Consider the following 112571-nt stretch of genomic DNA (forward strand, 5'->3'; position numbering starts at 1 on the left):
CGTCGATAGACGGAGCCTCGCGGCTGGGGTTCTTCTGGCGGATGGTGGTCCCGCTCAGCCTGCCCGGCGTCATCACCGTCGGCATCCTGGCCTTCATCGGGGCGTGGAACGGCTACATGCTGCCGCTGTTCCTGCTCAACGATCCGAACCTGTTCACCCTGCCGCTCGGCGTGCAGAGCTTCGCCTCGCAGTACTCGGTCGACACCGCGCGGGTGCTCGCGTACACCTCGCTGTCGATGCTGCCGGCGCTGATCTTCTTCAGCCTGTTCGAGCGCCGCATCGTCGGCGGCCTGACCGGTGCGGTCAAGGGCTGATCGAGCGTCGAGACCGAAAGATCGATGGAGAACCACATGACAGCGGACATCCCCGCGTACCCGAACCCATCCGCGCGCGTGCAGGCGCTCCTGGAGCGGATGACGCTCGAGGAGAAGCTCGCGCAGCTCGTCGGCTACTGGCTCGATCAGGGCGGTGAGGTCGTCGCGCCCATGGCGGACGAGATGGCGGGCTCGGCGGCATCCGGAGCCCTCGCCGACATCACCCGCGATGGCATCGGGCACTACACCAGGGTGTACGGCACCCGGCCGGTGGACCCCGCCGAACGCGCTGCGTGGCTGTGGGGCGAGCAGCGTCGGCTGAAGCGGGAGACCCGTCTCGGCATCCCGGCGCTGGTGCACGAGGAGTGCCTCACCGGTCTCGCCGCGTGGAAGGCCGCGACCTTCCCGACGCCGCTGGCCTGGGGCGCCTCGTTCGACCCGGGGCTCGTCGAGGAGATGGCCGCCTCGATCGGCGACTCCATGCGGGAGCTCGGCATCCATCAGGGGCTCGCCCCCGTGCTGGACGTGATCCGCGACCCGCGCTGGGGGCGCGTGGACGAGTGCATCGCCGAGGACCCCTACGTGGTGGGCGTGATCGGCACGTCCTATGTGCGCGGGCTGCAGTCCGCCGGGGTGCACGCGACGCTCAAGCACTTCGTCGGATACGCGGGGTCCACGGCGGGCCGCAACCACGCTCCGGTCGCGGCCGGTCCTCGCGAGGTGGCCGACGTCTTCCTCCCGCCGTTCGAGATGGCGGTGATCGAGGGCGGAGTCCGCTCCGTCATGAACTCCTACGCCGAGATCGACGGCGTGCCGCTCGGGTCCAGCGCCGAGCACCTCACCGGGCTGCTGCGCGAGGCCTGGGGATTCGACGGCGTGGTCGTCGCGGACTACTTCGCCGTCGCGTTCCTCGAGATGATGCACCGGATCGCCGAGGACCGAGGGGCTGCGGCGCAGGCCGCGCTGACCGCGGGGGTCGATGTCGAGCTGCCGACGGGCGACGCCTATCTCGCGCCGCTCGCGAGGCGGATCAGGGGCGGGCTCCTCGACGAGGCGTTCGTCGATCGTGCGGTGCTTCGCGCGCTCTCCCAGAAGGAGGAGCTGGGACTGCTCGAGCCGGGCGCCTTCGAGGACGAGCCGCCCGCCGAGATCGACCTGGACTCGCCGCGCCATCGCGACATCGCCCGGCGCCTCGCGGAGGAGTCGGTCGTGCTCCTCTCCAACGACGGCATCCTTCCGCTGCGGCTCGGCGACCGGAACACGCCGGCCATCGCCGTGATCGGACCCAACGCCGACCGGGCGGAAGCCCTGATGGGGTGCTACTCCTTCGCCAACCACGTTCTCGCGCACCATCCCGACCACCCCATCGGCTTCGAGATCCCCAGCGTGCGAGAGGCGCTCGCGTCCGAGCTGCCCGGCGTCCGCCTCCTCACCGCCCCCGGCTGCGCGGTCGAGGGCGAGGACCGGAGCGGCATCGAAGCGGCGACCGACGCGGCCCGCGCCGCGGACGTCGCGATCGTCGTCGTCGGCGATCAGGCCGGCCTCTTCGGGCGGGGCACCGTCGGCGAAGGCAACGACTCTGAGAGCCTCGAGCTTCCCGGTGTGCAGCGCGAGCTCGTCGAAGCGCTGGTCGCCACCGGCACCCCGGTCGTGATGGTCGCGCTCACCGGACGCCCCTACGCGATCGGCTGGGCCCTGGACGGCGGGGCGGATCGTCCCGCGGCGGTGCTCCAGGCGTTCTTCCCCGGTGAGGAGGGCGGATCTGCGCTCGCCGGGATCATCTCCGGCCGCGTGACCCCTTCCGGCCGTCTGCCCGTCACCCTGCCGCGGTCCGCGGGGGCGCAGCCGTACTCGTATCTGCATCCGCGGCTCGGCGGTCCCTCCGATGTCACGGCGACGGACCCCACCCCGGTGCGGCCGTTCGGCTTCGGCCTCTCCTACTCGGCGTTCGCCTATGACGAGCTGCTCGCCGACGACGAAGCCGTCGCGGGGCAGGCCTTCGAGGTCAGCGTGACCGCGTCCAACACCGGTGAGCGGGCGTCGGACGACGTCGTGCAGCTCTACGGTCGCGATCCGGTCGCCTCCGTCACCCGGCCGGTCGCGCAGCTGCTCGGGTTCCGCCGGATCTCCCTCGAGGCGGGCGAGTCGGCGACGGTCGTCTTCACCGTCCCCACCCAGCGATTCGCCTTCAGCGACCGCTCCCTGACGCGCATCGTCGAGCCGGGGGACGTGCAGGTATGGGTCGGGGCGGATGCGGCGGCCACGGAGGCCGACGGCAGGGCGACACCGCCCGCGACCGTCCGCATCATCGGCGACGTCCATCCCGTCACGCCGGCCGACCCCCGCGTGGTGACGTCCACGGTGCACGTCGCCGAAGCCGTGCGGTGAGGCCGGCCCGGAGCGCGATCCCCGCGGCTTCGTCCGTCCTCCGCGCCTCGGCTGCGCGCCGCACGGGTCGTCTGCCCCGTACTGAGCCGTCCCGACGGCGCCCTGCGGATATCGTGTCAGGAGCAACAAACTTTTCGACGGAGGCGTGATGGCGGAACGAGCGTCAGGGATCGAGGGCGTGCGCCGTGCGAATCTCGGCGAGGTGCTGCGCCTCGTGCACCATCACGGCCCGCGGTCGCGCGCCGTCCTCACCGCCGACACCGGGCTGAACCGCTCCACGGTCGCGGATCTCGTCGCCGACCTGGTCACGCGGGGTCTCGTCGTGGAGCAGGAGCCTGATGCGACGCGCAGGGTGGGCAGGCCCTCGCCGATCGTCGCGCCGAGCGAGGATGTCGTCGCGATCGCCGTCAACCCCGAAGTGGACGCGATAGAGATCGGCGCGATCTCGCTGGGCGGCGTCGTCCGTGAGCGCCGGCGGATCGAGTGCGCGACCCCGCCGAGCGTTGCCGAGGTGGTGGACGCCGTCGTCGATTTCGTGCGCGAGCGCCGCACCGCGGCATCCGCGCCGGCGATCATCGCCGGAATCGGTCTCGCCGTCCCGGGCCTGGTGCGTGCCGAGGACGGCATCGTCCGGCTCGCGCCTCATCTCGGCTGGCGGGACGCCCCGATCGCCGATGCGCTGTCCGCGGCTCTGGGGCTCGCGGTCTTCGTCGACAACGACGCCTCGCTGGGCGCGCGCGCCGAGCGGCTGTTCGGCGCGGCGCGGGAGCATCGGGACGTCGTCTATCTCAACGGCGGCTCCAGCGGCATCGGCGGAGGTCTGATCCTGGACGGACGCCTCATCGCCGGAGCGGGGGGCTATGCGGGGGAGTGGGGCCAGACGCGTCCTGGCATCCTCTCCGACGACGACAGGCGCAGCGACGGCGGCGTCCTGGAGGACGAGGTGAACCGCGCCAGGCTGCTGCAGGCGGCCCGGCTCGGCGCCGTGGACGACGCGGCGCTCGCCGCCGTCCTCGCCGCCACCAGCGACGCGGAGGTGATCGCCGAGATCGAACGGCAGCGCCGGGTGCTCGCAGCGTCCCTCGCGAACGCGGTGAACGTCCTCAATCCCTCGATCGTGGTGCTCGGCGGTTTCCTCGCCATGCTGCGCGACCGGGACCCCGTGGGATTCGACGCGGAGGTGCGCTCTCGTTCCCTCGAGGCCCCCGCCGAGCAGGTCTCGGTGACGGCCGCAGCGCTCGGCGCCGACCGGCTGCTCATCGGCGCGGCTGAGGCCGCCTTCGCCCCGCTGTTCCTCGATCCGCTCCGCTGACCGCGGCTCGAATCGCGCAAATGGTTCCATCCGCGCGGCGGATGCGACCATTTGCGCGATTCGAGCGCCTCAGCGACGGGCGAACCGGGCCGTGAGCGCCTCGGAGGCGCGGGCGAGCATCGCCACGTCGGCGCCGACGGCGACGAAATCGGCACCGTCGGCGAGGTAGGCATCCGCGGTGGCGGGGTCGAACGCGTTCACGCCCACCGGCTTGCCCGCGGCCTGCACGGCGGCGAAGGTCCGGTGCACGGCGTCCAGGACGTCCGGATGGCCCTGCTGCCCGAGGCGCCCGAGCGAGGCGGCGAGGTCGGACGGCCCGACGAAGACGGCGTCCACCCCCTCGACGGCGGCGATGTCCGCGGCGTTCTCGACCCCGGCGGCGGTCTCTATCTGCACCGTCAGGGAGACGTGCGTCCCCGCGCCCTGCAGGTAGTCGTCGACCCTGTTCCAGCGTGCGCTGCGCGAGAGCGCGCTGCCGACGCCGCGGATGCCGTGCGGGGGATAGCGGGTCGCCGCGACCGCCGCCTCGGCCGCCGCCGCCGACGACACCATCGGGACGATGAGGTCCTGCGCGCCGAGATCCAGCACCTGCTTGATGATCACGGGATCGTTCCACGGCACGCGCACGAGCGGGGCGACCGGATAGGCGGCGACGGCCTGCAGCTGGTGCAGCACGGAGTCGAGGGAGTTCGCGGAGTGCTCCATGTCGATGAGCAGCCAGTCGACCCCTGAGCCCGCTGCGATCTCCGCGACGAGCGGGCTGCCGGAGCACACCCACATGCCGATCTGCGGCGTGGACGAGCCGGCGAGGCGCTCGCGGAACGAGGGCGCTAGACGAAGCGGCATTCGATCGTTCCCATCTCTCGGTAGTCGCAGCGGACGACATCCCCCCTGGACACCCACATCGGACGGGTGAAGGATCCGGCCAGGATGATCTCCCCGGCCTCCAGGCGTGCACCGTGCTGGTGGAGCTTGTTCGCCAGCCATGCGACGCCGGTGGCGGGGTGGCCGAGGACGCCCGCAGCGACGCCGGTCTCCTCGATCTCGCCGTTGCGGGAGAGGACCCCCGGAACCCAGCGCAGGTCGATCTCGTCCGGGCGTCTGCGCGCCTCGCCGAGGATCATCGCCCCGTAGGCGGCATTGTCGCTGATGGTGTCGACGATCGTGCGGCCGTCGAGCTCGATATGCGAGTTCAGGACCTCCAGCGCCGGCACGACATGGTCGGTCGCGGCGAGTGCGTCTTCGAGCGTGCGGTCCGGACCTTCGAGCGGATGCTTCAGCACGAACGCCAGCTCGACCTCGATCCGCACGTTCGAGAAGTCCTCGTACCGCAGCGTCGCGCCGGAGGGGTGCACGGTGTCGTCGAACATCACCCCGTAGTCGGGCTCCGCGATCCCGGTCGCCTGCTGCATGGCCTTCGACGTGAGGCCGATCTTGCGGCCCACGAGCGTCCGCCCTGCGGCGACCTGCGCATCCCGCCAGACGCCTTGGATCGCGTAGGAGTCGTCGATCCCGGCAGCCGGGTGCCGCGCGGTGATGCGCGGGATGACGGAGTGCGTGCGATCGGCCTCGGCGAGCTCGGCGGCGAGCTGTGCGATGGTGTCGGGGGAGAGCGTCACAGCTGGTGCCCCAGCTTGTACTCGCCCTGCTTGTACTCCGGCAGCTCGTCGCCTGGGCGCGTGTAGGAGAAGCCGTCTGCGCCGATCGTGACGGCCATCTCGCTGTCGTCGGTGCGGGCGGCGACGGGCTGCGGGACGCCGTCGAGGTCCAGGACGAGGGACGCCTCGGTGTACCAGCTCGGCACGACGGGGTTGCCCCACCAGTCGCGGCGCTGGTTGTCGTGCACGTCCCAGGTGACGACGGGGTTGTCCGGATCGCCGGTGTAGTAGTCCTGCGTGTAGACCTCGACGCGGTGTCCGTCCGGATCGCGCAGGTACAGGTAGAAGGCATTCGACACGCCGTGTCTGCCTGGGCCGCGCTCGATCGCGTCGGAACGGCGGAGGGCCCCCAGCTTGTCGCAGATCGCGAGGATGTTGTGCTTCTCGTGGGTCGCGAAGCAGACGTGGTGCATGCGGGGTCCGTCTCCGCCGGTCATGGCGGTGTCGTGCACGGTGGGCTTGCGGCGCATCCACGCCGCGTACACGGTCCCCTCGTCGTCTTGGATGTCCTCCGTGACGCGGAAGCCGAGATCCTGCATGTAGGCGACCGCGCGGGGGACGTCGGGGGTGACCTGGTTGAAGTGATCCAGCCGCACGAGCTCGCCGGGGGTGTGCAGGTCGTAGCGCCACGACATCCGCTCGACGTGGTCGGCCTGGTGGAAGAACTCGTAGGGGAAGCCGAGCGGGTCGACCACGCGCACCGAGTCGCCGACGCCCTTCACGAAGCCTGCGGGGGCGCGGCGGACGTCGCAGCCCAGCTCGGTGTAGAAGGCGACGGCGCGGTCGAGATCCTCCGGGGTGCGCACGCGGTAGCTGAACGCGGCGACGGCGGCGATCGGGCCCTTGCGCAGCACGAGGTTGTGGTGGATGAACTCCTCGGTCGAGCGCAGGTAGATGGCCTCCTCGTCCTCCTCCGTGACATAGAGCCCGAGGATGTCGACGTAGAACTGCCGGGAGGCGGCGAGGTCCGTCACGACGAGCTCCATGTAGGCGCAGCGCAGCACGTCGGGCGGAGTGCTCTCCGGCGTCGGGATCGGATCGTCGGCGATGATGGGCGCCTCCTGGGACACGTAGTATCCGGAGGACGTCAGCGTCCTGTGCGTCTTGTCTGTCATGGCAGCGTCCTCGCTGATCGGGTCAGTTCTTGCCGAACGTGGGGTTGTGGACCTCGCCGAGCGTGACGTGCACGGCCTGCTGGTCGGTGTAGAAGTCGATGGAGCGATAGCCGCCCTCGTGTCCGAGCCCCGATGCCTTCACCCCGCCGAACGGCGTGCGCAGATCCCGAACGTTGTTGGAGTTCAGCCAGACCATTCCGGCCTCGACGGCGCCGGCGAAGTTGTGCGCGCGCTTGAGGTCGTTCGTCCAGATGTAGGCGGCGAGTCCGTACTTCGTGCCGTTCGCCAGCGCGAGCGCCTCCTCATCGGAGTCGAACGGTGTGAGGGCGACGACGGGGCCGAAGATCTCCTCCTGGAAGATGCGGGCTTCGGGGGAGACGTCGGCGAACACCGTGGGGGCGACGAAGTTCCCGGTCTCGAAGCCCTCCGGGCGTCCGCCCCCTGCGACAAGGCGCGCCTCGCTCTTGCCGATCTCGACGTAGCTCATGACCTTCGCGTGGTGCTCCGGATGCACGAGCGCGCCGACCTCGGTCGCGGGGTCGTGCGGATGGCCGACCTTCACGCGCTTCGCCTGCGCGGCATAGCGCTCGACGAACTCCTCGTAGACGGAGCGCTCCACGAGGATGCGCGAGCCGGCGGTGCAGCGCTCGCCGTTGAGGGAGAACACGCCGAAGATCGTCGCATCGATCGCGGCGTCCAGATCGGCGTCCGCGAAGACGACCGCGGGCGACTTGCCGCCCAGCTCCATCGACAGGCCCTTCAGGTGGGGTGCGGCGTTGCCGAAGATCAGCTGACCGGTGGAGCTTTCACCGGTGAAGGAGATGAGCGGGACGTCCGGATGCTTCACCAGCGCATCGCCGGCCTCCTCGCCCAGGCCGTTCACGAGGTTGAAGACGCCCTGCGGGAGACCTGCCTCTTCGAAGATGCCGGCCCACAGCGACGCCGACAGCGGCGTGAACTCGGCGGGCTTGAGGACCACGGTGTTGCCGGTCGCCAGAGCGGGGCCGAGCTTCCAGGATTCCAGCATGAAGGGCGTGTTCCACGGGGTGATGAGCCCCGCGACGCCGATCGGCTTGCGGTTGACGTAGTTGATCTGACGTCCTGGGACCTTGAAGGTGTCGTCGGCCTGCGCCACGACGAGGTCCGCGAAGAAGCGGAAGTTCTCCGCCGCGCGCCGCGCCTGGCCGAGGGCCTGGGTGATCGGCAGGCCGGAGTCGTAGGACTCCATCTCGGCGAGCCGCTGGTCGCGGGACTCCACGATGTCCGCGATGCGGTGCAGCACGCGGCTGCGCTCGCGCGGCAGCATCCTCGGCCACGGCCCTTCGGTGAACGCCCGTCGCGCGGCGGCGACGGCGAGGTCGACGTCCGCCTTCTTGCCGGCGGCGGCCGTCGTGTAGGTGTCGTTCGTGACGGGGTCGAGCACGTCGAACACGTCCCCGTCGACGGAGTCGACGAAGGCGCCGTCGATGTAGTGGCGGATCCGGTCGGGGAGGTCTGCGGGAATGCGCGGATCGGTCATGTGCGTCTCCATGTCAGAGGGAGCTCCCGACGGCCTCGTCGGGATGCTCGTGGATGAGGTAGGCGTCGAGGGTGGCGGTGTGGTGCCGGCGTGCCGCGTCCTCGATCTCGCCGAGGGGCGCTCCGCGCTCGATGAGGGCGACGATCTGCTCGTGCTCCCGCACCGACTCCCGCGCGCGGCCGGGGACGAAGCTGAACGTCGAGTCGCGCAGCCTGCTCAGGCGCGCCCACTCGGCGAGCACGAGGTCGTGCAGGCGCGGGTTCGGGCAGGGTGCGATGAGCGTCTCGTGGAACCGCTTGTTCAAGGCGGTGAACGCCGAGGGATCGAAGTGATCGAGCGTCTCGATCATCTCAGCGTTGAGGGTGCGCGCGGTGCGGAGGTCGTCGGCCGTCAGGCTGCGGGCCGCGAGCGCTGTCGCGCTGCCCTCCAGGATGCCGAGCGCCGCCATGCTGTGCCGGTACTGGGTGTCGTCGACCATCGCGACGCGCGCGCCGACGTTGTGCTCGAACTCGACGAGGCCCTCGGCCTCGAGCTGGCGGATCGCCTCGCGCACGGGGACGACGCTCATGCCGAGCTCGTTCGCGATCGCGCCGAGCACGAGACGGTAGCCCGGTGTATAGGTCTGCGCGGCGATGCGCTCCTTGAGCCAGTGGTAGGCGCGCTGCGATTTGCTGAGGACGGGGGCGGTCACGTGACGGTCCCCTTCTCATGGGAGGCCCGGTCGTGTTCCTCGTGGGAGGCCCGGTCGTGGTCGTGCGAGGCGTCTTCGCGGGAGGCGTCGTAGCGGGCCCGCCATTCGGCGTTCATCGGGAAGAGACCGTCCACGGGATGCCCGGCGGCGACCTGCTCGGCGATCCAGGCGTCCTCGTCCTCTTGGGCGAGGGCGGCGTCGGCGATGTCTTCGGCGAGGGACGGGGGGATGACGATCACGCCGTCCCCGTCGCCGACGATGATGTCGCCGGGCTGCACCGTCGCGCCGCCGCAGGCGATCGTGATGTCCGAGTCCCACGGCACGTGCCTGCGGCCGAGGACGGCGGGATGGGCGCCGTTCGAGAAGACGGGCAGGCCGATCTCGGCGACCGCGTCGAAGTCGCGCACGCCGCCGTCGGTCACCACTCCCGCGGCCCCGCGGGCTTTGGCGCGGAGTGCGAGGATGTCGCCGAGTGTTCCGGAGCCGCGCTCGCCGCGGGCCTCGATCACGACGACCTCTCCGGACCAGACCTCGTCGAAGACGCGCTTCTGCGCGTTGTAGCCGCCGCCGTGGCTCGCGAAGAGGTCCTCGCGGGCCGGGACGAAGCGCAGGGTCTTGGCGGTGCCGACGATCTTCACGCCCGGTCTGTTCGCGGTGACGCCCTCGATGACGCAGGCGTTCATGCCGCGCCTCCGCAGCTGGGCGGAGAGGCCGGCGGTGGGGGCGGCGAGGAGCTTGGCCCGCAGGGCCTGGGTGAGGGTCCCCTCATGGCGGGCGCCCTCTTCCCCGTTCGTTGATCGGGCGCCCTCTTCCCCGTTCGTTGATCGGGCGTCCCCTTCCCCGTTCGTTGATCGGGCGCCCTCTTCCCCGTCCGTTGATCGGGTGTCCCCTTCCCCGTCCGTTGAGCGAGCCGCAGGCGAGTCGAAACGGGTTTCGGTGCGGGGGCGTTTCGACTCGTCGCTGCGCTCCTCGCTCAACGAGCGGGCGGGGGCGATCGAGCGGGCGGTGTCTTCCCCGTCCGTTGATCGGGCGTCCCCTTCCCCGTTCGTCGAGCGAGCCGCGGGCGAGTCGACCGGCGTTCCCCAAGCCTCGGCGCGCTGCGGCTCGTCCGCAGCCGGAAGCGACCCGAGGGCGGCGTCGAACGGGGCATCGCCCTGCACGACCGTGGTGACGAGGCGGCCGCTGCTGGCGCCGCCGGCATCCACCTCGACCTCCACGACGTCGCCGGGGACGATGACGGACGATCCGGCGGGCGTCCCGGTGAGGATCGCATCGCCGGTCTCGAGCGTGAAGTGCTGCGAGAGGTCCGCGACGATCTGCGCGAGCGGGAAGATCAGCCCGGCGGTGGTGTCTTCCTGACGCAGCTCGCCGTTAACCCACGTCCGGACCCGCACGGCGGAGGGATCGACGGATGCGGCGGCGATGAGTCCCGGCCCGAGCGGCGTGTATCCGTCGCCGCCCTTGGAGCGCACGTTCGACCCCTTGTCGGCGGCGCGCAGGTCGTAGAGGCCGAGGTCGTTCGCGGCGGTGATCCAGGCGACGTGGGCCCAGGCATCCGAGACGCTCACCCGGCGCGCCGGCGCGCCGATGATCAGCGCGATCTCGCCCTCGAAGGCGAGCAGCTCGGTCCCGGACGGGCGTTCGACCCTGCCTCCGGAGGCCGCCACCGAGGAGGACGGCTTGAGGAAGTACGAGGGATGCGCTGGGCGCCGGCCGCGCTGGTCGGCACGTGAGGCGTAGCTCAGGTGCACCGCGATGACCTTGCCGGGACGGGCGATGTCCTCCGTCACGATTGGCGCCTCCTTGCGTCGTCTCCGCTGCTCTCGTCTGCCCTTGTGCGGAATATTCGAAATCGTATATCATCGCTGCACCGGGTGGCAAGCATCGCGATACCACCCTCGACAGAGACGTCGGACAAGGAGCAATCAATGATCGATCAGCCCGGCTTCACGCCGACCGGCACCATCGCCGCCCCCGCCGATCGCAAGCGGGTCGTGTTCGCCACGGTCGTGGGCACGACCGTCGAATGGTACGACTTCTTCACCTATGCGGCGATGGCGGGTCTCGCCTTCGGCGCACTGTTCTTCGAGCCGGCCGGCGAGGGCTTCGGCACGATCCTCGCCTTCCTCACGGTCGGGCTGAGCTTCCTGTTCCGCCCGCTCGGGGCCTTCCTCGCCGGGCACTTCGGCGACCGGATCGGCCGGCGGAGGGTGCTGGTGATCACCCTGTTCGGCATGGGGGTGGCCACGGCGCTCATCGGCCTGCTGCCGACGTACTCCGCGATCGGCGTCGCCGCGCCGCTGCTGCTGGTCCTCCTGCGCATCCTCCAGGGTGTCTCCGCCGGTGGCGAGTGGGGCGGCGCTGTGCTCATGGCGGTCGAGCACGCGCCCAAGAAGCGGCGTGGCGCCTACGGCGCCTCACCGCAGGTCGGTGTTCCGCTCGGCCTGCTGCTCTCCAGCGCCGTGATCGCGCTGACCTCGATGATCGCGCCCGGCGAGGCGTTCCTCGAGTGGGGCTGGCGGGTGCCGTTCCTGCTCTCCGTGGTCCTCATCGGCATCGGATACTGGATCCGCCGCACGGTCGAGGAGAGCCCGGTGTTCACCGAGATCGCCGAGCGGTCCGCGCAGACCAAGACGCCGATCGTGAAGCTGTTCCGCTCCTACGGGCTCGTCGTCGTGATCGCGGCCCTGGTCTTCGCGGGCAACAACGCCGTCGGGTACATGACCACGGGAGGCTGGATCCAGGGGTACGCGACGAACGGGCTCGGGCTGTCGCGACCGGAGGTGCTCTGGGCGGTCGCGTTCGGCGCCGTCGTGTGGCTGGCGACCACCTGGTTCGCCGGCACGATCTCGGACCGATGGGGGCGGCGCAGCACCTATCTCGTCGGGTGGGCGCTCCAGCTCGTCGGCGTTCTGACGCTGTTCCCGCTGGTGAACACCGGCGACGTGATCCTCTTCGCGCTGGGGCTCATGATCCTCTCCCTCGGACTCGGGTTCACCTACGGGCCGCAGGCGGCCTTCTACGCGGAGATCTTCCCGGCATCCGTCCGCTTCTCCGGCGTCTCGATCGCCTACGCCCTCGGCGCCATCCTCGGCGGCGCCTTCGCCCCGACCGTGGCCGAATGGCTCGTCCTCGCCACCGGCGGGACGGATGCGGTCACCGTGTACCTCGCCGTCATGACCGTGATCGGATGCCTGGCGACGCTCGCGTTCCGGGATCGCTCCGGGCTCCCGCTCGGCATCGATCACGAGGCCGAGCAGGCGAGGACTCCGCTCCTCGGCGTCGGCGCGACGGACTGACCGGCAGTCCCGCCGCAGAGGAGAGTCATCATGCAGTTCCATCACCACGGCTACGTCTCGCAGGACCCGCGGGTGCAGCCGGCATCCGGCTCCGGGGCCGACCGCCCCGGCGAGCTGCCCGAGGAGGTCGACGTGCTCATCGTCGGCTCGGGCCCGGCAGGCATGCTCCTGGCCGCGCAGCTGTCGCAGTATCCGGACGTGGTGACCCGCATCATCGAGAAGCGCGAAGGCCGGCTGGAGCTCGGGCAGGCCGACGGCATCCAGCCGCGCAGTGTGGAGACCTTCCAGGCCTTCGGGTTCGCGGAGCGGATCATCGCGGAGGCGTACAACATCGGCTGGATGAACTTCTGGGGTCCCGATCCCGACGACCGGAGCAGGATCCGGCGGGTCTCCCGCACGGCCGACTACGCCTACGACATCTGCGAGTTCCCGCATCTCATCGTCAATCAGGCGCGGGTGCTGGACTACTTCGCCGAGGCGGCGCTGCACGGCCCTGGGCGGATCGTCCCGGACTACGGGGTCGAGTTCCTCGGGCTCACGGTGCACGAGGACGGCGAGCATCCGGTCGAGGTGCGGGTGCGGGACGCCTCGGGCGAGCGCCTCGTGCGGGCGAAGTACGTCGCGGGCTGCGACGGCGCCCGCAGCAGGGTGCGCGAGGCGATCGGGAGACGGCACGTGGGCGGCACGTCCGCGCATGCCTGGGGCGTCATGGACGTCCTGGTGAACACCGACTTCCCCGATTGGCGGACCAAGTGCGCGATCAACTCCGAGGCGGGGAACATCCTGCTCATCCCGCGCGAGGGCGGGTACCTCGGCAGGGTGTACGTCGACCTCGGCGAGGTCGCGGCCGACGACGACCATCGCGTGCGCTCCACGCCGGTCGAGGAGATCGTCCGCAGGGCGAACGCGATCCTCCATCCCTACGCGCTGGACGTGCGCGACATCGCCTGGCACAGCGTCTACGAGGTGGGGCATCGCGTCACGGACGGCTTCGACGACGTGATCGACGGATCCGGACGCACGCCCCGCGTCTTCCTCACCGGCGATGCGTGCCATACGCACAGCGCCAAGGCGGGGCAGGGCATGAACGTCTCCCTGCAGGACGGCTTCAACCTCGGCTGGAAGCTCGGGTCCGTGCTCACCGGCCGCTCGCCGGAGGTCCTGCTGGCGACCTATGCGGCCGAGCGGCGTCCCGTGGCGCAGCAGCTCATCGACTTCGATCGCGAGTGGTCGAGCCTCATGGCCCGCAAGCCGGAGGAGATCTCGGATCCGAACGACCTCGCCGCCTACTACCTCGCGACCGCGGAGTTCCCCTCCGGTTTCATGACGCAGTACGCGGCGTCGATGATCGTCGGCGGTGACGCGCATCAGGAGCTCGCCGCCGGCTTCCCGCTGGGCAAGCGGTTCCACTCCGCGGAGGTCGTGCGGGCGGCCGACGGCAACGTCGTCCACCTCGGGCATCACGCGAGGGCGGACGGGCGGTGGCGGGTCTACGCCTTCGGCGACCGGGACGGCAGCCGGCTGGCGGCGTGGGCAGATGCGGCCGCAGCCGTGTTCGCCCGGTTCACCCCGGCGGATGCCGATGTCGATGCGGTCTTCGACGTCAAGGCCGTCTTCGCGCAGCCGTTCGAGGAGATCGAGGTCCCGTCCGTGCCGGCGCTGTTCCGGCCGGCGTCCGGCCCGCTCGGGCTCACGGACTGGGAGAAGGCGTACGCGGCCGGCCCCTCGACCTGGACCGAGACGGACGTCTTCGAGGCGCGCGGGCTCTCGCGCGACGGCGTCGTGGTCGTGGTGCGGCCCGATCAGTATGTGGCCGCCGTGCTGCCGCTGGATGCCGTGGACGAGCTGGAGGCGTTCCTGGCGGGGGCGCTGCTGCCGGCATCCTGAATCCGTTGCTCTTTCGCGGGGTGGGATGCTCTTTCGTGGGTGCGCTGCACTTTCCCCGGGGTCGCGTTGCTCCTTCCCGGGGTTGCGTTGCTCCTTCCCGGGGTCGCGCTGCACTTTCCCCGGGGTCGCGCTGCTCCTTCCCGGGGTCGCGCTGCACTTTCCCCGGGGGTCGCGTTGCTCCTTCCCGGGGTTGCGTTGCTCTTTCCTGAGGCGCGCTGCCCTTCCCGGGCGCGCTGTACTTTCCCCGGGGTCGAGCGGCTCCTTCTCGGGGTCGCGCTGCCCGTTCCTGAGGCGCGCTGCTCTTTCCCGCTCACGCGGCGATTGTTCCCGCAGCGTGGGCGATATTCGACAGCGCGAGACGGAAATCGACCGCGTGAGCGTGAGTGGGTTGCGTGGGAATTGGGAGAGCTGACCGGGAGAGCGGGAGAGAAGGATCGGGAGCGGGGGAGAGCTGACCGGGAGCGTGGGAGAGGAGGACCGGGAGCGGGAAGGGCGGGGCGCCGGCGCGGGATCCGAGACCGATGTTGGCGGCCAGGCCTAGCCTGTCTCCCAGGCGGGCGCCGATGCCCGCGAGGAGGAGTGCGTCATGACCTGGAAGATCGAGCTCATCTTCGTCCCCGTGTCGGATGTCGACAGGGCGAAGGACTTCTACGTGAAGATCGGCTTCAACGCCGATCATGATCAGTCGCCGTACGAGGGGCTGCGCTTCGTGCAGATGACGCCGCCCGGCTCCGCCTGCTCGATCGCGTTCGGCACAGGCCTCGACATCCCGCTCGAGCCGGGGCAGCAGAAGACGATCCAGGTGGTCGTGCCGAACGCCGACGAGGCCAAGGCGCAGCTCGAGGCGGTCGGCGTTCCCGCCAGGGGCGTGGAGGATCTCGGCTGGGGCCGGTTCGTGTGGTTCGACGATCCGGACGGCAACACCTGGACGCTGCAGGAGCTTCCGGACTACGCGGCGGTCGGCCAGAGCTGAGAGAGGCGAGCCAGAGACGAGCGCGGTGCCGGGTCGATGCCGGTGCCGGATCAGCGCCGGTGCCGCGGGTTCCGCGCCGGTGCCGGATCGGGGCGTGCGCCTGCGTCGGCGCCTGATCCGAGTGCGAGCGCCTGTGCCTGCTCCGGGAGCCGGATGGGTCGGCCTCGGCTCAGCACCCGCGCCTGCCAGCCCGCGGCTCACCCGCGCCCTGGCCGATCCGCGCCCCGGCGGCGCATGGGCACAGCGGATCGCATGACATGTGTCACGCGATTCCGATGACAGCGCCCTCCTGATCCGAGCATCCGCCGCCGGGAGAGTGGGGACATGAGCACCGCGACGGAGACCAGGGTCTCTCCTCTCCCCACGCCCACGGACGCCGTCATCGTCCTCGACGGCCTGCACCGGCGCTTCGGCTCCGGTGAGCGCATCGTGCACGCGGTGGAGGGCATCGACCTCCGCATCCGCCGTGGTGAGGTCGTCGCCCTGCTCGGCCCGAACGGGGCCGGCAAGACGACGACGCTGGACATGCTGCTTGGGCTCACCGATCCGAGCTCCGGCAGCGTTCAGGTGCTCGGGGAGAGGGCCTCGCTCGCCGCCGCCTCCGGCCGCATCGCCGCCGTGCTGCAGACCGGCGGCCTGCTGTCGGACCTCACCGTGCGCGAGACCGTCGAGGTCATCGCCTCCCTGCACGGTCGCGCAGCCCTCGGCCGCGTGCCGGAGGTGCTGGCCCGCACCGACCTGACCAGGCTCGCCCGCCGCCGCATCTCCAAGTGCTCCGGCGGCGAGCAGCAGCGGGTGAGGTTCGCGCTCGCGCTCGTCGCGGATCCGGACATCCTCGTCCTCGACGAGCCGACCGCCGGCATGGACGTCACCGCCCGTCGCCGGTTCTGGGACGTCATGCGCGCCGATGCGGACGCCGGACGCACGATCCTCTTCGCGACCCACTACCTCGAGGAGGCGGAGCAGTTCGCCCGCCGCACGGTCGTGATGCACCGGGGCCGGATCGTCGCCGACGCCCCGACCGCGCAGCTGCGGGCGGGTCTCGGCGCCCGCGTCCTCGCAGCGACCCTGCCAGCGGAAGGAGCCGATGAGCTCCTCGCGCGGCTGCGGGCCGCCGAAGGCGTCACGGATCTCCGGGTGGATGCGGGGCGCGTCAGCCTGCGGGCCACGGACTCCGACGCCGCGGCATCCGCTCTCCTGGCCGGCGGCGCCCGCGACCTGGAGATCGCCGCCCCCACGCTCGAGACCGCCTTCACGGCACTCACGGAGGACTGACCCATGTCGAACCAGATCACGATCTCGCCGACGATGCTGCGCGTGGAGGCCCTGCGCCAGATCCGGAATCCGTACACCCTCGCCTTCACGCTCGCGATGCCGGTGGCGATGTACCTGCTGTTCGGCGCGAGCATGGGCTACGGCTCGCTCTCGGCCGGCCACGGCAACGTCGCCTTCTCCGTGATGGTGTCGATGGCCGCATACGGCACCGCCGTCGCGATGAGCTCGCTCACCTCGCTCGCCGCCACCGAGGCCAAGCAGGGCTGGGGGCGCCAGCTCGCCATGACGCCGCTGCGGACGACGGGCTACGCGGCGACGAAGCTCCTCACCGCGCTGTCCTTCGCCGCGCTCGCCGTCCTCGCGGTCTTCGCGGCCGGCCTGGTGACCGGCTCCGAGGCGAGCGACGCCTGGCGCTGGTTCGCCTGCGCGGGCATCATGCTCGGGCTCGGCCTCATGTTCGGGCTGTACGGGCTCGGGGTGGGACTGTTCTTCACCTCGGACACCGCGGCGGCGCTCGCCTCGATCTCGCTGACGTTCTTCGCCTTCTTCGGCAACGTCTTCATCCCGCTGGACGGGACGATGCTCGCCATCGCCCGGTTCACCCCGATGTACGGCTATGTCGCCCTCGCGCGCTGGCCCCTCACCGAAGGCACTCTCACCACAGGACAGACCGATCCGCTCTGGATGCTGCTGCTGAACATCGCCGCATGGACGGTCGTCTTCAGCGCCCTCGTCGCCGCAGGCGCGAAGCGTTCGCGCTCCCGCCGATAGGGTCGGGGCATGGCGAAGGACGCGGCGGGCGGCCCCGAGGACGCGAGGATCGTCTCGGCCGTCGGCGCGCCCCCGTCCGAGGGGGCGGACGCCGACGGCCGGAGCCGCGGCTCCGGCTCCGCGTGGGAGAAGTACGGCTGGGTGATGGCCGCCATCTGGATGGTGTTCCTCGCCTATCCGCTCCTGGGACTGCTGCGCTCCACGGCCGAGACCGGCTGGATCGTCGCCGGCTGGATCGCGCTGGCGACGTTCGTCGTCGTCTACATCGCCGGCTTCGTCAACGGGATGAGCGGCAGGGGAGGGGGACTGGTCACCCGGCCGAAGCCGATCCAGTGGTGCGCCTTCGCCGTGCTGATCGTGTGCGCCGTCTCGACGGTCCCGGCCGTCGGCGGGAACGCGCTGAGCTTCGTCCCCTTCATCATGTCCTTCGCCTCGTACGGCCTCACCCGGCTCGCGCACTGGCTGACCCTCGCCTTCGGGATCGCGATCACCGCGGCCGCCGTGCTCCTCGTCCCGGAGTGGATCTCCTACATCTCCGTCCTCGCGATCGTCGTGCTGCTCGCGGTCGTGAACACGGTCTCCACCTCGTTGATCATCCGCTCCGCCGAGGCGGAGCGTCTCGGACTCGAGCTCGCGACGAGCGAGGGTCGGGAGGCCGTGGCGCGCGACGTGCACGATCTGATCGGGCACTCCCTCACCGTCGTGCGGATGAAGGCGCAGCTCGCGCACAGGCTCATCGACGCCGATCCGGAGCGGGCCAAGGCCGAGCTCGCCGACATCGAGGCGCTCACCGCCGAGGCGATCTCCGGGGTGCGCGAGACGGTCGCCGGCGTCCGCAGCGCCGCACTCGCGGAGCAGCTCGCCTCGTGCAGGGACGTGCTGGCGGACGCCGGCGTCGCGCTGCGCGTCGAGGGCGAGGTCGAGGCGCTGTCGCCCGCGCAGTCCCTCACGGCAGGATGGATCCTGCGGGAGGCGACGACGAACGTGCTCCGTCATGCGTCAGCGCGGACCGTCGTCGCACGGGTCTCGCCAGGGCGGCTCTCGATCGCCGACGACGGCATCGGATTCGCCGGCCAGGAGGGCAACGGGCTGCGGGGCATGCGCGAGCGCGCCGCCATGAGCGGAGCGACGCTGGCCGTGACGGCGGGAGAGTCCGGGGGGACGATCGTGGAGGTGACGTGGTGAGCGGCGAGGAGCAGCCGATCCGCCTCGTCGTCGTCGACGACCAGGCGATGCTGCGCGGCGCGCTGTCCGCGCTGCTCGATCTCGAGCCGGACATGCGGGTGGTCGGCTCGGCCGGCGATGGCGAGGAGGCGCTGCGCGTCGTCGCGGCGACGAGGCCGGATGTGTGCCTCATGGACATCCAGATGCCGGGTGCGGACGGCATCGAGGCGACCCGCGCGGTGCGGGCGGCGAACCCCGCCACCAGGGTGCTGATCGTCACGACCTTCGCGCGCCCCGGCTATCTGCGCTCCGCGCTGGACGCCGGCGCGAGCGGATTCGTCGTGAAGGACGCCCCGGCGGAGCAGCTGGCCGACGCCGTCCGGCGCGTGCACGCGGGCCTTCGCGTGGTCGACCCCGCACTCGCCGAGGCGAGCCTGTTCGACGGCGCCAATCCGCTCAGCGAGCGGGAGAGGCAGATCCTCCGGCTGGCGGCCGACGGACGCAGCGCCCAGGCGATCGCGGGCGAGGTCTATCTCTCGGCCGGGACGGTGCGCAACAACCTCTCCGCCGCGATCGGCAAGGTGGGAGCCGAGAACCGCGCCCAGGCCGTGCGGATCGCGCAGGACAAGGGCTGGATCTAGGCCGCTGCGCCTCTTCGAGGAGCGCGAACGGTTCCATCGGGGCAGCGGATGCAGCCGTGTGCGCGATTCGAGCGGGTCAGCTGTTCACGCGGATGATCTCGCGCTGGTACGGGGCGATGACGTCGCCGGAGATGCGGAGGTCCAGCAGGAGGAAGCGCCGTGTCGCAGCATCCTCCGCCGTCCAGGTTCGGAGGCGGTCGAGGTCGCCGAGGCTGCGCACCACCACCCCTTCGGCGCCGACGGCGGCGGCGAAGGCGGCGAAGTCCACCTCGGGAATGCGCATCGGCTCCTGGGCGAGACCCTTCAGGCCGTACAGGTTCACCTCGGCGCCGTAGGCGGCGTCGTTCCAGATCACCGCGCATCCCCTGCCCCGTGCCGCGCGGACGGCGGACTCCAGGTCGGCGATGGCCATGAGACCTCCGCCGTCGCCGGAGGTGAGGATGACGGTGGATTCCGGGCATGCGACCGCCGCTCCCACGACGCTCGGCCAGCCGAGTCCGATCGACTGGAACGCGGTGCCGACCATCAGCATCCGATCGGGCGAGGCGACCGGCCAGTACATGTTCGCCCATCCGATGAAGTGGCCGCCGTCCGAGACGACGACGCGGTCCTCAGGGAGCAGCTCGCCGATCAGGCGCGCCGCGGATCGGGGGTCGAGTCGTCCGTCGGGGGCGAGCTCCTCGCCCGGCTCCTGCGTCCTGGCGGCCGTCACCTCGGCGGATCCGCGCCAGGGGGCGCGCCGAACTCCTGCAGATCCCTCGTCCGCGGCCACAGCGACCGGCGTGTCGCCGGCTCCGCGCGCACTAATGCCGGAGTTCGGCACGCCACCACCGGAGTTCGGCACGCCACCGGAGGTCGGCACGCCACCACCGGAGCCCGGCACACGACGGAGCCGTTCCAGGAGAGCCTCGGCCACCGCCCGCGCGTCGCCGCGCACGTAGCCGCCGACATGGGCATGCGTCGCCGCCGGGGCGACGTCCACCTGGTAGACGCGCGTCCCCGGGGCGAACAGAGCGCCGAAGCGCATCGTGAAGGGGTTCAGGGACGCCCCGAAGACGACGGCGACGTCGGCCTCCCGCACGAGCGCCATCGCTCCTTCGGCTCCGAAGCCGCCCGTCACGCCCAGATCGTGCTCGGCGTCGGGGAAGATCCCCCGGCCGAGGGCGGTGGACGCCGTCAGCGCCCCGGTCGCGTCGGCCAGCGCCCCCAGCGCCTCTCCGGCGCCGGAGAGCCACGCGCCGCGTCCGGCGAGCAGGAACGGGCGCTCCGCGGCGGCGAGGGTCGCGGCGATCTCGTCCAGCGTCCCCTCGGCGAACTCGCCGGCAGGAGTCAGGGGCGCGGGCAGGCGCAGGGGCGGCGGTGCGGTGTCCGCGGGAGAGGCGTCCTCCTCCGCCGCGACGTCGTAGGGGATGGCCAGCACGACGGGCACCCGGTAGGTCAGCGCATGCTCGATCGCGATGACGGTCGTGGCCGCAGCGTCCGTGCGCCCGACGGTGTATGTGCGGGCGCCGACGGCGGAGGCGAGCGCGATCTGATCGACGTCCCAGGGGCGAGGGCCCGAGGTCGGCTCGTCGCCGACGACGAGCACGAGCGGGATGCGGGCCTGCACCGACTCGGCCAGAGCCGTGATCGTGTTCGTGAAGCCCGCGCCGTACGTGGCCGTGCCGGCGGCGATGCGCCCTGATGCGCGGTAGTGCGCGTCTGCCGCGACGACGGCGCCGGCCTCGTGACGGACGGCGGTGAAGACGGCGTCCGTCCGCTTCTGGAGAGCGTCGAGGAAGTGGGCGTTCCCGTTGCCCATCAGGCCGAAGACGGCGTCGATGTGCTGTGCGAGAGCGAGGGCGACGTGCGCGGACACGGTGGGCATGCGTGAGCCTTTCGAGACAGACGGAGGAGGGGATTTCCGTATGTGTCTCGCGCGGGCGCCGCCGCCGCGGGCTTCGTGCCCCTTTTTCGGGCACCGGCACGGATGCCGGACAGGGCGATCATATCCCGTCTCCGTCCCGTCGCGACCCCGTAACATCCGCGAAACGGTGGCGCGGAAGCATGCCTTCATGGAGTCGCTGTTCAACGGATACGCCGCGGGGCGGATCCGCAGGGGAGCCGCCCCGTGGGACGAGATGTTCCCGGCCGGCGCGGTCCCTGGTGGTGCCGAGGTGCGCGGTCCGTATCGGGAGATGTATCCGGCCCTCGCGGGCATGGACGACGCGGAGCTGCGCGCGAGGACGGAGGCGCTGGCGAGCTCCTACCTCGCCCAGGGCGTCACGTTCGACTTCGCCGGCGAGGAGCGCCCCTTCCCCCTCGACGTCGTCCCGCGGGTGATCGCGGCCGACGACTGGTCGTACGTGCAGTCCGGCGTGGCGCAGCGGGTGAGGGCGCTGGAGGCGTTCCTCACCGATGTCTACGGTCCGCGGCGCGCGGTGCACGACGGCGTCATCCCCGCCGCGCTGATCAGCTCGTCCACGCATTTCCACCGGGCGGCAGCCGGCATCGTCGGGGCGAACGGCGTGCGCATCCACGTCGCGGGCATCGACGTCATCAGGGACGAGGCCGGCGCCTGGCGGGTTCTCGAGGACAACGTGCGCGTGCCGAGCGGCGTCAGCTATGTGCTCGCCAACCGTCAGGTGATGGCGCAGACCCTGCCCGAGCTCTTCACGAGCCTGCGGGTCCGGCCGGTGGTCGACTATCCTGGGCGTCTCCTCCAGGCGCTCCGCGCCGCTGCGCCCGCCGGGATCGAGGATCCGAACGTCGTGGTCCTCACACCGGGCGTCTACAACTCGGCCTACTACGAGCACACCCTGCTCGCGCGGATGATGGGCGTCGAGCTCGTCGAAGGGCGCGACCTGTTCTGCTCCGGAGGCCGGGTCTGGATGCGCACCACGGCCGGCCCGACCCGTGTCGATGTCATCTACCGGCGGGTGGACGACGAGTTCCTCGATCCGCAGCACTTCCGTCCCGACTCGGTGCTCGGCGCTCCAGGGCTCATGCTCGCCGCGCGGCTGGGCAACGTCACGATCGCGAACGCGGTCGGCAACGGCGTCGCAGACGACAAGCTCGTGTACACCTACGTGCCCGACCTCATCCGGTACTACCTGGGCGAGGAGCCGATCCTCCCGAACGTGGACACCTGGCGGCTGGAGGAGCCCGCGGCGCTGGAGGAGGTGCTCGACCGGCTGGACGAGCTCGTCGTGAAGCCCGTGGACGGCTCCGGCGGCAAAGGGCTCGTCGTCGGCCCCGACGCGTCGAAGAAGACGCTCGCAGAGCTCCGCCGCTCCCTGCTCGCCGACCCGCGCGGCTGGATCGCGCAGCCGGTCGTGCAGCTGTCCACGATCCCGACCCTCGTGGACGACGGCTTCCGGCCGCGGCACGCGGATCTGCGCCCCTTCGCGGTGAACAACGGCAACGACGTCTGGGTCCTTCCCGGCGGGCTGACGAGGGTGGCGCTGCCCGAGGGGCAGCTCGTCGTGAACTCCAGCCAGGGCGGCGGATCGAAGGACACCTGGGTGATCGACTCCTCGATCCCCGTGACGAGGCCGAATCAGGTGGTCGCGGGCGCGGATCCCGCATCCGACGAGGTCTCGCTCGCCACCGGCGCCATCACGACGATCGCCCCTGCGCGCGGGGAGCCGCACACGCCGTTCCTCTCCTCGCCGCAGGACGAGGACGTCGAGGTCCGTCATCACCAGCAACAGCAGCAGCAGCAACAGCAGCAGGGGGTGGCGCCGTGCTGAGCCGCATCGCCGAGGCGCTGTTCTGGATCGGCCGCTACGTGGAGCGCGGCGACGGCACGGCGCGCATCCTGGATGTGCACCTGCAGCTCCTCCTCGAGGATCCATGGGTCGACGAGGACACCGCGTGCCGTGCGCTGCTGAGCGTCATGGGGACGTCGGTCGAGGACGGCAGGGAGCTCGGGCGCGACGACGTCGTGGGGATGCTGGCGCTGGACCGCGAGCACGCGGCATCCATCGCCCATTCGATCGCCTCGGCCAGGGAGAACGCCCGCCGCGCGCGGGAGATCATCTCCACCGATCTCTGGGAGACCCTGAACGAGACGAACGCGCGGATGCCGCGGCGCATCGCCTCCGATCGCACCCATTCCTTCTTCCGCTGGGTCCGTGACCGCTCGGCGCTCGCCTTCGGGGTGGTCGACTCGTCCACCAGCCGCGACGAGGCATGGCACTTCTTCTCGCTGGGCAGGGCGATCGAGCGGGCGGACATGACGGCGCGGCTGCTCGCCACGCGTTCGCTGACGGAGGCGGGCGGCCCGAGCTGGACGACCCTGCTGCGCAGCTGCGGCGCCTATGAGGCGCACCTGCGCAGCCATCGCGCGGTCCCCACCGCGGCGTCCGCGGTGGAGTTCCTGCTCGTCGACCGGCTCTTCCCCCGATCGGTGCTCTCCAGCATCCTGCGCGCCGAGGAGTGCCTGCGCGGCATCGATCCCGCCGTCGCGTTCGGAACCGTCGACCGTGCGCAGCGCGTGCTCGGCCGGCTCCGCTCGGAGCTGGAGTACCGGCCGATCGGCGACATCGTGCGCAATCTGTCGGAGAGCATGGAGGAGGTCCAGGTGGGCGTCTCGATGGCGAGCGATGCGATCAGGGAGCGATACTTCCCGTCGATCTCGATGCCGGTGTGGATCGGGGAGGCGCTGTGACGAGGCTCAGGATCGTGCACCGCACGGGATTCAGCTACGACGCGCCGGCGACCGCGTCGTACAACGAGGCGCGGATGCTCCCGCACTCCCGGGACGGGCAGTTCGTCCTGCAGGCGTCCCTGGAGATCTCGCCCACCGCCGCACAGCACTCCTATGCCGACTACTGGGACACGAGGGTGTCCACCTTCGAGGTGCTGACCCCGCATCAGGAGCTCGTCGTGACGGCGACGAGCGTCGTGGACGTGCGTCCGGCGGCTCCCCGTGAGCTCGACTACGGCTGGGACGAGCTCGCGGCGAGCATCCCCACCTCCCTGGAGCTCGCCGAGTGCCTCGAGCAGACGCCGGCGACCGAGCCGGACGACGACATGCTCCGCATGGCGGGGCGGATGCGCCAGGCCTGCGCCTCCGTCGACATCACCGCACGGGAGATCTGCCGCACGATCGGGAAGGACATGGAGTACCGCCCCGGCGCCACCGGCGTGAACTCCACGGCCCGCGATGCCTGGCCGACGAAGTCCGGTGTCTGCCAGGACATCGCGCACATCGCGCTCGGCGTGCTGAGGGCGGCGGGCATCCCCGCCCGGTATGTGTCCGGCTACCTGCATCCCGACCCCTCTGCGGCCGTCGGACAGGCGGTGGTCGGGGAGTCGCACGCGTGGGTGGAGTGGTACGCCGGCCAGTGGCGCGGCTACGATCCGACGAACCTCGTCGAGATCGGCGAGTCGCACGTGTACATCGGACACGGCCGCGACTACGGCGACGTGGCGCCGCTGCGCGGCGTGTACGCGGGGCCGAGCGGCTCCGAGCTCTTCGTATCGGTGGAGCTCACGCGGCTAGAGTGAGTCCTCTGAGCACGAGGGAGACTGCTGTGACCGAAGAACGCGAGACGCTGACCTGGGAGGGCTTCGGCGCGGCGACGAGGGACCTCGCGCGCAGCATCCTGGCCGGCGGCTTCGAGCCCGAGGTCGTCGTCGCGATCGCCCGTGGCGGCCTGCTGCCCGCCGGAGCCATCGCCTACGGCCTCGGCGCCAAGAACTGCGGAGCGATCAACGTGGAGTTCTACACCGGCATCGGCACGGTGCTCGACGCGCCGGAGGTGCTGCCTCCCGAGCTCGACATGGCCTACCTCGACGGTCGCCGTGTGCTGCTCGTCGACGACGTCGCCGACTCCGGCCGCACGCTCGCCCTCGCGGTGCAGCTGCTGGAGGACAAGGGCGCCGACGTCCGCTCCGTCACGATCTACACGAAGCCCTCGACGATCATCCGGCCCGACTACGCCTGGAAGGACACCGATCTGTGGATCGACTTCCCGTGGTCCTTCCGGGGCACGGTCCTGGAGGAGGACCGGAGCCTGCCGGCCTCGGCGTGAGCGCAGGGCGGGGGCGCATGCGGGCTTTGAGCGGCCGGGTGAGGCGCGTGCTGCGACAGCTGAGGGGCCCGGACGCCTCGGATGCCGTGTTCGAGGCCACCGCGCTTCTCGTGGGCGCGCTGTTCCTCGTCGTGGGCTTCGTGATCGCGCTCCCGGTGTTCTGGGGCCATGAGCTCGCCATCAGCGGGTCGGGCTCGATCGGCGTGTTCGCCGCCTACGGCGGCGCGGTCGCGGCCGCGCTGTCGTTCGGGATGGGACGGTACGCGGCGCGCCCTGCGGAGGTCTCGGAGGACGGCGTCCGCGACGGCTTCAGCGTCCCCGGAGATCGGCTGCGCTGGTACGACCTCACCGCGATCGCCTTCGCGCACGCCGCGATCGCCTGCCTCGGGTGGATCGGCATCGCCGAGCTCCTGGAGCGGAGCTTCATCGGCGCGCCCGTCTTCGCCTTTCCCGGCGCGGTCCTGGTCAGTGTCGCCTTCGCGCTCACGGCCTACGTCTGCTTCCTCAGCGCCGTCGCCCTCACCCCGCTCGTGCTGTCCCTCGTGCTCGCCGTGTTCCTCGTGGTCGGCGCGTTCGCCGCCATGCTCGCCTCGAGCGATCCGAGCTGGTGGAAGGACAACCTCTCCGCGCTGGGCATGAGCACGAATCACTCCTCGTTCGCCTTCAACATCACGCTCATCATCGCGGGTGTCATGGTGACGACGATCTCGCGGTACGCGACGGCGGGGCTCCCCGTCGCGGACCCCGCCGCGCGCCGCGGTCGCGCCGTCGTGCGCAGCGGGCTGATCCTGATGGGGATCTTCCTGGCCCTGGTCGGCGTCTTCCCCGTGGACGAGTTCTTCCTCGTGCACAACACGGTCGCCACAGGGATGGCCGTCGTCTTCGCCGTCGTCGTGGTCGGACTGCCCTGGTTCCTGGCCGGTATCCCTCGTGTCTTCGTCGTGTTCGGCTGGGCGTACGTGCTCGTGATCGCGCTGCTCGCGGTGCTCTTCGCCGTCGGCTACTACAACCTCACGGCCGTCGAGCTGATCGCCGCGATCCTGATCTTCAGCTGGATCATCGTGTTCCTGCGCACCGCCGGCTCGGCGGCGGGATCCTCGCGGGAGGCGGAAGGGGCCGGCGCCTCGCCCGCGGTCGATCGCTCCGTGGCATCCTGAACGACGGCGACAGCGATCAGTCCCTCAGGACGCGCGTGGCCTCGCGGGTGACGCGCAGCGCTTCCACCGTCTCGGCGTAACGGCGTTTCGCGGCGCCGACGAACAGGCAGTCCACGAGGGCGAGCTGCGCGATCCTGCTGACCATCGCCCCGGCGCGGAAGGTGGACTCGCGCACCTGGGTGAACAGCGCGTAGTCGGCGGCCAGCGCCAGCGGGGAGTCCTTGGCCGACGTCACGGCGATGGTGGCGGCGCCGTTCTGCGCCGCGCTGCGGAGGAATCGCACGGTCTCGGCCGTGGAGCCGGCATGGGAGAAGCCGATGGCCACGGTCGGGGCCGGTCGCAGCACGGTGGCGGCCATGGCCTCGTGCGAGTCGGCGGGGACATGGGCGTTCCTGCCCACCCTGAGAAGCTTGTGCGCGAGGTCCTCCGCGACGAACTGGCTCGCGCCGATGCCGAAGAGCAGGATGCGGTCGGCGGCGTCGATCGCATCGATGGCCGCCTCGAGCACGGTCAGGTCGATCTGCGCCACGGTCTCCTCGATCGCGAGCAGCTCGAGGGCCGCGAGCTTCGACACGGCCTCGGCGAGCGTGTCCTCGTCGGAGATCTCGGAGCCGAAGGCGCCGCGTCCGGAGAACTGCGCGGCCTCCTTGCCGAGCTCGGTGGCCAGCGACATCCGCAGCGCGGCATAGCCGTTGAATCCGATGGCGCGGCAGAACCGCACCACGGATGCGACCGAGGTGCGGCATTCGTCGGCGAGCTCGTTGATCGTCTTGTCGACGACGATCGACGGGTTCTCGCGGACCACGGCGGCGATCCGGGCGAGCGAAGGGGGAAGGCCGGACGCCGCCGCTTCGATGGTCGCCTGAATGCTCATCGGGTCTCCTCCGTGTCTGGGAATCTCAGTATGTCGCGCAACGGCGATCCGATGCTGGTAAATTCTTTTTATCAGTATGACGCTCCCTGCATACTCTTTTCGTAAAACGAGGTGATGATGTCGACCGGACAGCGGATCGCCGGTGTCGATCTCGGCAAGACGCAGTGCCGTCTCGTGATCACGGACGGCACGGATCGGCGCCGTGCGGACGGTGCCGGATCCCCTGGCCTGGCGACATCCGACGGCGTCGAGACGGCGCTCGCCGCCGTTCTCCCCCTTCTCCGGGAGGCGGGAGGCGCGGTCGAGGGGATCGCCGTCGGCGCCGCAGGGGCATGGGCCGCTCCCGCCGCCGCGGAGCGCCTGGCGAGGGAGCTCGCCGTGCAGGTCGGAGCGCCGGCCGTGGTCGCCTCGGACGTCGTCACAGCCCACGCAGGAGCCCTCGTCGGAGCGCCGGGCGTGCTGCTCATCGCCGGCACGGGCGCTGCGGCGCTCGGCATCGACGCGCGCGGCGCGCGTCTCGTCGACGGGTGGGGGCCCGAGCTCGGCGATCTGGGAAGCGGATCGTGGCTGGGACGCGAAGGCATGCGCGCGACGCTGCGCCAGCGCTCGGGACTCGGCCCGGCCACCGTGCTGACCGAGACCGCGCTCCGCAGGATCGGCCCGGCCGATGACGTGCACGCGTGGCTCGCAGGCGACGAGCCGATCGCCCGCCGGCTCGCGGCGTTCGCCCCGGACGTCCTCGATGCCGCGGCAGGCGGCGACGCGGTCGCCGCGGAGATCGCGGCGGACGCCGTCCGGCTGCTGACGGCGACCGCGGTCGCCGCGGCGGACGGAGCGTCGGACGTCGTGCTGCACGGCGGCCTCACGAACCACCCCTGGTTCCGCGCGCTCCTGGCGGACGAGCTCCTCGCGCGCGGATGCACCGTGGCGACCGCAGGCGGCGATGCCGTCGCCGGTGCGCTGCTCCTGGCGACAAGGACCGACCTTCCCCACGAAAGGTATCTGCACCGTGCTGGATGACTCCCGTCTGACCGAGCTGCTCTCGGAGCTCGCCGAGCTGACCACCGAGGCTCAGACCTCCGAGCGCGGCGATCTCGACCTGCTGAGCACGATAGAGCTGGTGCGCGACATGAACGCCGAGGACCGCACCGTCCCCGATGCCATCGCCGGCCGGGCGGAGCAGATCGCCTCGGCCGTCGACGGCATCACGGAGCGTTTCCGCCGCGGCGGGCGGCTCATCTACATGGGGGCCGGGACCGCGGGGCGTGTCGGCGTGCTGGACGCGAGCGAGTGCCCGCCGACCTTCGGCACCGATCCGTCCATGGTCGTCGGCGTGATCGCGGGGGGCGAGCAGGCGATCCGCTCGGCGGTCGAGAACGCCGAGGACGACGAGGACGCCGCGATCGCCGACCTCGAAGCGCTCTCCCTCTCCCCGGACGACACGGTCGTCGGGATCTCCGCGTCCGGGCGCACGCCGTACGTCGTCAGCGGGCTCCTGCATGCGGGGGAGATCGGCGCGCTCACGGTCGCGATCGCCTCCAACAGCGGCTCCGCCACCGGTGCGGCCGCGGACATCGCCATCGAGGTCGTCACCGGCCCGGAGTTCATCTCGGGATCCACCCGGCTGAAGTCGGGCACGGCGCAGAAGCTCATCGTCAACATGCTCACCACGCTGTCGATGATCAAGCTGGGCAAGACCTATCGCGGGGTGATGGTGGACCTGCTCGCGACGAATGAGAAGCTCAGGGCGCGCAGCGTCCGCACCGTGTCGCAGCTCGCCGGTGCGAGCGCGGCGGAGGCGTCGGCCGCGCTCGCCGCCGCGGGCGGGTCCGTGAAGCTCGCGCTGCTCATGCTGTCCACCGGGGCGGATGCCGCGGTCGCCGCGCGTGCGCTCGAGGACGCAGGCGGACTCCTCCGGGAGGCGATCGCCGCGCTCGCCTCCCGCTGAGACCGGCGCCGGCCGTGTCGGCGCCGCACGGCATGATGGTCGCATGACACCCGACGCGCTCCGCGCCGAACGGCTCCGCTCGCATCGCCTGACCGCACCGGCGGCGACGATCGCGGAGGCCGCCTCCCACATGCTCGCAGTGCAGAGCCAGGAGTTCTGGGGCGGCAGATGGGCGCTCGCCTCGCGGACGCGGCGCGAGCCGACGATCCGCCAGGCGGATGCGCTGTTCGACAGCGGAGAGCTGGTGCGCGCCTGGACCCAGCGCGGAACGCTGCACATCGTCCCCGCACGAGATCTCGCATGGATGCTGCGTGTCACAGGAGAGAGACAGCTCCGCGCGGCGGCCCCGCGCTACCGTGAGCTCGGCCTGGACGGCGAGGTCCTGGCGCTCGTCGAACGCAGCATCCGCGCCGCCCTGCGCGGGGGGAACGGGCTCTCCAGGGCGGAGCTCTTCGCCGTCCTGCTCGGCGCCGGCATCGATCCCGCCGGCCAGCGCGGCGTGCACGCGATCCAGAACCTGGCGCTGCGCGGGATCGTCTGCCAGGGGCCGGTGGTCGTGCGACAGGGCGGGGTGAGTCGCGAGCAGCTCTTCGTGCTCGTCGAGGAGCACGTCGAGGAGTCCGCCGATCCCGCCGATCCCGCCGCGGAGCTCTTCGTGCGGTACATCGAGGGGCACGGCCCTGCGAGCGTCGTGGACTTCGCCTGGTGGTCGGGACTGACCCTCTCGACGTGCAGGGAGGCGGCGGAGCGCGCCACAGCGCGCGTCACGGAGATCGCGGACGGGCTGTTCCGGGCGGTGCGGGGACCGCGGCGCTCGCCGGTGCCGCAGGTGCTCGCACTGGCGTCCTTCGAGGAGTACTACATCTCCTACGTCGATCGCTCCGTCGCCGGCGCACCGGAGCGCCTCGCCGTCATCGGCCCCGGCAGGAACGGCATGGTGCGGCCGATCCTGCTCGCCGGAGGGCAGGTCGTCGGCGCGTGGCGGACGTCCACGGCGCTCGGGCGTCACACCGAGCATCCGGACGTCGAGCTCTTCGACGACGTCGCCGAGGAGCACGTCTCAGCCGCACTCGCGCGCTACGCCGCCTTCGTCGCGGGGTGATCAGCCGAACGCGACCGTGAATCCCTCGTCCGCGCCGGAGATCCGCACGGCGGTGAGGTCGTCGACGTGGTGGGTGGGGGCGAACCCGGGGGCGTGGGCGCCGACGCCGATCACCGTCATCCCGGCGTCGAGACCGGCGCGGATGCCTGCGGCCGAGTCCTCGAACACGATGCATGCGGCCGGATCGACGCCGAGCTCGGCGGCGGCGAGGAGGAAGCCCTCCGGGTCGGGCTTGCTGCGGCTCACGCTCTCGGCCGTCACCGTGATCGTCGGGAGCCCGAGGCCGGCGGCGCCCATCCTCGCGGTCATCAGCCGGACGTCCGCGGACGTGACGATCGCATGCGGGAACGGCGCGAGAGCGCGCAGGAAGGCGCCGGCGCCGGGCACCTCGACGACGCCGCCGACGTCCTCGCTCTCCCGCCGGAGCATCTCCTCGTTCTCGAGGAGGTTGACGGCGTGGTCGCGGTCGGGCAGCAGGAGGGCCATGCTCTGATGCCCCTGCCTGCCGTGGATCGTGCGCAGCACCCTCGAGGGGTCGAGTCCGTGCGGCTGCGCCCACTGCAGCCACAGCCTCTCCACGACGGCGGTGGAGTCGACGAGGGTGCCGTCCATGTCGAGCAGGGCGGCGCGGGCGTGCAGAGTGACGGTCACCCTGCCAGCCTAGAGCCGATCGCCCGCCTCGCTCCGCGCGTGCCTGGCCAGGAAGTCGTACACCTCGTTGTCGTCGACCCCGGGGAAGGCGCCGCGCGGCAGCGGGGAGAACATGTGCGTGTGCACCCTGGCGCTCGGCCACGCCTTGCCGCTCCAGCGCTCCGCGACATCCGCCGGCGCGCGGCGGCAGCAGGCCTCGTCCGGGCAGGTGGACACCGCGCGGTCCGGGGTCTCGCGCCCTCGCCACCAACGGGCGTCGTCGAACGGGACCCCGACGGTGATGGAGAACTCGCCGTCCGACGACGTGCCCGTCTGCGTCGAGCACCAGAACGTTCCGGAAGGCGTGTCGGTGTACTGATGGCGCTCGGTCGTGCGGTTCTGCTCGCCGAACGCCGCGCGCGCCTGGAACTTCCGGCACACCCGCTGACCCTCCACGCTGCCCGTGACGTCCATGGGCAGCGGCAGGTCGTCGTTCTCGTACACTCGGGTCACGGCTCCGGTCTCGTCCACGCGCAGGAAGTGCAGCCGCATCCCGAGATGCTCGGTCATGAGGTTCGTCATCCGCATCCCCGCCGCCTCGTGGGTGACGCCGAAGGCGTCGCGGAAGTCCTCCACCGCGAGGTTGCGATCCTTCTTGGCCTGCTGGAGGAAGGCGACGCCCGCGGTCTCGGGGACCAGGCAGCAGGCCGCGAAGTAGTTGATCTCCAGGCGCTGCTGCAGGAAGTCGGCGTAGTCGGTCGGGGGAGCGTGCCCCAGCAGCCGGTGGGCCATCGCCTGCAGCGCCATGGATCGCAGCCCGTGTCCGCCGGGGATCGAGGCGGGGGGCAGGTAGATCCGGCTGTTCTCGAGGTCCGTCACCGAGCGGGTCGAGTGCGGCAGGTCGTTGACGTAGATGAGCTCGAAGCCCAGCTTCTCGGCCATGATGCTCACCGTGCGGTGCGTGAGGGCGCCGGCGACGTGCCCCGCGGCCTTGAGCTGCTTCTCGGCGAGCTTCTCGATGTCGCCGATGTAGTTGTTCTGCGCGCGCATGCGCAGGCGCAGCTCCGTGTTCGCACGACGGGCCTCCTCGGGGGTGGCGATGGCCTCGCGCTCCCGGCGCTGGAGCTCGCGATGCAGTCCCAGGATCGACTCGATCGTCTCGTCGGACATCCCCTTGGTCACGCGCACGGGATCGACGCCGAGCTGACGGAAGACCGGACTCTCCTGCGCCCTCTCCAGCTCGATCTCCAGTGCCGCCCTCCGGTTCGGCGGCTCGCCGGAGATGAGATCGGCGACCTGGGTGCCGGTCGCCTGCGCGATCGCCTGCAGCAGCGACAGCTTCGGCTCGCGCTTGCCGTTCTCGATGAGGCTCAGCTGGGAGCCTGCGACTCCGACCTGCGCCCCGAGCTCGTCGAGCGTGAGCCCGTGCGCGGTCCGATGGTGGCGGATGCGGTGGCCGAGGGTCGTCAGATGGATTCCGGAGCCGCTCATTCCTTGAATATATCGAAAGAACCCACATTTTTAAAGAAGAATGCGACGGAAAGGAGGGCGCTTTGCTGCTGAGAATGGTCATATCAATCCACTTCTTCGAAGGAGCAGTCATGGCCATGGCAGAGATCCTCACACCTCGATCCGCTTCCGCGGCGCCGGTGCGGACCCCGGGCGCGGCTCCGGACCATGACACGCCTGCGATGGCGGACCTGCGCGCCTGGGTGGACGAGGTCGCCCAGCTGACCCGGCCCGACGCCGTGCACTGGGTGGACGGCTCGCGTGCGGAGAACGACGCGCTGCTTCGCGGGCTGGTCGCCGAGGGCAAGCTCATCAAGCTCAATCCCGAATGGCGGCCCGGCTCCTACCTCGCCCGTTCGCACCCGAGCGACGTCGCCCGCACCGAGGGGCGCACCTTCATCGCCTCCGAGGAGGAGTCCGACGCGGGGCCGACGAACAACTGGGCCGAACCCGGTGCCATGCGCACCAAGCTGGATGTCCTCTTCGCCGGATCCATGCGAGGGCGGACGATGTACGTCGTGCCCTTCTCGATGGGCGCCGTCGGCGGGCCGCTCTCGCACATCGGCGTGCAGATCACGGACAGCGCCTACGCCGTGGCATCCATCGGGATCATGACCCGCGTCGGCGACGCCGTCACGCGGCTGATCGCCGAAGGCGCCCCGTGGGTCAGGACGGTGCACTCCGTCGGCGCTCCGCTCGCGGAGGGGGAGCAGGACGTCGCGTGGCCGTGCAACGACGACAAGTACATCGTGCACTTCCCCGACACGCTCGAGGTCTACTCCTACGGGTCGGGCTACGGCGGCAACGCGATCCTCGCGAAGAAGTGCTTCGCGCTGCGCATCGCCTCCGTGATCGCCCGTGACGAGGGCTGGCTCGCCGAGCACATGCTCCTCATCAAGGTGATCGACCCGGCGGGATGCGCCTACCATGTGGCCGCGGCCTTCCCCTCCGCCTGCGGGAAGACGAACCTCGCGATGCTGCGTCCGACGATCCCCGGCTGGCGGGTCGAGACCCTGGGCGACGACATCGCCTGGATCCGCCCCGGCGAGGACGGCCGTCTCTGGGCGATCAACCCCGAGGCCGGGTTCTTCGGCGTCGCCCCGGGCACCGGCGAGTCGACCAACGTCACCGCCGTCGAGACGATGTGGGGCAACACGATCTTCACCAATGTGGCGCTCCGTCCGGACGGCGACGTCTGGTGGGAGGGTCTCACCGACACGCCGCCGGCGAACCTCCTCGACTGGGAGGGCAACGCGTGGACGCCGGACTCCGGCCGCCCCGCCGCGCATCCCAACTCCCGCTTCACGGTCGCGGCGGCGCAGTGCCCGCAGATCGCGGACGACTGGGAGGAGGCGGTTCCGCTCGACGTCATCCTGTTCGGCGGGCGTCGTGCGACGAACGTGCCCCTGGTCGTCGAGGCCACGGACTGGGCGCACGGCGTGTTCCTCGGTGCGACGATCTCCTCGGAGCGCACGGCAGCCGCGGAGGGGACGGTCGGGGAGCTCCGCCGAGACCCCTTCGCGATGCTCCCGTTCTGCGGCTACAACATGGGCGACTACTTCGCGCACTGGCTCGACGTCGGGCGCAGACTGCGCTTCGATCGCGCCCCGCGCATCTTCCAGGTGAACTGGTTCCGCCGTGGCGAGGACGGGCGCTTCCTGTGGCCCGGCTTCGGAGACAACTCGCGGGTCGTGGACTGGATCATCCGTCGCATCGGCGGTGAGGTCGCGGCCGCCGACAGCCCGATCGGCCGCCTGCCGCTGGTGGAGGATCTCGACCTCGACGGCGTGGACGTCACGGAGGCGGATCTCGAGGAGCTGTTCCGGGTGGACGCCGAGGCCTGGAGAGCCGAAGCGGACGGCGTCGAGGAGTTCTTCGACATCTTCGAGGACAGGCTCCCCGCCGCGCTGCGCTCCGAGCTGGCGTCGCTCCGCTACCGCCTCGGCGGCAAGTAGCCCCCGAGACTGCGACACCACGCCGAGCGTGCGGCGTATCGCCCGCGTCTCGGCGTGGTGTCGCAGTCTCGTGAGAAAGACCCGCGAGGGTGGGATGCCGGGGACGAACCCATGGCTGAGTGGTCCCCGGCATCCCGCCTTCGTGTTCGAAGAGGCGTCCCCGGTGGGGCCGCGGAGGCATGAGCCGGCTGCCGGCGCCTGCCGCGCGCAGACCGCCGGCGTCCCGCTCAGGCCAGCAGCTGGTGACGCGCGAGGTCCCGGTACAGCGGCGTGGACTCGACGAGCTCGGCGTGCGTGCCGAGCCCTGCGACCACGCCGTCCTGCAGCACCACGATGAGATCGCTGTCGACGACGGTGGAGAGGCGATGCGCGATCACCACGAGGGTGCGGTCGGTCGCGACCGCGTCGATCGCCTCGCGCATCCGCTGCTCGTTCACGCCGTCCAGCGACGAGGTCGACTCGTCCAGCAGCAGGATCGGCGCCTCGGTGAGCAGGGCTCTCGCGATCGCGAGCCTCTGACGCTCGCCGCCGGACAGCATCACGCCGTCCTCGCCGACCGGGGTCCGAAGCCCCAGCGGGCCGCGATCCAGCACGTCGCCGAGGTTCACGGCGCGCAGCACGCGCTCGCACTCGTCATCGGATGCCGTGGGCGACGCCAGACGGAGGTTGTCGGCCAGAGTTCCCGCGAGTGTCGGCGCGTCCTGCTCGACGTAGCCGAACCGCCCGCGCAGCTCCGTGCGCGGGTAGGTGCGGATGTCGTGTCCGTCGAGGCGGATCGACCCGCCGGTCGGGTCGTAGAACCGCTCGATCAGCGCCAGGATCGTGCTCTTGCCCGCGCCGCTGGGACCGACCAGGGCGACGCGCGCCCCGCGCGGCACATCGAAGGAGACGCCGCGGAGGACGTCCTCCGACCCGGCGGCCACGGGAGCCTCGCCGCGCTCCAGATGCGCGTCGACGAGCACGCCCCGTGCTTCGGTGGCCGCCGCCTCCCGCGCCGCGACGACCGCATCGGGGTAGCGGAAGCGCACATCGCGGAACGACAGCGCGGGGGAGTCGGCTGTGGCGGGCTCCTCGTCGATCGACGCCGACGTCTCGGCATCCGCATCCTCCTCCTGCGGCAGGTCGAGCACCTCCTGGATGCGTCCGAGCGCGCCGAGCGCCTGGTTCACCGAGGTGATCGCCCCGAAGGTCGAGGCCAGCGGCATCACGAGCATGAAGAGGAACATGACGAAGGTGATCAGGGCGGCGATCGGGATCGCCCCTGCGGCGACGCGGAAGCCGCCGACGCCCAGCACGACGAGCAGCGAGAGCTGCAGGGCGATGCCGGCGATCGGCACGACGAGGGCGGACACCTTCGCGATCCTCACTCCGAGCCCGTACGCCTCGGTCGCGATCTCGGAGACCGCCGCCGTCTCGCGCTCGGTCGCGCCGGAGGCGCGCACCGTGCGGATCGATCCGACGGCCCGCTCGACGCCGGAGGCGAGCTCGCCGACCTTCACCTGCTGGGCGGCCGACGCCGTGCGGATGCGACCGCTCAGCAGCACGACCACCACGACGGAGACGCCGATCACGAGCACGATGAGGAGCAGGAGCACGGGATCGATGACGAGCATCGCGATCAGCGCGCCGAGGAACAGGATCGCGTTGCCGACGGCGTCGGCGAGGCCCTGGGTGAGCACGGCGTACAGGAGCGTCGTGTCCGTGCCGACCCGGGAGACGAGGTCGCCGGTGCGGCGCGCGTCGAACTCGCTGATCGGCAGGTGCAGGATGCGCGCGATGAGCTTGCGGCGGCTGGAGTGCACGACCGCGGTGCCGGTGCGCTGCAGCAGGTAGTGCTGGTAGCCGGAGATGACCGATGAGACGATCACGAAGCCGACCAGCAGCCCCACGAGGGTCCCCAGCGACTGCTCGGTCTGCACCGCCGTGATCACCTGGCCGACCAGGAGCGGCTGGACGAGCGAGGTGGCGGCGCCGAGGACGCTCAGCACGGCGACGATGATCAGCGTGCGCTTGTGCTCGAAGAGGAAGGGGAGGAGCTGGCGGAACGTGGCGCGCGGACCATCCTGCGGCGCGCCGCGTCCGCGGCGGCGTTCCTGCGCCGTGCGGGACATGCGGGACCTCGTTCTGAGAAAAGGGGTTACCTACGACCGTACTTCCTGTGGGCGGCCTGCTTCGTCACGCCGAGTGCGCTGGCGATGGCCTGCCAGGAGTGGCCGGCGATGCGCGCGCGGCGCACCTGGGCCTCCTCGGCGCGCGCGATCTGGACCCGGATGCCGGCGAGCCGGTGCAGCTCGGCGATCGGCTCGCCCTCGGGATCGGTGGCGATGGCGGTGCGGATGCTCATGGATACCTCCCTGGCTTGTCAATCTATGTTGACTGACTTGTCAATCTATGTTGACGGAGAGCAGGCGTCAAGCTTTGTTGACGATCGTTCGCCGCTGGCAGACTGGACGGATGCCGTCCACGCCCCCGCTCGTCCCCGGCGACCACGTCGCGATCCTCTCGCCCGCCTTCGCCGCGCCCGCCGTCGCTCCCGAGCTGCACGAGCAGGCGCTGCGCCGCCTCACCCAGGCGACCGGGCTCATCCCTGTGGAGTACCCGACCACGCGGATGCTGGGCGCGAGTCCCGCGGCGAGGGCCGCCGATGTGAACGCCGCCTTCGCCGACCCCTCGATCCGCGGGATCCTCGCGACGATCGGCGGCGACGATCAGCTGCTCGTCGTGCCGCACCTCGATGCGGCCGCGGCGCTCGCCGATCCGAAGCCCTTCCTGGGATACAGCGACAACACCCACATCCTCAACTGGCTGTGGAGCCTCGGCATCCCCGGCTACTACGGCGGGTCGACCGCTGTGCATCTCGGTCCGGGACCGGGCATCGACGGCATCCATCTGGCGTCCCTGCGGGCGGCACTGATCGAGCGCGGAAGCCTCGAGCTGACGGAGCCGGGGGAGTCGGAGGACGTCGGTCGACGCTGGACGGACCCCCATGCCCTGACCGAGAACGGCGACAGGGTGCCGACCGGGCCGTGGAGCTGGGCGGGGCCTGCGAAGCGGGTCGAGGGGCGGACCTGGGGCGGCTGCCTCGAAGTCCTGGACGGCCTCGCCTGGGTCGATCGGCTGCCCGACGCTGCGGCGCTGGACGGCGCGATCCTCCTGCTCGAGACGAGCGAGGAGCGGCCGTCTGCAGGCTGGGTCGCCCGGTGGCTGCGCGGGCTGGGGGAGCGCGGCATCCTGGGCGCCGTCGCCGGCGTGCTCGTCGCCCGTCCTCCGGTGAGCGACTTCGCCTTCCACCCCTCGCCGGACGAGGCGCAGGCGCTGCGGGACGCGCAGCGCGATGCCGTGCTCGACGCGGTGAGACGGTACAACCCTGATGCCGTCGTCTGCATCGGCGTGCCCTTCGGGCACACCCGCCCGCAGTGGATCGTCCCCTACGGAGGCCGCATCGTCGTGGACGGCGCGACGAGGACCGTCACCGCGTTCTACGGATGATCTGCCTAGGGTGGACCGCATGGCGACGAAGAAGTGGATCCTGTTCGACATCGGGGGTGTGCTGGAGATCGTCGACGACGACACCTGGCAGGAGCTGTGGTGGGATCGTTGGAGCGCGAACGCCGGGCTGGGGCGGGCCGAGTTCGAGGCGCGCGTCGCGGCCGCGGATCTCCCGGCGATCGACGTCACCAGCGGCACCGGGCCGGAGTTCTGGCGCCGCCTCGGCGAGGCCGTCGGGTTCGACGCCGCGCAGCGGGCGGAGATGCAGACCGACTTCTGGCATGCGTACTGCGGAACCGCGAACACGGAGCTTCTCGACTACGCGCGATCGCTGCGGGGAAGGGCCGGGCTGGCCATCCTGTCGAACTCGGCGGACGGCGCCCGCGAGGAGGAGGAGCGCCGGTTCGGCTTCTCCGCGGTGTTCGATCCGATCTGCTACAGCCATGAGCAGGGGGTGAACAAGCCGGATCCGCTGTCCTATCTGCGGGCGCTGGAGCGGATGGGAGCGGCCCCCGCGGACGTGCTCTTCGTCGACGACCATCAGGGTGCGGTGGACGGCGCGGCCGCCGTCGGCATCCGCGGCATCCTGCAGGGCGACAACGCGAGGACGATCGCCGCGATCGAGGAGTTCCTCGCCGGCTGAGCCGCAGGCGTGTACCGGACTCCTGCACTTTCGTCGCCCGGCTCGACGGCGACCGCGGAAACACGCCGCGGCGCATGCCGCGGAAGCCGAGACCGCCGGAGTTCGACACACCGACGGCCCTGACTCCTCGGGCGGCCTAGGGCTGAGCGGCGACGCCCAGGTCGTCCTCGTAGGCGTGGTCCTTCGTCTCCGGCGTGAGGATCAGCGCGATGAAGGTCAGCACGCCCATGGCGGAGAGGTAGACGCCGACGAGCCAGGGCTGGCCGTCCACCGCCGCCCACAGCGCGACGGCGATGAACGGCGCGACCGCGGCGCCGAGGATCGAGGACACGTTATAGGAGATCGCCGAACCCGAGTAGCGCACGTTGGTCGGGAAGAGCTCTGGCAGCAGCGCGCCCATCGGGCCGAACGTCGTCCCCATCAGCACGAACCCGAAGATGAGGAACGCCTGTGTGAGCGCACCGGTGAACTTCGGATCCCCCTGAGGCAGGAGGAAGACGTTGAACAGCAGGCCGAAGACGATGATCGCACCGGTCGTCCACAGGAGCAGCTTGCGGCGGCCGATCGCGTCGGCGACCGGCCCCGAGAGCAGCGTGAAGATGCCGAAGAACACCACGCCGACGATCTGCATGAGCACGAAGTCGATGTACCCGAAGCCGAGCCCCGGATAGAACTGCGCGGCGAAGGCCGTGGCGTCGAACGCCTTGCCCGTCGTCTCCGCGGCGGCCTGTGCGGCGGCGGACGCGGTCTCGAGATCCGCTGCCTTGGTGCCGTAGGTGAGCGTGAAGTTCGTCATGAGGTAGAACAGCACATAGGTCGCGAGCATGATGAACGTGCCGAGGATCAGCTGCTTCCAATGGTGACGGAACACCGTGGCGAGCGGGAGCCTGCGGATCGTGCCCTTCTGCTCCGCCTTCTTGAAGGTGTCGGACTCGACGAGCCTCAGGCGCACCCACAGGCCGATGACGACCATCACGGCGGAGAACAGGAACGGCACGCGCCAGCCCCAGGCGAGGAAGGCCTCCGAGCGCAGCGCGGGATTCTCCGCGTGCGGCTGCGCCCAGTTGATGATGAGGAAGAGCGCGTTGGCGATGATGAAGCCGATCGGGGCGCCCAGCTGCGGGAACGAGCCGTACCAGGCGCGCTTGCCCTTCGGCGCGTTCTCGGTCGCGACCAGCGCGGCCCCCGACCATTCGCCGCCGAGCGCGAAGCCCTGCGCGAGGCGGAGGACGAGCAGCAGCAGCGCGGCCCACCATCCGATCGCCTGGTACGTCGGCAGCAGGCCGATCGCGAACGTCGCGATCCCCATCGTGAGCAGGGAGGCCACGAGCGTCGCCTTGCGCCCGAACCGGTCCCCGAAATGCCCGAAGACGACGGCGCCGATCGGACGCGCGACCATGGCGGCGCCGAACACGGCGAAGGACGCCAGCAGGGATGCGGTGTCGTTGTCGCTCGGGAAGAACAGGGTGGGGAAGACGAGGACCGCCGCGGTCGCATACGCGTAGAAGTCGTAGAACTCGATGGTGGTGCCCACCAGGCTCGCGGTGATGACGCGCGAACGCGGGTTCGCGGGTTTCGTGACGGTGCTCATGATCTCCTTGCCTTCATGCCCTTCCGGGAGAAGAGCACACCGGAGTTTACGCCTTCCTGTGCGTTTCCTGGGACGCGCCGCGGTCACTCCTCGCGATCGCCGAGCGACGGCGCGGCGCGGAAGCGGGCGACCGGATCGACGACGTGCTCCAGCTCCAGGACGACGAGACGGTTCCCCCCGGCCAGGGTCACGGGCTCCGGAACATACAGCGTCCGACTGGGGCCGTTGCGCCAATACCGCCCGAGGAGGAAGCCGTTCAGGAACGCGTAGCCCTTGCTCCACGTGCCGGTGTCGAGGAAGAGATCGGCGGTCTCGTCGAGATCGAAGACGGCGGTCCACGACCCCGGCAGCGTTCCGGCATCCGCCTCGGCGTCGCGTTCGGCGACGTCGGCGGCGATCGCCGCGACGTCCAGGGCGGCGGCGCGCCAGCCGGGCAGGGGCGCGCCGTCGAGCGTCGGCGCGCCGATCATGCCCTTGTCCTCGCCGAGGAGACGGCCGTAGTTCACGCGGCCCTGGTCCTCGACGAGGATGCTGAGGACGCGGCCGGCCGGGATCCGAAGCGCCCTGTCGTGACGGGTGCGCGCGAGAGTGCCGATCGTGCGCCCGTCGACGCTCACCCAGGCCAGGTCTCGGATCTCCTCCTCGACCTGCAGGACCCCGCCGGCGAAGCCCTCCGGCAGGTCGGCGTCGTAGCGGACCAGCGCGCTGAGGTGATCGAGCTCCTCGAAGGTCGGCGGGACGTCGGATGCCTCGCCGACCGGCGCATCCGTCCATGGGCCGGCCGGTGCGAGCGCGGCCTCGAAGACGGGCGCGGGTGCTGCGGCCTCCGGGACCTCGTCCGGGACGGGAGCATACTTCGCGATCACGTCCCGCAGCGCGAAGAACTTCGGCGTCGGGTTCCCCGCTTCGTCGAGAGGGGCGTCGTAGTCGTAGCTGGTGACCAGCGGCAGATACCGGCCCTTGTGGTTGGCGCCGTTCGTGAGGCCGAAGTTCGTGCCGCCGTGGAACATGTAGATGTTCACCGAGGCGCCGGAGGCGAGCAGCGCGTCGAGGTCGGATGCCGCGGCCGCAGCATCCGTCGTGTGGTGCACGCCGCCCCACCAGTCGAACCAGCCGTCCCAGAACTCCGAGCACATCAGCGGCCCGGTCCTCTGGTGCCGGCGCAGGGTCTCCAGACGCTCGGGGACGCGGGATCCGAAGGAGCCGGTGCGATGCAGCTCGGGCAGGCTCCCGTCGGCGAGCATCCGATCGGTCGGCTGGTCGACCGTCGTGAGCGGGACATCGATGCCCGCGGCGCGCGTGACGCGCACGAGCTCCTTCAGGTAGGCCTTGTCGGAGCCGTAGGCGCCGTACTCGTTCTCGATCTGCACGAGGACGACGGAGCCGTCCCGGTGGATCTGACGCGGTGCGACGATCTCGTAGACGCGCTCGAGGAACCCGGTGACGTCTGCGAGGTAGGCCGGATCGGAGGATCGCAGCGTGCGCACGTCGGCGTCGACCCAGGTCGGCAGACCGCCGTTGTGCCACTCCGCGCAGATGTAGGGGCCGGGGCGCACGATGGCGTCCATGCCCTCGGCGGCGATCAGATCGAGGAATCGCCCGAGGTCGTTCCAGCCGGTGGCGTCCCATTCGCCGCGGCGGGGTTCGTGCGCGTTCCAGGCGACATAGGTCTCGATCGTGTTGAGCCCCATCAGGCGGGCCTTGCGGATGCGGTCCTGCCACTGGTCCGGGTGGACGCGGAAGTAGTGGATCGCGCCGGCGAGGACGCGGTGCGGCCTTCCGTCGCGGAGGAAGTCGGTCTCGCCGATGGAGAAGGTGCTCACGGGGCTGCGCTTTCGGGGAGGAAGGGGGCGGGATGCTCCGCAGCGTTCGCCTCGCCGAGCCTGTCGCTCGTGCTGAGCGAGCGAGGCGAGTCGAACTGAAGCGTGCGGAGCATCCCGCCCGGGATGACTACTTGTTGACGGAGAAGCCCTGCTCGTCGCCGTACTGCACGAGCGCGTCCTGCCAGGCCACGAGGCCCTCGTTCAGGTCGGTCCCGTTCTGGTACGACTGGCCGACGGTGTCGCCGAAGATGCTGTTCGCGTACACCTGATAGGGCAGGTAGCTCCAGCCCTCGACCACGTCGTCCGCCGCCTGCGCGAGGACCTCGTTGATCTTCTGGCCTCCGAAGTACTCCGGTGCGTCGGCGAGGAACTCCTCGTCCGCCAGGTCGGCCGTGGTGGACGGGAAGCCGCCGGACTCCAGGAAGATCTCGACGCTCTCCTCGGAGTTGTTCAGCCACCACAGGAAGCCGGCGGCGAGCTCGGGGTTCGCGCTCTGCGTGGTCACGGCCTGGCCGCCTCCGCCGTTCTCGGCGCTGGCGGGGGTGCCGTCATAGGTCGGCATGGGGGCGACGCGCCAGTCGCCCGAGCCGTCCGGGGCGCCCGAGATCAGGTTGCCCGGCATCCAGGCGCCGATGACGAGCGTCGCGATGCTGCCGTCGCCGAGGCCGCGGAACCACTCGTCGCTCCAGCTGGACGTCGGTGCGAGCAGGTCCTCCTCGACGAGGCGGTTCCAGTTCTCGGTCCACTTCTGTGCGCCCTCGTCCTGCAGGTCGAGCGTGACATCGGTGCCGGAGGTCTGGAACGGCTGGCCGCCGGCCTGCCAGATCATGCTGGTCGCGAAGCCCGCGTCGCCGAGGTCGTTGGCGATGTAGGCGTCGGGGTCGGCGGCGTGGATCGCCTTGGCCGCCTCGTAGTACTCGTCCCAGGTGGTGGGCACGGCGAGGCCGAGCTCGTCGAAGACGGCCTTGTTGTAGAACAGCGCCATGGGGCCGGAGTCCTGCGGCAGGCCGTAGATCGCGTCGCCGTCGGTGACGGAGTTCCAGGTGGATGCCGTGTAGTCGCCCTCGAAGTCGGAGAAGCCGTACTGCGAGAGGTCGACGAAGGAGTCGGTGAGGGAGAACTGCGGGAAGGCGTAGTACTCGATCTGGACGACGTCCGGTGCGCCGGAACCCGCCTTGATCGCGTTCTGGAGCTTGGTGTACTCGTCGTTGTTCGTGCCCGCGTTGACGAGGTTGACGGTCACGTTCGGGTAGGCGTCCTCGAAGGCGGCGACCTGGGCCTCGGCGGAGGGGGTCCACGACCAGTACGTGATCTCGCCGCCGGCCGCGAGGGCCGCCTCGACGGAGTCGAAGGAGCCGTCTCCGCCGCCGGAGGAGGAGTCGTCGCCGCTCGGCGCGCAGCCGGCGAGGGCGAGGGCGGCCAGGCCGCCGGCCGCGAGCGCGGCGAGAGCGCGCCGCGCGACGGGGGAGGGAAGGTGCTTCATTGCGGTGTCCTTTCGGGATGGTGGTGCGAGGTGCGGATCACTGCTTGACGCTTCCGGCGGTCAGACCGGACTGCCAGAAGCGCTGCAGCAGCAGGAAGGCGATGACGATCGGGATGATCGTGAGGAGGGATCCCATGATCACGAGGTTGTAGATCGGCTGGGAGCCGGCGCCGATGGCCTGCGCGCTCCATTGGTTCAGGCCGACGGTCAGCGGGTACCAGTCGGGGTCGGAGAGCATGATCAGCGGCAGGAAGTAGTTGTTCCAGGTCGCGACGACCGTGAACAGCGCCACCGTCACGATGCCGGGCGCGAGCAGGCGGATCGAGATCGTGAAGAAGGTGCGGAACTCGCCGGCGCCGTCGATGCGGGCGGCCTCGAGCAGCTCGGTCGGCACGGACTCCGAGGCGAACACCCAGATGAGGTACAGGCCGAAGGGGCTGATGAGCGAGGGGATGATGACCGCCCACGGCGTGTTCGTCAGGCCCAGCTCGCTGAACAGCAGGAAGGTCGGAACCGCGAGCGCCGTGCCGGGCACGGCGACGGCTCCGAGGACGACGGCGAACACCGCAGGGCGGCCGGGGAAGCGGAACTTGGCCAGGCCGTAGCCCGCCATGGTGGCCAGCAGCGTCGCGCCCCCTGCGCCGACGACGACGTACAGCAGGGTGTTGCCGAGCCAGCGCAGGAAGATCCCGTCGCGGTACGTGAAGGTCGCGACGAGGTTGTCGAAGAACGCGAAGTCGTCGGAGAACCACAGGCCGAACGAGCTGAACAGACCGGACTGCGTCTTGGTCGAGGCGAAGAGCAGCCAGATCAGCGGCACGAGCGTGTACAGCGCGTACGCGATCATGACGATCAGCAGCGTCTTGGACGACCGCGGGTTCAGGTGCGCGTTCTTGGGAGCGGAGCGATCCAGGGCGAGCGCCATCTCAGCGCACCTCCGACTTCGAGCCGCGCAGCTGCACGACGTAGGCGATCACGGCGGTGATGACGCCCATGATGATCGCGATGGTGGCCGAGTAGTTGAACTGCTGCCCCGCGAAGGACAGGTTGTAGGCATACATGTTCGGTGTGAAGTACGTGGTGATCACGTTGGGGGCGAGCGGACGCAGGATGTTCGGCTCGTTGAACAGCTGGAAGCTCCCGATGATCGAGAAGATCGTCGCGATGACGAGCGCTCCGCGCACGGAGGGGATCTTGATCGAGAAGACGATCCGCCAGGCGCCGGCGCCGTCCAGCGATGCGGCCTCGTACATGTCGGCGGGGATGGTCTTCAGCGAGGAGTAGAAGATCAGCATGTTGTAGCCGACGAACTCCCACGTCACGATGTTGCCGATCGAGAGCAGCATCCACTCCTTCGCGAACGGGGTGATCGCGTCGATGCCGAGGAGGTCGTTGATGTTGCCGGCGAGGCCGAACTGGTCTCCGTAGATGTAGCCCCACATGAGGACGGCGACGACGGCGGGGACGGCGTATGGCAGGAAGATGAGGATGCGGAAGAACGACGCGCCCTTCAGGCGTGCGCTGTCCAATGCGAGAGCCGCGCCGAGGGCGAGGGCGAGCATGATCGGCACCTGCACGACGAGGAACAGCAGCACGCGGCCGAAGGCCTCCCAGAACTGCGGGTCGGTGAGGGCGCGCATGTAGTTGTCGAAGCCGACGAAGGCGGTGCCTCCGACGAGCCTGTCCTGGAAGAAGCTCAGGTACAGCGCGTAGATCAGCGGGGTGAGGAACACCAGCGCGAACACGAGCATGAACGGGCCGACGAAGGCCCAGCCCTTCCAATCGCGCCGCTCGCGCCGGATGCCTGCGGCGACCGCCGGCGCTGCGGTGATGTGTGTCGTCATCGACGAGACCTTCTTACGTTCCGGGCGCGACCTGCGCCGTATGTCAACGTCAACATATGTCATCCGGTGCTAGTGTGTCAACGTCAACACATCGAGGGGAACAGCACGCGTGTCTCAGGAATCCCCGGCGGAGCTGTCGGGACGGCGGCGGGAGCCCTCCATGGAGGACGTCGCCCGCGAGGCCGGCGTCTCGGGTCAGACGGTGTCGCGCGTGGTGAACAACCGCGGCTATGTCGGCCAGGCGACACGCGAGCGGGTGAACGCCGCCATGCAGCGTCTCGGATACCGGCCCAACAGCGCCGCGCGCGCACTGCGGTCGGGGCGGTTCCGCGCCATCGGCGTGATCATGTTCTCCTTCAGCTCCTACGGCAACCAGCGCACACTCGACGCCATCGCGGTCCGTGCGGCGCAGGCGGGCTATGCACTCACCCTGATCCCCGTCGAGTCCAGCGCGAGGGACACCGTGGACGGGGCCTTCCGCCGGCTGGAGGAGCACGCCGTCGACGGCATCGTGATCGTCATCGAGGCGCATCAGCTCGATGAGGCCGACGTCGAGATCCCCGCGGGGCTCCCGGTCGTCTTCGTCGACTCCAGTCGATCCACCTCGCGTCCCTTCGTCGACACCGACCAGGCCCAGGGCGCGCGGCTCGCCACCGAGCACCTGCTGGAGCTCGGGCATGAGACCGTCTGGCATGTGACCGGTCCGGCGAGGTCTTACTCCGCGGAGCGGCGCCGGCAGGCGTGGCAGGACACCCTCCAGGCGCGCGGACGCTCTGTTCCCGATGCGATCGCGGGGGACTGGAGCGCGGCATCCGGATACCGCGCCGGGGTGGTGCTGGCCGCGGATCCTGCGGTGACCGCGGTCTTCGCAGCGAACGACCAGATGGCCATCGGCCTCGTGCGGGCGTTCCGCGAGGCGGGGATGGACGTACCGGGCGACGTCAGCGTGGTCGGTTTCGACGGTCTGCCGGAGGCGGCGCAGCTGTGGCCGCCGCTGACGACGGTGCAGCAGCATCCGGAGCGCGTCGGCGCGCTCGCCGTGGACACCCTGCTCGCCGAGCTCGACGGCGAGGGGCACGCGCAGGCGCCGCTCGTCGCGACGGAGCTCGTGGTGCGGGAGAGCACGGCGCCGCCGCGCTCCCGCTGACGCGCCGAGGGGCGATTCCTCGCCCGGCTCGTCGTCTGGAGGGGCGTTCTCCCTGCTGCTCGCTGCGGCGCGGGATCTGCGCCGGTTCGTCGTGCGTGGGCCTCCCCTGACCCGTTCGTTGAGCGAGGACGCGGAGCGACCGAGTCGAAACGCCCTGGCATCCTGAACCGCTCCTCGGCGCGCGGCGCGAAACGGATCCCGCGATTCTGCCCGCCGCGCCCCCTCTACGGCCCTACGCGGCCACTGGCCCTGCACAGTCGGCTTCTTCTCGTGAGCCTCCACAGAAACCCAGTTCAGATCGGGTATCTCCTCACTCGATGTCGGAGCCCCCGCGTTCAATGGAAGCATGACGAACCGCACCGCCGAACTCCTCGACCAGGCCATCCGCTGCCTGCGCGAGGTGCTGTCCGGCGAGGCGATCGCCGGTCTGTCCGATGCGGCACGGGCCGAGGTCCTCGACGCGGCCGGACGGATGCTGAGGCTGTCCGAGGCGGTGGCGGTCGAGCTGGTGGCCGCATCGGAGCCGGGCTTCGAGCACGCGTACGGATGTCGGAGCCAGAACGAGCTGCTCCGCAGGGTGCTGCGAGTGGATGCCGGGCAGGCGACGCGATTCGGCCGGGCGGTGCAGGCCGTGCGACGGACGATGAGCATGACGAGTGGAGAGCGGATGCCTGCGCGGTGGCCGCTGCTGCGCGAGGCTCTGCTCGACGGCGTGGTCGGGGTGAGCGGCCTGCTGGCTGCGACCGGGCCGTTGGAAGAGGTGCATCACCGTGTCGGGACCGCCGAGCGGCTGCAGGCGGATGCCGATCTCGCCGCCTACGCGCGGGGGGAGACCGCAGCGCCCGAGGGGGCATCGGAGCCCGCCGCGACGCCGGAGGAACTGAAGCAGGCGGCGTACGAATGGGCGATGGCGCTCGATCCCGATGGGGCCGAGCCTTCGGACCGGCGCGCGCAGGTGAGACGCTCCTTCTCGATCGGGCCGCTGCACGACGGCTTCCACCGCGCGCAGGGCGCGCTGTTGCCGGAGGTGGCCGCCCAGCTGCAGCTGATCTTCGATGCGTACGGCAATCCGAAAGCGGCCGGAGCACCGCAATCCGGGACGGTGGCCTTCCTCCCGGATGGAGGCGACGCCTGCGACCCATCCGCGGGAGAAGACGATCCGTTCAACGGCGACCCGCGCGGCGTGATCGACGGTCGCACCGCCGCGCAGAGGCGTCACGACGCCCTCGCGGCTGCGCTCGGAATCGCCGCGAGGCACGAGGAGATGCCGAAGCTGGGCGGCGCTGCGCCGACGCTCGTCGTGCACGTGGACGCCGCGGACTACGCTGCGGGAACCGGATGGGCGAGCATCCCCGGAACCCTCGCACCGGTTCCCGTGTCCGTCGCCGCGCACACGGCCTGCGCAGGCGGTGTGCAACGGGTCCTGTTCGACGAAGGTCGCATCGTCGGGATCAGCGTCACAGATCGGATCTTCACGGCCCACCAGCGCCGGGCGATCATCCTCCGAGACAAGGAGTGCTTGATCCCTGGCTGTCATGTCCCGGCGTCGTGGTGCGAGATCCACCACGTGATCGAGCATCAGGACGGCGGGCCCACTCACACGGACAACGGAGTGCCCTTGTGCTGGTGGCACCACCGCAACCTCGACCCGCGCGTTTGGGAGATCCGCACGCTCGAGGGTGTGCCCCAGATCCGCGGGCCGGCCTGGTGGGACGCCGATCGGCTCTGGCGCACTCCGCGACACAGTCTTCCCGAGCACGCGCTTCCCGAGCACGCGCTGAGCGGAGTGCCCTGATTCGGACGCCGCGGTCGGGGCTCGGATGCCCTGACCGCGGCCGGTGACGGGGGCTCGGGTGACTTGACGTATACCTGTGGCCGGGGGTGGGTGACTTGACGTATACCTGTGGCCGGAGGTGGATGACCTGACGCATGCCGGCGACCGGCGACCGGATGACCAGCGAACGCCGTATACCTCGTGAAGGCCGAGCCGCGACTCAGCGCCAGATGGCGGCGATACCCGCGTTGACGAGCGTCAGGACGCCGACGAGCCAGAACATGGCGGGAGGCACGGATCCGGTCTTGCGCTGGCGACCAGCGCCGATGCCGAGCAGCGCCCCGATCACGATCAGAACGGCGAACTTCACGCCGATCTTCGCGTAGTTCATCTCCGCCCCCTCCGGCAGTCCCCATGGAGCCGCGAGTGCGAGACCGGCGACCGCGGCGATGGTCATGCCGATCGACATCAGCCGGGTGAACTCGCGCTTCCCGCCGAAGGCCTGCACCGCCCAGGCGCCGAAGAGCGTCGCGAAGCCGATGAGATGGATGAACAGGACGATGTGGCGCAGGGTCTCCATGGGCGACACGCTACGCGCGCGAGCACGCGCCCGCCAGGTAGGTTCGCCTGACCTCAGTCCCGCAGGAGCCGCGGATTCGGAGCCGCGCAGGTGTTGCCGGATCGGTCACGGCCGCGGCAGACTCAGCCGCGCAGCTGCCGCAGGAGCAGTGCGGTGCGGATCGCGGCATCGGCCGCTTCGGCGCCCTTGTCCTCCTTCGAGCCCTCCAGCCCCGCGCGGTCCAGGCCCTGCTGCTCGTCGTCCAGCGTCAGCACGCCGAAGCCGACCGGCTTCCCGGCATCCAGAGACACCCGCGTCAGGCCATCCGTCGTCGCCGACGACACGTACTCGAAGTGCGGAGTGCCGCCGCGGATGATCGCTCCTAGCGCGACGACCGCATCCGCACCGCCCTCGAAAGCGGCCTGCGCCGCGAGCGCGAGCTCGAAGGATCCAGGCACTCGCACCAGGCGATGGGTGGCGTGGGCGGCGCTGAGGGCTCGCTCCGCTCCGGCGATCAGCCCGTCGGTGATCACGTCGTGCCAGGTGCCGGCGATGACGACGACGTTCAGACCCGTCGCGTCGACCGGGCTCTGGGCGGTGGGGGCTCCTGCGCCGCTCATGCGTTGTCCTTTCCTTCGGCGAGAGCCTCGGCGAGCTCCGCCTCTCCGATGATGTGACCCATGCGATCACGCTTGGTCTCGAGGTACTGGTGGTTGTTGGGCCCGACGCCGACGATCAGCGGAACCTGTTCGATCACGTCGAGTCCGAGCTCCTGCAGCTGCTTCACCTTGTCGGTGTTGTTGGTCAGCAGCCGCACCCTGGAGATCCCCAGGTCGCCGAGGATGCCGGCGGCCGCCGCATAGTCGCGCGCATCCGCAGGAAGGCCGAGCGCGAGGTTGGCGTCGACCGTGTCGAGTCCCTCCTCCTGCAGACGGTAGGCGCGCAGCTTGTTGATCAGGCCGATGCCGCGGCCCTCGTGCCCGCGCATGTAGATGACGACGCCGCCCTCCTGCTCGATCGCGTCCAGCGCGGCGTCCAGCTGCGGGCCGCACTCGCACTTGAGCGATCCGAACGCCTCGCCGGTGAGGCACTCCGAGTGCACCCGGACGAGTGCGGTCTCGCCCGGCTCGCCCGAGACGACCGCGATGTGGTCTGTGCCGGTGACCCGGTCCTTGTAGGCGAGGAAGCGGAACACGCCGTGCTCGGTGGGGACGGTGGCGTCGGCGCGCAGGCTGACCCTGCGGCGGCCGTCCTTCGCCGCGTGCACCGGCTCGTCCAGCGGATCGACCTCGTCGAGGTGGGCGATCAGCTGCTCGATCGTGATGACGGGGATGCCGTCCCGCTCGCCGAGCTCCAGGAGCCCGGGCAGGCGCATCATGCTGCCGTCCTCGGCGACGATCTCGGCGATCGCCCCTACCGGGCGCAGGCCTGCGAGTCTCATCAGCTCCACCGCGGCCTCGGTATGTCCGCTGCGCTCTCGGACACCGCCGTCGACGGCGCGCAGGGGCAGGACGTGGCCAGGCCGGATGACGCTCGTCGGCGTCGAGGAAGGGTCCGCGAGGACGTTCAGGGTGTGCGCCCGGTCATGCGCGCTGATGCCGGTGGTGACGCCCTCCGCCGCATCCACGCTGACGGTGTAGGCGGTCGAACGGGCGTCCTCGTTCGCCTCCACCATCGGGGGGAGGTTCAGCCGGTCGGCGAGGTCGGCGGGCATCGGCGCGCAGATGAACCCGGACGACCAGCGCACCGTCCACGCCACCCACTCCGGCGTGGCGAGCTCTGCGGAGAGGATGACGTCGCCCTCGTTCTCGCGGTTCTCGTCGTCGGCGACGATGACGGGGCGTCCGGCGCGCAGGGCGTCCAGAGCCACGGGGATGCTGGCAAGGCTCATCGTGAGCCTCCTTCCTTCGCGTCCGTGCGGAACGCGAGAAGTCGCTCGACATGGCGGGCGAGGACATCGGTCTCGAGGTTGACGAGGTCGTCGACGACACGGGAGCCGAGGGTGGTCGCGGCGAGCGTCTCAGGGATGAGGGAGACCTCGAGGAAGGACTCTGCGGCGCCGGGCTCGCTGACGGCGCTCACCGTGAGCGAGGTGCCGTCGATCGAGATCGAGCCCTTGTCGACCACGAGGGCAGCGAGGTCGGCGGGCAGGCCGACGCGCAGCACGCTCCACTGGTCGCCGGGGCGCACCTCGACGATGCGGCCGATGCCGTCCACGTGTCCCTGCACGATGTGACCGCCCAGGCGAGCGCCCACCGGCATGGCCTTCTCGATGTTGACGCGGGTGCCGACGACGGCCGAGGCCAGCGCCGAGACGTCCAGGGTCTGCTTCATGACGTCGGCGTCGAACGAGTCGGCCGTGGAGCCGACGACGGTCAGGCAGACGCCGGAGACGGCGATCGACTCGCCGTGCACCGCGTCTGACGCTGCGCCCGGCGCGCGGACGGTGAGACGCCAGCCGTCGCCGGACGGTGCGATGGCGGTGATCTCGCCGATCTCGGTGATGATTCCGGTGAACATCAGGGTGCTCCTTCGGTCGAAGCGGTCGAAGCGGTCGGGTGTGCGATCGCGAGGAGGTCGGCGCCGAGGGGCAGCCACTCGTCGATGGCGAGTCGGCGCGCGGCGGCGATCGTCGCGACGCCGACGTCGGTCACCGCCAGGCGGCGTCCGCCCAGCAGCACCGGGGCGATGTAGGCGAGGATCTCGTCGGCGAGGCCCGCGGCGAGGAAGGCGCTGGCGAGCGTCGGTCCGCCCTCGACGAACACCCGCTGGACGCCGCGCGAGCCGAGGTCGGCGACGACGGCCTCCAGGTCGCGGGTGTCGTAGTGGAGCAGCTCGCGGGGGTGACGGCGCAGCGCGGCATCCACGGGGACGCCGCGCGATCCGATCACCACGGGGATCGGCTGGCGGGGGAGCAGCTCATCGCCCGCACGGGCGGTGAGGGCCGGATCGTCGGCGAGCACGGTTCCGGTGCCGACGACGACGGCATCGGATGCCGCGCGCCGGCGGTGCACGTCCGCCCGCGCTGCGGGGCCGGTGATCCACTGGCTGGTGCCGTCGTCCGCGGCCGCGCGGCCGTCCAGGCTCTGCGCCCACTTGACCGTGACGTGCGGACGCCCGAGACGCTGCACGGCGAGCCAGTCGGCGATGACGCCGCGCGCGGACTCCGCCTGCTCGCCGGACTCGACGCTCACACCGGCCGCGCGGAGGCGATCCCCTCCGCCGCCATGGCTCGCGACGGGATCGTCGAGCGCGTAGACGACGCGGGAGACGCCCGCCTCGATGAGGGCGACGGCGCACGGTCCGGTGCGCCCGGTGTGGTTGCAGGGCTCCAGAGTGACGACCGCCGTCGCGCCGAGCGCGCCGTCGTGCGGAAGCTTCGACAGCGCATCGACCTCGGCGTGGGGCGTGCCCGAGCCTCGATGCCACCCCTCGGCGATGATCTCGCCGGCGGGGGAGAGGATCACGGCCCCGACCTGCGGATTCACTCCGCGTGGGCCGCGCGTCGCCAGCTCGATGGCACGGCTCATCGCCCGGCTCTCCGCCTCGGTCACTGCCATCCTTCGTCCTTCGTCGAGGCTCCGGGGATGGCTGAATGCGCGCGTACGCGCACCGTGCTGCCTCCCTTCCGGACTAGCGAGGTCACCCTCGCATCACCGTCGGTTCCGGAGTTCCACCGGATCGGCACCCCGGATGAACCGAGACGCTCGCGGACTGTCACCGCCGGTTCGGATTCTCACCGACCCCGGAGCACGTGTGCTGTTCTGAGTGTAGTCAACGCGGATGCGCGGATTTCATTCCGTGACGGGAGATCAGACGCGTGCAACACTTCCGGATTGTCCGGCCATGTCCCCCATGAAGGGCCAGAACCGACCGAAAGGGCAGATCATGACCGAGCAGCGGATCGAGGAGATCCTCACCAGCGGCAACCCGTGGCGGACGCCGGAGGACAGCGCGATGAGCATCGCGATCGCGGAGACGGCGACGCTGGCGCGCCGGGCCTCGAGGCGTCGGCCGAGGCGCCGTCTCACCTGGATCGCTCCGGTGGCCGCCGTCGGAGCCCTCGCGCTCACGGCCGGCGCCGTCGTCGTCTCCGACAGCCTCGTCAGGGAAGAGCTCCTCATCCCGATCAGCTACACGACCCAGTCGGGCGACACGGTCGACTGCGTGGCACAGATCACCGGAGGGTCCCTCTTCACGCCGTTCCGCGAGGAGGTGATCGACTACTACCGCACGCACGACTTCGACGGCGTCGGACAGCGGATCTACGACTACGCGCTCGTGCTGACCGGCGACCGGAAGGCTGCGCCAGGCGTTCTTCCGGAGTCCTCGGAGTGGATCCCCGCCGAAGGGGAGCGGTACGCCGATGCGCAGGCCTTCTCGTTCTCTCTGACGTCGTTCCTGCTGACCGACACCGGGATCGCGCTCGGTCTCTCGGGAAGCGGGGGCGCCGAGCTCACGTCCGATTGCACGGGGCGGCTCCGATGAGCGCCGCATCGCTTCCCGCGGGTCGCGCGCTGACCCGGACGCGACGGGAGGCGGACGCTGCGGACATCACGGCTCTCGTCGAACGCGAGGCTCCCGGCCTGCTCGCCTATTTCGTCCGCCGCGTGGCCGTTCGAGAGGACGCCGCCGATCTGCTGGGAGAGACGCTCATGGTGCTCTGGCGTCGGAAGGACAGCATCCCCGTCGATGAAACGGGTGCGCGGATGTGGGCGTACGGTGTCGCGCGCAGGGTGCTCTCGGGCCACCGCCGTGGCGTGCGACGCCGAGATGCGCTGGGGGAGAGGCTCAGGCATGAACTCGCGGCGCGGCCCGCGCAGGATCAGGATGAAGGGATCGTCGCGGCGCAGGCGCTCCTCGAACAGCTGCCGGGCATCGATCAGGAGATCCTGAGACTCTCGCTGTGGGAGGGGTTCTCGCTGGCCGAGGTGGCGAGGATCCTCGCCATGCGCCCGACGACCGTGCGCAGCCGTCATGCCCGTGCCCTCGCGAAGCTGCGGGCATCGGCCGCTCCGTGAGCCCGACGGCGGGCAAGGATCTTCGAGAGGCTCCTCTCGCCCTGAGGCATCGCGGTCAGGGAGCCGATTCGTCCGCGCGGACGCCGAGCGCCGCCCGCGAGATGCGTCCGGCCGTCAGCCGGGCCTCGCGGCCCATCTCGCCGATGCGGTCCTGGATGCGGTACTTCGGCCCGTAGATGGAGACGGAGGCCAGGGCGGATCCGTTGCGGTCGCGGACGACGGCCGCGACGCGCTCCACATCGTCCGTGCGCGGGATCCAGACGAAGCCGCGGCTCTGCGCGAGCTCGTACTCGCGCGCCCAGGTGGTGTGGTCCAGGCGGACCTCCGGGTGCTCGACCGGAGCGTCGGCGAGCTCGTCGATGATGCGGTGCTGCTCGCTGGTCGGCAGGGTGAACATGATGGCCCGTCCTGCCGCGGTGCCGTACAACGGCGCCGCGTTGCCGACGTGCGGGACCATCCGGAACGGATGCTCCGGGTCCAGCTGCTCGATGCTGACCGAGTTCGAGCCCTGGCGCACGGTGAGGATGACCGTCTCGTTGACGCGATCCCGGAGGTCCGTCAGGTGCGGGCGGGCGATCTCGCTGAGGTCGTACTGCTGACGGAAGCCCTTCGCGAGGTTCAGCACCCGCCCGGTGAGCACGATGCGGCGGCTCTCCAGCCGGGCCAGGAACCCGAGCTCGACGAGGCTGCCGACCAGGCGTGAGGTCGAGCTCTTGTCGATGCCGGTCAGGACGGAGAGCTCGGTGACGCTCAGTCCGCTGCGCGACTCGGCCACGGCCTCCAGGATGCTCATCCCGCGGGACAGCGCCCGATGGCGTCCGGCGTCCGCGGTCATCTCCGCGCCTCCCCGATGCGCGCGAGGTCTTCTCGGAAACCGGACTCGAAGGCCTTGTCGGCGAGATCCGCCGTCGCGTCCAGCGCGTGCGAGAAGGAGGGCGACAGCCGGAACGAATCGGTCCGTGAGCGATAGCCGAGCTCCGTCGCGGCCTTGTCGACGGGCAGTCGCGCGAAGCGGTTCGCGCTCACCGCGTTGAAGATCTCGAAGACGACGTCCGCCGCGATGGACCTCTCGATGAGATCGTGGAGATCCTCCGGTGCGCAGTAGTCCCGCAGCATCCAGCCGTTCTCGTCGTCGGCGAGCGCCTCCGGATCGTCGAAGGCACCGATCCGCAGCGCGATGAACGACAGCCCCTGCTGGGCGGCGTGCGCGCCGAGCGCCTCTCCGAAGCACTTGGTGACCCCGTACAGATCGCCGGGCCTGACCGGATCGTCCTCCCGCACCTGCTGCCATGGCGCGTATCCGGAGACGGCGTGCACTGACGACGCGTAGACCATCCGGCGGCATCCGGCGGCGAGGGCGGCGGCGACGACGTTGTACGCGCCGACGATGTTCGCCGGAAGGAGGGCGGACCAGGGGGCGCCTGGGCGGCGCTCCCCGCCCAGGTGGACGACGGTGTCGATCCCCTCGAAGGCTGCGGCGATGGCGTCGATGTCGCTGAGATCGGCTTCCACGAGCCGTCCCAGCTCGGCGTGGCGAGCGGTGAAGCGCCCTGGGAGGTCGAGAAGCGTGAGGTCGTGACGCGACGATGCCGCTTCCGCGAAGCTCGTGGCGATCCGGCCCGCGCCACCGGTCAGGAGGACGCTGCGCTTCGTGCTCTCGTCGTTGTGATGCATGCCCGAGATCCTGCCAGCCGGTTGTCTGTACAGCAACGGAGTTGCGAATATGGCAACGATGAGGGACGTGTTGCCGTATCGACAACATTTTTGCGGGTGGCGATTTTGTTTCCTAGCGTTGCCGCACGTCGCCGCCGAGCCCGGAACAGGTCCGGGACGACGTCGTCGCTCAGGCACTTTTCGCACGCATCGCTTTACAAAGGAGTTGGAGATGTCTCATTCTTCCCTGCGGACCCGCCGGTCCCTCGCCGGCGGCCTCGCCCTGACGATCGGCGCGGCCACGGTTCTCACCGGCTGCACCGGCGCGGGGGCGCCGGACGACGACAGCGTCACGCTGACCATGTGGACATGGAGCAACGAGGCTCGTGAAGCACTTGAGGACGGCCTGCTGGAGACGTTCGAGGCCGAGCATCCGGGTATCGAGGTCGAGATCCTCGTTCAGCCCGATCAGGACTATCAGACGCTGCTCACCACGGGGCTCGCCGGCTCCGGAGGCCCGGACGTGGCGGCGATCCGGTCCTACGGGGTGATCTCCAGCTTCGCCGAGAGCGGCGATCTCGTGCCCATCGACGACCTCGTCGAGGACTGGAGCGGATTCTCCGAGATCGCTCTCGACGGAGTGAAGGCGCGAGGAGACGGGCTCGTCTACGCGGTGCCCCAGGGGATCCAGACCGCGCAGGTCTTCTACAACAAGGGGATCTTCGACGACCTCGGGCTCGAGGTCCCGACCACCTGGGACGAGTTCCTGCAGGTCTCCGAGACGATCAAGGACTCCGGGACCGCGCCGATCGTGATTCCAGGAGCCGCCGCGGCGCAGATCGCCCTGGCCGGCGAGGTCCTCGGAAACGCACGCCGAGGCGGGAACGCGTTCACCGACGCCTTCGTCGCAGGGGATGAGAGCCTCACCTCGCCGGACGGCGTCGCGTCCATCGCGCTCATGCAGGAGATCGAGCCGTACCTGATCGACAACGTCACCTCGGTGACGCTCGACGAGGCGGTCACGATCTTCGCGACGGGGATGGCCGCCATGTTCCCGTCCGGCACGTGGCAGGTGTCCAGCTTCGAGAACCTCGGAGCGACCGACCTGGAGTACGGGACGTTCGACGTCCCCGCGGGGCCCGGTTGGCCCGCGGAGCCCGCGACCGTCGCCTATGCGGACGGCGGATGGGCGCTGTCCGCGCGCAGCGAGCATCCCGAGGAGGCGGCCGAGCTGCTGAACTGGCTGGCGTCGGCGGAGTACTTCCAGGCCTACTCCAACACGATGAGCACCATCCCGCCGCGCGACGGCGTCGAACTGGACGACGAGCACGTCTCCGAGATGTACGAGCGCTTCCTGGACTCCTCGGCCACCTATCTGGGCGCGGCCTACCTGCGCTACGGCACGCCGTGGGGCACCGACGTCTACGGGGAGCAGGTGCAGCGGCTCTGGCTCGGAGACCAGACGCCGGAAGGCGTCGCCGATGCCGTCCAGTCGGGCATCGACGCCTGGTTCGACCCCGCCGACTTCGCCGGCTGACCGCGATGCCCGAGACGAGGAGAACGATCAGATGAGCAGCACCGCGAAGAGCACGTACGACGCGAGGAGACCACCGAGAACGATCATCGCCCTGTTCATCCTTCCGGCCTTCGTGCTCTTCGCGGTGATCCTGCTGTATCCGCTCGCGGCGGCGCTGGGATTCTCGCTGTTCGAGTTCCGGGGCGGGATGAACCTGGTGGGATTCAACGGGTTCCAGAACTTCGTGACCCTGTTCACGCAGGAGCCGTACATCACGCAGCTGCCCAGGGCCTTCGCGCACAACATCGCGATCCTCGGGGGAACGCTCGTCCTGCAGAACTCCATCGGGCTGTTCCTCGCCGTGCAGCTGCAGCGGTTCACCGCCCTGCGGCGGGTGTTCCAGGTGCTCTACACGACCCCGTACCTGGTCAGCCCGCTGGTGGTGGGGTATCTGTGGACGCTGCTGCTGTCGCCCACCTTCGGTCCGGTGAACGCCGCGCTGCGGGCGATCGGCCTCGACGCGCTCGCCCTCCCGTGGCTCGGGGATCCGAAGCTCGCCCTGCCCGTCCTCATCCTGGTGTCGGTGTGGCAGTGGATCGGGTTCCCCGTGCTGCTGTACGGCGCGGCCCTGGCCGGTCAGCCGCGCGAGCTCCTGGAGGCCGCGTCGATCGACGGGGCGAACGGCTGGAAGCGCTTCCGGCACATCACGCTCCCGCTGCTCGCCCCCGTCGTCGGAACCGTCTCGATCCTGACCTTCATCGGAGCCATGGAGAGCTTCACCCTTCCGTACGCGTTCGGCGGAGCCACCGGCTCTCCCGCCGGCTCGACGGACGTGCTGTCGCTGCTGTTCTTCCGCGAGTCGTTCCATTCCGGTGCGAGCAACGCCCTCGGCATGTCCTCGGCGGTCGCGACCGTGCTGTTCCTCTTCATCCTCGGCGGCGCCGTCGTCGCCAGGAGGATGCTCGCCCGCTACGAGGAGACGCTCTCATGACCCTCACCGCAGATGTCACCGCGGGACCGGCGCCCGCACCGCGGACCGGCCGCCGCAGGCGGCCGGTGACCCCGCAGGCCGTGGCGATCCACATCGTCCTCTGGCTCTACGCGGCCCTCTCGATCGTCCCGCTGCTGACGATGGTGGGCAACTCGTTCCGGACGCACTTCGAGATCGCGAGCGATCCGTGGCCGATCCCCACCCAGCCCACGGTGGAGAACTACGTCAACGCCTGGACGCAGGCGAGCTTCGGCACCTATGCGCTCAACTCCGTCCTGGTGACGGTGTCGTCCGTCCTGCTGTCGACGGTCGTCGCCCTTCCCGCGGCGTACGCCCTCGCCCGCTGGCGCTTCCGCGGACGCAGCGTGCTGGAGAGCCTTTTCATCTCGGGACTGCTGATCCCGTTCATGCTGGCGATCCTGCCGATGTTCTACCTGATGGACGCCCTGGGGCTCGTGGACTCGCCGCTCAGCCTCGTGCTGATCTACGGTGCCAACGGCATCCCGTTCACCATCTTCATCCTGATGGCGTTCTTCCGACAGCTGCCGGCGGAGCTGGAGGAGGCGGCGCTGATCGACGGAGCCGGGCATCTGACCGTGTTCTGGCGGGTCATGCTGCCGCTCGTCCGTCCGGCCGTCGCGACGGTCATGATCTTCCGCTTCGTCCCGATCTGGAACGACTTCCTCATGCCGCTGGTCATGCTGCGCTCGCGAGAGAACTACACGCTCGGCGTGGGTCTGACCACGTTCTTCGGGGAGTACCAGACGGATTGGGCCTCGCTGTTCGCGGGGCTCGTCATCGCGACCGTCCCGCTCCTGCTCCTCTTCATCATCGCGACCAGACAGATCATCGACGGCCTCACCGCCGGCATCGGCAAATGACACGCACGAAGGACACCATGGGAACTCTCGACTCGATCACCGCACCGCTGTCCATCACGATGTGGGACTCGTCCTGGCTCCGCCGGCGCTATCGCGGAGGCGGCTTCGAGGACTGGGACCGCGCGCTCGCAGAGCTCCGCGAGCGCGGCTACGACGCCGTGCGGCTCGACGTGTTCCCGCATCTCGTCGCCGCCGGCCCCGACGGGCGCATCGTGGAGCGGTTCAAGGACGTCCCCAACCAGTTCCCGCAGTTCTACGGGTTCGGGATGTGGGGGAATCCGTGGACCATGTACATCGAGCCGCGCCGCTCGCTCATCGAGTTCCTCGCCAAGTGCCGGGAGCATGGGGTGAAGGTGGCGCTGTCGACGTGGTTCAAGCCGACGGACGATCATCGCAACGAGCAGATCGAGGGGCTGGACGAGTTCGTGCGCGTCTGGCAGGAGACGCTCGAGTTCATCGACGCGCACGGGCTGATGGACACGGTGGTCTACCTGGACGTGCTGAACGAGTACCCGGACGGCCATGTCTTCACCTGGCTCCATCGGAATGTCCAGACCATGGCATACCCGCCGGGGCCCGACGGCGGGTACAACGACCGGCAGAGGGACTTCCTCTGGGACTTCCTGACCTCGGCGATCGATCGGCTGCGGGCGAACTGGCCTGAGCTCACGATCTCGGCGAGCTTCACGATGGACGGCTTCTCCCGCTACTGGGAGCACAAGGATCTGGCGCAGCTCGACTTCCTCGACGTGCACATCTGGCTCAACTATCTGCCGGGCTTCGACGAGCTCACCGACTACGCCGCGACCATCGAGAAGCACGGCAACCCGCACGAGCTGTTCCGCATCGAACGCGGCGGGAACGCGTACGCCTCGCAGGCGAGGATGATCCCGCAGGACTACGACTACGACCTCATCTACGCCGCGATCGCCGACACATGGCGGTCGCAGCGGGAACGCTGGATCGGCGAGTACGAGTCCGCCATCGATCGCGTGGTCGCCGCCGCGGCTCCCCATGGGCTGCACGTCGGTCAGACCGAGGGATGGGGGCTCGTCAACTGGGCGGATCATCCGCTGCTCCGCTGGGACGTGCACCGCGAGACGGCGGAGGCGGCGACCGCGATCGCGGCCCGGCGAGGCTATTCGTTCGACTGCAGCGCCAACTTCTGCCATCCGCACTTCCTCGGCTTCTGGGACGACGCGGACTGGCATCGGTCCGTCACGGACGTCATCCGCTCCGGCGTGCCGCGCGTCGACGGCGGCCGGAGGCGCGCATGAGACTCCGGGAGCTGTCGGTCCACATCTGCGACGCCTACCGGACGAACTGGGTGTTCGTCCGGATCGAGACCGAGGAGGGCGTCCGGGGCTGGGGCGAGGCGACTCTCGAGTACCGGGAGCAGGCTGTGGAGGCGGCCGTCCTCGCGCTCGAGGCCGGCCTGCGCGATCGCGACCTGTCGGACATCCAGGGCTGGTGGCAGGACGCGTACCGGGATGCCTACTGGCGCGGCGGAGCGGTGCTGACCAGCGCGCTGTCCGCGGTGGAGATGGCGCTGTGGGACCTCAAGGGGAAGGCGCTCGGCGTCCCCGTCCATCAGCTGCTCGGCGGCGCCGTGCGCTCCGAGGTCGACTGCTACGCCAACGCGTGGTTCGCCGGCGCGCGTGCCCCCGAGGAGTTCGCCGACAAGGCCGTGGAGGCCGTGGAGCACGGCTACCGGGCGTTGAAATGGGACCCCTTCGGCTCGGCGTTCCGCACGCTCGGCGCCTCCGAGCTGCGTGCGTCGATGCGCGTCGTCGAGGCGGTGGCGGCAGCGATCGGCGACCGGGCGGAGGTCATCATCGAGGCGCACGGCAGGTTCGAGCTCCCGGCGGCCCGGCGCATCGCGGCGGCGCTCGAGCCGATCGATCCGCTCTGGCTGGAGGAGCCGCTGATCCCGGGCAACCTGGCGAACGCCGCGCGTCTGCGCGAGGCGACGAGCACTCCGCTCTCGCTGGGCGAGCGCCTGTACACGCGGTGGGACTTCCGCGAGGTGTTCGGGGCCGGCGCCGCGGACGTCGTCCAGCCGGACGTCTCCCACGCGGGCGGCATCTGGGAGACGCGGACGATCGCGGCCCTGGCAGAGCTCTGGCAGGTCTCCTTCGCACCGCACAACCCCTCGGGTCCCATCGCCAATGCCGCGACGCTGCAGCTTGCCGCCTGCACACCGAACTTCACCCTGCTGGAGACCATGGCCACGGACGTTCCGTGGCGGAAGGAGATCGTCGTCGAGGAGCCCGAGATCCGTCATGGGCGCGCCGAGATCCCCCAGCGCCCGGGGCTCGGGGTCGAGCTCGACCTCGAAGCGCTCGAGCGGTTCCCGTATGTGCGCCACGATCTGCGGCACTACTCGGGCGCGCTGACCGATATCCGGCCGGCGGATGCCGATCGGAGAGGAGCGTGAGGGCACGATGAGCATGACGGGGCGCACCGTGCTCGTGACGGGAGCGGCGCACAATCTCGGACGATCCATCGCGACGCATCTCGCCCGTGAGCGCGCGGTCGTCATCGCCCATGCCAGGACGGAGGCCGATGCCGAACGTGCGGCGAGAGAGATCGGCGCGGACACCGGGGCCGTCGTCGTGCCGGTCGCGTTCGACCTCGGGGACCCTGCGGCGATCGACAGCGGCTTCGATCTGCTCGAAGACGGCGGCCTTCTCGTCGACGGCCTCGTCCTGAACGCCGCCCACCTGGGGCTTCGGGACCAGCCGACGCTCGAACAGCCCCTCGAGTTCCTCGACGAGGTGCTGGCGGTGAACGTGTCCGGCGTCTATCGATGCTGCATGCAGGTCGCGCGCAGGCTCGTCGCCGCCGACCGTGCCGGCGACTTCGTCGTCGTGTCCTCCCTCGCCGGAGAGCAGGCGATCCACGGGCGCCTCGCGTACAACACCAGCAAGGCGGCCGTCGACGGGCTGGTCCGCTCTCTCGCCATCGACCTCGCACCCCATCGGATCCGCGTCAACGGGATCGCACCGGGCTTCGTCTGGAGCGACCGCTGGGAGAGCATCGGCGAGGAGGAGGCGCGGAGCCGCAGGGCGCTGATCCCGATCGGACGGGAGACGGCCCAGGCGGAGATCGCACGCCTCGCGGCGTTCCTCGTGTCCGATGCGACGCCGTCGCTGACGGGGGAGCGGATCGTCATCGACGGCGGTCTCGCCGCGCAGCAGGCACCGCCCCCGGCGGCTACTTGAGCAGCCGCGACAGCCTCCGGTCGGCGAGGGGCCTGCCGCCGGTCTGACACGTCGGGCAGTACTCCAGCGAACGATCCGCGAAGAACACGCTGCGGATGGCGTCCCCGCACACCGGGCACGCTTCTCCGCGCCGGGCGTGCACCTGGAAGCCGCCTCTCTTGGCGTCCTTGAGATCGGCGGGCGGCTTGCCGGACGCGGTGCGGACGGCGTCCCGGAGCGTCGCCTGCATCGCCGCGTACAGCCGGTCGACCTCCTCGTCGCCGAGCTTTCCCGAGATCGCGCACGGCGACATCCGCGCCGCGTGCAGGATCTCGTCGCTGTAGGCGTTGCCGATCCCGGCGATCACGTTCTGATCGCGCAGCAGGCCCTTGATCTGCATCCTGCGGCCTTCGAGCAGGGCGGCGAAGGCGTCACGCGTGAAGGCGGCGTCGAGAGGGTCCGGGCCCAGCCGCGCGATGCCCGGCACATCGGCCGGATCGCGGACCACATACACGGCGAGGGACTTCTTCGTGCCGGCCTCGGTGAGATCGAACCCGCTGCCGTCGTCGAGCGCGACGCGCAGGGCGATGGGAGACTTCCCGGGCCGGATCAGCGTCGAGGGCAGCGTCTCGTACCAGCGGAGCCACCCCGCCTTGGCGAGGTGGAAGATCAGATGCAGGTCGTCGCCGCAGATCACGTCGACGAACTTGCCGTGACGGGCCGTTCCCGTGACGGTAGCGCCGAGGAGGGCGGTGTACGGCGGATCGAAGGTCCGCAGCGCTGCGATCGCACCGACGGTCGTCCGATCGATCGCCCGCCCGGCGGCGCGCTCGCCGAGGAAATCGACGAGCCCCTGGACCTCCGGCATCTCGGGCATGGGTTCATCCTCGCACCGGCATCCGACGTTGTCACCCCACGTGTTCCCCCTACACATGTCGCGCAGATCGTGGGTCCGGCGGTGCTGGATCCGCATCTTCTCGGACAGTTCCGCGGAGGGTGCCCGGGAGGATGCGCTCCGGCGCTCCGGCGGCACGGCGCGGGGGAGAGGTCAGTCCAGAACGGGCCAGTCCACCGGGGTCCTGTCATCGGTCGCGAGCAGGCCCGCCATCCAGCCGTCGTCACGACCGCGGGGGCTGATGAGCGCCTGGCGCTGCATCCCCTCGTACCGGAACCCGAGGGATCGGGCGGCGCGAGCGGAGGGGACGTTCCCGACGACGGCCCGCCAGTTCAGCCGGACGACGCCCCGTTCGGCGAAGGCCCAGTCGATGACCGGCTTCGCGGCCTCGACGAGGTATCCCCTTCCTCGAGCGGCGGCGGCCATCCAGTACCCGAGCTCCGCATGCGCGCCTCCGGCGCTCGGCGTGATGTGGTGCAGCCCGACGACGCCGATCAGGCCGCCGCCCGCGTGGACGCCCCAGACGGCCTGACTGTCGTCCGCCCACCAGCTCGCCACGAGCTCCACGAAGCCGACGGCGTGCTCGCGCGTGTACGGACTCGGCACGGTGGTCCAGCGCGGGATCTCCGGATCCTGGCACGCCGCGGCGATCGCGTCGACGTCCGTCTCGTCGGGCGCGCGCAGCTCGAGACGTTCGGTGGTGAGCACGACGGGTTCCATCCCGGCATCCTATGGGGCGGCCCGCTCTTGCCGCGGGAACGCTCGCGCTCCTGTCGCTGGAAAACGGAGACGAGCCGTGTCGCGCATCGGCGTGCCGGGGCGCGACACGGCGACACGGCGCCCGTTGATCTCCGTTCTCCGGCGGCCGCGACGGCGTAATGACCGGGTGCCGAGACGGGGCGCCGGCCAGACTCCGCAGGACCCGGGTGTCGGGTGCCGCGACTAGGCTTGTCCGGTGACTGTTCCGGGGATCCTGCGCGCCTTGGAAGAGGCGTCTCTGTATCGCGACGCCCTCGCCTGGGCGCAGACCGATGCCGATCTCGGCCTCGTCGACGGCCTCGACGCCCCGGCCATCGCCGGCCTCCTCGGCCGCAGGGCCGCGACGGGGCATCCGGCGTCCCTGCTCGTCATCGCCCCGACCGGCCGACGCGCAGAGTCGCTCGCCCTGGCGCTGGGCTCCTACCTCCCCGACGCAGAGATCCTGAGCTTCCCGGCCTGGGAGACGCTCCCGCACGAACGGCTCAGCCCGAGCGCCGACACGGTCGGACGCCGTCTCGAGACGCTGCGCCGGATCACGACCTGGACGCGAGAGCATCCGCTCGTCGTCGTCGCCTCGGTGCGCGCCGCCCTGCAGCCGATCGCCGGGAACCTCGGCGACACGGCCCCTCTGGAACTGGTCGTCGGCGGTCGCGGCATCGAGCTGGAGCGTGCCGTCGAACAGCTCGTCGAGCGCGCCTACACGCGTGTCGACATGGTGTCCCGGCGGGGCGAGTTCGCCGTCCGCGGCGGGATCCTCGACGTCTTCCCCGCGATCAGCGAGCATCCCTACCGAGTGGAGTTCTTCGGCGACGAGGTCGATCAGATCCGTGCCTTCTCGGTCGCCGACCAGCGCTCGCTGCCGGGCGATGTCGATCGCGTGAGCCTGCCCGCCGGTCGTGAGCTGCTGCTGACCGCAGAGGTCAGGGACAGGGCGCGTGCGCTGGTCGGCGGGTTCCCCGCGATCGCAGGGATGCTGGAGAAGATGGCCGAGGGCATCCCGGTCGAGGGCATGGAGTCGCTGCTGCCCGCCGTCGCCGGTCCCCTCAAGTCCCTCGTCGAATACCTGCCGGAGGGCTCGGCGACCGCGCTCGTCGATCCCGAGCGGTCGACCGCCCGCGCGATCACGCTGGGCGAGACCAACCGCGAGTTCCTGGACGCCGCGTGGAGCGCGGCGACGAGCGGGGCCTCGGCGCCGATCGACCTCGGCGCCGGGGACTTCCGCACCGTCGCGCAGCTGCGCGAGACCGTCCGAGCCCGAGACGGCGTGTGGTGGCGGCTGAGCCCGTTCGCGAGCGACGACGCGGATGCGGAGAACATCGACGCGTCGATCATCCCGTCGTTCCACGGCAACGTCGACGGCGCGATCGAGTTCGTCGATGCCAGGGCGGCCGACGGGTGGAGCGTCGTCGTGATCGCCTCCGGCGCCGGACTGGTCGATCGCGCCCGCGACGTGCTCTCCGATCGAGGCGTCGCCGCCAGGGTCGTCGAGTCGCTCGTCGACGCTCCCGAACCGGGGGTGGCGACCCTCGTCACGGGCTCGGTGGAATCCGGCTTCCAGGTGCCGGAGGCGAAGCTGGCCGTCCTCACCGACAACGAGTTCTACGGTCGCACGATCGGAGGCGACCAGCGGGTGGTGCGCAAGCTCGCCTCCCGCCGCCGGAACGTCGTCGACCCGCTCCAGCTGAAGCCGGGCGACCACGTCGTGCACGCCACGCACGGCATCGCCCGCTTCGTGGAGATGACGCAGCGCGAGGTGTCGACGGGCGGTCGCAACGCGGCCAGGACCACGCGCGACTACCTCGTGCTGGAGTACGCCCCGTCCAAGCGCGGCTATCCGGGCGACAAGCTGTACGTGCCCACGGACCAGCTCGACCTGCTGTCGAAATACGTCGGCGGCGAGGCGCCCACGCTCTCGAAGATGGGCGGCAGCGACTGGTCCGCCGCGAAGGGCAAGGCGCGCAAGGCCGTGCGCGACATCGCGGTCGAGCTCGTCAAGCTCTACTCCGCGCGAATGGCGGCCAAGGGGCACGCCTTCGGTCCGGACACCCCGTGGCAGCGCGAGCTCGAGGAGGCGTTCCCCTTCGCCGAGACCCAGGACCAGCTGCAGACGATCGACGAGATCAAGGCCGACATGGAGCGGCCCATCCCGATGGACCGGCTGCTCTCGGGGGATGTGGGCTTCGGCAAGACCGAGGTCGCCGTCCGCGCCGCGTTCAAGGCGATCCAGGACGGCAAGCAGGTCGCGATGCTGGTCCCGACCACCCTCCTCGTCAAGCAGCATCTCGAGACGTTCACCGAGCGCTTCGCCGGCTTCCCGGTCAAGGTGCGTCCGCTGTCGCGCTTCCAGTCCGACAAGGAGGCGCGGCTCACCCTGCAGGGGCTTCTGGACGGTTCGGTCGACATGGTGATCGGCACCCACCGCATCCTCACCGATCAGGTGATCTTCAAGGACCTCGGGCTCATGATCATCGACGAGGAGCAGCGCTTCGGCGTCGAGCACAAGGATGCTCTGAAGAAGATGAAGACGAACGTCGACATCCTCGCGATGAGCGCGACGCCGATCCCGCGCACTCTGGAGATGGCCGTCACGGGGATCCGCGAGATGTCGACGCTGGCGACTCCGCCGGAGGACAGGCATCCGATCCTGTCCTTCGTCGGCCCCCGCAGCGACAAGCAGATGGCGGCGGCGATCCGGCGCGAGGTACTGCGCGAGGGCCAGGTGTTCTTCGTCCACAACCGGGTGCAGTCGATCCAGCGGGTGGCGAGCGAGCTCGCCGAGCTCGTGCCCGAGGCGCGCATCGCCGTCGCGCACGGCCAGATGGGGGAGCACCAGCTGGAGCAGGTCGTCGACGACTTCTGGGAGCGCAAGTTCGATGTGCTCGTCTCGACGACCATCATCGAGACCGGCCTGGACATCTCCAACGCGAACACCATCATCATCGACAGGGCGGACAAGTACGGGCTCTCGCAGCTGCACCAGCTCCGCGGGCGTGTGGGCCGCGGCCGCGAACGCGCCTACGCCTACTTCCTCTACGACGACTCGAAGCCCCTCAGCGAGACGGCGGCGGACCGCCTGCAGACGATCGCCGTCAACAACGACCTCGGCAGCGGCATGCAGGTCGCGCTGAAGGACCTCGAGCTGCGCGGAGCGGGCAATCTGCTCGGAGCCGAGCAGGCCGGGCACATCGCCGGCGTCGGGTTCGACCTGTACCTCCGGATGATCGGCGAGGCGGTCGCGACCTTCCGCGGCGAGGACGTCGAGACCGGGGCGGAGCTGCGCATGGAGCTCCCCGTCGACGCCCGCATCCCCGAGACCTACATCGACAGCGAAAGGCTGCGACTGGAGGCCTACCAGAAGCTGTCGGCGGCATCCACGGCGACCGCGGACGACGACGCGATCGACCTCGTCCGCGAGGAGCTCGTCGATCGGTACGGCGCTCCGCCGGAGGAGGTCGAGGGCCTGTTCTCGATCGCGCGCCTGCGGCGGCGTGCGGCGAAGGCCGGCCTGCAGGACGTCGTCGTGATGGGATCGAACCTGCGGATCGCCCCCGCGCGTCTGGAGGACTCGATCAAGGTCCGCCTGCAGCGTCTCTACCCGAAGGCGAAGCTCGTCGCGGGCGGCGAGGCGCTGGTGGTCCCGCTGCCGGCCGTGCCTGCGGCGGTCGGAGTGGGCCTGGAGGCCCTGACCGACACCGCGCTGCTGGACTGGGTCGCGCAGCTGTTCACGGCGATCTTCCCCGAGCCGGCTCCCGCCTGAGCCGGTCTTGGCTCCGGGCAGGTCTTCGTCCCGAGTCGGTCTTCGTCCCGAGGAGGTCTTGGCTCTGAGGAGGTCTTGGCTCTGAGTCGTTCTTGGCTCCGCGCGGGGTCTCGTCCTCGAGTCGGATTTCGCCGGACGTGCCGCGGACGCGCCTGCATCGGGAGATGCCGCGCGGACGGGAGTACAGTGACGGCATGCTGTACGAGCACCTCGGGGCTCGGCCCCGGATCCATGACACCGCCGTCATCGCGCCCACCGCGGTCGTCTCCGGCGACGTGGAGATCGGTCCGGACTGCCAGGTGCTGCACGGCGCCGTGATCACGGCGGAGGGCGGCCCGATCACCCTCGGCGAGAACGTCATCGTGATGGAGAACGCGGTCGTGCGGGCGAGCTCCGCGAATCCGGTGCACATCGGGGGTCACGTGCTGATCGGCCCCGGCGCGACCGTGTCGGGGGCGACGGTGGGCGACGAGGTGTTCCTCGCCACCGGGACCCGCGTGTTCAACGGCGCGAGGATCGGCGCGCGGGCCGAGGTCCGCATCAACGCGGTCGTGCACCTGCGCACCGTCGTCCCGGAGGATGTCGTCGTGCCGATCGGCTGGGTCGCGGTCGGCGATCCCGTGCTCGTCCTGCCGCCGAACCGTCACGAGGAGATCGCGGCCGCGCAGCGCGAGCTCGATTTCCCCGGCTACGTCTTCGGCGTCGACAGGGGCACCCCGGACCTGATGGTGCAGCTGACCGAGCGCTACGGCCGCTCGCTCGCCAGGCACGCCGACGACGCCCCCGCCTGAGCCGCGCTGCGAGGTCCCTTGCCGCGCTGCTTGATCTTGTGCCGCGCTGCTTGATCCTGCGCCGCGCTGCTTGATCCTGTGTCGCGCTGTTCGATCCTGCGCCGCGCTGATTGATCTTGTGTCGCGCTGCTTGATCCTGTGTTGCGCTGCGCGATGGCGCGCTGCGCTGCTCATCCCCGGGTCGCGCTCCTCATACTCGCTCGCGCGCCATCGTTATCAGGAGCGCGAGGGGAGTACAGCAGCGCATGCTCGGATCTCGCAGCCCGAGTGGAAGTCAGCAGCGCGTCGTAGGGTTCGAAGGCAGCTGGCGTGGATGGCGCGCAGCTCCCAGGCGGCCAGACCGCCGGGACGCTCGCAGGGCATCCAGGGGCGACGGAGCGATCGCACACGTCCACATCGATGTCCAGGTGGATGCGGGCGCCGGCCTCCGCTCCGGCGACCTCGAGCGCTTCGGCCACGAGGTCGGCGACGCCACGGCGGCGGAGCTCGTCGAGGGTGATCACGCGGATGCCCCACTCCGCCGCGCGCCGCGCATAGGCCGGGGAGCTCGCGAAGTCGGCGATGCCGATCTGCACGATCCTGCGGGGGCGATGCGCTCGCCGTCCGGAGCGTCCTCGACGAGCCGGCGGACAGGCGAGCCGTTGGAGACGCCGTCGCGGAGGTCGAGGTGCGCGTCGGCCGTGATGAGTCCCGTGGCCCCCGCGCCGCGCGCGACCGGGTAGGTGAGCGAATCGTCTCCGCCGAGCGCGATCGTGAAGGCCGGTTGCAGACCGCGGACCCGGCGGGCGACGGCGTCGACGTCGCCGTCCGGGTCCGCGACGTCCCGGCATCCGCGATCCGCAGCACCGTGAGATCGACGGGCGGATCCATCAGCGCGGTGCTGTACCGCGGCAGTGCCTCCCGGATCGCCGATGGCATCGCGTGCGCGCCCGTCGGGGAGAGCGAGGTGCGCCATATCGGGACGCCGAGGAGGACGGCATCCGCCTGACCGCCGTGCGCCCCGCCGTCGACGGCCGGCCATCCTCCGGCGCGGGGCCAGAGCGGATCGTGGGGGAGGGTCAGGTCAGACCCCGGGGATCAGGGCGTGGGCGACGGTGAAGATGGCGAGGCCTGCGAGGGCGCCGACGACCGTGCCGTTCAGGCGGATGTACTGCAGGTCGCGGCCGACCATGAGCTCGATCTTCTCGGTCGTCTCCGCCGGGTCCCATCGTTCGACGGTGTCGGTGATGATCGAGGCGATGTCGTGCCGGTAGCGGTCGACGAGGAAGACTGCGGCGTCGGTGATCCAGGAGTCCACCCTGGCCTGGAGCGGGGCCTCCGTGGTCAGCCGCTGCCCGATCTCCCTGATCGCGCTCGCCGCGCGGATCCGCAGTCCGCTCTGCGGATCGGCCAGGGACGCCAGCAGGCCGTTCTTCGCGGTCTGCCAGGCCTCGGCCGCGAGGGCGGCGACACGGGGACTGTCGAACAGCGCGTCCTTGGCGTTCTCCAGCCGGGCGCGCGTGGCGTCGTCGTGCTGCAGGCCGTCCGCGAGGCGGGCGAGGTAGCCGTCGATCGCGATTCGGGCGGGATGGCGCGGATCGGCCTGCACCGCGTTCACGAACTTCACGGCCTCGTTGTAGGCGGTGTCGTCCACGAACCGGTGCGCGAGCTTGGGGACCCAGCCGGGAAGGCGACGCGAGAGGAGCCCGTGGAAGGCCTCGGCATTGTTCGCCAGCCAGGTCGCGATGCTGTCGACGGCGAGGTCGACGGCGCCGTGGTGCGCGTCGGTCTCGACGATCCGCTGCAGCCAGACGCCCGCGGGCGTCCCCCAATCCGGATCGATGAGGTGCTCGCGCGCGAGATCGCCGATGAGGTCGCGAACGTCGTCGTCGCTGAGCGCGTTCAGCACCGCGGCGGCGATCGTCGCCCCTTCGGCGGCGACGCGCTCGGCATGCGGCCCCTCCCTGAGCCATTCGCCGGCGCGCTGGGCGATCCGTGTGCTGGCGAGCTTGGTGCGCACGACGTCCGCTGCGAGGAAGTTCGTCTCGACGAACTCGCCCAGCGTGCGCCCGATCTCGTCCTTGCGGCTCGGGATGATCGCGGTGTGCGGGATCGGGATGCCGAGCGGATGCCGGAACAGGGCGGTCACGGCGAACCAGTCGGCGAGGGCGCCGACCATGCCGCCCTCCGCCGCGGCGCGCACGTAGGCGAGCCACGTGAGTCGCTCTTGGAGCGCGAAGGCGAAGACGAATGCCACAGCCATGAGGATCAGCGCGCCGAGCGCCACCGCCTTCATCCGCCGGAGAGCCCTGGCACGCGCCTGATCAGCCGGGGAGAGCAGGGCGAACGGTGTGCGGGACATGTCGTCATCATGCCATGGGCCGGCCCTGCCTCCGCCTGTGGGCGACTCGGTATGGCCGCGGCAGGATCATGGTGCGAAGGCCGGTGCGAGCCTGAGCCGCAAGGATCGAGCCTGAGCCGCAAGGATGTCGGGTTCGTCGACAAGCCGGCAGCGGGTCATGCGTACCTGACTTCCCGCTTCTGATGAGCTCCGCGCACCCATCTTGCGATGTGAGCACCCGAAGCATCCCGTGCGGGCGGACTACGCTCGATTCCGTGATCGAAGACATCAAGAAGCGCGCTCTGCACCGGACCAGCATCCTCGAGGGCCAGCTGCGCGGCGTCGCGCGGATGATCGAGAACGAGGAGTACTGCATGGACATCATCACGCAGTCCCGCGCGATCCAGCGCTCGCTCGAGTCGCTGAACCGCCTGCTCCTCGAGAATCACCTGCGCACGCACGTCACGCACATGTTCGAGCACGGCGGCGAGGATCGCGAGCAGGCCGTCGCCGAGCTCCTCAAGGCGTTCGCCTTCGACTCGAAGTGACCCCGCCCCTCGAAACTGCGACACCACGCCGAGACGCATGCGTATCGCTGTCGTCTCGGCGTGGTGTCGCAGGTTCGCGGGTCACTTCGCGTCGAAGACCTCGCCCTCCATCGCGTCGTACCCCTCGGCCTGCGGATCGCCGTGGGCACCGCCGGAGAGCGCGTACTCCTCCTCAGGGGAGAGCACGAGACGGTGGCGGAAGAAGAGGGCGAAGCCGAGCAGGATGATCGCGTAGACGATCGCGATCGCGATGATCGCCGGCCCGAAGGTGGGGTTGAGCAGGAATCCGACGAAGATGAGCGCCGCGATCACGAGCGCGACGACGGCGCCCGGAATGCCCCACGGGCTGCGGTAGGGCCGCTCCACGTTCGGGTACCTGAAGCGCAGGATGATGAAGGAGATCAGCTGCAGCCCGTAGGCGAGCACGGCACCCCACACCGCGATGTTCAGCACGATCGCGCCGGCGACGGATCCGGCGCCGGTCGAGTCGACCGCCGTCAGCAGGTCGAGGATCACGAGGGCGACGAAGCCGATCACCGCGCCGACGAGGAGGGCGACCCACGGCGTCTTGCGCGTGCCCGTGAGCGAGAGGAAGCGCGGGTAGTAGCCGGCCCGTGAGAGGGAGTACATGTTGCGTCCGTAGGCGAACATGATGCCCTGCAGCGAGGCGAGCAGGCCGATGAGGGCGAAGAGGGCCAGCACCGCGGCCCACTGATCGCCGACGATCGCGCGGAAGCCGTCCAGCAGCGGCTCGCCCGCGTCCCGCGTGGCCTCGGCGCCGATGACGCCGGTGTTCAGGAAGAGCACGAGCAGGCCCGTGACGATGAGGGTGCCGCGCGCCCAGAAGCCGGCCCGCGGGATGTCCCTGGTCGGGTTGTGCGACTCCTCCGCGGCGAGGGGCAGCTCCTCGATGCCGAGGAAGAACCACATCGCGAAGGGGAGCGCGAACAGGATCGGCAGCACGCCGTGCGGGAGGAACGCCGACTGGCCGGGATCGGGGACGATGTCCCACAGGGCATCCCAGCTGAACGCGCCGGAGAACAGCGCCATGGCGGAGAAGACGAGGATGATGCCGATCGAGATCACCGAGACGACGATCGCGAAGCGGAACGAGATCGCCGCCCCCGCGGAGTTCAGGGCGATGAAGACGACGTAGAGGATGATGTACAGCAGCCACCCCGGCAGCGTGATCCCCAGGAGCGGTTCGAGGATGCCGTTGACGTAGCTCGCGGAGAAGTAGACGATCACCGCGGTGGTGGCGACGTACTCGATCGTCTCGGCAGCCCCCGTGACGAGACCGCCCCACGGGCCCATCGCCGAGCGGGCGAAGGAATAGGCGCCGCCGGTGTGCGGCATGGCCGCCGCCATCTCCCCGATCGCGAAGATCATGCCGTAGTACATCGCGACGAGGATGACGAAGGCGATCAGCATCCCGCCGAAGCCGGCGAAGTCGATGCCGAAGTTCCACCCGGAGAAGTCGCCCGAGATGACGGCGGCGACGGCGAGCCCCCACAGGCCCCAGACACCGGCGCTGCGCTGGAGGGTTCGCCTCTCGAAGTACTCGCTGCCGGCTCGTGTATAGGTCGCTCCAGCGACCTTGCGGGACCCACTGTGTTGCTCAGACATCCGAACTCCGTTCGCACCTGGACAGACGCGGGCTGCGCCTTGACCGCGATTGTGGCACTTAATGGTGGGTTGCGTCTACCTTTAGATTCAGAAGTGATCTAGGGTGCGAAGAGCGCGGCTGACCGTCGGGCGATCGATCGGATGGGAGCAGGACATGCCGGGCAACCTCAGCGTCGAGCAGCTGGATGCCGCGATCGCGGCGGGCGACATCGACACGGTCGTCGTCGCCTTCGCGGATGCGCAGGGGCGTCTCGTCGGCAAGCGCGTCTCCGCGCGGCTGTTCCAGGAGGAGGTGCTCTCCCACGGCGCCGAGGCCTGCGACTACCTGCTGTCCGTCGACGTCGACATGAACACCGTGGACGGCTACGCCATGTCGGGCTGGGACAAGGGCTACGGCGACATGGTGCTGCGTCCGGATCCTGCGACGCTGCGCCGCATCCCCTGGCTCGCCGGCACCGCTCTCGTGATGAGCGACCTCGTCTGGGAGAGCGGCGACCCGGTTGCGCCGTCGCCGCGGGCGATCCTCGACCGGCAGCGGGAACGGCTCGCCGCGCGCGGCTGGACGGCGTACTCCGGCACGGAGCTGGAGTTCATCGTCTTCGACGACACCTATCGCGAGGCCTGGGCGAAGGGCTACCAGGGGCTGAGGCCGGCGACCGACTACAACGTGGACTACGATCTGCTGGCGTCCAGCCGACTGGAGCCGCTGCTGCGCGACATCCGCAACGGGATGGACGGCGCGGGCCTCTACTGTGAGGGCGTCAAGGGCGAGTGCAACCTCGGACAGCAGGAGATCGCCTTCCGCTATGCCGAGGTCCGCGAGACCGCCGACCAGCACGCGATCTACAAGAACGGCGCGAAGACGATCGCCGAGCAGCACGGCCAGGCGCTGACCTTCATGGCGAAGTTCGACGAGCGCGAGGGGAACAGCTGCCACATCCACCTCTCGCTCCGGGATGCCGACGGCAGCCCGGTCATGGCGGGCGACGGCGAGCACGGCTTCAGCCCCCTCATGGAGCACTGGATCGCGGGCATCCTCGCCACGCTCGAGGAGTTCACGCTGCTCTATGCGCCGAACATCAACTCCTACAAGCGCTTCGCCAAGGGCAGCTTCGCCCCCACCGGCATCGCCTGGGGCGTGGACAACCGCACCTGCGCGCTGCGCGTGGTCGGGCACGGCTCCTCCCTGCGCGTGGAGAACCGCGTGCCGGGCGGCGACGTGAACCCGTACCTCGGCATCTCGGCGATCATCGCGGGCGGCCTGCACGGCATCGAGAACGAGCTGACGCTGCCGCCGCGTCTGACGGGCTCCGCCTACGACGCCGACGTCGCGCGCCTTCCGACGACGCTGCGCGAGGCCGCGCGGCTGTTCAGCGCCTCGACGATCGCCCGCGCCGCCTTCGGCGACGACGTCGTCGACCACTACCTCAACCAGGCGCGCATCGAGATCGAGGCCTACGATGCGGCCGTGACGGACTGGGAGCGCATCCGTGGTTTCGAGCGTCTCTGAGCATCCGCCGATCGTCGGCGTCACCACCTACCTCGAGAGGGCGCAGCAGGGCGTCTGGGATGTCCGCGCCGCATTCCTGCCGGAGCAGTACCTCACCGGGGTGACGACCGCGGGAGGCGTGGCCGTCCTCCTCCCTCCGCAGGACGACGCGGTCGCCGATGCCGCGATCGACGGCCTCGACGGCCTCATCCTGACCGGCGGAGCCGACGTCGCGCCCGAGCTCTACGGCGCCGAGCGGCATCCGCTCACCGACCCCGCCCGCGTCGACCGCGACGCCTGGGAGCTCGCGCTCTTCCGCGCCGCCGAGCGCAGGAGGATGCCGGTGCTCGCGATCTGCCGCGGACTCCAGCTCGTGAACGTCGCGCGCGGCGGTTCGCTCCAGCAGCACCTGCCCGACTCGCTCGGAACGGAGCGCTACCGCATCGGCGGGGGCGTGTTCGCGGAGAACGACGTCGAGGTCGCCCCCGGCACCGCGCTCTCCGGCATCCTCGGCGCCGGCGACGTCCGCGTGCACAGCTATCACCACCAGGGCATCGACCGGCTCGGCGACGGCCTCGTCGCCGCCGCGCGTTCGGACGACGGGCTGGTGCAGGCGTTCGAGGACACCGGCCCCGGCTACGTCGTGGGCGTGCAGTGGCATCCGGAGGAGAACGCCGAGGACAGGCGCCTGTTCGCAGATCTCGTCGCACAGGCGCGCGCCTTCGCGGTCTCGCGTCATCAGGAGGAAGGAGCGCGATGAGCGCTTTCACCGTCGTCAACCCGGCCACCGGCGAGCCGATCAGGGACATCCAGCGGGCGAGCGTCGAGGAGGTCGATGAGGCCGTGGCGCGCGCGGTCGTCGCCCAGCGGGCATGGGCGTCGCTCGCGCCCGTCGCGCGCGCCGACGGCCTCCGGGCCTTCGCTCGCGCGGTGCAGGACGCCGCCGAGGAGCTCGCGCAGCTGGAGGTGCGCAACTCCGGGCATCCGATCGGCTCCGCCCGCTGGGAGGCCGGGCACGTGGCCCAGGTGCTGAACTACTATGCGGCGGACCCCGAGCGGCTCTCGGGTCGGCAGATCCCCGTCGCCGGTGGCCTGGACGTCACCTTCCACGACCCCTACGGCGTGGTCGGGGTGATCGTGCCGTGGAACTTCCCGATGACGATCGCGTCGTGGGCGTTCGCTCCGGCGCTCGCCGCGGGCAACGCCGTCGTGCTCAAGCCGGCGGAGCTGACGCCGCTGACCGCCGTCCGCCTCGGAGAGCTGGCGCTCGAGGCGGGGCTCCCCGAGGGCCTGTTCCAGGTGATCACGGGATCGGGATCGCTGGTCGGACAGCGCTTCGTCTCGCATCCCGACGTCCGCAAGGTCGTCTTCACCGGCTCCACGGAGGTCGGCGTCGAGGTGGCCGCCGGATGCGCGCGGATGCTGAAGCCGGTGACACTGGAACTCGGCGGGAAGTCGGCCAACATCGTCTTCGAGGACGCCGATCTCGAACGGGCCGCCGCAGCGGTGCCAGGGTCGGTGTTCGACAACGCCGGCCAGGACTGCTGCGCCCGCAGCCGCCTGCTCGTGCAGCGCAGTGTGTACGACCGCTTCCTCGAGCTTCTGGAGCCGGCCGTCGCCGCCTGGCGCGTCGGCGATCCGACGCAGGAGGGCACGGAGATGGGGCCGCTCATCTCGGCATCCCATCGCGACACCGTCGCCTCCTTCCTGGAGGGCGCGGACATCGCCTTCCGGGGGAGCGCGCCGGAAGGGGCGGGCTTCTGGTTCGCACCGGCGGTCGTGCTCGCGCAGCCTGGAGATCGGATCGCGCAGGAGGAGGTCTTCGGCCCTGTCGTCTCCGTCCTCCCCTTCGAGGACGAGGCCGATGCCATCCGCCTGGCGAACGACACGATCTACGGCCTCGCCGGCTCGCTGTGGACGCAGAGCCTGGGCAGAGCCGTCCGGGTCGCCCGGGGGGTTCGCAGCGGCGTGCTCTCCGTGAACTCGCACTCCTCGGTGCGCTATGCGACGCCGTTCGGAGGCATGAAGGCCTCTGGACTCGGGCGTGAGCTCGGCCCCGATGCTGCGGAGCGCTTCACCGAGACGAAGAACGTCTTCTTCGCCGCCGACGCCCTGTGACCCCGCATCGAGCCCATCCCTCGAACTCGCCTATCGAGCCCACCCATCCGGAGGAATCCATGACCATCGATCTCACCCAGCGACTGAAGGACCGCGTCGCGATCATCACCGGCGGCGCGAGCGGCATCGGGCTCGCCACCGCCCGCCGCTTCGCCGCGGAGGGAGCCTTCGTCGTGATCGCCGACGTCGACCCCGCCACGGGAGAGGCCGCGGCCCACGAGGTCGGCGGAGCCTTCCGTCCCGTCGACGTCGCCGACGAGGACAGGGTGAACGCGCTCTTCGACGGCGTCGCCGCGGAGTTCGGACGCCTGGACATCGCCTTCAACAACGCGGGGATCTCGCCCGCCGACGACGACTCGATCGAGACCACCGAGCTGCCGGCCTGGGATCGCGTGCAGGACGTCAACCTGAAGAGCGTGTACCTGTGCAGCCGCGCGGCGCTTCGGCACATGGTGCCGGCCGGGCGCGGGTCGATCATCAACACGGCGTCCTTCGTCGCCCTGCTGGGCTCCGCCACCTCGCAGATCAGCTACACGGCGTCCAAGGGCGGGGTGCTGGCGATGTCCCGCGAACTGGGCGTCCAGTTCGCCCGCCAGGGCGTGCGCGTGAACGCGCTGTGTCCAGGACCGGTGAACACCCCGCTGCTGCAGGAGCTGTTCGCCAAGGACCCCGAGCGGGCGCAGCGCCGTCTCGTGCACGTGCCGATGGGGCGCTTCGCGGAGCCGGAGGAGCTGGCGGCGGCAGTGGCCTTCCTCGCCTCCGACGACTCCTCCTTCATCACCGCCAGCACCTTCGTCGTCGACGGCGGCATCACGAACGCGTACGTCACCCCGCTCTGATCGGCGAGACTGGGACCATGACGATTCCTCTGCCGGAGAATGACCTCGAGGGGGTCCGCAGGGCGGTGTACCGACCGATCCGGCAGGGGAACGCCCTGGAGGACACCGTCGCGCGGCTCGTGCAGACGATCCGGCTCGGGGTCGTGGCCCCCGGCGATTCGCTGCCGCCGGAGCGCGAGCTCGCCGCGTCGTACGGCGTCAGTCGCGACACGGTCCGCGAGGCGATCAGGGAGCTGGCCGACGCCGGATACCTCGTGCCGCGGCGCGGCAGGTACGGCGGGACGTTCGTCGCAGATCCGCTGCCCTCGCCCCGGGATGCCGGGCGCGCCGATCCCGCCGAGCTCGACGACGTGCTGGGGATGCGCCGCGTGCTGGAGAGCGGATCCGCCCGAGCGGCGGCGGCCCGTCCGCTGGACGCCGCGATCCGCGCGGATCTGTGGGCGCGCCACGAGGCGGCGCTGCCGGCGGGACCGGACGAGTACCGGCGGCTGGACACGCTGCTGCATCTCGCGATCGCGGAAGCCGCAGGAATTCCCTCCCTCGTCGCCCTCGTGGCCGAGAACCGCGCCCAGGTCAACGTCTGGCTGGACACCTTTCCTCTCCTGCCCCGCAACATCGAGCACTCGGGCGAGCAGCACGGGCGCATCGTGAGCGCGATCCTCGCCGGGCGGCCGGACGCTGCCGAGACCGCGATGCGCGACCACCTGGCCGGGTCAGAGGCGCTGCTGCGCGGCTTCCTCGCCTGACTCGAGACTGCGACACCACGCCGAGACGTCAGCGATACGCATGCGCCTCGGCGTGGTGTCGCAGTCTCGCGGAGGGAGGACTCAGGCTTCGAGAGGGCCGAGCCAGGCGCTCGCCGTGGTGGCGTGCGCGGATTCCGGATCGCTCGGATGGAACGCTCCGGCCAGAACGTCCCGGTACAGCCGCGACAGCTCGTTCGAAGAGAAGTACGCGCCGCCGCCCGCGGTGAGGATCGCCTCGTCCACGACCCGCTTCGCCGTCGTCACAGCGCGGTGCTTCAGCCCGGACAGCAGAGTGAACCAGCGGGGGCCATGGTCAGCGAGGGCGTCGACGTCGCGGGCGAGGGCGGCGATCTGCGGCGGAAGCGCGTCGTAGGCGAGCGCCATGTCCGCGATGCGCCAGCGGATGTCCGGATCCTGGCCGTAGGTCGTCCCGGTCTTCTTCGAACGGCGCTCCCGGACGGTCTCGACCGCGAGATCGAGCGCACGCCGCGCGATGCCCGTGTAGACGGAGGCCAGCAGGATCTCGAAGGCGCTGAAGATGCCGAACACGATCGGATCGGCGCCGGGGCCAGGATCGATCCTGCGCACGACGTGCTCAGCGGGAGCGATCGCGCCGTTCAGCCGCGTCGTCCTGCTCTGCGTCGCGCGCATGCCCAGCGTGTCCCAGTCGTCGCTCGTCTCGACGGCATCCGTGCGGTCCACGAAGGCGAACACGAGCTTCGGCGCGTCGGGCGAGGTGGTGTCGAGGCCGTGGAGCCCGAGCCGCGTCCAGACCGGAGCGAGGGAGGTGAAGATCTTCGTCCCGGTGAACGCGTAGCCGCCGTCACCGGTCGGGACGGCCGCGGTGTCGCTGCCGAACAGCACGAGGTCGTTGCCGCCCTCGCTGATCCCGAAGGCGAAAACCTCCCCTGCGACGGCGCCGTCCTGCAGGAACTCGAGGCCGGGGACGCCGCGATCCCCGAACACCTTCGCCACTCCCGTCCACACGAGGTGCATGTTGATCGCGAGCGCTGTGGCCGGCGCGGCCGTCGCGAGGCGCTGCTGCAGGAGCGCGGCCTGCTCGAGTCCGAGGCCCGCCCCGCCGCGTTCGGCGGGGACGAGGATGCGCAGGTAGCCGGCATCCCGCAGCTCATCGAGATCCTGCTGAGGGAACGTGTTCTCCCTGTCGTGGATCGGAGCCCTCACGCGGATGCGCTCCAGCAGATCGTCGGGGAGGAAAGCGGTCTCATCGAACGTCATGTCTGCTCCTTCTGGTCGCCCGGCGCGTCTACGACAGCGCCTCGAGCAGCCGGCGGGCGGTCTCCTCCGGCCTGTCCCGGTGCGGCGAGTGCCCCGCACCCGCGACGATCGACATGGAGATGAGCGGATTCGCGGCGAGCACCTCCTCGGCGACGGCGCCGGTGAAGAGGCTGTACACCTCGGGGTCCGCGCCGAGCACATGGGTCGGGACGGTGAGTCGGGCAGCCTCCGCGCGCACGTCCCACGGTTGATTCTGCGTGCTCGTCTGAGCGATCGCCCAGGCGCTCGCGCGCGCCACGGCGTCGATCTTCAGCTCGAGATCCTGCTCGTGCCAGTGCGGATGCTCCTCCCGCACGACCTCGATGCGGTTGTCGGCGAAGGCGCGCTCCTGGCTCTTGCGCACGATCGCCGCGTCGCGGTCGGCGACCAGGATCGCCGGATCGATGAGGATGAGCCGCTTCGTCCAGGAGGGCACGGATGCCGCGGCCACCGTGCTCGCCGCCCCGCCCAGCGAGTGGCCGATTACGGCATCCCAGGGGTCGCCGCGATCGGGGACGGTCGCCTCGAGGTCGTCCGCGTAGGCGCTGACGCTGTAGTCCAGCGCGCGCGGGGCGTCGCCGTGCCCGCGCAGGTCGACGGCGACGGCGTGCCATCCGGCGTCGGCCAGCGTCTCGCCGAGACGCCACATCAACGCGCCGGAGGAGCCGAGGCCGTGCACGAGCAGGGCCGTCTTCGGGGAATCGGATGCACCCCAGGAGAGCCGGGGCAGGGTCACAGCAGCCACGGGATCAGCCTACGACCATGCCGGGCGGTCGTTCTGCAGGAGCATGCGGTCGTTCTGCAGGAGCAGATGCAGAAAGGGGGCCGAGAACGGGGCGGATCCGGGCGGATCGGCCCGCCGATCCTGCAGAACACGGCGGGCATCCTGCAGAACGGACGTCCGCTCAGTCGATCGGGGGCATGTCCGCGGCGATCGCGAGCACCCTGGCGGCCGCCGCATGCCCTGCCGACAGGCGCTCGGCCAGCGGGAGGCCCCGGAGCGTCGCGGAGAGGAAGCCCGAGGCGTAGGCGTCTCCTGCACCCACCGGCTCCACGACGTCGACGACGGGAGCGGGCACGAACATCGGCTCCGCATCGCCCTCGAAGGCCGTCGCGCCGACGGCGCCGTCCTTCACGACGAGCAGAGGGCAGCGGGGGAGGAGGGCGCGGATCTCCTCAGGGGTGACGGTGCCCCAGATCCGCTCCGCTTCGTCGCGTCCGACGAAGGCGATGTCCGCCGCGTCGGCCAGCCGGGCGAGCGTCGCCGCGGCATCCTCGATGGACCACAGAGCGCGCCGGTCGTTGACGTCGAAGGACACCAGCGCCCCGGCAGCCCGCGCGTCGGAGAACAGCCGGTCGACCATATCCCCCGCGCTGGACGACAGCGCAGGGGTGATGCCGGTGGTGTGCACGATCCGCACGCCGGCGAGGCGCTCGGCGGGCAGGAATCCGGGGGCCATGCGGGAGGCCGCCGAGCCGCGCCGGTAGTAGAAGACCGAGGAGCCGTCCGCGCCCGGGTCCTTGAACATGACGCCGGTGGGGGCGTCCGCGTCGCGTTCCACCCACAGCTCGACCTTGCGGCGTTCGAGCTCTTCGGCGATCCGAGTGCCCAGCGGATCATCGCCGAGCCGGGAGGCCCAGACGGCTCGATGCCCCGCTGCGGCGAGGCCGGCGGCGACGTTGGACTCCGCGCCGGCGAGGCCGAGGGAGGCGGCGGACGCCGCGGACAGGGCTGCGTCCGTCGGGGTGACGAGGATCATGGTCTCGCCGATGCAGACGATCTCTGGGGTGCTGCTCATGAGGGGGTGACCGCCACGGGTTCGGTATCGGGGAAGGGACTGGGGTCGCGATGGCGGAGATCCGGGAAGGCCCGGACGAACACCACGGAGACGACCACTCCGACGATAGCGAACAGGGTGGCGGCGAGGTACGCGCCCTGGGCTCCGCCGGTGCTGTCGACGAGGAATCCGGCGATCGCGGAGCCGGCGGCCGCTCCGATGAGCTGGCCGGTGCCCGCCCAGCCGAAGGCCTCGGCCGTCTCGCTGAACTTCACGCTCGCGGTGGTGATGGCAAAGAGCACGGCCAGCGCGGGGGCGATGCCGATGCCGGCGAGGAACAGCGTCCCGCCCAGCCAGTACGCGTTCAGCATCACCATCGTCAGGGAGAGCCCCACCGTGACGATGAGCAGGCGGCGCGCCATCGCCCAGGGGCCGATCGGGATGTGCCCGAAGGAGAGCCCGCCGAGGAGGCTCCCGACCGAGAAGACCGCCAGCACGAGGCCGGCCTCCAGGCTGCCGTGCTCGAAGGTCGCGACGACGCCGACCTCGACGGCCGAGCACGCCCCGATGAGGAGGAACCCGATGACGGTGGCCAGCAGCACCGGGGGCTTGAGGACGACGCGCCCGAAGGCGCGGCGGCTGCGCGGGATGCGCACACGGCCGACCTCGGGGGAGAGGATGAACCACCCGCATCCCAGCACGAGGACGATCGCGACGAGGAGGAGCCCCTGCGTGGTCCCCACCTGCGTCGAGACGAGCGTGATGACGACGGGCGCCAGGATCCAGATGATCTCCTGCAGCGAGGCGTCCAGGGAGAACAACGGCGTCAGCTGCGAGGAGTTGACGAGCTTGGGGTAGATGGTGCGGACCGCGGACTGGACCGGCGGCGTCGACAGGCCGGCCAGCATGCCGAGCGCCATGTAGCCGGGCAGGCTCAGGGGGAGCAGCGCGAGTCCCAGCACGGCGAGGACGCAGGCGGATGCCGTGAGCGCGAGCACGCGCCGCATGCCCCACGCGCCCATCCACCGGCTCGTGACGGGGCCGGCCACGGCCTGGCCGATCGAGGTCGCGGCCAGTACGAGACCGGCGGCGCCGTACGATCCGGTCTGCTGCTCGACGTGCAGCAGGATCGCGAGCGAGGCCATGCCGCCGGGGAAGCGGGCGGTGAGCTGCGCCGCGATCATCCGCCCCACGCCGGGGGTGCGAAGAAGGTCCCGATATCCCGCCACCAGACAACGGTACCCGGGCGCTGCGCGTCGCCGGCATCCGGACGATTCGCGACACGCCGCGACACGCCGAGAAGCGGATTCCACAGGAAACCCGATGTCCGTGGGCGGGCGTAGCGTCCGAGCTGTGGATGGATCCGGCGACGGGGTACGCGAGCCGCGATTTCCCGCGCTTCGCAGGGTCGGGAATCCGTTCGCGAACTGTGGATGAAACGGTGGAGAACCTGTGTTGTATCAGTGGAGAGCGGTGGAAAACTACACGGATGTAACTACTAGCCCTTGTGGTCAGTCCGAATGTCCGTCCCTATATGTAGTATTGAAGTCCCGGCGGAGGTTTGCCGGAGAAATCAGGATTTGAGGGGAACAGAAATGTCGATCACGGTCTACACCAAGCCTTCGTGCGTGCAGTGCAACGCGACCTACCGCGCGCTGGACGCCAAGGGCATCGAGTACGAGATCCACGACCTCTCCGAGGATGCCGCGGCGCTCGAGCAGGTCAAGGCGCTGGGCTACCTGCAGGCGCCGGTCGTCGTCACCGACGAGGACCACTGGTCGGGCTTCCGTCCCGACAAGATCGACGAGCTCGCGTCTCGTCTGGCGTAAGGAGAGGGCCCGATCATGAGCGCCGTCGCCACCGCCGCGCCGCTCCTGGTCTACTTCTCCAGCACCTCGGGCAACACGGCCAGGTTCATCGAGAAGCTGGGCCTTCCCGCGCGGAGGATCCCGTTGCTCCGCAACGAGGAGCCTCTCTCGGTGGATGAGCCCTTCGTCCTCGTCACCCCCACATACGGCGGAGGCCAGGGTCGTGGCGAGGAGCAGGGCGCAGTGCCCAAGCAGGTGATCCGATTCCTCAACGACGAGGGCAATCGGCGCCACCTGCGCGGAGTGATCTCCGCAGGGAACACCAACTTCGGCGAGTCCTTCTGCCTCGCCGGTGACATCATCAGCCGCAAGTGCCACGTGCCTCACTTGTACCGGCTAGAGATCTTCGGCACACAGGACGATGTCGATCGCGTGACCGACGGATTGGAACGACGGTGGGTACTGCAGTGACGGAAACGGTGGCGTTCAAGGCGAACCCCGCATACGAGGGGCTCGACTACCACGCTCTCAATGCGATGCTGAACCTCTACGACGCGAACGGGAAGATCCAGTTCGACGCCGACAAGCGCGCCGCGCGGGAGTACTTCCTGCAGCACGTGAACCAGAACACGGTGTTCTTCCACTCCCTCAAGGAGCGCCTGGACTACCTCGTGGAGAAGGAGTACTACGAGGGCGCCGTCATCGAGAAGTACTCGTTCGACTTCGTCCAGCGCCTGAACGACCTCGCCTACTCGAAGAAGTTCCGCTTCGAGACGTTCCTCGGCGCGTTCAAGTACTACACCAGCTACACGCTGAAGACGTTCGACGGCAAGCGCTATCTGGAGCGCTTCGAGGATCGCGTCGTGATGACGGCCCTCGCCCTGGCAGACGGCGACGAGCAGGTCGCGATCGACCTCGTCGAGGAGATCATCTCCGGTCGCTTCCAGCCGGCCACCCCGACCTTCCTCAACGCCGGCAAGGCGCAGCGCGGCGAGCTCGTCAGCTGCTTCCTCCTGCGCATCGAGGACAACATGGAGTCGATCGCCCGCGGCATCAACTCCGCCCTGCAGCTGAGCAAGCGCGGGGGCGGCGTCGCACTGCTGCTGTCGAACATCCGCGAGTCCGGCGCCCCGATCAAGCAGATCGAGAACCAGTCGTCCGGCATCATCCCCGTCATGAAGCTCCTGGAAGACAGCTTCAGCTACGCCAACCAGCTGGGAGCCCGCCAGGGCGCCGGCGCGGTGTACCTCAACGCCCACCACCCGGACATCATGCGCTTCCTCGACACCAAGCGCGAGAACGCCGACGAGAAGATCCGCATCAAGACCCTCTCGCTGGGCGTCGTCGTGCCGGACATCACGTTCGAGCTCGCGAAGAACGACGAGGACATGTACCTGTTCTCGCCCTACGACGTCGAGAAGGTCTACGGCGTGCCCTTCGGCGACATCTCGGTGTCCGAGAAGTACCGCGAGATGGTCGACGACCCGCGGATCAAGAAGACCAAGATCAACGCGCGCGAGTTCTTCCAGACCATCGCCGAGATCCAGTTCGAGTCGGGCTACCCGTACATCATGTTCGAGGACACGGTGAACAAGGCCAACCCGATCAAGGGCCGGATCAACATGTCCAACCTCTGCAGCGAGATCCTGCAGGTGAACACGCCGACCACGTACAACGAGGACCTCTCGTACGACCAGATCGGCAAGGACATCTCCTGCAACCTCGGCTCGATGAACATCGCCCTGGCGATGGACGGCGGCGACCTGGGCGCGACGGTGGAGACCGCGATCCGCGGTCTGACCGCGGTGAGCAACCAGAGCCACATCGCATCGGTCCGCTCGATCGAGGACGGCAACGACCGCTCCCACGCGATCGGCCTCGGACAGATGAACCTGCATGGCTACCTCGCCCGCGAGCACGTGTACTACGGCTCGGAGGAGGGCGTCGACTTCACGAACATCTACTTCTACACGGTGCTGTTCCACGCGCTGCGCGCCTCGAACAGGCTCGCGATCGAGCGCGGCGCGGCCTTCGACGGCTTCGAGGACTCCACTTACGCCTCCGGCACGTTCTTCGACAAGTACATCGAGCAGGCCTGGGTCCCCGCGACCGAGAAGGTCAAGGAGCTCTTCGCCGGTCACTTCGTGCCGACGCAGGCCGACTGGGTCCAGCTGAGGGAGTCCATCCAGAAGCACGGCATCTACAACCAGAACCTCCAGGCGGTGCCGCCGACCGGCTCCATCTCGTACATCAACAACTCGACGAGCTCGATCCACCCGATCGCGTCGAAGATCGAGATCCGCAAGGAGGGCAAGCTCGGCCGCGTCTACTACCCGGCGGCGTTCATGACGAACGACAACCTGGAGTACTACCAGGACGCCTACGAGATCGGCTACGAGAAGGTCATCGACACCTACGCCGCGGCCACTCAGCACGTCGACCAGGGCCTGTCGCTGACGCTGTTCTTCAAGGACACCGCCACCACGCGCGACATCAACAAGGCGCAGATCTACGCATGGCGCAAGGGGATCAAGACGATCTACTACATCCGCCTGCGCCAGCTGGCGCTCGAGGGCACCGACATGACCGAGTGCGTCTCCTGCATGCTGTAGCGATTCGGATCGATGCGACGAAGTCGTGTTGATGCGAGTCGGTGCAAGGTTGAGCGAGGCGCGCAGCGCCGAGTCGAAGCCCCGCGACGTTCCGACCACGATCTAGGAAAGAAATGACCCCTCCCGAACCGCTCAAGCTCGTCGACCACGTGCAGGCGATCAACTGGAACCGCATCCAGGACGACAAGGACCTCGAGGTCTGGAACCGCCTGGTGAACAACTTCTGGCTGCCCGAGAAGGTGCCGCTGTCCAACGACATCCAGTCGTGGAACACGCTCACCCCCGAGGAGCAGACGCTCACGATGCGGGTGTTCACCGGCCTGACGCTCCTGGACACGATCCAGGGCACGGTCGGCGCCGTCTCGCTCATCCCCGATGCGATCACCCCGCACGAGGAGGCCGTCTACACGAACATCGCGTTCATGGAGTCGGTGCACGCGAAGAGCTACTCCTCGATCTTCTCGACGCTCTGCTCGACCAAGGAGATCGACGAGGCGTTCCGCTGGTCGGTGGAGAACCCGAACCTTCAGAAGAAGGCCCAGATCGTCATGGACTACTACCGTGGCGACGAGCCGCTCAAGCGCAAGGTCGCCTCGACCCTGCTGGAGAGCTTCCTCTTCTACTCGGGGTTCTACCTGCCGATGCACTGGTCGTCGCGGGCGAAGCTCACGAACACGGCCGATCTCATCCGCCTCATCATCCGCGACGAGGCCGTGCACGGCTACTACATCGGCTACAAGTACCAGCGCGGGCTCGAGACGCTCGACCAGGCGAAGAAGGACGAGCTGAAGGACTACACGTTTTCGCTGCTGTACGAGCTCTACGACAACGAGGTGCAGTACACGCAGGACCTCTACGACGGCGTCGGCCTCACCGAGGACGTCAAGAAGTTCCTGCACTACAACGCCAACAAGGCGCTGATGAACCTCGGCTATGAGGCGATGTTCCCGTCCACGGTGACGAACGTGAACCCGGCGATCCTGTCGGCGCTCTCCCCGAACGCGGACGAGAACCACGACTTCTTCTCGGGTTCGGGCTCGAGCTACGTCATCGGCAAGGCCGAGGCCACCGAGGACGACGACTGGGACTTCTAGAAGTTCAAGATCTGGCCCGGCCCTGAAAAGGGCTGACGGGAGGCCCGGACCTGCAGGTTTCTGCAGGTCCGGGCCTCTTTTCGTGCCACATCGAATGGACAGAAGGGGACAGAAGTGTACTTTTCGCAGGTTCTTGCTCGGTGCCGGGCTATCGAGGACAGAGGGGCGGCCCGAAGACGAGTACTTTCTCCAGGTCCGAAGCAATTTTGGCGGGATCCTCAATGGACAGAAGCTGCCAGAGATGGACGTTTAGCGACACTCAGAGGGGCACAGGAGTGGCACGTCCGCATCCTCCGAGCGGCGGCGGAGCGGTCACCGACCGCGACCGTCGTGCCACTACGGGCCGAAGGGACCGAACTCGACACAGTCAGAGTTCCCGGAATCTGCGCTTCGAGACGTCGGGAGCGTTGCGTGCATGAGGCGGTGCTGCATGCCACTCGAGTCCCTGGGTGACTACAGGAGGAGAAGATGAGAGACGCGACGAAGAGGGGAGGCGCGGGATCTCGACGAGAGGCATGGGGCAGTTTGCGAAAGCTGCCGTCGGGGCGCTGGCAGGCCCGGTACGTGGGCCCAGACAGAAGGGAGTACACAGCTCGGACGGAGGATGACAAGTCGCTGACGTTCTTGACGAAGACCGACGCTCGCACCTGGCTCGCCGGTGTTCACACGAGGATCGCTCGCGGTGACTGGGAGCCGCCTGCGACACTCGCGGCACGGCTTCGGGCTGAGGCTGCTGCCGAGAAGGCGAGGTCGATCGGATTCGCCGAGTATGCAGAACGGTGGCTTGAGGCGGTGCGCACCGAGCCCAACCGCAGCGGCAAGATGCGGACCGACGGCACTGTCCGGTCCTACCAAAGCAAAGTCACCGGATATCTGGTTCCCGAGTTCGGGGACCTTCCGATCCGAGAGATCGATCAGGCCCGGATTCGGGCGATGGCCGAGCGACTGGACAGGATTCCGTCGACGTTGAACCCGAAGTCCGAGTTCAACGGGATCACGCGGCCCGTGCTGATCGTGCTCAAGATGATCTTGCGGCGTGCGGCCAGGGATCAGATCATCCCGGCGGTGCCGGACATCTCCGTACCCCGGCAGAAGGCAGTGCGTCACGATGCCGACCATGACCCCGACGAGGATCTGGCGACTCCCGCCCAGATCGAGGCGATGTACGAGGCGACTCCGGACCTTTGGGCCATCATGGTCCTCCTCGCTGCTTGGTGCCAGCTGCGGCGCGGGGAGTGCCTGGGGTTGCAGCGCCGTGACATCGAATGGCGCGACGACGGTAGCGCCACGCTGCATGTGCGTCGGCAGCTCAACGCGAGCACGGGTGACTACACGGATCTGAAGAGCGATGCGGGGAAGCGGTCGCTCAGCGTTCCGCGTCTCATGCGCGACCGGCTTGAAGAGCATCTCCGTATCAACGTGGCGCCCGAAGGCGCGGCGCCACTGGTGCCGGCTGTCGTCCGCGGAAGCCTACCGCTGTCCAACACGCGATGGGGCTTTATCTGGGCTGACAGTCGGGCTGCCGTCCACGGTTTGCCCTGCAGGTTCCGATTCCATGACCTGCGGCACACAGGACTGACGATGTTCGCCCAGGAAGGCGCGACGCTGGCAGAACTTATGCGCCGTGGAGGGCACGCAGACATCAGCGTCGTGCTTCGCTACCAGCACGCCACGATGACCCGCGACCGCGAACTCGCCGATCGATGAGCGAACATGTCGCGGCCCGTCTCGCGGCCGCGAAGAAGGAGGCGCACAAGTCGTGACGGGGAGAGGCCATGCACGGGTGGGCGTGGGGCGCCTTACTTTGTTGTGGCTAGTGCGAGTGCGAAAAGTAGGCCATTTGTGGCATACTTTTCGCATCAGGGATGAGAGGGAATCATGCTTCGCAAGGACCTCTGGGATGTCGCCCTCGACCAGTACGGATTTGTTACGGAACGGGACGCTCGGAACTTAGGAGCTGCACCTGGGGAGCTCGCTCGCCTTGCACGTCGGGACAAGCTCGAACGGGTGGGCCACGGCATCTACCGATTCCCAGAACTCCCCGCCACCGAGCGCGATGAGTACATGCTGGCCGTCCTGTGGGCGAATACCCCGGACGCCGCGCTCAGCCATGACACCGCGTTGGCTGTGTACGAGCTCTGCGATATCAACCCGGACCGAATCCACGTCACCATCCCCAAAGGTCATCGAATCAACAAGCGTGGCGGAGGCGCCTACATCCTTCATCACGCACGCCTCACCGAAGCGGACCTCTCCTGGTGGCAGGGCATCCGCACCGTCACAGAGAAGACGGCCATCCAGCAGGGAATCGACACCGGCGTCCCGGTGCATCTGCTTCGAGCGGCCATCGACACCGCTCGCGAACGGGGCCGGATCACCGTCGCTGAGGTGACAGACCTGACAACGCAGATCGAATCAAAGTATGTCTGACGACCCTTTCGCCGCGCTCCCTGAGAAGGATCGCACTCCTGCAAGCGCCCGGGTGCTGGAACAGTGGGTGCATCAGGCATCAGCGACGCTCGACACGAACGCTGCCCGTACAGGGTGGATTCTGGCGTCCACGATCGTCGTCGCTGCGCTCCAGCGAGCGTTGGGTCACGATCGGCAGCCGCTCTTCCTGCTCAAGGGCGGGGTTTACCTCGAACGACGACTCGGTGCGTCGGCACGGGCGACGCGCGATGTTGACACTCTCTTCCGTGGCTCAGTGGAGGAGTTCGTTCTCGCCCTGGACGAGGCGCTGGCTCAGCCATGGGGTCCCGTCGCCCTTTCCCGCTCGACGATCCAGACGATCGACGCTCCTCGAATCGTGAAGCCGCGCCGCTTCGACGTGCTGCTGTCGCTTCGCGGTGTCACATGGCGACGCGTCCAAGTCGAAGTGGCCTTCGACGACGGGCACGTCCGCGAGATCTCGGACCGGGTCGCAGCGCCCTCCACCGGTTTCTTCGGCATTCAGACTCCTGACGCGCTCGTGGGGATCGCGATGGCCTACCAGGTCGCACAGAAGCTTCACGCATGCACAGACCCCCACGAGCCGCCCACATTCGTGAACGACCGGGTTCGCGATCTCGTTGACCTCCTTTTGATCAAGCATGCGTACTATCCGACGTCGGGATCGCTCGATGGGGTGCGGGAGGCCGCGCTTGACGTCTTCCAAGTACGAGCCGCGGAAGCAGCCCAGATCGGGATGCACCTGCGCTCGTGGCCGCCCACAATCGTCACGAACCCCCTCTGGGCGCGCACCTTCGCGATACCGGCGGAGCAAGCCGGCGTCTCATCGACACTCGATGAGCTCATCGCGGAACTCAACGAATGGATCACCGCGATCGACAACGTGTGACCGCACAACTGACCCGATGCCGCGTTCTGCCGTCGTCGTGACGAGGGTCATCGGGTGGCGCGACCGCTCCTCCCATTCCCGGCGGGCACGGAGTTTGAGATGGTGGATCCTCAGCAACGACCTGCTTCCGGGGATTGTCACGGCCAGTCGAGCGTTTGGCGATCCATATCCGGGCAATGCGCGCAACGGGAACGTGCGCGGGCATCGGCTCACAGGACCGGAGCGTGAGGAGTGTAACCGTCGACGTTCGGTGGCGGCGTGATTGAGCCTGCCTAAGTCCGACCTTCGCGATGCTCCCCGACTCTGCGGATTTCCGTCTTCGCCGAGTTGCGCTAGTGCTCCGACGACCTGTCCGAGGCGAGCCACGCCATCGATCAAGCGCCCGACATCGGGCATGAGTCTCGTCCACGTAAAACTCTGGCGATCATTTTCGACTCGAGCATGGCGCTGGCCGGGCGGGTCCGCGCGAGTGGGAAGCATCCTCACGCTAACGTCAACTGCAGTCGCACGTGTGCTCATTGCGCGCGCACAACGTGATGACGCAGGGCGTTCGAACCGCGATCGCCGCTGCTGGCCCGCGCGCATCGTGGAGGAACTAGATGGCTGACCCGACCCAGTTCGATCATGACCGAATCAGTCATCTTCTCGCCGATCGGTGGCTCGAGGTACCTGCGTTCCAGCGCAGCTATTCGTGGGACGAGGGCAACGTCATCGATTTCCTTCGCGATATGGAAACGGCGCGCAAGAAGAAGGCTGCCTACTTTCTTGGCACGGTCGTGTTTGCGAACGACAAGGAGTCAGACCGGCAGAAGATCGTGGATGGGCAGCAACGTCTCACCACAACAGCGGTACTGCTAGTCGCTATTCGTGACCGATTGAGGGACTTCAAGAAGGAGAAGTCAGCTACGCACATCGATGAGACCTACCTTCGTGGGTTCGACCTCGCCACCGAGGAGTACGTCGAGCGATTGATATTGAACCCGGAGGATCAGCCCGTCTACGACATTCTCCTCGCACGTGGAGCGCTCCCTGAAGTCGGAGCGTCCAAGCTCGCGGACGCGTACCGTCACGTCGTCAAGTACCTGCAGACGTTAGCACCAAGCGAGTCGGATCATTCCAAGCTGATTGAACTCACCAATCAGCTCGAGGAGTCTGTACAAGTGTTGGTCGCGGTGGCTTCCGACCTCCCCGAGGCATACGTCATCTTTGAGACGCTCAACGATCGCGGTGCGGACCTCACTACAGCCGATCTCCTAAAGAATTACCTGTTCAGCCAGGCGAAGCACAACTTCTCGTTTGTTCAGGCCTCTTGGATCAAGATCAGTGGCGAGTTCGACAAGTCTGAGGACTTCGTCAAGTTCATCCGCTACGACTACATGTCGCGGAATGGGCACGTCACGGCGCGAGGACTTTACAAGGCGATGCAGAGCGACATCGGAGTCGGCCCCGCAAAAGCCAAGGCGTACATCAACCGGCTCGACGAGGCACGAAAGGTGTATCTGGCTTTGCGGGACGTCGACAGCGCGCTATGGGACTCGCTCGACTTCGACACGCGCGACTACGTTCTTGCGCTACGCCGTTTTGGGCTGGAGAGCAGCTATCCGCTAATTCTTGCTGCCTTCGCGAAGTGGAAGGATCAGCGTAAGGCGACCAAGTTGTTCATCAAGGTAACGAACTGGTCAGTTCGTGCGCTGTTTGCAGGAAAACTCGGCGGAAGTGTTGCCGAGAAAGCGTTCAGTGTCGCTGCCAAACAGGTCAGCGAAGGAAAGGCGAATAACCAAGAGGACGTCAAGAGGGTCCTGTCGAGCCTCATGGTCGAGGATGCTGAGTTCATCTCAGACTTCCGACGGTATGGCAACGTGACGCTGCCGCGGGCAAGGTACCTTCTTGCGATGATCGAGCGCGCCCAGCGGGCGAAGGACGGAGAGTCGCTGGAAGGCCTCCCGGATTGGTCGAGCAGAAGCGTGACACTTGAGCACTTGATGCCGCGCGCCGAGGCCAAAAACAGCGAGGCCAAACTCGGCTACGTCGAGACGCTCGGCAACATGGCACTTCTCGAGAAGGCCCTCAATAAGGGGCTTGAAGACAAACCCTTTGAGAACAAGAAGAGTGAGTACGCGAAATCGGTCTTCAAGGTGACGTCCGCGTTGGCCAAGGAACCGTCATGGGAGAAGGCGGACGTTGATCGGCGCATGGAGAATCTTGCAAAGCTGGCCGCGCGCGCCTGGCCAGCCTGAGTGAGGCCGTGCAAGCAGCCATCGCCGCTTCCGACGTCCGGCCGGAGGATCGTCGAGCAAGTTGTCTGCCGTCGGGTCGGTCGGTTGTGCGATAGTCGGTCCCTGACCGAGCGTTGGTTTCCGGTACCAGCCCTTGGTGTGTGATTGTCGGCGCGGCCGCGGACAACTCGACATTCAGCCTCGCCCGGCTGTCGCGTCGGAGGCTCGTGTAAAGATTCCACCATGGGACGGATGTATCAGCTCGCCAGTGACGCGGGTGCCGAGCGGCTGGCACGGGAATGGTACGACTCCATTGATCGCAAGGGCCAGGTGGGCACGCGGCACCACATTGTGCCCCGTACCATCCTGCGCCGCTTCGCCAACTCGGGACAGATCCGCGTTCGCGATCGGTTTACGGGCAAGCTGCGACTCGTTTCAGTCGGTGATCTCTCGGTCAAGAACTTCTATACCTTCGTCGATCTCGACATGCTGCCAAACGGTGCGATGGAGGTCTGGCTCAGCGAGGTGGAGGCTGAGTTCGCGCGCGTTGTCCGCCCATTCTTTTCGACGACGGCCTTCGGCCAGGCGCGCCCGCCCACGGGGATGGACCGTTTCGCCCTTGATACGTTCGTGGCTGTGCAGGCGTTGCGCGGAATGCGGACCCGTCGCGCGATGGAGATCGTCGCCGACTACGGCATGAAGCTGGTCAACCAGGACAAGCTCGACGTCACCGAAATCCACGGGTTGGAGATCGTGCCGCACCAGAACGAGCACATTCGGTTCATCCAACGTGCGAGCGAGCAGTTGGCAGATCACTTGGCGGGGAGGCCGGTCTCAGTGGTGCGCTTCGACGAGACGCTGTTGGTGGTCAGCGATGAACCAGTTGTGCTCACGCCGCGAGACGGAACCCCGAAGGGCGATCTGCGCAAGCGGCTTCAGATCAACGGAGAACGTGTGTCGCCCCGGGACCTCGTGCAGATATCCAATGGTCGAGACGTGGGTTTCTTCGACGCCGAAGAGGTTGTGCTCCCTCTCAGCCCGCGCCACGCCCTCGTGTACGGAGATTTCCAGTCACCAACGCAGATGCCCGCGACTTGGACCATCCATGGTCAGGAAGGCACTCGAGTCGCTCGCGAGTTGAATCGCCTCCAAGCACGTGGCGCGTTCGGCTGGGTCGCAGCGCACCCCGATGGACCACACCTCGCACAGATTCCGTGGCCGCCGCCCGCGCCCGCCGCCACGATCTACGACGACCACAGCGTTCCGGCAGCAGTCGCGAACGGCCGTCCTCACGCCCGGCCGCACCGGTTCAACTAAGTCGCTGAGCCCAAAGTCGAGGGTTCAGGGGCCGACGGGGTTGCCAACCTTGCACTCCACGTCCGCTTAACGGTCTGGAGTGCAAACGTCCCGGTGCTCTCAGACGCAAGTTGATGGCTAAGCAATTGCGGAATCTCAGGGCTGCAGTCGTGGTGCGCGGCGGCGCGGAGGCGTGAGGCGCTACTCTGCGCTTGATGGATACGACGACTCTCAACACGATTGTGACAATTGTAGGAATCGGCGTGACAGTCGTCGCAATCGTCCTTGGCGTCATGGGCTTTCGCCGCCGTCGAGTGAAGCCGCACTGGACAACACCAGCGTGGAAGATGGTGCGCGTCAAGGTACGCACAACGGTGGTGCCTGTGCTCAGGGTGGACTGGGGCGTTCGGGGCCACGCTGACATCCATGACGTTCTGTGCACGGTCTCGGGTCCCCAGGGCAACACAAGGGACCTGACGTGGCCGAACGGGACCGTTCAGATGGGCAAGGACTTCTTCACATACGTGAGCCTCATAGATGGCGCGCCATTCAACACGTTGATCTCATCGCCGGTAGATATCGGCAAGCCGGTGACGTCGATGCTCGACCGGGCAGTGACGGGTCGATACACGTTGAGGGTCCGGTGGTCTGAGGAGATTCGGCCCTCAAAGCTTCGTGAAAGGACCTTCTCTCACACCGTCGAGTAGTCCAGCAGCGGCTCTTCGCGCCTGCCAAAAGAGGTTGCGCCTCCGCTTGCGGGCCGGTTGTCCGCATCCCGGTAGCTGAGCGTGGATAACTCGCACGAACCGGCTCTCCGGCTGTAGCCCATTTGGACGACAAGAGAGGGTTGCTTCGGCTGCGCGTATACGCCGCCCGATGCTCTGCACGATCATCGCGCCCTATGGGTGCGAGGACCGGCGGTTCAACGCTCGAGGTTTCGCGAGCGCGGAGCAGTCTGCGGACGCCGCCTTGAAAGATGTCGCAGCAGAAGCGTCGGCGACAAGAAGGACGTGGAAGCAGTCCGTGACGGCGACCACTTTGGTAAGCAGAAACCCTACGGATGTCTGTCATCAGCCGGTGCTCCTCCGTAGACTGAACCCGATGAGAACCGCGTAAACATGCGGATTCTCAGCGATTCGCCATCCCGCCCGGATCCAGCTCGAGCCCGTCAGCTGTTCTTGATTCAAGTCCCCGATCACATCTGCCAGGCGAGTATGCTTCGTTGCGTACAGCGTGGCCTGCGTCGGCGGGATCAGTTCCGCGAACCAGTGGCACGTAAAGGGCACGAGCAGTCGGCAGAGCCGAAGAAACCGCAGGATTCCGCGCCTCGAGAGCACATGGGTCAGACCTGGGACTTCTGAGGTCTTGATCTGATCCGGGCCTCACCGGTCTGCAGGCCGGAGCCTCAGGGGCAGAGGAGGCCGGAGGGCGGCATTACGCATCAGTCCGATGCGACGGGGAATGCACCTCCGCGTCGCCGGGCGCAGGGGCGACGGACCCGCGTTCGACCAGGGTGCTGCGCAGCTCGAGGGATTCCTGGCGGTGCGTGTCATCCTGCACCGTCTGCAGCAGCAGTTCGACCGCCGCGCGGCCGAGGTCGGCGATCGGGCGCCGGATGACCGAGAGCGGCGGCTGGAAGACCGGCGCCCAGGGCGTGTCGTCGAAGCTGATCAGGGACAGATCCTCTCCGATGCGCACGCCGAGCCGGTTCGCCGCATCCATGACCGCGAGCGCCGCGTCCGAGTTCGTGGTCAGGACGGCAGTGGGCGGACGCGGTCCGGAGAGCAGCGCGAGCACCGCGGTCGTCGCGGTCTCGTGCACGGGAGACACATAGACGGGCGGGTGCGTCGCAGGGTCGATGCCGTGGCCGCGCAGTGCTGCCCAGGCGCCGGTGACGCGTTTGAAGATCGTCGAGACGGTGGAGCCCGGATCGTCGGGCCGGACGACGCGCCGGTCGGAGGTGTTCACGACGATCCCGATGTCGCGATGCCCCTGTGCGATCAGGAGGCTGACCGCCTCGTAGGCGCTGCGGTCGTCGTCGGTGGTCACCGAGGGCGCGTCCAGGCCCTGCACCGTGCGGTCGAGCAGCACGATCGGCGGCACCGACCCCGCTCCGCGCTGCAGATGGGAGACGTCTTCGGGGGATGAGGGCACCAGGATGATGCCGTCTACGCGCTTCTCCCAGAGCACGCGGATCGCATCGCGCTCCACGGACAGGCTCTCACCGGTGTTCAGCACGAGAACCTGGTACCCGTGCTCCGCGGCGGTGTCGACGATCGCGCGCGTGGCCTGGTCGAAGAAGGTGTTGCTGATGTCGGCGATCACGAGACCCAGCGTCTGGGAGGAGCCCGCCGACATGGCGCGCGCGAGAGCGTTGACACGGTAGTCGAGCTCGCTGGCCGCCTGCCGGATGCGCGCCTTGGTCTCCTCCGTCACGAGGGGGGAGTCGCGGAGCGCGCGCGCCGCCGTCGACTTCGATACGCCCACCATCCGCGCGACGTCCTCCAGCCTCGGCGGCTTGCGCGCGTGCGGCTGCTCGTGTTCCTGGGGCACGTGATCTCGCTTCTCTGAACGTCCTCCCGGGATTCTACTTGACACCGGTCTCATTGTCTCGCATACTCAATCGTGCAAGGAATGACACCGGTTGTATCGCCCGAAATGATACCGGTGTCATCGTCAGGAGACATCCCACGCGCCCCGGCGCGTCCTCAAAGGAGAGTCAGATGAAGAAGATGTTCAGAGGCGTCGCGCTCCTCGCGGCCTTCGGCGCGATGACGACGGCGGTGGCAGGATGCTCGGCATCCGGCCCCGAGCCGACCGGCGCGGACGCCGCTGCGTCGTATGACGTGGCCTTCGTGGTGGGAGCGGCGTCCGATCCGTTCTTCCAGGCCATGAAGGTCGGCGCGGACGAGGCGGCCGCGGAGCTCGGCGTGACCCTGCAGTTCCAGGGCGACGCGACGACCTATTCCTCGGCCACGCAGATCCCGGTGGTGAACCAGGCGCTGGCGACCTCGCCCGACGCCCTCATCATCGGACCGACCGACCCGGTCGCGTTGCAGCAGGTCGTCGACCGTGCGGCGGCCACGATGCCGGTGGTCAACGTCGACACGAGCGTGGAGGACCTCGACGACGTCCTCACCTTCATCACCGGCGACAACGAGGACGGCGGCGCGAAGGCGGCGGATGCGATCGCACAGGGCATCGGCTACCAGGAAGGCGAGACGTATCAGGTGGCCGTCGGCCTGAGCTCGGCGACGTCGACCACGAACGTCGCCCGTCTGAAGGGGTTCACCGATCAGCTCGAGAAGGAGTATCCGGGGATCGAGGTCGTCACGACCGCCTACTCCGAATCCAACCCCACCAAGGCCAACACCAACGTCAACAACTGGCTCACCGCGTACCCCGACCTGGACGGCATCTTCGCGATCGACGGAACCAACGGGACCGGCGCCGCCGCGGCGCTGCAGGCCAAAGGCCTCGTCGGCGAGGTCGCTCTGGTCGGCTACGACGCCTACAAGGCCAACGTGGATCTGCTCGAACAGGGCGTCTTCACCGCGCTGATCGCCCAGGACCCGGCGGAGATGGGGCGCCTCGCCGTGCAGGCCGTCGTGGCGCAGCTGAGCGACGAGGGCGTGGACGGCATCGATCCGCTGCAGACCCTGCCGAACATCATCCTCGACGCGGACACCAGCGCAGACGACCTCGCGACGTACACCTACGTCGAGTCCGCGGACTGACCCCGTCATCCCACCCCGATCAGGAGCGAACATGAGCACCGAGACGAGCGTGATCCGATCACGCGACGAGGACGCCGCACGAGACGGCACGAGAAGAAGGCCGTTCGGGCCCTTCGCGACGAACCAGGCGTTCATCCTGGCCGTCATGGTCGCGTTCTTCAGCATCGTGAACCCGAGGTTCTTCTCGATCGGGGTCTTCGGCAACATCCTGGTCGACTGGGCGCCCATCGCGCTCATCGCCGTGGGACAGCTGTTCGTGATCGTCAGCGGCGGCATCGACCTCTCCGTCGGGTCGACGCTGACGATCTCGGGCGTCGTGGCGGCGTTCGCGATGCAGGGGGCGGTCGGCGGCGGTATCGCCGACCCGTTCGCGATCCTGATCGGGGTCTCCGTCGCCGTCGCGACGGGCGCTGTCGTCGGCCTCGTGAACGCGGCGCTCATCAACCTGGCCGGTCTCGTGCCGTTCATCGCCACGCTCGTCACCCTGGGAGCAGGGGCGGGCATGGCCCTCGTGCTCACCAAGGGCGCGCCGATCGCGGGCGGCCCATCCGGGGCGATCGCGCTCAGCGTGCCGTGGCTCGGCCCGCTCTCCTGGCCCGGCATCGCGACCATCGTGATCATCGTGATCGCGGGGCTGTTCCTGCATCAGGCGCGTTTCGGTCGTTACGTCTTCGCCATCGGCGGCAACGCCTTCGCCGCGACGGCAGTGGGCATCGGCGTCCGTCGCCAGCTCACCTACGTCTACACCCTGTCGGGCGTCCTCGCCGGGCTCGCAGGCATGGTCGTGTATCTCACGCTGGGCGCGGGCTCGCCGAGCTCCGGCGCGGGACGAGAACTGCTCGCGATCGCGGCGGTCGTGATCGGCGGGGCCAGCCTCGCCGGCGGCACCGGCACCATGAGCGGCACCGTGCTGGGCTCGCTCATCCTCACGACCGTGACGAGCGGACTCATCGTGATCAACATCGACCCGAACTGGAACCAGGTGGTGGTGGCGCTCATCATCGCGATCGCTGTGGCGCTGCAGATGCTGCGCACGTCGAACCGGAGGAAGGCATGAACGCATCGGAGCCGGCGCTCTACGAGGCCCGCGGCGTCTCGAAGAGGTACGGGAACGTCGTCGCGCTCGACGACGTCGACTTCTCGCTCCGCGCGGGCGAGGTCGTAGGACTGGTCGGCGACAACGGCGCCGGCAAGTCCACTTTCGTGAAGGTGCTCTCCGGAGCGCACCTGCCCGACGGCGGCGAACTGCTGCTCGACGGTGAGGTGCGGCGCTGGAAGTCGCCGCACGATGCGCTCCTCGCCGGCATCGAGACCCTCTACCAGGACTCGGGGCTGGCGCCCAACCTCAGCATCAGCGCGAACATGTTCCTCGGTCGTGAGACCGTGCGTCGCGGATTGCTCGGAAAGCTCGGGTTCCTGGCCAACCGGCGCATGGACGCCGCGGCGCACGCCGAGCTCGAGAAGGTCGGGATCGGCGTCCCCGCCTCCGACCGCACGGTTGCCGAGCTGTCGGGCGGACAGCGTCAGGCGGTGGCGATCGGACGCGCCGTGACCTGGGCCCGCAAGGTCATCATCCTCGACGAGCCGACCAACCATCTCGGTGCACGGCAGTCCAACGAGGTGCTCGATGTGATCCGGGAGGCGAAGGCGCGCGGTCTCGGCGTCATCTTCATCTCGCACACGCTCCCGCATGTGCTCGAGGTGACCGACCGCGTGGTGGTGTTCCGACTCGGACGCATCGTCCGCGACGCGCCGACCTCCGAGTTCGACGCCGAGAGCCTGCTGGGCACGATCACCGGTCTCCTCCGGACGGATCCGGCATGAGCCCGCGCACGCTCGCGCGCGCGGCCCTGCCCGCGCTGCCCGCGCAGGTGGGGCGCCCCGGCTACGCTCCCGAAGACCTCCGCACCGGCATCGTGCACATCGGCGTGGGCGGGTTCCACCGCGCTCATCAGGCCGCGTACGTCGACCGCCTCCTGGAGCATCAGGACCAGCGGAGCTGGGGCATCGCCGGGCTCGGCCTGCTCGAGGGCGACCGTGCGATGGACCGGGCGCTGCGCGATCAGGACAACCTGTACACCCTGGTGACCCGGGCGCCCGGGGGCGAGAGCGAGGCCAGGGTGATCGGTGCGCTCACGCGGTACGTCCTCGCGCTCGAGCACCCCGAGGAGGCGCTCGCCCTGCTGACGAGCCCCGAGACGCGGATCGTCTCCCTCACGATCACGGAAGGCGGCTACCCCGTCGACCAGCGCACAGGGGAGTTCGATCCCGCTGTGCCGGCGGTCGCGGCCGACCTCGTCCACGATGACGGGGCGCCGCATACCGTGTTCGGCCTGATCGTCGAGGCGCTCCGCGCGCGGCGCTCGCGCGGCGTCGACGCCTTCACGGTCATGTCGTGCGACAACATCCAGGGCAACGGCGACATCGCCCGCCGCGTCGTCGTGGGCTTCGCGCGCCGGAGAGACCCGGCACTGGCCGCTTGGATCGAGGAGCACGGCGCGTTCCCCAACTCGATGGTGGATCGCATCACGCCCGCCACGACGGACGACGGACGCCGTCTGGTCGCCGAGCGCTTCGGCATCGCGGATGCCTGGCCGGTGATCTCGGAGTCGTTCACGCAGTGGGTGCTGGAGGATCGCTTCGCCGCCGGCCGACCCGCGTTCGAGCGCGTCGGCGTCACGATCGTGGACGATGTCAAGCCGTACGAGGCGATGAAGCTGCGGCTGCTGAACGCCTCGCATCAGGCCGTGGGCCACCTCGGCCTGCTCTCGGGGTACCGCTACGTCCACGAGGCCGTCGACGACCCGGTGATCGCGGACTTCCTGCGCGGGTACATGACCGACGAGGCCTCCCCGACGCTTCCTCCGCTTCCCGGCGTGGATCTGGAGCGCTATCGGAGCGAGCTGCTGGAGCGCTTCGCGAACCCGGCGATCGCGGACACGCTCTCCCGGCTCGTGACCGACGGCACAGACAGGATCAGCACGTTCCTCGTGCCCGTCCTCGCCGACCGGCTCGCCTCCGGAGCCTCGATCGATCACATCGCCCTGATCCTGGCCGCGTGGTCCGAGCAGGTGCGCACGACCGTCGCCGCCGGCGGCCCGGCGGCGCTCGACGACTCCCGGCGCGAAGAGGTGTCGGCCGTCGTGCGCGCGGAGACTCCGGGCGGTGCCGAGCTGCTGCAGCTGTCGATCTTCGGGCCTCTCCGTGAGGACCCGCGTCTCGTCAACGCCTATCGCCGCGCGCGGCAGGACCTCGGCGCCCTCGGCCCCGGGGTCGCGATGCGCGCCCTGTCGACCCGAACCGAATGAGGAGCAGCACCCCCGCATGACCATCCTGAACGCCGCCCTGCTCGCCCGCCCGCCGCACGACCTCCCCGTGCCGTCGTACCCGCGCGACTCTCTGACCTGCGGCATCGTCCACATCGGGGTGGGGCACTTCCACCGCGCGCATCAGGCGATGTTCCTCGACCGCCTGCTGCGCGCGGGCGATGCCTCCGAGTGGGCGATCCGAGGCATCAGCATGCGCGCAGACGCGGCGACCGCCGGGTTCGCCGCGCAGGACCACCTGTACACCCTGACGGAGAAGCATCCGGACGGCCGCAGGACGACAGCGGTGATCGGCTCGATCATCGGCTTCGACAGCGCCGCGGACGGCACGTCGACGGCGGTGGAGCTGATCGCCGATCCTGCGACTCGGATCGTGACGCTCACGGTCACGGAGGGCGGCTACGGCATCGATCCCGCGACGGGGCGCTTCGGCGGAGACGGCGATGCCGCGATCGCGCACGATCTGGAGCATCCCGGCTCCACCCGCTCGTGGCTCGGCCTGCTCGTGTCGGCGCTGCGGCTGCGGCGCGACAGGGACGCCGGCGCGCTCACCGTGCTGTCGTGCGACAACGTCCAGGACAACGGGGCGGTCACGCGCGATGCCGTGCTCTCGTTCGCGAGCCGAGTCGACCCGGAGCTGCGCGGATGGATCGAGGCTCATACCGCGTTCCCCGGCTCGATGGTCGACCGCGTGGTCCCCGCCACCACGGCTGCGGATCGCGAAGACCTCGCCGACCGCTTCGGCCTCGTCGACGCGTGGGCGGTGACGGCGGAGCCGTTCGCCCTGTGGGTGGTCGAGGATCGGTTCGCGAACGGACGGCCGTCGCTGGAACGAGCGGGAGTGGAGCTGGTGGACGACGTCGCGCCCTACGAGCGGATGAAGCTCCGGCTCGCGAACGGCGTGCACCAGGGTCTGTGCTTCTTCGGGCGGCTGCTGGGACACGAATACGTGCATCAGGCCGTCGCGGATCCCGACGTGCACCGCTTCCTGCTGCGCTACATCGACGAGCAGGCCGTGCCGTCGCTCGATCCGATCCCCGGCGTCGACTTCCGTGCATGGGGACGCACCGTGCTCGCGCGCTTCGGCAACCCTCAACTGCGGGATCCCCTCGCGCGCATCACGGCGGAGACGTCCGACCGGATCCCGAAGTTCGTGCTCCCCGTCGTGACGGACCTGCTCGATGCGCGGGCCGACACGAGCATCTGCGCCGCGATCGTGGCGAGCTGGGCGAGGTACGCCCAGGGCGTGGACGAGCAGGGCGCAGAGATCGTCGTGGTCGATCCCTGCGGCGCGCAGGTGCGCCAGGCGGCTCTCGACGATCTCGAGCGCCCCGGTGCGTTCCTCGATCTCGACCTGTTCGGCGCGGCGGGGCGGGACCCCGGCTTCAGATCGGCCTTCATCGCCGCGCGTGAGAGGCTCAACCGTGAGGGAGCGCGAGCGGCGCTCCGCGCCTTCGCAGGACGTGCCGAGGAAGGGCAGGACGCCGGATGACGGAGCGGATCACGGTGAGCGAACTCGCGCTCGAGGAGCTCGTGGCGCGGGCCGAAGCGCTCGCGCAGAGCGGAGAGCGGAGGATTCTCGGCATCTGCGGCACGCCGGGGGCCGGTAAATCGACCTTCTGCGCGGCGCTCGCCGCGGCTCTGGGCGACCGGGCCGCGGTCGTCGCGATGGACGGCTTCCATCTCGCCGACGATGAGCTGATCCGGCTCGGACGTCGCGATCGGAAGGGCGCTCCAGACACCTTCGACGTCGACGGCTACGCGGCCCTGCTCCGGCGCCTGCGCGCCGAGGCCGCCCGAACGGTGTATGCGCCGCGCTTCGACCGCGGTCTGGAGGAGTCCATCGGCAGCGCGGTGCCCGTGCCGGCGGCCGCTCCGCTCGTCATCACGGAGGGCAACTATCTGCTCCTGCCCGGGGAGGGGTGGGATGCCGTGCGCGAGAGCCTCGACGAGGTCTGGTATCTGGACGTCGCCCCCGCGGTGCGCGCCGATCGCCTGATCGGCCGTCGTCGTCGTTTCGGCGATGCCCTGGATGCGGCGGCCGCCTGGGTGCACGCGGTCGATGAGCCCAACGCGGCGGTGATCGAGGCCACGCGGATGCACGCGGACCTCGTCCTGCACCTCACGACCGTGCTGGACGGAGCAGAGCGTTCATGATCGCGCCTTCGCCGCGAACGGGCGAAGCCTCGTCCAGTACAGCTCCGTCAGCTTCTCGCGGTTCGAACGGTCGGTGACCTCCGCGCTCGGCGCCACGGGCTCGTCGCCCTCGAGATACGACCCGGACGGCACGGCAGCGGTCGCGGCGTACAGCACATGCGCGGCCCCGTGATCGGGCGATCCGCCGATGCGTCCCATCATGGCCGCGCTGAGCGGTGTGTCGTTGAGCCCGGGACAGAGGGCCACCACCGTCGTCGAGGTGTCCGCCTCCTCCTCGGCGAGCAGCCCCGACCAGGTGACCATGGCGAGCTTGGCCCGTGCATAGGCCGCGACCGGCGAGTAGCCGTGCGCGAGATCGACGTCGGAGAAGTCGAAGCGCTCGACGCGATGGGCGGACGAGCCCACGTTGACGATGCGCGCCTGCGGCGCGAGGCTCGGAACCAGCAGCCGCGTCAGCAGCGCGGGGGCGAGGGCGTCGACCTGCAGCGTACGCTCGAAGCCGTCGTCCGTGAGGATGCGGCTCGGCGGTCCTGGCGCTCCGGCATTGTTGACGAGCAGATCGATGCCCGAAGGGGCGAGGGCGCGGATCTGCGCGGCGAGTCCGACGACCGCATCCAGCCGGGTGAAGTCGGCCGCGACGTAGTGCACCAGAGCGGGGCCGTCGCGGCGCAGCGACCGGAGCAGGCCCGTCATCTCGGCCGGTTCCTGAGGCCCGTGCAGGATGACGGTTCCGCACGTCGCGACGAGCCGCCGGGCGGTGGCCTCGCCGATGCCGCTCGTGGCGCCGGTCAGCACTGCGGTCCCGACCCGCACGGTCACAGCGCGTATCCTCCGGCGACCTGGATGTCCTCACCGGTGATCCAGGCGGCCTCGTCGGAGACGAGGAAGGCGATCACACGGCCGATGTCCTCCGGCTCGCCGAGGCGGCCGAGGGCCGTCTTCGCGGCGATGCCGTGCGCGATGTCGGGGTACTTCTCGAAGGCGTCGTCTCCGATGCGGGTGCGGGTCGGCCCCGGAGCGATGGTGTTCACGCGGATCCCCCGCGGCCCGAGCTCCTGCGCGAGGTACCGGCTCGCGACGATCAGGCCGGCCTTCATCCCGGCGTAGGCGGAGTATCCCTCCTGCGTGTCCCCAGGCCGGGCGGAACTGCTCGAGACGCTGAGGATCGAGCCGCCGTCCGCCAGCAGGGGCAGCAACGCTCGGGCGAGGAGGTACGGTCCGCGCAGGAGGGTGCGGTAGTAGCCGTCGAAGGCCTCCTCGGTCATGTCGGCGAAGGCGCGTCCGCCGCCGAAGCCGCCGTTGTTGACGAGCGCGGTGAGCCGATCGGCTCCCCACTCCTCCCGCAGGACGTCGGCGACCTCGGTCGCGAAGGCCGGGAAAGCGGAGGAATCGGCCAGATCGAGACGGAGCGCGCGCGCCCGTCCGTCGATCCCGCGGATCGCGTCGACAGTGATCTCGGCCTCCTCGGCTCGTGATCGATAGGTCACGACGACGTCGAAGCCGCGGCGGGCGAGCTCTACGGCGGCGCTGCGGCCGATGCCGGCGCTGGCGCCGGTGACGAGGGCGACGGGGGCGGTGGTCTGTGCGATGCTCATGCTTCGAGTCAAGTCGCGTGTGCGCTCCCGGTGGTAGGGGAATCCGCGCGGATCCTTGCCCGATCCTGCCTCTCGCGGCATGATCGGGTGGCCGATGCGTGCCCCCGATGGTTGAATCGCTGCATGTCTCTGCAAGAATTGCGCGCACTCGTCGAGCGTCACGCCCGCCCGGGGATCACTCGTACCGCGATTCCCGGCGTCTCCGTGGCGCGGATGGACTCCCCGGGCCATCAGGACGAGTCGTCCACAGGGACCGTGCTCGCCGTGGTGGCGCAGGGGACCAAGCGCCTCTCGATCGGCAGCGCGGTGCATGACTACGGCCCTGGCGAGTACCTCGTCGCCTCGATCGACCTGCCGGTCACGGGGCAGTTCCTCGACGCGACGCCCGAAAGGCCCGCTCTCGGCTTCGGGCTCGAACTGCATCCGGAGGTCGTCGCCGAGCTCATGCTCAGTCCGGCCGCGGCGGAGTTCGGCCGGCCGGGGCGCGGGGAGTCGTCGCCGTCCGCGATCGCCGTCGGGATCTCTTCCGGCCGTCTGCTCGATGCGGCCGCGCGGATGCTGCGCCTGCTCGATCATCCCCGCGACATCCCTGTGCTCGCGCCCCTGATCGAGCGGGAGATCCTCTGGCTCATCATGTCGGGGGAGCGCGGCGCGACCGTGCGTCAGCTGGGGCTCGCCGACAGCAGCCTCAACCGGGTGCGGCATGTGGTCCGATGGATGCGCGAGCGCTACGCGGAGCCGGTGCGCGTCGAACACCTCGCCCAGCGGGCGCGCATGAGCCCGTCCGCCTTCCACCGTGCCTTCCAGGCCGTCACGGCGATGAGCCCCATCCAGTACCAGAAGAACATCCGGCTGCAGGAGGCGCGACTGCGGCTGCTGCAGAGCCCTGGCGATGTCGCGGCGACCGCCTTCGCGGTGGGCTATGAGAGTGCTTCGCAGTTCAGCCGGGAGTATCGCCGCCAGTTCGGTGCGGCGCCCAGCCGCGACGTCGCGGAGCTGCGGCAGGCGGTCGAGCGCGGGATCCGTGCGCCGGTTCAGGGATGAGGCCCGCGGGTGGTCACGCGCCGGCGGGCTCGCGGGTGCGGCCGAAGTACGTGAGCTCCCAGATGCCGGGGTCGCGCTCGGTCTCCACGATCTGTCCGTCGACGATGCACTCGACGGTCACCGAGCCGGTGAACCGCAGGTAGGCGCCGTCGATCCTCGCCAGCCGCACGAACATCCGCAGCAGCGCGGGATCGACGTCGCGCGCCAGGATGCGCCCGATCGTCCTCTCGCGCGCGAACGTCACCCGGTACTGCTCCGCGTCGCCGCGGTACGTGTAGACGATCCGATCCGCGACGGGCTTGCCGCTCTCAGGGTCCGGTGACACATCGAGCAGCTGGAGGGCGACCCTCGACGCGTCGTCGGCGACGATCTTCCCATCCCGCGCGAGCATGAAGATGGAGATCTCGGCGTCCCCGTACCTCTTCTCGGCGACCAGCCAACTCGCGATCACGGAGTACGGTCCCGCCTGCGCGCGGCCCCAGTACCAGTGATTCATGAGGCGCATCATGGTGGCGTCGCCCCAGTTGTGATCGTGATAGCCGATCCCGGTCAGCTCGGTCGTGGCGCCGCGCTCGGTGATCCTCGCGGTGACCTCGCCCTGGGGCACCGCGGGAAGCCAGGCGAACAGATGCTCGTCCTTCGCGCCGAAGAGGAAGTGCCCCGTCTCCGGCCGCCAGGCGGGCACCTGCGCGCGCAGGACGACGTCGACCGTCAGGTCCGGATGCACCGCGTGGATCTCGTATCGATCGCCGAGATCGCGGAACGTGGACTCGCCCATCCGCACATCGCACCGTTCGGTCGAGAACGTCGCGTCCTCGCGGCGCACCCTGCTCGTCAGCTCGAGCTTCTCCTGTCCTGGACGCTCGAGCTCGATGCTGATCTGAGGGTTCAGGCCGCTCCACGTCGCGAGGCTCGGCTTGGTGAAGAAGGTGATCACGAGCGAGCTCCCGTCCTCGAGGTGCGCGTCGAAGTACCACCACTCGTAGCTGTTGCGGCCGCCGGAGGTCCGCAGGCCGTCCTCCCAGGGCGCGATGCGCTCGGGGGAGAGCCCGAGACGGGTGTAGTCCGCGGGGCGGTCCGCGGTGCGTGCCGACGTCATGATGTCCTCCGTTCGCGCCGATCGTCGGCGCTTTATTCTGACGACTGTCAGAAAGTGTAGCCCATTCCCGCACGCCGGACGATCGTGACGGCGCCGGATCCGCGTCGGGAGCGCGGACGGCAGGTCGGACGCGGCGAGAGCGGTTATGGGGGATGCTGGATGGCGGAGGTGGCGATGACCATCGGGTTGAGCGAGGACGAGATCCTCGGACGCGGGCTGGATGCCTTCGCCGAGCTGGGGTACGACGCTGCATCGGTGCGGGAGCTCGGCAGGCGCATCGGGGTGAACCACAACTTCATCAATGATCGCTACGGCTCCAAGCTCGCCTTCTGGCGAGCCGTCGTCGACTACGCCATCGCCCAGCTCGGGGAGGACGAGCAGCCTGAGCCCGAGGATCCGGCCCTGGCGCTGTCGCACCGCGTGCGCGCGCTGTTCCGCACGGCTGCACGACGTCCGCAGCTGTACCGGCTCGTATGGGACGAGGCCTCCCGGGACACCGAACGCCTCGACTACCTCTTCGAGAGATATCTGAAGCCCGCCGTCGAGGAGACGCTGCCCGTCGTCGCCGACGCCGTGCCCGAAGGCGCGGTGCTCCCCATCGATCTGCTGTACTTCGTGCTCACCGGGGCGATCTCGGGCATCGTCCAGGAGCCTCTCGCCCACAGGCTGGGGCGTTCGCGCATCTCGGACGATGCACAGGGCGACAGGATCGCCGTCGCCGATGCGCTGGCCTCCTCCGTGCTGTCCGGCGTCCTGGGGCGGGGGCGCTAGTCCTGCGGCGCGAGCGTCGATCTCGGATGGCGCTTCTGCTCGCGGTGGTCCTGCGGATCATGGCCGTCGTCGTCTTCGTCCATCTACGGCTCTGGCGAGCTTCCGCTTCACCATCGCCTCCTCGCGCGGACGAGCGCGGCCATGCTCACTCCGCCCGCCCGGCCGCGGCCCGCCAGGCGGGGAAAGGATCGGGGAACCGCGCCCATGCCCGGGCGTCGGCGGTGAGCTCCTCGTCGCTGAGCGCCACCTCATCCAGGGCGGAGGCGAGCGCAGGGGCGTCGAGGTCGAGGCCGATGAACGCCAGGTCCTGTCCGACGGCGAGCAGATCGGCGTCGTCGGCGAGATCGTCGTCCCGGCCGACGGGCGCGAAGGAGATCATCCGGCCGACGTGATCCCACTGGGCGACGATCTGCGAACGGGTGGCGAACCGGCAGAACCCTGCAGAGCGGATCACGGTGCCGAACTCGCCGGGCTCGATCCTCTCATCCAGGAGGCGCATCAGCCGGCCGGGATGCAGGGGGCGCACATTCTCATAGCGGAAGGCGCTGACGCGGGGGTCGGTCAGATGCGGTTCATGGTCCCCGTTGAGAAGGGCGATCCAGCCCGGGCGCTCCTGCCCGATCGCGTACGCGGCGGCGGGCTCCCACCGATCGACCGGCTCCCGATGCAGGCGCACCCTGGCGTGCGGGCTCAGGTGGCTGACCAGCGCCATCACCGTCGACAGGTCCTTGGTGGTCAGTGCGGACCAGTTCACCAGCGAGATCACGGAGGCGTACTCGAGCTGGTTCACCGCGAGCAGGGCGTGCGCGATGTGCACACCCTGCGGGGGGTGCAGGCCGGGACGGGCCGGGCGGTGCGCGTAGCCGTCGCCGTCGAGGTCGTGCAGCAGATGCGCGGCATCCGCGACGCAGACCACGCCGGTCAGGCGCGTCGGCGCGTCCGGAGCCGCGAGCGCACCGATCAGCTCCGTCATGCCGACGGACGAGGAGAACTCGATCACGGCGCCCGCCCCGCGGTCCGACCACGTCGCGAGCGATATCGCCTCATCGAACGGATCCGGCGTGTGCGCGAGGAGCCGGGAGGAGATGAACGCCCTCTCCGTGAGGGCGGAGAGCCGCTTCGCGTAGCGCAGCCGCTCCGGTTCGCAGATGCCGACCACCGCCAGTACATCGATCTGTTCCACCCTGGACCTCCTGTCTCGCGGACGCCGGCGCGACGTCTATAGTTAATGATAACGATTCTCAATAGGAGGTGGAAATGAAGGTTCGAGCATCGATCAAGTCGCTGAAGAACCAGCCGGGAGCGCAGGTGGTCCGGCGGCGCGGCAAGGTCTACGTGATCAACAAGCTCAACCCGCGGTTCAAAGGCCGTCAGGGCTGAACCGCCGGCGGGGCGCGGCCATCGGCCCGTCCCGCCGACGGCTCTGCACCCCTGCGGGACCCGAGCCCGCGGGGGGCTCATCCTCAGACGACGCATCAGCGTCGAGAAAGCGATCCATCCGTGACCTCCTCTCCGCCCGTCCTCGACGCGCTCGTCATCGGCGCCGGCCCCGCCGGCATCGGAACGGCTCTGGCCCTCTCCGCCGTGGAGGACCTGACCTTCGGCGTCCTGGAACGCGGCCGCATCGGGCAGACCTTCCTGGACTGGCCCGAGCAGCAGACGTTCCTGACGCCCTCCTTCACCGGCAACGGATTCGGCGCGACCGATCTGAACGCCGTCCACCCCGAGACCTCGCCCGCGTTCAGTCTCGGCACGGACTATCCGACGGGCGCGCAGTACGCGAAGTACCTGCGCAGCGTCGTGAAGCACTTCCGCGTCCCGGTGATGGACGATGCCGAAGTCGCCGCGGTGCAGCGGCACGAGGACGGGTTCGAGGTCTTCTCCGCGCGAGGGCCCGTCGTCGCGCGCTCGCTGGTCTGGGCGGGCGGCGAGTTCGCGCATCCGCTCGCACCGCGCATTCCCGGCGCTGCGCTGACGGTCCACTCCGGCAGCGCCGAGGCCTGGGAGCCGCGGGAGGACGAGCTCGTCGTCATCGGCGGGTACGAATCCGGAATCGACATCGCCTGCCATCAGGTCGCCGCGGGAGCGACCGTGACGGTCGTCGACGCCGAGCGCCCCTGGGATGCCGGGACGGGATCGGATCCCTCGTTCCGCCTCGCGCCTCGTTCGCGGATCCGGCTCGGGGAGGCGAGGGCGACGGGTCGGCTGCGGCTCGTGGACGCGCGCGCGATCGGCGTCAAGCCGGACGCCGGCGGCTTCATCGTCCGGCTCGATGATGGACAGTCGCTGCGCAGTGCAGGACCGCCGATCGCCGCGACCGGCTTCGGCCCCGGCCTCGGTCCGGCGGGACACCTCTTCGCGGCACGGCCGGACGGCTGGCCCGACCTGGACGAGGACGATCAGTCCACCGTCGTCCCCGGCGTGTTCCTGTCCGGACCGGCGATCCGGCACGGCGGGCTGAAGTTCTGCTTCGTCTACAAGTTCCGTCAGCGCTTCGCGCACATCGCCCGCGTCATCGGCGAGCGGGCCGGCAAGGACACCGGTGGGCTGGAGGCGTGGCGGAGCGCGGGCATGCTCACGGACGACCTGTCCTGCTGCGGGGTCGAATGCGCGTGCTGACCCCATCGGGGCGGGCCGGAGCCGCCTCGGTCCCGTTCTTCGGGGCGATCCTCGTCGGCACGCTGCTGGGCGTGCTCGCGCCGGCGGCATCTCAGACCGTGAACGGGTTCGTCGATCCCCTGATCCTGGTGCTCGTGGGAGTGCTGTTCTTCACGCTCCGCTTGGAGGGAGCGTCCGCGCTGCGCCGCGCTCCGCGCACGGCCCTGCTGGCCGTCGGGATGAATTTCCTCGTCATCCCGGTGATCGCCCTGGCGCTGACGGCGCTGCTTCCCGGCGAAGCGCTACGGGTCGGGGTGCTGATCTACTGCCTCGCCCCCTGCACCGACTGGTTCCTCGGATTCACTCGCCTCGCCGGAGGCGATACGGCCATCGGCGCCGCGCTCATCCCCGTGCAGATGATCCTTCAGCTCGTCCTGTACCCGGTGTGGCTGGCCCTGTTCGCGGGGCGCAGCGTCGATGCCATGCTCGCGATCGCCGGTCCGACGCTGCTCACCTGGTTCCTCCTGCCCGCCGCGGCGGGAGTGGCCCTGCGCCTGCTGCTGCAGGCGGCGATGCCCGCGACGGCGCGACGGCTCACGACAGCGGCCGACGGCATGGTCCCGTTCGTGATCGCCGCCGTCATCGTGGGGATCTTCGCGGGCAACGTCGAGATCATCCTCGCGGACCCCGGATCGTTCTCCTGGGTGCTGCTCGCCGTCTTCCTGTTCTTCGTGGCGACGTTCTTCGCAGGTGCCGGCGTCGCGCGGCTGTCCGGTCTCACGCATCCGGAGCATGCGCTGCTGACGATGACGACCTCGGCGCGCAACGCGCCGCTGATGCTCGCCGTCACCGTCGTCGCGCTTCCGGACGACCCCGTCGTCCATGCCGCGATCATCCTCGGCATGCTCATCGAGTTCCCTCATCTCGCACTCCTCACGCACCTTCTCAGGCGTCGCCCGCGGGTCGCGGAGCAGAGGCTGATCCTCAGTCGCTGAGGCGACGGTAACGGGCGAGCCGCCGCAGGCCTGCCGGATCCGGCCGTGAGGCGGATCCGGCCGCGACGGCGTCGAGCCGCCGTCGCGCGGCATCCGTGTCGAGGTCGAGGCCGATCACGACGAGTTCGCCTGCGTGAGAGGGGTGCGGCAGGGGAGCGACATGGATCATGCGACCCACCAGATTGACCAGATATCCTCGTTCGGCCCGCGGGCCGAGGATGCGCACGCGCCCCTTGATCCGGTACGCGCCGGGCGGAGGATCCTCCAGCAGGTCGATCAGCGACGAGGGGGACACGGGCCGGGTCAGGGCCACGGACGCCGAGCGGGCGTGCTCGTGATCGTGATGCTGTTCCGCGTCGTCCCGCAGGAGCCGGGCGAGGGGGAGCTCGTCGGGCGGATCCTCGTCGAGGCCGGTGTCGAACACGAGCGCGGAATCGATCCGCCCCTGCCGGGCGACGATGACCGGGACATGCGGATTGCGCTCTCGCACCCGCGTGCGGATCTGCGTGAGCGCTTGATCGCGCTCCGCGGTGCCCAGCAGGTCGGCCTTGCCGATCACGACGAGCGTCGCCGCGGCGAACCGCAGCGGCGGTTCCGGTCGGGTGTCGACGGTGCGGAAATGCTCGACGGCGTCGACGACCTCGATGATCCCACCCGGGCGGACCCGGTCGACGCCGCTGTACCGGATGAGACGTGCGAGTGCGAGAGGATCGGCCACGCCGCTGGCCTCCACGAGGATCGCGTCGAGCCGCATCCGAGGATGCGCGAGGCGCTCGAGAGCGGCATCCAGCCCGCCCGCGTCCGGGAGACAGCACAGGCAGCCGCCGGAGATCGATGCGGCCTCGTCGACCTGCCCCGTAACGAGCGCGGCATCGACCTCGAGCTGCCCGAAATCGTTCACGACCACGCCCAGACGCGCGCCCGGCCGACGTAGCAGATGATTGAGCAGAGTCGTCTTGCCCGCCCCGAGATGCCCGGTGAGAGCGATCACCGGGACGCGATCGGTCGGGGCGGGGATGCGAGGAGGATCGGTCATACGGCCCCTGGCTATCGGATGCGGAGCGCGAGCACGACGCCGTCGACGAGCGCGGCCGGCGCCCCATCGGGAGCGACCGCTTCGCGTGCGCGAGTCTCGCAGGCGAGGACCGTCCACCGCTCGGGGGCGAGGGAGAGGGCGTCGAGGTCTTCGCGAGGGGTCGGGAACGGGTGCGCGCCGACATGCTCAGGATCGGCCCAGGAGGGGGCGGCGGCGTGTGCGACGACGAGCAGGCGCCCGCCGGGGGCGACGAATCCCGCCGCGCGGCGCAGGATCTCCGCCCGGGGGATCGTCACAGGCCAGGACTGCAGGAACGACGCGGTGACGAGGTCGTACTCCTCCGGTGCGTCCCAGGCGGCGAGGTCCGCGATCTCGAACCGTGCGCTGCCGGCGAGTCCCGCCGCCGCTGCGGCCTCGCGCGCCCGCCCGACGGCGGTCGCGGAGAGATCCAGGCCGGTGACCGTCCAGCCGTGCCGGGCGAGCCAGACGGCATCGCCGCCCTCGCCGCAGCCGAGGTCCAGCGCCGTACCAGGCGTGAGCGTCTCCGCGACATCGGAGAGGGCGCGGTTGACCCTGCCGGACCAGATCGCGCCGGCGCCGGCGTAGCGCCTCTCCCAGAACTCCGCGGCCGTCGTCCGCTCAGTCATCGTCCGCCGCCAGGGCGAGGTCGAAGTCCTCTTCGACGAGCGCTCCGTTGACCGCTCCTCCGGCGAAGGCGCCCGCGCCGATCGCCATCGGGACGTTCGCCATCGGATTGACGACGTTGCCGACCGCCCAGATCCGATCGTGACTCGTCCTCCCGGTCTGATCGACCTGCAGGAAGGAGCCGAGCCCGGAGGGCAGCTCGGACCGGGCGAGGCCCAGACCGGTGAGGAACCCGTCCCGCGGGCGCGGCGCGCCCGCGGTGAACACCGCGTCCAGCCCGGTCACCCGCCCGTCGTCCGTGCGGACGCCGGAGAGAAGGTCGCCGTCGCCGAGAATCTCGACGACGGGGGCTGACACGAGTTCGATGCCGCGAGAACGCAGCCGCATCTCCGCGATGGGATCGAGTGGGCCGAGTCCGGCGGTGAAGAGGACGACGCGATC

The 112571-nt window shown here is 69.6% G+C and carries 103 protein-coding genes and 1 riboswitch (2 of these 104 cut by a window edge); of the genes, 61 read left to right on the forward strand and 42 right to left on the reverse strand.

Annotated features, from left to right (window positions below):
* From ACYVGQ_RS13400 to ACYVGQ_RS13410, 3 genes are all read left to right on the forward strand, one after another.
* Positions 1–314, forward strand: partial view of a carbohydrate ABC transporter permease gene (locus ACYVGQ_RS13400; RefSeq protein ID WP_460785142.1) — the end only. Its footprint begins 592 nt before the window's first position; the window shows 314 of its 906 coding nt (coding positions 593–906); its start codon lies beyond the left edge, outside the window; its stop codon occupies positions 312–314.
* 36 nt (positions 315–350) lie between these two features.
* Positions 351–2702 (forward strand): beta-xylosidase/alpha-l-arabinosidase, encoded by a 2352-nt coding sequence (locus tag ACYVGQ_RS13405; RefSeq protein ID WP_460785144.1) that lies wholly within the window; start codon positions 351–353, stop codon positions 2700–2702.
* A 148-nt stretch (positions 2703–2850) separates the two neighbouring features.
* The gene (locus tag ACYVGQ_RS13410; protein ID WP_460785145.1) at positions 2851–4014 is read left to right on the forward strand and encodes an ROK family transcriptional regulator; all 1164 of its coding nucleotides are present in this window, start codon (positions 2851–2853) and stop codon (positions 4012–4014) included.
* Between the two features lie 69 nt (positions 4015–4083).
* Here the strand turns inward: ACYVGQ_RS13410 and ACYVGQ_RS13415 are convergent, their stop codons facing one another.
* From ACYVGQ_RS13415 to ACYVGQ_RS13440, 6 genes are read right to left on the reverse strand one after another with little or no spacing between them, the layout of a single operon-like run.
* Entirely contained in the window at positions 4084–4860 is a 777-nt protein-coding gene (locus tag ACYVGQ_RS13415) for an HpcH/HpaI aldolase family protein (RefSeq protein WP_460785146.1), read from the reverse strand.
* Positions 4845–5633 (reverse strand): 2-keto-4-pentenoate hydratase, encoded by a 789-nt coding sequence (locus tag ACYVGQ_RS13420; protein WP_460785147.1) that lies wholly within the window; start codon positions 5631–5633, stop codon positions 4845–4847. The genes ACYVGQ_RS13415 and ACYVGQ_RS13420 overlap by 16 nt, the downstream gene beginning before the upstream one ends.
* Positions 5630–6787: a 3,4-dihydroxyphenylacetate 2,3-dioxygenase gene (gene hpaD / locus ACYVGQ_RS13425; protein ID WP_460785148.1), complete on the reverse strand. Its 1158-nt coding sequence runs from the start codon at positions 6785–6787 to the stop codon at positions 5630–5632. Before hpaD ends, ACYVGQ_RS13420 begins: the two co-directional genes overlap by 4 nt.
* Before the next feature lie 22 nt (positions 6788–6809).
* Positions 6810–8306, reverse strand: coding sequence for a 5-carboxymethyl-2-hydroxymuconate semialdehyde dehydrogenase (hpaE, locus tag ACYVGQ_RS13430; RefSeq protein ID WP_460785149.1), 1497 nt, complete (start codon positions 8304–8306; stop codon positions 6810–6812).
* A gap of 13 nt (positions 8307–8319) precedes the next feature.
* The gene (locus ACYVGQ_RS13435) at positions 8320–8997 is read right to left on the reverse strand and encodes a GntR family transcriptional regulator (RefSeq protein ID WP_460785150.1); all 678 of its coding nucleotides are present in this window, start codon (positions 8995–8997) and stop codon (positions 8320–8322) included.
* Positions 8994–10787 carry a fumarylacetoacetate hydrolase family protein gene (locus ACYVGQ_RS13440; RefSeq protein ID WP_460785151.1) on the reverse strand — a complete coding sequence of 598 codons (1794 nt, stop codon included), beginning with the start codon at positions 10785–10787 and terminating at the stop codon, positions 8994–8996. Before ACYVGQ_RS13440 ends, ACYVGQ_RS13435 begins: the two co-directional genes overlap by 4 nt.
* A 138-nt stretch (positions 10788–10925) precedes the next feature.
* Here ACYVGQ_RS13440 and ACYVGQ_RS13445 point away from each other — a divergent pair, with 138 nt between their 5' ends.
* The 7 genes from ACYVGQ_RS13445 (at position 10926) to ACYVGQ_RS13475 (ending at position 19007) form a co-directional block, all read left to right on the forward strand.
* A complete protein-coding gene (locus tag ACYVGQ_RS13445) occupies positions 10926–12296 on the forward strand; it encodes an MFS transporter (RefSeq protein WP_460785152.1) in 1371 nt (456 codons plus the stop codon).
* A 30-nt stretch (positions 12297–12326) separates the two neighbouring features.
* On the forward strand, positions 12327–14183 hold the full coding sequence (locus tag ACYVGQ_RS13450) for an FAD-dependent monooxygenase (RefSeq protein WP_460785153.1): 1857 nt from the start codon (positions 12327–12329) through the stop codon (positions 14181–14183).
* Positions 14184–14769: 586 nt separating this feature from the next.
* Positions 14770–15156: a VOC family protein gene (locus ACYVGQ_RS13455; RefSeq protein WP_460785154.1), complete on the forward strand. Its 387-nt coding sequence runs from the start codon at positions 14770–14772 to the stop codon at positions 15154–15156.
* Between the two features lie 324 nt (positions 15157–15480).
* Positions 15481–16431 (forward strand): ABC transporter ATP-binding protein, encoded by a 951-nt coding sequence (locus tag ACYVGQ_RS13460; RefSeq protein ID WP_460785155.1) that lies wholly within the window; start codon positions 15481–15483, stop codon positions 16429–16431.
* Positions 16432–16434: 3 nt separating this feature from the next.
* Entirely contained in the window at positions 16435–17202 is a 768-nt protein-coding gene (locus ACYVGQ_RS13465) for an ABC transporter permease (protein WP_460785157.1), read from the forward strand.
* A gap of 9 nt (positions 17203–17211) precedes the next feature.
* The gene (locus tag ACYVGQ_RS13470; RefSeq protein WP_460785158.1) at positions 17212–18387 is read left to right on the forward strand and encodes a sensor histidine kinase; all 1176 of its coding nucleotides are present in this window, start codon (positions 17212–17214) and stop codon (positions 18385–18387) included.
* Complete coding sequence (locus tag ACYVGQ_RS13475) at positions 18384–19007, forward strand: response regulator (protein ID WP_460785159.1); 624 nt, start codon at positions 18384–18386, stop codon at positions 19005–19007. The genes ACYVGQ_RS13470 and ACYVGQ_RS13475 overlap by 4 nt, the downstream gene beginning before the upstream one ends.
* A gap of 76 nt (positions 19008–19083) precedes the next feature.
* Here the strand turns inward: ACYVGQ_RS13475 and ACYVGQ_RS13480 are convergent, their stop codons facing one another.
* Positions 19084–20874: a thiamine pyrophosphate-binding protein gene (locus ACYVGQ_RS13480; protein ID WP_460785160.1), complete on the reverse strand. Its 1791-nt coding sequence runs from the start codon at positions 20872–20874 to the stop codon at positions 19084–19086.
* A gap of 187 nt (positions 20875–21061) precedes the next feature.
* Here ACYVGQ_RS13480 and ACYVGQ_RS13485 point away from each other — a divergent pair, with 187 nt between their 5' ends.
* The 5 genes from ACYVGQ_RS13485 to ACYVGQ_RS13505 are packed head-to-tail and all read left to right on the forward strand — an operon-like array spanning position 21062 to position 26184.
* The gene (locus ACYVGQ_RS13485; protein ID WP_460785161.1) at positions 21062–22738 is read left to right on the forward strand and encodes a circularly permuted type 2 ATP-grasp protein; all 1677 of its coding nucleotides are present in this window, start codon (positions 21062–21064) and stop codon (positions 22736–22738) included.
* Positions 22732–23658 carry an alpha-E domain-containing protein gene (locus ACYVGQ_RS13490; RefSeq protein WP_460785162.1) on the forward strand — a complete coding sequence of 309 codons (927 nt, stop codon included), beginning with the start codon at positions 22732–22734 and terminating at the stop codon, positions 23656–23658. Before ACYVGQ_RS13485 ends, ACYVGQ_RS13490 begins: the two co-directional genes overlap by 7 nt.
* Positions 23655–24500 (forward strand): transglutaminase family protein, encoded by an 846-nt coding sequence (locus tag ACYVGQ_RS13495; RefSeq protein WP_460785163.1) that lies wholly within the window; start codon positions 23655–23657, stop codon positions 24498–24500. The genes ACYVGQ_RS13490 and ACYVGQ_RS13495 overlap by 4 nt, the downstream gene beginning before the upstream one ends.
* 26 nt (positions 24501–24526) lie before the next feature.
* Positions 24527–25027 (forward strand): phosphoribosyltransferase, encoded by a 501-nt coding sequence (locus ACYVGQ_RS13500; RefSeq protein ID WP_460785164.1) that lies wholly within the window; start codon positions 24527–24529, stop codon positions 25025–25027.
* Positions 25028–25044: 17 nt separating this feature from the next.
* Complete coding sequence (locus ACYVGQ_RS13505; protein ID WP_460785165.1) at positions 25045–26184, forward strand: DUF998 domain-containing protein; 1140 nt, start codon at positions 25045–25047, stop codon at positions 26182–26184.
* Between the two features lie 16 nt (positions 26185–26200).
* Here the strand turns inward: ACYVGQ_RS13505 and ACYVGQ_RS13510 are convergent, their stop codons facing one another.
* Positions 26201–27058 carry a MurR/RpiR family transcriptional regulator gene (locus ACYVGQ_RS13510; RefSeq protein WP_460785166.1) on the reverse strand — a complete coding sequence of 286 codons (858 nt, stop codon included), beginning with the start codon at positions 27056–27058 and terminating at the stop codon, positions 26201–26203.
* Positions 27059–27172: 114 nt separating this feature from the next.
* Here ACYVGQ_RS13510 and ACYVGQ_RS13515 point away from each other — a divergent pair, with 114 nt between their 5' ends.
* Genes ACYVGQ_RS13515 through ACYVGQ_RS13525 form a run of 3 tightly spaced genes read left to right on the forward strand, consistent with a single transcriptional unit; the run spans position 27173 to position 30108 of the window.
* A complete protein-coding gene (locus ACYVGQ_RS13515; protein WP_460785167.1) occupies positions 27173–28078 on the forward strand; it encodes an N-acetylglucosamine kinase in 906 nt (301 codons plus the stop codon).
* Positions 28068–29006: an N-acetylmuramic acid 6-phosphate etherase gene (murQ, locus tag ACYVGQ_RS13520; protein ID WP_460785168.1), complete on the forward strand. Its 939-nt coding sequence runs from the start codon at positions 28068–28070 to the stop codon at positions 29004–29006. Before ACYVGQ_RS13515 ends, murQ begins: the two co-directional genes overlap by 11 nt.
* A 43-nt stretch (positions 29007–29049) precedes the next feature.
* Complete coding sequence (locus ACYVGQ_RS13525; protein WP_460785169.1) at positions 29050–30108, forward strand: winged helix DNA-binding domain-containing protein; 1059 nt, start codon at positions 29050–29052, stop codon at positions 30106–30108.
* Here the strand turns inward: ACYVGQ_RS13525 and ACYVGQ_RS13530 are convergent, their stop codons facing one another.
* A complete protein-coding gene (locus ACYVGQ_RS13530) occupies positions 30109–30759 on the reverse strand; it encodes an HAD-IA family hydrolase (RefSeq protein ID WP_460785170.1) in 651 nt (216 codons plus the stop codon).
* 9 nt (positions 30760–30768) lie between these two features.
* Positions 30769–32229, reverse strand: coding sequence for a helix-turn-helix domain-containing protein (locus tag ACYVGQ_RS13535; protein ID WP_460785171.1), 1461 nt, complete (start codon positions 32227–32229; stop codon positions 30769–30771).
* Positions 32230–32339: 110 nt separating this feature from the next.
* On the opposite strand from ACYVGQ_RS13535, the gene ACYVGQ_RS13540 reads away from it, so the two are divergent.
* Positions 32340–34202: a phosphoenolpyruvate carboxykinase (GTP) gene (locus ACYVGQ_RS13540; RefSeq protein ID WP_460785172.1), complete on the forward strand. Its 1863-nt coding sequence runs from the start codon at positions 32340–32342 to the stop codon at positions 34200–34202.
* Positions 34203–34429: 227 nt separating this feature from the next.
* Here the strand turns inward: ACYVGQ_RS13540 and ACYVGQ_RS13545 are convergent, their stop codons facing one another.
* Positions 34430–36313, reverse strand: coding sequence for an ABC transporter ATP-binding protein (locus tag ACYVGQ_RS13545; protein WP_460785173.1), 1884 nt, complete (start codon positions 36311–36313; stop codon positions 34430–34432).
* Between the two features lie 26 nt (positions 36314–36339).
* Complete coding sequence (locus ACYVGQ_RS13550) at positions 36340–36546, reverse strand: AsnC family protein (protein ID WP_460785174.1); 207 nt, start codon at positions 36544–36546, stop codon at positions 36340–36342.
* 110 nt (positions 36547–36656) lie between these two features.
* Between ACYVGQ_RS13550 and ACYVGQ_RS13555 the strand changes: the two genes are divergently transcribed.
* Together ACYVGQ_RS13555 and ACYVGQ_RS13560 are read left to right on the forward strand one after the other, a co-directional pair.
* Entirely contained in the window at positions 36657–37691 is a 1035-nt protein-coding gene (locus tag ACYVGQ_RS13555; RefSeq protein WP_460785175.1) for an LD-carboxypeptidase, read from the forward strand.
* A gap of 19 nt (positions 37692–37710) precedes the next feature.
* On the forward strand, positions 37711–38334 hold the full coding sequence (locus ACYVGQ_RS13560; protein WP_460785176.1) for an HAD family hydrolase: 624 nt from the start codon (positions 37711–37713) through the stop codon (positions 38332–38334).
* 136 nt (positions 38335–38470) lie between these two features.
* Here the strand turns inward: ACYVGQ_RS13560 and ACYVGQ_RS13565 are convergent, their stop codons facing one another.
* From ACYVGQ_RS13565 to ACYVGQ_RS13585, 5 genes are all read right to left on the reverse strand, one after another.
* Positions 38471–39925 (reverse strand): MFS transporter, encoded by a 1455-nt coding sequence (locus ACYVGQ_RS13565; protein WP_460785177.1) that lies wholly within the window; start codon positions 39923–39925, stop codon positions 38471–38473.
* A gap of 83 nt (positions 39926–40008) precedes the next feature.
* Complete coding sequence (locus ACYVGQ_RS13570) at positions 40009–41748, reverse strand: glycoside hydrolase family 35 protein (protein ID WP_460785178.1); 1740 nt, start codon at positions 41746–41748, stop codon at positions 40009–40011.
* Positions 41749–41875: 127 nt separating this feature from the next.
* On the reverse strand, positions 41876–43231 hold the full coding sequence (locus tag ACYVGQ_RS13575; protein WP_460785179.1) for an ABC transporter substrate-binding protein: 1356 nt from the start codon (positions 43229–43231) through the stop codon (positions 41876–41878).
* Positions 43232–43268: 37 nt separating this feature from the next.
* The gene (locus tag ACYVGQ_RS13580; RefSeq protein WP_460785462.1) at positions 43269–44078 is read right to left on the reverse strand and encodes a carbohydrate ABC transporter permease; all 810 of its coding nucleotides are present in this window, start codon (positions 44076–44078) and stop codon (positions 43269–43271) included.
* Between the two features lie 79 nt (positions 44079–44157).
* Positions 44158–45075, reverse strand: a complete 918-nt coding sequence (locus tag ACYVGQ_RS13585) for a carbohydrate ABC transporter permease (RefSeq protein ID WP_460785180.1) — start codon at positions 45073–45075, stop codon at positions 44158–44160.
* A gap of 160 nt (positions 45076–45235) precedes the next feature.
* On the opposite strand from ACYVGQ_RS13585, the gene ACYVGQ_RS13590 reads away from it, so the two are divergent.
* A complete protein-coding gene (locus tag ACYVGQ_RS13590) occupies positions 45236–46222 on the forward strand; it encodes a LacI family DNA-binding transcriptional regulator (RefSeq protein ID WP_460785463.1) in 987 nt (328 codons plus the stop codon).
* 346 nt (positions 46223–46568) lie between these two features.
* A complete protein-coding gene (locus tag ACYVGQ_RS13595) occupies positions 46569–48017 on the forward strand; it encodes an HNH endonuclease signature motif containing protein (RefSeq protein WP_460785181.1) in 1449 nt (482 codons plus the stop codon).
* 199 nt (positions 48018–48216) lie between these two features.
* On the opposite strand, the gene ACYVGQ_RS13600 is transcribed toward ACYVGQ_RS13595, so the two are convergent.
* The 5 genes from ACYVGQ_RS13600 to ribD form a co-directional block, all read right to left on the reverse strand.
* Positions 48217–48576 carry a Fe-S protein gene (locus ACYVGQ_RS13600; protein ID WP_460785182.1) on the reverse strand — a complete coding sequence of 120 codons (360 nt, stop codon included), beginning with the start codon at positions 48574–48576 and terminating at the stop codon, positions 48217–48219.
* 122 nt (positions 48577–48698) lie between these two features.
* The gene (gene ribH, locus ACYVGQ_RS13605; RefSeq protein WP_460785183.1) at positions 48699–49175 is read right to left on the reverse strand and encodes a 6,7-dimethyl-8-ribityllumazine synthase; all 477 of its coding nucleotides are present in this window, start codon (positions 49173–49175) and stop codon (positions 48699–48701) included.
* A complete protein-coding gene (gene ribA / locus ACYVGQ_RS13610; RefSeq protein ID WP_460785184.1) occupies positions 49172–50446 on the reverse strand; it encodes a GTP cyclohydrolase II in 1275 nt (424 codons plus the stop codon). Before ribA ends, ribH begins: the two co-directional genes overlap by 4 nt.
* Positions 50443–51075 (reverse strand): riboflavin synthase, encoded by a 633-nt coding sequence (locus ACYVGQ_RS13615; protein ID WP_460785185.1) that lies wholly within the window; start codon positions 51073–51075, stop codon positions 50443–50445. The genes ribA and ACYVGQ_RS13615 overlap by 4 nt, the downstream gene beginning before the upstream one ends.
* Positions 51075–52115 (reverse strand): bifunctional diaminohydroxyphosphoribosylaminopyrimidine deaminase/5-amino-6-(5-phosphoribosylamino)uracil reductase RibD, encoded by a 1041-nt coding sequence (ribD, locus tag ACYVGQ_RS13620; protein WP_460785186.1) that lies wholly within the window; start codon positions 52113–52115, stop codon positions 51075–51077. The genes ACYVGQ_RS13615 and ribD overlap by 1 nt, the downstream gene beginning before the upstream one ends.
* 50 nt (positions 52116–52165) lie before the next feature.
* Positions 52166–52313: riboswitch (FMN riboswitch) on the reverse strand.
* A gap of 130 nt (positions 52314–52443) precedes the next feature.
* On the opposite strand from ribD, the gene ACYVGQ_RS13625 reads away from it, so the two are divergent.
* Positions 52444–53043, forward strand: a complete 600-nt coding sequence (locus ACYVGQ_RS13625; protein ID WP_460785187.1) for a hypothetical protein — start codon at positions 52444–52446, stop codon at positions 53041–53043.
* Positions 53040–53576: an RNA polymerase sigma factor gene (locus ACYVGQ_RS13630; RefSeq protein WP_460785188.1), complete on the forward strand. Its 537-nt coding sequence runs from the start codon at positions 53040–53042 to the stop codon at positions 53574–53576. The genes ACYVGQ_RS13625 and ACYVGQ_RS13630 overlap by 4 nt, the downstream gene beginning before the upstream one ends.
* Before the next feature lie 55 nt (positions 53577–53631).
* Here ACYVGQ_RS13630 and ACYVGQ_RS13635 read toward each other — a convergent pair whose 3' ends face one another.
* Positions 53632–54411, reverse strand: coding sequence for an IclR family transcriptional regulator (locus tag ACYVGQ_RS13635; protein WP_460785189.1), 780 nt, complete (start codon positions 54409–54411; stop codon positions 53632–53634).
* A complete protein-coding gene (locus tag ACYVGQ_RS13640; RefSeq protein WP_460785190.1) occupies positions 54408–55250 on the reverse strand; it encodes an NAD-dependent epimerase/dehydratase family protein in 843 nt (280 codons plus the stop codon). The genes ACYVGQ_RS13635 and ACYVGQ_RS13640 overlap by 4 nt, the downstream gene beginning before the upstream one ends.
* A 211-nt stretch (positions 55251–55461) precedes the next feature.
* Here ACYVGQ_RS13640 and ACYVGQ_RS13645 point away from each other — a divergent pair, with 211 nt between their 5' ends.
* From ACYVGQ_RS13645 to ACYVGQ_RS13670, 6 genes are read left to right on the forward strand one after another with little or no spacing between them, the layout of a single operon-like run.
* Positions 55462–56766, forward strand: coding sequence for an ABC transporter substrate-binding protein (locus ACYVGQ_RS13645; protein WP_460785191.1), 1305 nt, complete (start codon positions 55462–55464; stop codon positions 56764–56766).
* Between the two features lie 31 nt (positions 56767–56797).
* Positions 56798–57736: a carbohydrate ABC transporter permease gene (locus ACYVGQ_RS13650; RefSeq protein WP_460785192.1), complete on the forward strand. Its 939-nt coding sequence runs from the start codon at positions 56798–56800 to the stop codon at positions 57734–57736.
* Positions 57733–58617 (forward strand): carbohydrate ABC transporter permease, encoded by an 885-nt coding sequence (locus ACYVGQ_RS13655; RefSeq protein WP_460785193.1) that lies wholly within the window; start codon positions 57733–57735, stop codon positions 58615–58617. The genes ACYVGQ_RS13650 and ACYVGQ_RS13655 overlap by 4 nt, the downstream gene beginning before the upstream one ends.
* Positions 58614–59894: a cellulase-like family protein gene (locus tag ACYVGQ_RS13660; protein ID WP_460785194.1), complete on the forward strand. Its 1281-nt coding sequence runs from the start codon at positions 58614–58616 to the stop codon at positions 59892–59894. Before ACYVGQ_RS13655 ends, ACYVGQ_RS13660 begins: the two co-directional genes overlap by 4 nt.
* Positions 59891–61054: a galactonate dehydratase gene (gene dgoD, locus ACYVGQ_RS13665; protein WP_460785195.1), complete on the forward strand. Its 1164-nt coding sequence runs from the start codon at positions 59891–59893 to the stop codon at positions 61052–61054. The genes ACYVGQ_RS13660 and dgoD overlap by 4 nt, the downstream gene beginning before the upstream one ends.
* 7 nt (positions 61055–61061) lie before the next feature.
* On the forward strand, positions 61062–61841 hold the full coding sequence (locus tag ACYVGQ_RS13670; protein ID WP_460785197.1) for an SDR family NAD(P)-dependent oxidoreductase: 780 nt from the start codon (positions 61062–61064) through the stop codon (positions 61839–61841).
* Here the strand turns inward: ACYVGQ_RS13670 and ACYVGQ_RS13675 are convergent.
* Complete coding sequence (locus tag ACYVGQ_RS13675; protein WP_460785198.1) at positions 61834–62697, reverse strand: Fpg/Nei family DNA glycosylase; 864 nt, start codon at positions 62695–62697, stop codon at positions 61834–61836. The two genes, ACYVGQ_RS13670 and ACYVGQ_RS13675, sit on opposite strands and share 8 nt — an antisense overlap.
* 171 nt (positions 62698–62868) lie before the next feature.
* Positions 62869–63435: a GNAT family N-acetyltransferase gene (locus ACYVGQ_RS13680; RefSeq protein WP_460785199.1), complete on the reverse strand. Its 567-nt coding sequence runs from the start codon at positions 63433–63435 to the stop codon at positions 62869–62871.
* Positions 63436–63670: 235 nt separating this feature from the next.
* Here ACYVGQ_RS13680 and mfd point away from each other — a divergent pair, with 235 nt between their 5' ends.
* A complete protein-coding gene (gene mfd / locus ACYVGQ_RS13685; RefSeq protein ID WP_460785200.1) occupies positions 63671–67231 on the forward strand; it encodes a transcription-repair coupling factor in 3561 nt (1186 codons plus the stop codon).
* Between the two features lie 194 nt (positions 67232–67425).
* Positions 67426–68022: a gamma carbonic anhydrase family protein gene (locus ACYVGQ_RS13690; RefSeq protein ID WP_460785201.1), complete on the forward strand. Its 597-nt coding sequence runs from the start codon at positions 67426–67428 to the stop codon at positions 68020–68022.
* A gap of 170 nt (positions 68023–68192) precedes the next feature.
* Here ACYVGQ_RS13690 and ACYVGQ_RS13695 read toward each other — a convergent pair whose 3' ends face one another.
* Together ACYVGQ_RS13695 and ACYVGQ_RS13700 are read right to left on the reverse strand one after the other, a co-directional pair.
* On the reverse strand, positions 68193–68597 hold the full coding sequence (locus ACYVGQ_RS13695; RefSeq protein WP_460785202.1) for an arginase family protein: 405 nt from the start codon (positions 68595–68597) through the stop codon (positions 68193–68195).
* Positions 68522–68791 (reverse strand): arginase family protein, encoded by a 270-nt coding sequence (locus tag ACYVGQ_RS13700; RefSeq protein ID WP_460785464.1) that lies wholly within the window; start codon positions 68789–68791, stop codon positions 68522–68524. Before ACYVGQ_RS13700 ends, ACYVGQ_RS13695 begins: the two co-directional genes overlap by 76 nt.
* On the opposite strand from ACYVGQ_RS13700, the gene ACYVGQ_RS13705 reads away from it, so the two are divergent.
* Complete coding sequence (locus ACYVGQ_RS13705) at positions 68786–69010, forward strand: hypothetical protein (RefSeq protein ID WP_460785470.1); 225 nt, start codon at positions 68786–68788, stop codon at positions 69008–69010. The two genes, ACYVGQ_RS13700 and ACYVGQ_RS13705, sit on opposite strands and share 6 nt — an antisense overlap.
* A 75-nt stretch (positions 69011–69085) precedes the next feature.
* On the opposite strand, the gene ACYVGQ_RS13710 is transcribed toward ACYVGQ_RS13705, so the two are convergent.
* Positions 69086–70363: a DUF445 domain-containing protein gene (locus tag ACYVGQ_RS13710; protein WP_460785203.1), complete on the reverse strand. Its 1278-nt coding sequence runs from the start codon at positions 70361–70363 to the stop codon at positions 69086–69088.
* Positions 70364–70617: 254 nt separating this feature from the next.
* On the opposite strand from ACYVGQ_RS13710, the gene ACYVGQ_RS13715 reads away from it, so the two are divergent.
* Positions 70618–70890, forward strand: coding sequence for a metal-sensitive transcriptional regulator (locus ACYVGQ_RS13715; RefSeq protein WP_460785204.1), 273 nt, complete (start codon positions 70618–70620; stop codon positions 70888–70890).
* An 81-nt stretch (positions 70891–70971) separates the two neighbouring features.
* Here the strand turns inward: ACYVGQ_RS13715 and ACYVGQ_RS13720 are convergent, their stop codons facing one another.
* Positions 70972–72516, reverse strand: coding sequence for an amino acid permease (locus ACYVGQ_RS13720; RefSeq protein WP_460785205.1), 1545 nt, complete (start codon positions 72514–72516; stop codon positions 70972–70974).
* 154 nt (positions 72517–72670) lie between these two features.
* Here ACYVGQ_RS13720 and ACYVGQ_RS13725 point away from each other — a divergent pair, with 154 nt between their 5' ends.
* From ACYVGQ_RS13725 to ACYVGQ_RS13745, 5 genes are read left to right on the forward strand one after another with little or no spacing between them, the layout of a single operon-like run.
* Positions 72671–74026 (forward strand): glutamine synthetase family protein, encoded by a 1356-nt coding sequence (locus tag ACYVGQ_RS13725; RefSeq protein WP_460785206.1) that lies wholly within the window; start codon positions 72671–72673, stop codon positions 74024–74026.
* Positions 74007–74765, forward strand: a complete 759-nt coding sequence (locus tag ACYVGQ_RS13730; protein ID WP_460785207.1) for a gamma-glutamyl-gamma-aminobutyrate hydrolase family protein — start codon at positions 74007–74009, stop codon at positions 74763–74765. The genes ACYVGQ_RS13725 and ACYVGQ_RS13730 overlap by 20 nt, the downstream gene beginning before the upstream one ends.
* Positions 74762–76123: an aldehyde dehydrogenase family protein gene (locus ACYVGQ_RS13735; protein ID WP_460785208.1), complete on the forward strand. Its 1362-nt coding sequence runs from the start codon at positions 74762–74764 to the stop codon at positions 76121–76123. Before ACYVGQ_RS13730 ends, ACYVGQ_RS13735 begins: the two co-directional genes overlap by 4 nt.
* Before the next feature lie 59 nt (positions 76124–76182).
* On the forward strand, positions 76183–76962 hold the full coding sequence (locus tag ACYVGQ_RS13740; RefSeq protein WP_460785209.1) for a 3-oxoacyl-ACP reductase: 780 nt from the start codon (positions 76183–76185) through the stop codon (positions 76960–76962).
* 17 nt (positions 76963–76979) lie between these two features.
* The gene (locus ACYVGQ_RS13745) at positions 76980–77708 is read left to right on the forward strand and encodes a FadR/GntR family transcriptional regulator (protein WP_460785210.1); all 729 of its coding nucleotides are present in this window, start codon (positions 76980–76982) and stop codon (positions 77706–77708) included.
* Between the two features lie 81 nt (positions 77709–77789).
* Here ACYVGQ_RS13745 and ACYVGQ_RS13750 read toward each other — a convergent pair whose 3' ends face one another.
* From ACYVGQ_RS13750 to ACYVGQ_RS13765, 4 genes are all read right to left on the reverse strand, one after another.
* Positions 77790–78947, reverse strand: coding sequence for an acyl-CoA dehydrogenase family protein (locus ACYVGQ_RS13750; RefSeq protein ID WP_460785211.1), 1158 nt, complete (start codon positions 78945–78947; stop codon positions 77790–77792).
* Positions 78948–78975: 28 nt separating this feature from the next.
* Positions 78976–79731 (reverse strand): alpha/beta fold hydrolase, encoded by a 756-nt coding sequence (locus tag ACYVGQ_RS13755; RefSeq protein ID WP_460785212.1) that lies wholly within the window; start codon positions 79729–79731, stop codon positions 78976–78978.
* 160 nt (positions 79732–79891) lie between these two features.
* Positions 79892–80785 carry a sugar kinase gene (locus tag ACYVGQ_RS13760; RefSeq protein WP_460785213.1) on the reverse strand — a complete coding sequence of 298 codons (894 nt, stop codon included), beginning with the start codon at positions 80783–80785 and terminating at the stop codon, positions 79892–79894.
* Positions 80782–81948, reverse strand: coding sequence for an MFS transporter (locus ACYVGQ_RS13765; RefSeq protein WP_460785465.1), 1167 nt, complete (start codon positions 81946–81948; stop codon positions 80782–80784). Before ACYVGQ_RS13765 ends, ACYVGQ_RS13760 begins: the two co-directional genes overlap by 4 nt.
* 411 nt (positions 81949–82359) lie before the next feature.
* Between ACYVGQ_RS13765 and nrdH the strand changes: the two genes are divergently transcribed.
* From nrdH to ACYVGQ_RS13815, 10 genes are all read left to right on the forward strand, one after another.
* Complete coding sequence (gene nrdH, locus ACYVGQ_RS13770) at positions 82360–82593, forward strand: glutaredoxin-like protein NrdH (RefSeq protein ID WP_236125277.1); 234 nt, start codon at positions 82360–82362, stop codon at positions 82591–82593.
* Between the two features lie 15 nt (positions 82594–82608).
* On the forward strand, positions 82609–83043 hold the full coding sequence (nrdI, locus tag ACYVGQ_RS13775; RefSeq protein WP_460785214.1) for a class Ib ribonucleoside-diphosphate reductase assembly flavoprotein NrdI: 435 nt from the start codon (positions 82609–82611) through the stop codon (positions 83041–83043).
* Positions 83040–85184, forward strand: coding sequence for a class 1b ribonucleoside-diphosphate reductase subunit alpha (gene nrdE / locus ACYVGQ_RS13780; protein WP_460785215.1), 2145 nt, complete (start codon positions 83040–83042; stop codon positions 85182–85184). Before nrdI ends, nrdE begins: the two co-directional genes overlap by 4 nt.
* Positions 85185–85297: 113 nt before the next feature.
* A complete protein-coding gene (gene nrdF / locus ACYVGQ_RS13785) occupies positions 85298–86278 on the forward strand; it encodes a class 1b ribonucleoside-diphosphate reductase subunit beta (protein WP_460785216.1) in 981 nt (326 codons plus the stop codon).
* 624 nt (positions 86279–86902) lie between these two features.
* On the forward strand, positions 86903–87985 hold the full coding sequence (locus ACYVGQ_RS13790; RefSeq protein ID WP_460785217.1) for a tyrosine-type recombinase/integrase: 1083 nt from the start codon (positions 86903–86905) through the stop codon (positions 87983–87985).
* A 171-nt stretch (positions 87986–88156) separates the two neighbouring features.
* Positions 88157–88708, forward strand: a complete 552-nt coding sequence (locus ACYVGQ_RS13795; protein ID WP_460785218.1) for a type IV toxin-antitoxin system AbiEi family antitoxin domain-containing protein — start codon at positions 88157–88159, stop codon at positions 88706–88708.
* Positions 88701–89615 (forward strand): nucleotidyl transferase AbiEii/AbiGii toxin family protein, encoded by a 915-nt coding sequence (locus tag ACYVGQ_RS13800; protein ID WP_460785219.1) that lies wholly within the window; start codon positions 88701–88703, stop codon positions 89613–89615. The genes ACYVGQ_RS13795 and ACYVGQ_RS13800 overlap by 8 nt, the downstream gene beginning before the upstream one ends.
* 599 nt (positions 89616–90214) lie before the next feature.
* Complete coding sequence (locus tag ACYVGQ_RS13805; protein ID WP_460785220.1) at positions 90215–91852, forward strand: DUF262 domain-containing protein; 1638 nt, start codon at positions 90215–90217, stop codon at positions 91850–91852.
* A 222-nt stretch (positions 91853–92074) separates the two neighbouring features.
* Positions 92075–93148 carry a DUF4238 domain-containing protein gene (locus ACYVGQ_RS13810; protein WP_460785221.1) on the forward strand — a complete coding sequence of 358 codons (1074 nt, stop codon included), beginning with the start codon at positions 92075–92077 and terminating at the stop codon, positions 93146–93148.
* Between the two features lie 242 nt (positions 93149–93390).
* Positions 93391–93834, forward strand: coding sequence for a hypothetical protein (locus tag ACYVGQ_RS13815; protein ID WP_460785222.1), 444 nt, complete (start codon positions 93391–93393; stop codon positions 93832–93834).
* A gap of 727 nt (positions 93835–94561) precedes the next feature.
* On the opposite strand, the gene ACYVGQ_RS13820 is transcribed toward ACYVGQ_RS13815, so the two are convergent.
* On the reverse strand, positions 94562–95680 hold the full coding sequence (locus ACYVGQ_RS13820) for a LacI family DNA-binding transcriptional regulator (protein WP_460785223.1): 1119 nt from the start codon (positions 95678–95680) through the stop codon (positions 94562–94564).
* 170 nt (positions 95681–95850) lie between these two features.
* Here ACYVGQ_RS13820 and ACYVGQ_RS13825 point away from each other — a divergent pair, with 170 nt between their 5' ends.
* Genes ACYVGQ_RS13825 through ACYVGQ_RS13850 form a run of 6 tightly spaced genes read left to right on the forward strand, consistent with a single transcriptional unit; the run spans position 95851 to position 102347 of the window.
* Positions 95851–96864 carry a substrate-binding domain-containing protein gene (locus ACYVGQ_RS13825; RefSeq protein WP_460785224.1) on the forward strand — a complete coding sequence of 338 codons (1014 nt, stop codon included), beginning with the start codon at positions 95851–95853 and terminating at the stop codon, positions 96862–96864.
* Positions 96865–96895: 31 nt separating this feature from the next.
* The gene (locus tag ACYVGQ_RS13830; protein ID WP_460785225.1) at positions 96896–97921 is read left to right on the forward strand and encodes an ABC transporter permease; all 1026 of its coding nucleotides are present in this window, start codon (positions 96896–96898) and stop codon (positions 97919–97921) included.
* Complete coding sequence (locus tag ACYVGQ_RS13835; protein ID WP_460785226.1) at positions 97918–98688, forward strand: ATP-binding cassette domain-containing protein; 771 nt, start codon at positions 97918–97920, stop codon at positions 98686–98688. Before ACYVGQ_RS13830 ends, ACYVGQ_RS13835 begins: the two co-directional genes overlap by 4 nt.
* Positions 98685–100172: a mannitol dehydrogenase family protein gene (locus tag ACYVGQ_RS13840; protein WP_460785227.1), complete on the forward strand. Its 1488-nt coding sequence runs from the start codon at positions 98685–98687 to the stop codon at positions 100170–100172. The genes ACYVGQ_RS13835 and ACYVGQ_RS13840 overlap by 4 nt, the downstream gene beginning before the upstream one ends.
* Before the next feature lie 16 nt (positions 100173–100188).
* On the forward strand, positions 100189–101682 hold the full coding sequence (locus ACYVGQ_RS13845; protein ID WP_460785228.1) for a mannitol dehydrogenase family protein: 1494 nt from the start codon (positions 100189–100191) through the stop codon (positions 101680–101682).
* On the forward strand, positions 101679–102347 hold the full coding sequence (locus tag ACYVGQ_RS13850; RefSeq protein ID WP_460785229.1) for a nucleoside/nucleotide kinase family protein: 669 nt from the start codon (positions 101679–101681) through the stop codon (positions 102345–102347). Before ACYVGQ_RS13845 ends, ACYVGQ_RS13850 begins: the two co-directional genes overlap by 4 nt.
* Here ACYVGQ_RS13850 and ACYVGQ_RS13855 read toward each other — a convergent pair.
* On the reverse strand, positions 102342–103166 hold the full coding sequence (locus ACYVGQ_RS13855; protein WP_460785230.1) for an SDR family NAD(P)-dependent oxidoreductase: 825 nt from the start codon (positions 103164–103166) through the stop codon (positions 102342–102344). The genes ACYVGQ_RS13850 and ACYVGQ_RS13855 overlap by 6 nt on opposite strands.
* Entirely contained in the window at positions 103163–103942 is a 780-nt protein-coding gene (locus ACYVGQ_RS13860; protein ID WP_460785231.1) for an SDR family NAD(P)-dependent oxidoreductase, read from the reverse strand. Before ACYVGQ_RS13860 ends, ACYVGQ_RS13855 begins: the two co-directional genes overlap by 4 nt.
* A 123-nt stretch (positions 103943–104065) precedes the next feature.
* Between ACYVGQ_RS13860 and ACYVGQ_RS13865 the strand changes: the two genes are divergently transcribed.
* Positions 104066–104986 (forward strand): AraC family transcriptional regulator, encoded by a 921-nt coding sequence (locus tag ACYVGQ_RS13865; protein WP_460785232.1) that lies wholly within the window; start codon positions 104066–104068, stop codon positions 104984–104986.
* A 13-nt stretch (positions 104987–104999) separates the two neighbouring features.
* Here ACYVGQ_RS13865 and ACYVGQ_RS13870 read toward each other — a convergent pair whose 3' ends face one another.
* Complete coding sequence (locus ACYVGQ_RS13870) at positions 105000–106085, reverse strand: lipocalin-like domain-containing protein (RefSeq protein WP_460785233.1); 1086 nt, start codon at positions 106083–106085, stop codon at positions 105000–105002.
* 174 nt (positions 106086–106259) lie between these two features.
* Here ACYVGQ_RS13870 and ACYVGQ_RS13875 point away from each other — a divergent pair, with 174 nt between their 5' ends.
* Positions 106260–106856, forward strand: coding sequence for a TetR/AcrR family transcriptional regulator (locus tag ACYVGQ_RS13875; protein WP_460785234.1), 597 nt, complete (start codon positions 106260–106262; stop codon positions 106854–106856).
* A 145-nt stretch (positions 106857–107001) separates the two neighbouring features.
* On the opposite strand, the gene ACYVGQ_RS13880 is transcribed toward ACYVGQ_RS13875, so the two are convergent.
* Positions 107002–108039: a GTP-binding protein gene (locus ACYVGQ_RS13880; RefSeq protein ID WP_460785235.1), complete on the reverse strand. Its 1038-nt coding sequence runs from the start codon at positions 108037–108039 to the stop codon at positions 107002–107004.
* A gap of 74 nt (positions 108040–108113) precedes the next feature.
* On the opposite strand from ACYVGQ_RS13880, the gene ykgO reads away from it, so the two are divergent.
* From ykgO to ACYVGQ_RS13895, 3 genes are all read left to right on the forward strand, one after another.
* Positions 108114–108236 (forward strand): type B 50S ribosomal protein L36, encoded by a 123-nt coding sequence (gene ykgO / locus ACYVGQ_RS13885; RefSeq protein ID WP_415112234.1) that lies wholly within the window; start codon positions 108114–108116, stop codon positions 108234–108236.
* A gap of 120 nt (positions 108237–108356) precedes the next feature.
* A complete protein-coding gene (locus ACYVGQ_RS13890; protein WP_460785236.1) occupies positions 108357–109475 on the forward strand; it encodes an NAD(P)/FAD-dependent oxidoreductase in 1119 nt (372 codons plus the stop codon).
* Positions 109469–110449: an arsenic resistance protein gene (locus ACYVGQ_RS13895; protein WP_460785237.1), complete on the forward strand. Its 981-nt coding sequence runs from the start codon at positions 109469–109471 to the stop codon at positions 110447–110449. Before ACYVGQ_RS13890 ends, ACYVGQ_RS13895 begins: the two co-directional genes overlap by 7 nt.
* On the opposite strand, the gene ACYVGQ_RS13900 is transcribed toward ACYVGQ_RS13895, so the two are convergent.
* The 3 genes in view from ACYVGQ_RS13900 to ACYVGQ_RS13910 are tightly spaced (at most 11 nt apart) and all read right to left on the reverse strand, a layout consistent with a single transcriptional unit that may run on beyond the window.
* Positions 110439–111485 (reverse strand): CobW family GTP-binding protein, encoded by a 1047-nt coding sequence (locus ACYVGQ_RS13900; protein WP_460785238.1) that lies wholly within the window; start codon positions 111483–111485, stop codon positions 110439–110441. The two genes, ACYVGQ_RS13895 and ACYVGQ_RS13900, sit on opposite strands and share 11 nt — an antisense overlap.
* A gap of 11 nt (positions 111486–111496) precedes the next feature.
* Positions 111497–112132 (reverse strand): class I SAM-dependent methyltransferase, encoded by a 636-nt coding sequence (locus ACYVGQ_RS13905; protein WP_460785239.1) that lies wholly within the window; start codon positions 112130–112132, stop codon positions 111497–111499.
* Positions 112125–112571: the end of an NAD(P)/FAD-dependent oxidoreductase gene (locus tag ACYVGQ_RS13910; RefSeq protein WP_460785240.1), read on the reverse strand. Its footprint extends 510 nt past the window's final position; the window shows 447 of its 957 coding nt (coding positions 511–957); its start codon lies beyond the right edge, outside the window — the gene reads right to left on this strand; its stop codon occupies positions 112125–112127. The genes ACYVGQ_RS13905 and ACYVGQ_RS13910 overlap by 8 nt, the downstream gene beginning before the upstream one ends.

The organism is Microbacterium tumbae, from assembly GCF_054780175.1.

Excerpts from the sequence above, each read along its gene's own strand:
- ACYVGQ_RS13405 (WP_460785144.1), top strand. The coding sequence starts at position 351 with ATGACAGCGGACATCCCCGCGTACCCGAACCCATCCGCGCGCGTGCAG.
- ACYVGQ_RS13410 (WP_460785145.1), top strand. The coding sequence starts at position 2,851 with ATGGCGGAACGAGCGTCAGGGATCGAGGGCGTGCGCCGTGCGAATCTC.
- ACYVGQ_RS13415 (WP_460785146.1), bottom strand. The coding sequence starts at position 4,860 with ATGCCGCTTCGTCTAGCGCCCTCGTTCCGCGAGCGCCTCGCCGGCTCG.
- hpaD (WP_460785148.1), bottom strand. The coding sequence starts at position 6,787 with ATGACAGACAAGACGCACAGGACGCTGACGTCCTCCGGATACTACGTG.
- hpaE (WP_460785149.1), bottom strand. The coding sequence starts at position 8,306 with ATGACCGATCCGCGCATTCCCGCAGACCTCCCCGACCGGATCCGCCAC.
- ACYVGQ_RS13445 (WP_460785152.1), top strand. The coding sequence starts at position 10,926 with ATGATCGATCAGCCCGGCTTCACGCCGACCGGCACCATCGCCGCCCCC.
- ACYVGQ_RS13450 (WP_460785153.1), top strand. The coding sequence starts at position 12,327 with ATGCAGTTCCATCACCACGGCTACGTCTCGCAGGACCCGCGGGTGCAG.
- ACYVGQ_RS13455 (WP_460785154.1), top strand. The coding sequence starts at position 14,770 with ATGACCTGGAAGATCGAGCTCATCTTCGTCCCCGTGTCGGATGTCGAC.
- ACYVGQ_RS13460 (WP_460785155.1), top strand. The coding sequence starts at position 15,481 with ATGAGCACCGCGACGGAGACCAGGGTCTCTCCTCTCCCCACGCCCACG.
- ACYVGQ_RS13465 (WP_460785157.1), top strand. The coding sequence starts at position 16,435 with ATGTCGAACCAGATCACGATCTCGCCGACGATGCTGCGCGTGGAGGCC.
- ACYVGQ_RS13470 (WP_460785158.1), top strand. The coding sequence starts at position 17,212 with ATGGCGAAGGACGCGGCGGGCGGCCCCGAGGACGCGAGGATCGTCTCG.
- ACYVGQ_RS13480 (WP_460785160.1), bottom strand. The coding sequence starts at position 20,874 with ATGCCCACCGTGTCCGCGCACGTCGCCCTCGCTCTCGCACAGCACATC.
- ACYVGQ_RS13485 (WP_460785161.1), top strand. The coding sequence starts at position 21,062 with ATGGAGTCGCTGTTCAACGGATACGCCGCGGGGCGGATCCGCAGGGGA.
- ACYVGQ_RS13505 (WP_460785165.1), top strand. The coding sequence starts at position 25,045 with ATGCGGGCTTTGAGCGGCCGGGTGAGGCGCGTGCTGCGACAGCTGAGG.
- ACYVGQ_RS13510 (WP_460785166.1), bottom strand. The coding sequence starts at position 27,058 with ATGAGCATTCAGGCGACCATCGAAGCGGCGGCGTCCGGCCTTCCCCCT.
- ACYVGQ_RS13515 (WP_460785167.1), top strand. The coding sequence starts at position 27,173 with ATGATGTCGACCGGACAGCGGATCGCCGGTGTCGATCTCGGCAAGACG.
- ACYVGQ_RS13525 (WP_460785169.1), top strand. The coding sequence starts at position 29,050 with ATGACACCCGACGCGCTCCGCGCCGAACGGCTCCGCTCGCATCGCCTG.
- ACYVGQ_RS13535 (WP_460785171.1), bottom strand. The coding sequence starts at position 32,229 with ATGAGCGGCTCCGGAATCCATCTGACGACCCTCGGCCACCGCATCCGC.
- ACYVGQ_RS13540 (WP_460785172.1), top strand. The coding sequence starts at position 32,340 with ATGGCCATGGCAGAGATCCTCACACCTCGATCCGCTTCCGCGGCGCCG.
- ACYVGQ_RS13545 (WP_460785173.1), bottom strand. The coding sequence starts at position 36,313 with ATGTCCCGCACGGCGCAGGAACGCCGCCGCGGACGCGGCGCGCCGCAG.
- ACYVGQ_RS13550 (WP_460785174.1), bottom strand. The coding sequence starts at position 36,546 with ATGAGCATCCGCACCGCCATCGCCACCGATCCCGAGGGCGAGCCGATC.
- ACYVGQ_RS13555 (WP_460785175.1), top strand. The coding sequence starts at position 36,657 with ATGCCGTCCACGCCCCCGCTCGTCCCCGGCGACCACGTCGCGATCCTC.
- ACYVGQ_RS13560 (WP_460785176.1), top strand. The coding sequence starts at position 37,711 with ATGGCGACGAAGAAGTGGATCCTGTTCGACATCGGGGGTGTGCTGGAG.
- ACYVGQ_RS13565 (WP_460785177.1), bottom strand. The coding sequence starts at position 39,925 with ATGAGCACCGTCACGAAACCCGCGAACCCGCGTTCGCGCGTCATCACC.
- ACYVGQ_RS13575 (WP_460785179.1), bottom strand. The coding sequence starts at position 43,231 with ATGAAGCACCTTCCCTCCCCCGTCGCGCGGCGCGCTCTCGCCGCGCTC.
- ACYVGQ_RS13580 (WP_460785462.1), bottom strand. The coding sequence starts at position 44,078 with ATGATCGCGTACGCGCTGTACACGCTCGTGCCGCTGATCTGGCTGCTC.
- ACYVGQ_RS13585 (WP_460785180.1), bottom strand. The coding sequence starts at position 45,075 with ATGACGACACACATCACCGCAGCGCCGGCGGTCGCCGCAGGCATCCGG.
- ACYVGQ_RS13590 (WP_460785463.1), top strand. The coding sequence starts at position 45,236 with ATGGAGGACGTCGCCCGCGAGGCCGGCGTCTCGGGTCAGACGGTGTCG.
- ACYVGQ_RS13595 (WP_460785181.1), top strand. The coding sequence starts at position 46,569 with ATGACGAACCGCACCGCCGAACTCCTCGACCAGGCCATCCGCTGCCTG.
- ACYVGQ_RS13600 (WP_460785182.1), bottom strand. The coding sequence starts at position 48,576 with ATGGAGACCCTGCGCCACATCGTCCTGTTCATCCATCTCATCGGCTTC.
- ribH (WP_460785183.1), bottom strand. The coding sequence starts at position 49,175 with ATGAGCGGCGCAGGAGCCCCCACCGCCCAGAGCCCGGTCGACGCGACG.
- ribA (WP_460785184.1), bottom strand. The coding sequence starts at position 50,446 with ATGAGCCTTGCCAGCATCCCCGTGGCTCTGGACGCCCTGCGCGCCGGA.
- ACYVGQ_RS13615 (WP_460785185.1), bottom strand. The coding sequence starts at position 51,075 with ATGTTCACCGGAATCATCACCGAGATCGGCGAGATCACCGCCATCGCA.
- ribD (WP_460785186.1), bottom strand. The coding sequence starts at position 52,115 with ATGGCAGTGACCGAGGCGGAGAGCCGGGCGATGAGCCGTGCCATCGAG.
- ACYVGQ_RS13625 (WP_460785187.1), top strand. The coding sequence starts at position 52,444 with ATGACCGAGCAGCGGATCGAGGAGATCCTCACCAGCGGCAACCCGTGG.
- ACYVGQ_RS13630 (WP_460785188.1), top strand. The coding sequence starts at position 53,040 with ATGAGCGCCGCATCGCTTCCCGCGGGTCGCGCGCTGACCCGGACGCGA.
- ACYVGQ_RS13635 (WP_460785189.1), bottom strand. The coding sequence starts at position 54,411 with ATGACCGCGGACGCCGGACGCCATCGGGCGCTGTCCCGCGGGATGAGC.
- ACYVGQ_RS13640 (WP_460785190.1), bottom strand. The coding sequence starts at position 55,250 with ATGCATCACAACGACGAGAGCACGAAGCGCAGCGTCCTCCTGACCGGT.
- ACYVGQ_RS13645 (WP_460785191.1), top strand. The coding sequence starts at position 55,462 with ATGTCTCATTCTTCCCTGCGGACCCGCCGGTCCCTCGCCGGCGGCCTC.
- ACYVGQ_RS13650 (WP_460785192.1), top strand. The coding sequence starts at position 56,798 with ATGAGCAGCACCGCGAAGAGCACGTACGACGCGAGGAGACCACCGAGA.
- ACYVGQ_RS13655 (WP_460785193.1), top strand. The coding sequence starts at position 57,733 with ATGACCCTCACCGCAGATGTCACCGCGGGACCGGCGCCCGCACCGCGG.
- ACYVGQ_RS13660 (WP_460785194.1), top strand. The coding sequence starts at position 58,614 with ATGACACGCACGAAGGACACCATGGGAACTCTCGACTCGATCACCGCA.
- dgoD (WP_460785195.1), top strand. The coding sequence starts at position 59,891 with ATGAGACTCCGGGAGCTGTCGGTCCACATCTGCGACGCCTACCGGACG.
- ACYVGQ_RS13670 (WP_460785197.1), top strand. The coding sequence starts at position 61,062 with ATGAGCATGACGGGGCGCACCGTGCTCGTGACGGGAGCGGCGCACAAT.
- ACYVGQ_RS13675 (WP_460785198.1), bottom strand. The coding sequence starts at position 62,697 with ATGCCCGAGATGCCGGAGGTCCAGGGGCTCGTCGATTTCCTCGGCGAG.
- ACYVGQ_RS13680 (WP_460785199.1), bottom strand. The coding sequence starts at position 63,435 with ATGGAACCCGTCGTGCTCACCACCGAACGTCTCGAGCTGCGCGCGCCC.
- ACYVGQ_RS13690 (WP_460785201.1), top strand. The coding sequence starts at position 67,426 with ATGCTGTACGAGCACCTCGGGGCTCGGCCCCGGATCCATGACACCGCC.
- ACYVGQ_RS13710 (WP_460785203.1), bottom strand. The coding sequence starts at position 70,363 with ATGTCCCGCACACCGTTCGCCCTGCTCTCCCCGGCTGATCAGGCGCGT.
- ACYVGQ_RS13720 (WP_460785205.1), bottom strand. The coding sequence starts at position 72,516 with ATGTCTGAGCAACACAGTGGGTCCCGCAAGGTCGCTGGAGCGACCTAT.
- ACYVGQ_RS13725 (WP_460785206.1), top strand. The coding sequence starts at position 72,671 with ATGCCGGGCAACCTCAGCGTCGAGCAGCTGGATGCCGCGATCGCGGCG.
- ACYVGQ_RS13735 (WP_460785208.1), top strand. The coding sequence starts at position 74,762 with ATGAGCGCTTTCACCGTCGTCAACCCGGCCACCGGCGAGCCGATCAGG.
- ACYVGQ_RS13740 (WP_460785209.1), top strand. The coding sequence starts at position 76,183 with ATGACCATCGATCTCACCCAGCGACTGAAGGACCGCGTCGCGATCATC.
- ACYVGQ_RS13745 (WP_460785210.1), top strand. The coding sequence starts at position 76,980 with ATGACGATTCCTCTGCCGGAGAATGACCTCGAGGGGGTCCGCAGGGCG.
- ACYVGQ_RS13750 (WP_460785211.1), bottom strand. The coding sequence starts at position 78,947 with ATGACGTTCGATGAGACCGCTTTCCTCCCCGACGATCTGCTGGAGCGC.
- ACYVGQ_RS13760 (WP_460785213.1), bottom strand. The coding sequence starts at position 80,785 with ATGAGCAGCACCCCAGAGATCGTCTGCATCGGCGAGACCATGATCCTC.
- ACYVGQ_RS13765 (WP_460785465.1), bottom strand. The coding sequence starts at position 81,948 with ATGATCGCGGCGCAGCTCACCGCCCGCTTCCCCGGCGGCATGGCCTCG.
- nrdH (WP_236125277.1), top strand. The coding sequence starts at position 82,360 with ATGTCGATCACGGTCTACACCAAGCCTTCGTGCGTGCAGTGCAACGCG.
- nrdI (WP_460785214.1), top strand. The coding sequence starts at position 82,609 with ATGAGCGCCGTCGCCACCGCCGCGCCGCTCCTGGTCTACTTCTCCAGC.
- nrdF (WP_460785216.1), top strand. The coding sequence starts at position 85,298 with ATGACCCCTCCCGAACCGCTCAAGCTCGTCGACCACGTGCAGGCGATC.
- ACYVGQ_RS13795 (WP_460785218.1), top strand. The coding sequence starts at position 88,157 with ATGCTTCGCAAGGACCTCTGGGATGTCGCCCTCGACCAGTACGGATTT.
- ACYVGQ_RS13800 (WP_460785219.1), top strand. The coding sequence starts at position 88,701 with ATGTCTGACGACCCTTTCGCCGCGCTCCCTGAGAAGGATCGCACTCCT.
- ACYVGQ_RS13805 (WP_460785220.1), top strand. The coding sequence starts at position 90,215 with ATGGCTGACCCGACCCAGTTCGATCATGACCGAATCAGTCATCTTCTC.
- ACYVGQ_RS13810 (WP_460785221.1), top strand. The coding sequence starts at position 92,075 with ATGGGACGGATGTATCAGCTCGCCAGTGACGCGGGTGCCGAGCGGCTG.
- ACYVGQ_RS13825 (WP_460785224.1), top strand. The coding sequence starts at position 95,851 with ATGAAGAAGATGTTCAGAGGCGTCGCGCTCCTCGCGGCCTTCGGCGCG.
- ACYVGQ_RS13830 (WP_460785225.1), top strand. The coding sequence starts at position 96,896 with ATGAGCACCGAGACGAGCGTGATCCGATCACGCGACGAGGACGCCGCA.
- ACYVGQ_RS13835 (WP_460785226.1), top strand. The coding sequence starts at position 97,918 with ATGAACGCATCGGAGCCGGCGCTCTACGAGGCCCGCGGCGTCTCGAAG.
- ACYVGQ_RS13840 (WP_460785227.1), top strand. The coding sequence starts at position 98,685 with ATGAGCCCGCGCACGCTCGCGCGCGCGGCCCTGCCCGCGCTGCCCGCG.
- ACYVGQ_RS13845 (WP_460785228.1), top strand. The coding sequence starts at position 100,189 with ATGACCATCCTGAACGCCGCCCTGCTCGCCCGCCCGCCGCACGACCTC.
- ACYVGQ_RS13850 (WP_460785229.1), top strand. The coding sequence starts at position 101,679 with ATGACGGAGCGGATCACGGTGAGCGAACTCGCGCTCGAGGAGCTCGTG.
- ACYVGQ_RS13860 (WP_460785231.1), bottom strand. The coding sequence starts at position 103,942 with ATGAGCATCGCACAGACCACCGCCCCCGTCGCCCTCGTCACCGGCGCC.
- ACYVGQ_RS13865 (WP_460785232.1), top strand. The coding sequence starts at position 104,066 with ATGTCTCTGCAAGAATTGCGCGCACTCGTCGAGCGTCACGCCCGCCCG.
- ACYVGQ_RS13870 (WP_460785233.1), bottom strand. The coding sequence starts at position 106,085 with ATGACGTCGGCACGCACCGCGGACCGCCCCGCGGACTACACCCGTCTC.
- ACYVGQ_RS13875 (WP_460785234.1), top strand. The coding sequence starts at position 106,260 with ATGACCATCGGGTTGAGCGAGGACGAGATCCTCGGACGCGGGCTGGAT.
- ykgO (WP_415112234.1), top strand. The coding sequence starts at position 108,114 with ATGAAGGTTCGAGCATCGATCAAGTCGCTGAAGAACCAGCCGGGAGCG.
- ACYVGQ_RS13900 (WP_460785238.1), bottom strand. The coding sequence starts at position 111,485 with ATGACCGATCCTCCTCGCATCCCCGCCCCGACCGATCGCGTCCCGGTG.
- ACYVGQ_RS13905 (WP_460785239.1), bottom strand. The coding sequence starts at position 112,132 with ATGACTGAGCGGACGACGGCCGCGGAGTTCTGGGAGAGGCGCTACGCC.